Source organism: Vibrio sp. 2-1-2a (assembly GCF_032648565.1).
GTDB lineage: Bacteria > Pseudomonadota > Gammaproteobacteria > Enterobacterales > Vibrionaceae > Vibrio > Vibrio diabolicus.
Window position 1 is genome coordinate 403,701 of the sequence record NZ_WBOH01000004.1, and the last position, 115,343, is coordinate 519,043.

Sequence of the window (115,343 nt, forward strand, 5' to 3'; positions counted from 1 at the left end):
AATAAGTAATCCGTTGTATGTTGATTCTTTCATGAGTAAGTACCTGCTGGATGTGTTCACAGGTATCCCTACTCATATAATTTTTTACCTCATATTCCATCACCTACTTAGGGGTAGGTGTAGTAACGTTAATTAACCCTTTAAAGCGTATATTACTGTATCTGTCATTTCCTATTGACAATTACTTCTCGACTAACCTTTAGCGACAAAGCTTTGCCTAACATAACTAAACGTAAAACTGCTCGGAACTTATCAATAACATCAAAGCGATTTATGAACGATTAATCGTACAAAAAAACGCCTTTAATTACCCAAGCATCTTCATCCGAACCAGGCTGAAAGACAGCAGAATCACTATCAATCACGCTGAGCTCACCTGAGTATGCATTACCTATATTTGACAGCACATAACAAGAGGTTTCTGTTCTAACGAAATAGATATCGAAGGGGCCCTTTGACTTGCTTTTTGTGATCTGCTCACGAACGATACTTAAGAAAAAATCAGAGAAATGATCAATATCCCTAAGCCATATCTTATGAAGATCGTTATTTACCTCCTCCAAGTTCGTCAAAGCAATAATATCTCGACTACAAGCGTGGTAGTCTATCGTTAATTTGTCTCGAATATTTTGTGATACTAGTTCGTCAAAAAAGTGGTTCAGCCTGCCTAAAAGGTTATGTCTAATTATCTCATTCGACAAAAGATTCCATCCTCTTTGGCCTTGTGCTATTCGACTCCTTATCCGCTGATTAGGCTCACACCCAAGCATCTTCTCTGCTTTAAAACCTATTAACTCAATCCTACTACCACCAAACACCGTTGGGTCTATGATGCAAATCGAATGACTCTTTTTGTATAGGTAAGGTGCATTACAACCAGCGACAAACTTCAAAATAAATCTATCAGCTACTAACTCGTTTATGTAACGGCGTAACCTTTGCCTTGTCATTCCGGTCACTTTAGAAAGATGAGAAAAACTAATACTTTCAATAACCCCTAACTCATCCGTTAAAGAAACCAATACAACTTTAAGTAGTCGCTTCGCCAACGCTTCAGCACGTTCATCTGTTAGGGATCCTCCAATACCTAGTATTGCTAGAATTGAAGCTAACTTCTCATTAGGGCACGCCTGAGAGCGATCAAAACCTGCTGGACAAACGACAGCATACGATGACTGCTCATTATTAAAAATTACCTTATCACACATGCATAAGCGTGCTACCGAACCACGAACTGTCGACTCTTTTATTTTTAACTTTTCCGCCAGAGATGCAATTGATAGGAACACATTTCTTTGTTCTCTAGTACACCAAATCCAATGTAAGTATACGACTTTGTCCTGAGGCTTAAGCCCTTTCCAGGACTGGAGAATTACACTAATCACGATCGCCACTTTTCATTTATAATACCTATTAAGTTTATAATATCATAATTTTTGACAGTATATTATTTACATGTAAAGCTACATGTAGCAAAACAAGTTAAAGGAAAGATAGTGAGTAAGGAAATCGATAATTTTAAGAAGTGGGTTAATTTTAAGAACAAGAAAATGACCCAATGGGTAACTGAGTATTTTACTAAAAAAGGGATACCTAAAAGTCTTCCTTCCGTGGACGACATACTTACAACCTCTCGGCAACAGAACATCTTAGAGCAAGCTGAGCACTACTTTTCTAGAATTCCAGAGCCAGCTTTAAGGAAAGAGAAACTATCGAACATGAAGAAATCTTGGGCGCAATACTGCCGAAGAAAAAAAAGAGCAAGAAAAGTGCATACTGTCTATGTTGATGACAAAACTCACACTTTTCTCAAGAAGGTTAAAAAGAAATATCGATTAGATAATTTAGGTCAAGCTGTAGAATCAATTATCGATGGAACGGCACTTAAAAGAGAGATTCGAAGGCTAGAAAGAGATAATGACTTACTGAATAAAAAGCTCGAAAGTTACGATTTGCTAAAGGCGAAAAGCCGTCAGAAGGAGGGCCAATTAGAAGAAATGCGTAATAAAGTAGACTCACTTGAAGAGAGAAACTTAATGTTGACGAAAGCGCTCGAACAGTTAACCGACTCACTATCTTCCTAGTTAATAAGCTCCTAAAACTAAAATTCATGCTTCATCCTTAAGGAATAGCCCTAGATGCATCAGGAGATTGATAAACACGAGCAGCATAGACAGAAAAGCCATCAAAAACGCAAGCTATTCCTGATTATATGTGACACTGACAATTACGCTGAATTATATTATATGTATACAAGCGTCGATGTATCTTTTAGAGCACTTCAGGTCAACTTATCGGGCAAGCTCTCACATATTGATAGATTTATATCAACAAACGCTTGCCAAGTATAAGTAGAAGCATAATGCCTTCTATACTGTAGTTCTACTCGACAAATATCCGGTCTCGTATCATAGATACGACATTGTTTATTTTCCACATTGAGATGACGGCAAATGCCGTCACCTCGGTCCAAGCTCTTGGTCTCTGCGGATAAATCAACATTCGCACAACATTTACCGCATGAATAGCAAGGGAAAAGATTTAGGGTAACTTGGTTCATAAACTCATCAACCAAGCTCTAGTACTATCTAGGTTGTTGTCTTCAAAAGGTAACTCTATCTCTCTTCGACTTACTTCTTTCGACAACATCATACTTCTTTCGTATTCACAACTAACAGATTCTAAGTTGTCGACAAGTCCAGCTAGTTCATCAGGTGAAAGATTAAACTCAACTTTGGAAAGCTCAATCAAGTATCGATCAAGTTCAGCATTTACCGTCTGGAAGTATTCCAAGGTTCTCTTTTCTACTGACTTAAACTGATCTAGGTAATCCCATACTTTTCGCATTAATTTACTGTGATCTAAAAAGTATGTGATACCAATAGTCATTATGCCCGTAGCCACCGCGCTAACAAACGAGGCTAGTTCAATACCGAGAGGAAATGTCATCAGCGAGGCTAACTGTTGGTTAAGCATCACTCCCATTGCAACCGCAACACCAGTAGATAAAATACGTGTAACTTCTCGCACCAAAGCTCCAGGGCTAAGTCTCTGCGGATTAAAGAACAAGACTTTAGCAGCCGAAACTAGACTTGACCAAGTTTCACGGAGGAGTTTTCCAATCAACTTTTGAGTGGTGAAAAAGATGTTCATTATGGTCGAACTTAAGCTAGACAGGGCACCCGCTAAAGCCCCGTTTTTAAACTCTTCCAGAATATCTTTGAATCGAGTTTTGACCCTATCCCAAATTTTTAGTGCGGTAACCTTTAGCTTATTTAGGAACTTATCAAGTGTGAAGTTTTCTTCTTTATCTTTAAAGATCTGAGGAATTGTATCTTTTATTTCAAACCAAACTTCAGCAAGAACAAGCCCTAATGCCTGTCTAACCCCCATAGCGAAACCAGCTTTACTAGACGCCATAGCAGTACTCTTAAAAAACTTACTGCTGGTATAGTAAGTGAAATTGATCTGCTTATCGTACTGCTGTCTTGCTCTCTTATCCGCCTCACGCATTTTGTCTTCATCAAGACTCTCAAGAACAGCAACCTGTTCACTTTGCTTGGTGATTTTATCTGCTAGTTTACGTTTTTCATGCTTTTGCTGTTTAGTTTCCGAGGGCATAGAAGCTAAACGCAGTTTATCTCTTTCAATATTTTTACGCTTGTTCTCAATTGTCCTTGGTACAACGGTTCCTAAGAAATCATCCATAGAATGATCTGACTTGAGGTTGTTGATGTAATAATGTGTCGATTGAAAATTTGAGTTCTGATTGGCAAGTTCTACGCCGTCTAGCCCTGCAAGCACTCTTCCCGCATCATTATGGACTTCATGCGATGAAATGATGTGGTCTAGTTGGCGTTTTTCATCCTGAGACATAAGCTGGTTACGATATTCGTCTGGTAAATTACCATCATGTTGCAGCTTTTTGTCTTCCTTTCCCTTCGCCTTATAATTCTGATGAGAGTGGTAGCGATCTTCTCTTTTGGGTTTGTTCTTTCTATCAGTTACGATACTTCCGTCAGCATGATGTTTAACTGGTTTGTAATCCCCTTTATTCGCATACTCTGCTTGAACACTCTTTGAGACATAGATTTCAGCATCACCTTTTTGGTGCTGGCGAACATTGTGAACGGTTGCAACATCACCACCTTTTTTGTCTTCAAAAAGTAAAAAATCCAAACCGAACGTCGTAACTAAACTTTTAGTAACCGTCTTATTTAGCTCATCGACTAGCGCAAAATGTTGTGAATTGGTTTCTGACATACCATACAGCTCCATTGAAAAGGGAGAAAAACCTCCCTTTATATCTCTTCGAGGACAATACTTACTTGTGAGTATTACTCGATTTTGCAAGCGTAGCTTTTATTCCAGGCTCATTGATCACTTGCATTCCATCGCTATCAGTTTCAATTTGAACAATGTTTTCATCATTTAATACCACATTACCCTGTGCGTCTTTTTTAGGTTTAAACAGCGGTGTTGTAATGATATCAGTGAGAATAGCGGCAATTTGGTAGCCATTTTGAATTAGACGAATAACGTCATCTTCGAACTTGGAAATGTCAGATTTGTTCGATAGCAATTGCTCAAAAGCTTTTAGGCTATCAAAGTATTCTTTAAATACTGAATACAGGCGTTCTATCTCTTTGTAAATTCTATCGGCATATAACTTAGTTTTGGCTAGTTGTTTACGCCCCTTATCCATCTTACCTACAGCTTCGTTAACTTCTGCTCGAGTTTTTCTTGCATCGCTTAATGCTTCCTCCGCATGAGAGGCAAAAGCCCACCCAGCAATCGCCATAATAGGAGCTGCAACAACACCACCAAGAACCATCGCACCTCCAGCCATACCAAAGCCACCAGCAGCAAGGGAACCTCCGCCAATAGCGGCCATAGTTGCGTTATATGCAGCAGCGCCAGATAGAGCGGCAATCGGTGTTCCTGTTGAAGCGGCAGCCATAGCCATAACGCCACCGTATACAGCATATGCAGCGGCAGCACCAGCAGCTCCAGCTCCAGCGACCTTACTCATGTAAGCTGTTGTAGATAACGCGAGACCATCTATCTCATCAAGCTTATGCTGAGGGAAGTCAATTTCTAGCTCCTTAGAGTTGGATTGATTCAATTTAACTAAAAGCTTTTCTGCAATTGTTCTGAACTCTTTAAAATCGTTACCAACTTGTAGTTGAAACTCACCGAGGCTGGTTAAACTTTTATTTGTCTGTTCATTCTGTTTGTCAAAGATAGTTCTCTCTTCATCGTACTTTCTCTTTGCAGACTCAATAATATCGTTTGCTTCAGACTTATCTTGATACCCGTCGTAGCCTTTTTTAGCTCCATAACTTGCTGCTGCAACAGCAGCACCTGCTAAAATAAATGGTAATGGCATGTTTATTTCTCCAAAAATTTTTCTGCTTCGAGCACAAGAGCCATCTGGCGCTGAACCCAATCCTTTAACTCTTCAATGATTGACAAGTCCACATTTAGGCTTTCTGCTACACTTTTTATGAAATTGTCTTCACTTTCTTCAATTACCTGATCCGCGTAAGCAACACCAACTAATTCAATTAGAAACGCCATTTTCTGCGCCTTTTCTGAAAAGATCGCAGAAAGCTTTTTAATATCAAACGTTTTATCTAAATTTGCACTGTTGTTACATTGAGCAGTGATTCCCTCCAAAAGTAGAGTTTCTCGTTCATCAACGTATCCATCAGCTGCAATTAACTCCTTAGAGAAGTAATATAATGCGGCTTGTTGTTCATCATTAAGGTGCTGAATAAACATTGCTATTTCCTTTCTTTTTATAGATGTTACAGACGTCTGTTCCAAAGCTCTTAAGCCACTTATCAAGTAAGAATGAATCAATGACAGTGGCTGACACTCTATAGGCGCTTCCCAACTCTTCTATGATCTGGTCTTCCGATAGTGGGGTCTCAACAAGGTGGTATCCAGCCTGTTTATCTATATCAAACTGAACTCGACACAACTCTCCCTCGCCAAAACCAAATCTTCCGTCAGAATCGTATTTAGCCAACGAAAAGCTCTCCGGTCTCTTGAAGTTAAATGACGAAACTATCGCATCATTTATACGATGGACGGCTAAGCTTCTTTCATTGTTGAAACCGTCAAACCGGCACACTAGATAAAGTCGAACTCCTTGCTGTGCAAGGCCGAGCGGCATAACTGTAGATGTTCTAACTTGCTTATTGGCATTGTGATAGGTTACGGTCAATAAACGATCTTCATACAATGCCTTACTTATATTTTCTAAAACTTTGTTATCAATTTTTGGCGCTAGAAGAGGTTGAGACTCTCGCACTACTTTGATTTTATCTTTCCACACGCGATCTTTATGGTTTTTAGGGTCAAACTCGAGGTTATACCTAGCCTCTGTAAAGTGAGGTCTTAATGACTGCATTACATCTTTTGGTAGCAGTAACTTTAGGTGCTTCTCTGCTAAAGCCAAGAGTAAAGATTCATGAGCATTAAGTGAGCTCACTCCTAGTGCGTGACTATTTCTATCAAAACTGTACCCATAAGGCTTAGAGCGAGTATCCCTATCTATGGGAAAGTGTTCACTCAACATCTCTAGATTGCGTTGTATTGTTCTTATATCTCGCGAAATGCCTATTACTTCTAATTGCTCTCGTATTTCTAGAGCCGTTATCTTTCTGTGCTTAGGGATTCGTTTCAGTATTTCAAGCACAAGAACTAATGAGTCTTGTGTACTTTTTCTTTTCGACAAAGCCAAGTTATTCCGTTGTTTAAATCTATCGTGACATTCGTTCCATAAATGAGAACATCGATACTATACATGTGAAACCAATCCATCATGTGACTTAATGCACACAAATTATATTTGATTCCAGCGACAAGTTGTGTCGCACAAATATCAACCAGAAAAAGTTCAAAAAATAACGAATTTTACTTCGGTATACTGATCTCAGAGGTAAGCTAGCGACCGTCAGCTACAAAGTCAGCACGTTAGAGGAAAATGAGATCGAAACATCGGAGGAGTGACCTACTACGACATAACTTGCCGCATAACAAAGTAACCTAATATCAATCAAGATATTGAAGGTAACGATATGTCAAAAAGTAAAGGCCATATTCATGCCCGTAGCATTTCACTTATTGATGAACAAAGCATGCCCCTTCCCAATAATGTTGGACTGAAAAACATACTAAAAAAAATTTCAGACTTAGAGAATGAAAATCAACAACTTACAAACAGAGTTTTACTCTTAGAGAAGCGTTTAAGTGTTGATTTTTTGACTGGCTTATCTTCTCGTGCTCAAGGCATTACACACATAGAGTCTCTAATTCAAGATAATGATATTGGAACTTTCTCACTGGTATTTATCGACTTAGATCAGTTGAAGAAAATTAACGACTCTGCTGGTCATGTTGTCGGAGATAGAATGATTGAAAGACTAGGTAATATCTTGAAAAAAATGCAACTACCAAAGCAGACGATAGCTAGGTTTGGAGGAGATGAATTCATTGCCATCCTCCCAAACTACGACCACCAAAAGACCACGAGTTGGTGTAACTGCTTACAAAAAAGAGCTAAGCTTCAGGAGCCGATACGTATTAATGGACAGCATTTCTACCTTTCTGTTTCAGTTGGATCCTACGTGCACCATAAGGCAAGAGAGCCTGAACATTTAGATGCAAAGCAACTAATAGAGAGAGCAGACAAAGATATGTATAAAAACAAACAAAGCAAAAACGACTCACTCAAAAAGTTATGTCTATAAAGTACCAAGCGGTGGGTAATATGGTGGTTAAAAAATATAAAATAACGAATTAAGTTCAATAAAATATTGATATAAATGAATTTTCACAAATAAATCGACATTCAGATCCAGAATATAGAATAGATTCCAACCAGTTCCATGCCCATGTATAAAGCCCTTAATTAAAAGGGCTTTCTTATTTCGCTCTTCTGTACACATCCATGGAATTCATCATCAACCACGAATCTGCGGGGCGTAATCAAGCGCAGGCAAGTGGCAATATATCAATGATGTGCCAGTGTGAATCGACATGTGAGATACCCACTCCGTTCGACGTGCTTTTTTATCACGCTACTATCTGCTGTCTGTGGGTCTTAAAATCGGTTTACCCGATACGGCTTCACGTCAAACTCAGGCTCCACTTGGCGCAATAGGCTAATAACCAACTCTGCACTAATGGCGGCTTGAGTCAGCCCCAAGTGCTGATTCCCAAAGGCAAACAATAACCGTGGATGACGCGGGTGCTGGTCTATCACTGGCAACGAATCCGCCAGAGTCGGTCTATGTCCCATCCATTCACTCACTTTAAGAGCAGGGTTATTTAATCGTGGCAATAGTTGCCTACTGTGATGGCGCAGCACATTAAACCTGCGAGCAAACTCAGGTAAACGCAAACCACCTATTTCCGTGATCCCAACCACCCTTAAACCAGACGCCAAAGGGCTCATCACAAATTTACGCTCCGCAGAGCCAATCGGATGTTGGAGTGGCGGCGTCTCCATGTCGGCAGTCTCTATCGTCAGGTGGTACCCGCGTTCCGCTTCAAGTGGAACAGATATCCCTGTTTGTTCTAACAGAGGCTTACCCCAAGCGCCGGTGCAAAGCACCACATGCTCGAACCTATTTTGACTCGTCGCTGTGACCACCCCAACGGCGTTCTCTTGCGGAAGAATTTCACTCACTTCTGTTTGTTCAAAACACCCACCGCGCGCTTGAAAAACCGCAAACAGTTGCTTCGATAGTAAATAAGGATCTTTCACTCGACACGCATTAGGGAAAAACAGAGCGTGACTGACAGTCTCAGCCAGCTCTGGCTCTTTTTCCCTCAGTTGTGCGCCCTGCAGTAGGACACTTTCTATGTCCCATTGAGCAAGGTAAGCAGCATGCGTTTTGGCCTCGTCTAACTTATTTTCTGACTCCCATACCAACAGGTAACCTGACGGAACAAGATATTCTTCAGCCCCTATATCAGCCAAGCAGCGTTGCCAAGCGGGAACGGCCGCTTGATTGAGCTGGTAGAGCGCTTGTCGACTGACTTCCACTCGTGCAGAAGAAGCAGAGCGAACAAAACGCGCTAACCAAGGTAGGGCTTGGGGTAAATACTTCCAAGGAAGAGCCAACGGCCCCTTGGGATCCAGCCACATCCTTGGCGCGGCAGCCAGTGTCTTTTTCGTTGCCAGAGGATCAATCAGTTCCGTTGCTAAATAGCCAGCATTACCAAACGAAGCGCCTTCACCCGGCAAACCCTTGTCAAACAAAGTGACTTGAAAGCCATGACGCTGTGCTTCTAGGGCGGTACAAAGCCCCACCACTCCAGCCCCCACAACCGCAACGGTGGGCTTGTCGTTAAAAGGGGTATGTTTCGTGGATTGTGTCATGTTCTACCTACAGGCTTAGCTAAAGAATGATTGGATACGGTTTAATGGGTACTGCTACTCGCTGGTGAGACAGGCTCTGTGCTTGTCGGCGCCTCTTGCTCCACACGCTTTGAGAACCACCCTGTCTGGGCGTATAAAATGCCAATCGCTGGTGATAACCAACAAGCAAACGCCAACGGTGCATACAACAAAGCACTGTAATCGCCTGGTGCGACAATCAGCCCCAAGGTTCCCATCACAAATGCACCACCCGCATTCCAAGGGATCAATGGCGAGACTAAGGTTCCCCCTTCTTCAATCGCTCTGGAAAGGTTAAGTCGGCTATAGCCCAACTTGTCATATTGCGGACCAAACATACGCCCAGGTAAAGCAATCGAGAGGTACACATCACCCGATACGGCGTTGGTCGCAACGGAAGTAAGAATGGCATTCGTTTGTAACCCTTTGAAACCTCGTGTCGACTTCATCACGGCATTCACGACCGACTCTAAACACCCAGTCCGCTCCAGTGCACCACCAAATGCCAACGCAAACATCATCAAAGTGATCACCCAAGTCATTGAGGTAACGCCACCGCGATTTAGCAAGTTATCCAACGCGGCCGATCCGGTCTCTATCTTGTATCCACTGTGGGCAAACGTGAGAATGTCATTCAGGTTGTAATCGTAATTGTGAACCGCGACACCAGCGCCGAGAACAAAGCCAATAAACAGGGCTGGGATCGGTGCTATTTTGTAAAACGCCAATAGCATCACCACCAAGAGCGGCAGTAAAGGCAACAAACCGAGTAAGAAATGACTCTCCATGCCCGATTGAATCGCGGTGATTTGTTGTAGCTGTTGTTGAGCGTCAGAGGTCGCATCCCCCATCACTGCACCACCAAGAATCGAGTACAGCGTCAAAGCGATCAGCATGGCTGGAATGGTTGTCGGCATCATATTGCGAATATGAGCAAATACATTGGTTTCGGTTACGGCGGCTGCAAGGTTAGTGGTGTCCGATAACGGTGAGATCTTGTCGCCGAAAAAAGCGCCTGAGACAACGGCACCCGCCGTCCAATATGCTGGAATACCAAACGCAAAACCGATTCCAACTAACGCCAGGCCGACCGTGCCCACGGTTGTCCAGCTCGAACCAATCGAAAGAGATACCAAAGAGCACAATAGCATGGTGGCTGCCAAAAACCACTCCGGCTCAATCAAGACTAAGCCGTAATAAATGAGGGTTGGCACGGTGCCACTGGCTATCCACGTACTTACCAGCATCCCTACCACAATAAGGGTTGCAATGGAGGGCATCGCCACATGTAAGACACGAAATGCGCCGGATTCGATGTCCTGCCAACGCAGCCCTTGGTACCAGCCAACTAACGCGGTAATAGCAAAACCAATCGCTAACGCGATATGTGGAGTAAAGTCGTCATAATAAAAAATCTGTGTCGCTAACAAGCCAATGGTGAGGATAATCGGTACGACCGCCAAGCCTAGTGGTGGCGGCGCCGTATAATCTGAGTTCTTTTTAGTCATAGGTCTTTTTCCAAATCACGTCACGAGGGACCGCACCTGAAAAGGTGCGGCGCGCATGGAAAGCCTGATAGCGGATAACAAAGCCGCAAGCAGGGCAAAAGAAAAGCCAAGATATGCGTCGGCCTGATTACGATTTACGCACCCTGCACTGACTGATAAGCCAGAATCGCGCCCGCCAGATCTTCACGAGAGTCACCAACCGATTTAAACAGCGTGATCGCCGTTTCTGGTTCGTCGAGCTCTGCACGTCCTGCATGTTGGCCACGACACAACACCGAAAAGTCCGCTAAAATCTTCTCTTCGGTAATCGCTCCGTCACGGATAGGCATGATCAACTCGCCCGTTTCAACCAGTGCCGCCGCCTTCACATCCACGAATACATTCGCTCTCTGTAACGCTTCGTTGTCGGTCTCGCGCATTGTCGGCGTAAAGCTCCCCACCAAATCTAAGTGCGCGCCCGGCTTCAGCCACTCACCTTTAATGAGGGGCTCGGTTGAAAGCGTGGCACAGCTAATGAGATCGGCTTCGCGCGCGACCGTTTCTAGTTGCTCATCGGAGCATGCAATGGCATCAACGCCCTCATCACGCAATTCTATAGCCAATTGCTCTGCCGCAGCCGGATTAATATCCCACACATGAACAGTTTCAATTGGACGTACACTCATATGGGCTGGTACTAGGCGTCGTGCAACGCGTCCTGCACCAACCATCAACATTTTGCTGGCCGTTTCACGCGAGAGGTAACGAGAAGCCAGTGCCGAGGCCGCCGCAGTTCTGCGCGCGGTGAGCTCATTGCCATCGATCTGAGCCAGCATTTGCCCTGTCTGACCACAACTCAGTAAATAGTGACTGCTGAGTCCAGGTTGATTACGCGCAGAATTCCCCGGAAAGACATTCACCTGTTTGACGCCCAAGTACTCGCCTTCAATCCATGCCGGCATTAATAACAAGGTCGCGCTAGGGTCTTGCGGCACATTCATCGTGTGATGGTGACGAATAGGCGCCGTTACATCACGGGTAAAAATATCTTTTAAAGCGTCGACCAATGGTAGCCAAACTAGTGCGTCGCGAACCTGTTGCTGGTTAAGTTGCATGTCATTCTTCCTTCCTTGTTAATATATTGTTATTTTATCTATTAATAGCGCCATTCATTTGCCCGAGACTCTGCGGTATTTAACCCAGACTCCGGAACTGAAAAACTTTGGGAAAGGAAAAGCTACATTGGGCAAACTAAGCGCGCGGATACAAGTAGGAAACTCACTGTGAATCAAACTCAGATAAGAAGAAATGTTATTGCCAGACGCCAGGGCCAACACCTGCACAGCTACGCTCAGGTATTGTTAGGCTGGCGAGGCACAATGGCGTGCGAGTTTGAACGCGAAAGTGGAAATATAGGCCATGGCACAGTGGCGATAGTGCCCGATAATGCCCCCCATTTTTATAATGGCTTAAGTGAAGATAGTGAGTTATTAGTCATCGACTTAGCGCCGGCTGACCCTTACATCCAAGCGCTGGAACAAGCGTGTAACTTGTCATTAAAGGAATCGGTATTTCAGCAGCCTTACTTCCTAGACTTGGGTACAGAAAGTCAGATATTGCTGGATTTTGCTGCGCAGAAAGTCTGTCAGGGCCAAATGTCACCACAGATAAACTGCCAGCTCGTGTCATTATTTTTAACGCAGCTTGGGCAAATGTCATCCAGAGTCACACCACCAGCCCCGCATCGTCGCTTAGAAGCCAGCCATTTGAATACGTATATCGATCAAAACATTTCGACGGCATTAACCAATGCTCAGCTAGCTCAGGCCATGCACCTCAGCGAAAGCCATTTTTACTGCTTATGCCAAAGGCAGTTTGGAGTGACACCACAAAAATACGTGATGCAGAGACGCATGCAAAAAGCACAATTTTTGCTGCGTAACAGCCATATGCCTATGACAGAACTTGCCGCCGAAGTCGGGTTTGCGCAGCTATCGAGTTTTTCTCGTGCCTACAAACGCAGCTTTCAACATTCGCCTAGTGACGTGCGCCGAAAGTCGCGCTAAACGTATGCACTAGGCCTAACTACAGGCTGAACAACGTCATTTATGAGTAACGAATGGCGTTCACAAACCACTCTTTGTAACCTTCTGGGGTTTTGACGCTAAACTCATCGTCGACTTCTATTTTTATTCTTAGATCCCTCATAGGCATTGCTCCTGTGTATCTACCCATGAACAGGCCACCAGCATTAACAAGCAGTTTTCTAGTGTCCAAACTGATTCAAAAAGTCTTCAAATATGAATAAAAAGCTTAATGTTTTGTTTTTTAATAAAAACACACGCTCAAAAAGACAGTTCCAAAATATTGAATGATCTAAAAGTCATCGAGTATTGAAACAAAAAAGCCCCGCTAGTGCGGGGCTTTCTTTTATTCATCTTTTTCCAAGGTTCTGTTATCAACGTAGGGCCAATAATGATGCCCGACTCTGATGAGCAACGTTGCCGCAGCTAAGATAAACGCTGCCAGAGATAACCACACAACCAAAACCGCATCCAGTTCTTTCATTCCTAGTGTGATATAGCGGGCGATCGCCATCATCGCGATATAGATAGGATAGCGTACCGGAATTTTTCCGTTCATCACGAACTGCTGCACCATGGCGAGCACTTCCAGATAGATAAACATCAAAAGAATATCCGTGAGTAAGACACGCTTCTCGACAAATACGTGTACAAACTCTTGCATCATGGCGTACAACGTCGCCAAGGTAATAGAGACTAGTAATACCGCCTCCAAAATATGGAAGATTTTCAGGAACGGTCGACTAAAGGATTTCGGTAAATTCGACGGCATGGTCCATTATCCAGACAAATAAGATAGGCCTTGAGTTTAGCATGCAACGATCTTCAATCAATCATAATACTCAAGCGCCAATCGACACCAAGACCTAACATTGGCCTATAAAAACGCTCCGCTTATTTGGCGGAGCGTTTTTGTGTTATAGGACCTGTGGCATCACTTACGCCACTTGCTGCTTTTTTTCAGCCAGGCGCTTTTTCTTCCGATATTTAGGGTGGGTGATCGGAATCGCAGATAGGAGTTTCTTGGTGTACTCGTTTTGCGGGTTTGCATAAATTTCTTTCGCGCTGCCTGCTTCTACCACTTTACCAAAATACATCACGGCAACTTTGTCTGAAACGTGTTTCACCACAGAGAGATCGTGAGAGATAAAGATGATCGCCAAGTTCATCTCTTGTTGCAGTTGTAGTAATAGGTTCAGAATTTGTGCCTGTACCGATACATCTAGTGCAGATACCGATTCATCACAAATCAGTAATTTAGGCTTCAATGCAATCGCGCGAGCAATACCGATACGCTGACGTTGGCCGCCTGAAAACTCATGTGGATAGCGGTTGACTGCCGTTTCTGGCAAACCCACCTTGATTAAAAGCTCTTTTACCCACTGTTTGCGCTCGGCTGGCGTACCGATTTTATGAATAACAAACGGTTCTTCTAGAATCATACCGATGGTATGACGCTGATTGAGTGATTCCATTGGGTCTTGAAAGACGATTTGCATGTCTTTACGCAGCGATCGCATCTCTTTGACAGACAGTTTAGTGATGTCTTTACCTTCAAAGAAAATCTTACCTTCCGTTGGCTCGTATAACTTTAAGATCGTGCGCCCAAGGGTGCTTTTACCACAACCTGACTCACCAACTAGTCCCAGTGTTTCACCTTCAGAAACAGACAGTGAAACCCCGTCTACCGCTTTGATGGTGTAGCCTTTCTTGAACAGCCCTTTACCAGAAACAAAGTGCTGCTTAAGATTTTCAATTCTTAATACTTCTTTTGCCATAACATCCTCTTTTATGACTCGTTCACTTTGCCCAGTTAACTGGCAAACATACTGGCATCAATAGGCTTGATATCGATCATCTGCTTCGGCTCATTATCTAAGCTCGGCATCAACCCCATCAAACGCTCTGTGTATGGGTGCTGTGGGTTATCAAACAACTCAAAAATTTCTGCTTTTTCGACAATACGCCCACCATACATCACGGCAACATCATCACACACTTCTGCCACAACCCCGAGGTCGTGAGTAATGAAGATCATCGCCATGCCTGTTTCTTCCTGAAGCTCATTCATCAGTTCAAGGATAGACGCCTGAACCGTAACATCCAACGCCGTAGTCGGTTCATCACAAATCAGAATGTCCGGCTTACAGGCCAACGCCATCGCGATCATGACACGCTGGCGCATACCGCCAGATAGGTTATGGGGATACTCATTCAGTCGCTTCTCTGGCATTGGGATTTTGACTTTTGCCAGCATCTCAATCGAGAAAGCCTCCCGCTCCTTTTTGTCGAGCTCTGGTCGATGGAGTTCAAGCACTTCACATATTTGACGACCAATAGTGTGTACTGGATTGAGCGCCGTCATCGGATCTTGGAAGATGATCGAAATGCGATCGCCACGCATGGCGTACATCTCTTCCGCAGGCAAATCAACTAGGTTGGTGCCGCGATAATTCACTTCACCTTTGATGATGTTGCCATATGGCTTAGGTAAAAGCCCCATGATCGACATTGAGGTTACGCTCTTCCCACTGCCTGACTCTCCCACCAGACCGAGTGTACGTCCAGCTCTCACATCAAAGTTCACACCATGCAGCACCTTCACTGGTCCATCATCGGTGGTGAATTCAACTTCGAGATCTTTAACACTTAGGATTACATCGTTTTCCATAACCAATCCTTACAGCTTATAAGTGTCATCTACGACGACGACAGGTTCAAAAGCTTTGCCTGATTTCATCGCTTGTTTGGTTTCTTTCTTGATATCGCTATCAATCCAGTAAGTGCCATCCCCAATGATGCCACCACTGAACAACGCCTCTGTCATGCGATTCATTGGCTTATCAGGAAACTTTAGCCAGCGCCAGTGACCGTAGCGGACATAAGGAATCATGTAGCCTGTTACGATAACGTGCGCATCAATGATGTCACGCTGAATCTCATGACCTAGCTGGATCTTTTTATCCATATCCATGCTAAAACGATACTCGATGATCTTTTCATCCAGCTCTGGCGTGCTGTAGTTTGTGAAAGAGTTAGTTTGCGGCTTGTTCGCATTGACTGAATGGAAGTACTCCCAATACGTTGGGATCTCGGACGTACCCATATCTAAGAAAGCCAAATCGTGCTTTTTCTCACGGACGTATTTGAACATGGATGAGCCATCAACCAACTTGAGCTCAATATCCAACCCTGCTAGCTTGGCTTGCTCACGCAAAAAAGCAATACGAGGAGTATGAACAGGTGTTCCGTAGGTCAGCTCGAAGCTTAAACGCTCACCTTTATCATTGACACGAATACCATCGGAACCAATTTTGTTAAAGCCTGCGGCTTCGAATGCCTCGGCCGCTTTTGCGGGGTCAAATTTCGGTGCTTTCGCGTCTGGTAGGGTGTATTTACCATGGCCATAACCCGTCGGGTTTGGCTTACGGGAGTAGTCACCACGCATGATGTTCTCAATCATGCCATCAAAATCAATTGCGTAGGTAATGCCCTTGCGAACGTTTAAATCATCCAGTAAAGGCATCGCGGTGTTCATCCATACGCCGCCCGCACCGACTGGAAATTGGTTGTAACCCCAGAACTTTTGAATGTAGCCTTTTTGGTACGGTTCTGTGTTCGATTTATCGTGCCATAGACTTGGCAGAACCAGACCAAATGCATCCAACTTACCCTTTTCAAAATGCTTCATCGCAATATCGCTATCGCGGATCACCGTGATGCGAATCTTGTCGACATTGTAGCGATTTTGGTAGTACTTATTGCTGTAACCCCACCAATCTTCACCAACATGTTTGAAAGTCACACTTCTACCTTTTTTGATATCATCTAGGTAGTACGCACTGGTCGTTGGTTCACTTTTAAAGTTGTAGTAACGGACAAAGTTGTCGTGAATACCATCACCATTTTCGTCCTTTGAAGGATTGGCATAAAAGTGTGCGGGACGAGGGCGTAAAGCCCCCATTCTTAGCAACAATTCTTCCGGATTGAACTCTTTCGCGGCCTTAACAGCAAACGTATGAGCGTCGTACTTAATAACGTCCGCAATGGTTTTGTTGTAATAATCGTTGTACCAAGGCTCGAGGATATCCTTAGAACGATAAAACTTAAGCATGAATACAAAATCGTCGGCAGTCACAGGCTTGCCGTCCGACCATTTGGCTTCTGGATTGAGTTTGAAATAGACGGTTTTATTGTCGCCAGCTAATGCCCACTCATTAGCAAGTTCAGGGATGAACTCTAAAGTGTCTGGGTGGCGAACCACCAATCCAGGGGTCTCATCCAAGATAAAGGAACGCAACCCCGCATTAGCGTCTGGGCCAACACTACGTAACGTCTGTGGAAAACTTGACATGAAGGTGCGATAGGTCCCTCCACGTTTCGCTTCAGGCGAACCATATTGAGGCTCATCCCAGTTTGTTTGCCAGTTTAAGTCAGTCGGAAGCGTTGCTGACATTGCACCAAAACTCAGGGCGCTCAGCGTGGACGCTAAAAATAATTTCTTCATAAAACTTCCCTTTTTATGTTTTGCTCACAATGCTCGCTTAAACATAGCGTGTGAATTTTTTCGGGTCGAAGGCAGCTCGAATGGCTTCACCAATAAAGGTCACCATTACCAACACGAGTACAATTGACGTCACCACTGAAGCAACAATCCATGGCGAGTCTAGGTTAGATTTACCTTGTTGTAGCAGTTCCCCCCAACTTGGCGTTGGTGGCATCAGACCTAAACCTAGATAATCCAAAGCGGTCAGCGCAGTGATGTTTGCTGCAATAGTGAACGGCGCCAATGTCACAATCATTACCATCGTATTCGGTAGGATGTGATTAAACAAAATACGTCCCGTCGATGCCCCTAAAGCACGTGCCGCCATTACGTATTCTCGCGCCGCTTCCTTATAGGTCATGGTCCGCATGTACCATGTCATACCCATCCAGGTGAAAAGCACGTTAATAGCGACAAAGAGAGCGAACGTCGGTTGAACGATTGAGACGAGAATCATAATGACGTACAAAAACGGCACCATTGACCAGATTTCGATAAGTCGCTGTACAAACAAGTCAAATTTACCGCCCCAAAAACCCATAGCACAACCAACTGCGGTGCCGATCGCGTAGGAAATTGCCATGGTGAGCAACGCAAATCCCATTGCCGTTCTGAATCCGTAGACAAGCCGCGCCAAAATATCGCGACCTATCACATCTGTACCTAAATAATGCTTGTTTTCGGCACTAGGCGCTGTTGGCGGGAAATCACCACTAAAATCCTGTTCATATGGGTTCCATGGCACAAGCGGCAAAATAACAAAGTTGTCGCCCCCTTCAGCCTCAAACGCTTTTTGCAGTACGCGATAATCCGCTTCGCTGGATGACTCTTGGCCAAATTCACTGCCTAAACGGACATCACTGACAACAGGAAAATAGTAGCTACCATCGTACTTGACGACTAGCGCTTTACTATTAATCAGAAGTTCAGCAAAGAGCGACAGGATCAACATGATTGAGAGAATGACAAACGACCAATAGCCTCGTTTGATCTCTTTAAAGTGGCGAATTTTCTTTTGAGTTAATGGACTAACTTTAATCATGTTACGCTCCAAACTTCACACGTGGGTCGACTAAAGCAACACAAATATCTGAAATAATGTTACCAATGAGCAGCAACAGCGCATTAATGGCGACAATACCCATAACAACAGGGTAATCACGCTCCATGATTGATTCGTAACCCAATAAACCAATGCCATCAATATTGAAGATAACTTCAATCAGGAAGGCACCAGTCATGAAGAACAACAAAGAGTTACCAAAGTGACTCGCGATTGGGATTAAGCTGTTACGCAACGCGTGCTTACGAACCGCCTTTTTGAAAGGTAAGCCCTTCGCGATAGCTGTACGGATATAGTCTGAAGAAAGGTTTTCCATCAGGTTGTTTTTCATCGTCATTGTCAGTGTTGCAAAGTCGCCAATGAGGTAACAGATTAAAGGCAACACCGCGTGCCACATGATGTCCTTGGCGCGTTCAAAGAAAGTTTCGTAATCGTCGAAGTCATCGCCGACAAAGCCTCCCATCGGAAACCATTCCAAGTGATAACTAAATAGCGTGATTAGCAATACACCCACCACATAGCCAGGCAAGGCATAGCCCACAAAGATGAGTATTGAAGAAGCGGAATCAAACACAGAGCCGTGCTTGAGCGCCTTGTAATAACCAAGAGGGATCGAGATAAAATAACTGATAAAAAAGGTCATGCCGCCATAAAATAACGACACAGGTAAACGCTCTGCAATCATGTCAGAGACAGGCTCGTAGTAACGTGTTGACTCACCAAGGTCTAGCACGACCAAGCGACTTAGCCACTCCACATACGCTTCTGTCACTGGCTTATCCAGACCGTAAAACGCATTTAGCTCAGCGATTTGATCATCAGAAAGGGCGGTATTGCCACCAGCAGACGTCATTGATGCGGCACCATCCCCTTGAGACTGCATTTGTGACAACATGCGTTCAACAGGTCCGCCCGGCACGAAACGAGTGATAGCAAAGATAAGAATAGTTATCCCGAGAAACGTTGGTATCACCAACGCCAAACGGCGTAAAAAGTACGACAGCATATACAACTTGCTCCTTGTCTACTGTCCAGTTCAGGCAGAGTGAAAGAGGAAGTTCCCCGCCTAAAGTGGTGCATATTTATCTCGTAGTAACTAAAACTGTTGAAACACACTCCCTGCGTTTCAAGAACCAGACTTTTCTACTACTGCAATAATTTCAGCGTCATATTTATCTTGAATCCACATCAGCTTCAAGTGTTTGAAACCAAAACATGACAAACTTCCTCCGAAGTCGAAAAACAGAAATGTTTTTGTAAAAAATTATAAAAAACCACAAAAATAATTCACACAGAATATCAATCTAGGCTGTTTAGAGCCAAAACCCTACATAAAAATGCAAATACATGGAATAAATAGACACATCCACCACATGTATATTTGACCTAAAAATACGAGTGAGCCCTTTTACAGCAATGGGTATCATATTTTGATACCACCCTATAAGTTCGAGTCACCAAAGTATGGATTCGATATAAAACTCATCTCAGAACAATTCACTGGAAAAATATCTTTTTTCAGATTCAATTACCCACTAAAAAACCATAGGCAAGATAAGTCATTAAAGTTTATAAGAAACACAAAATACGGTGTTTTATTGAAATTTGATGTCGCCTTGGTAAGGCTATTTAGTTTTTTATTCCGCGTTTTAAACCAACCCTGGTTATTTACATCTTTTTTACATTTAAGCATCCCCGTTTACCACTGGTTTGACTTCCTTTTTTCATCTCGGTTATACATTGGCCGAACGTTAACGAAATATTAACGTCACAATTGGCCGCTATGCGGCCAGACATAGGAAATAATAATAATCGGAGCAACAAGGATGTATAAAAACACAACCGCTTTATCTGTTGCGATAAGCCTTGCGTTAGGGACAGCAGCAGTCGTAGCCCCAGCAACAGCACTGGCAGAAGAGCAACAAGTTGAAAAACTTCAAAAGATGAAAGTTACTGGTTCGCGTATCTCCACGACGGATATGGAAGGTCCTTCACCAGTTACTGTTATTAATAGTAAAGATATTGAATCTAAAGGTTTTAACAGCGCGCAAGACGTGTTGAACAGTTTGACTCAAAACACCGGTGGTGTAATGGCTCAAACGAACTCTTTCTCATTCACACCTGCAGCACAGTCAGTCAACTTACGTGGTCTTGGCGCTTCACGCACATTGATTCTTATCGATGGTCGTCGCCTTCCTCAATATCCACTGGCTCAAGATGGCACATCTAACTTCCAAGACATTGGTCAAATCCCTGTTGCCGCTATCGAGCGTGTTGAAGTAATGACTGATTCAGGTTCCGCTATCTACGGCTCCGACGCGATCGGCGGTGTCGTAAACTTCATTTTAAAGAAAGACTTTGATGGCGTTTCTGTAAAAGTACGTGCGGGTGACGCAACAGATGGTGGCTACCAAAATGGCCGTTTAGACGTTGTTGCCGGTAAAGATTTTGACGATAAACGTATTCTCTTCGTTGGCCAATTTGCGGGCAACGAAATGCTTAAGCAATCTGACCGAGATGATTGGGCTGGCGATGACGGTTCTAGCCGTTCTCAGCTAAGTGGTTACTCTAGCTACGGTGCAAACTTTGAAGGCGCAAACGGAACACTTCTAACACCCGCTGATGCTGGTTCTTCATGTAAAGAAGTCGTTGGTGATGCCGCTATTGAACGAGCGGATGGCAAGTGTGGTGTTAACCGCTCTGCATACCGAACGTTGAAACCAGAAAATAAACAAGTAGACCTGCTTTTACGTGGTGAAATGGACATTAACGACAATGTCACTGCCATGGCAGAAGCCCGTTTTGGCTACAAGTCTACAGAATCTGAATTCGAACCTAACCCTTACAGCGTAGAAGTTGATGCCACTCACTTCCGTGGCGAAGGTGAATACACTCGCCGTATGGTCGAATTTGGTCCACGCGAAAGTAACACTGAAGCCGATTCTTTTGGCTTAACCTTAGGCTTGAACGGCCTGCTTGCTGATACGTATGATTGGGACCTATCAGCTGGTTACTCTGAGCAAAGCGTTGAAACAAGCAACCCAGCAATCTTCCTAACTCTTGATCAAGCCGTACAAAATGGCGATGTCGATCTTCTAGGGCCTATCTCTCAAGACGTCGTAAACAAATACAGCGGCACATCAAGCAAAGAAGCCTACTCAAAGCTTTACTCTGTTAACGGCTCACTGGCCGGTGATTTGGTTGAACTGCCTGCTGGTATGTCTGGCGTTGCTGTTTATGGTGAATGGAACCGTACTGACTACAATGAAACGATTGATGCGACAACAGCAGCTGGTGGTTTCTCTGGTCTAGGCGGAACATCAGGTGGCGGTGACCGTGATCAGATTGGTCTTGGTGTCGAAGCCCTAATTCCTATCATTGAAGATTTGGAAATGAGAGTCGCTGGTCGTTATGACCACTACTTCGACGACTCGGCAACAGGCGGAGCCTTCACTCCTAAAGTCGCACTAGCATACCGTCCTACTGACACTCTATTGCTTCGTGGTAGCTACGGTCTAGGTTTCCGAGCTCCTGACTTGAAACGACTATTTGGCGATCAAACTCGAGGCTTTGGTTCTGGTTTTGACCCTGTGCTTTGTGCCAACGCTGGTGGTAGCGGCCCACAAGATAAAGATAAGTACCCAGAGTGTGATACTCAATACTTCGATACGCTTAACGGCCCTAACTCTGAGCTGAAAGAAGAAACAAGTACAAACATTAACTTGGGTCTAGCTTGGGAACCTGTGGATGACCTTGGCGTAACCGTTGACTGGTACCACATCAAGATGGAAGACGTCGTAACAGCACCAACTTACCAAGACGTAATTAACGATCCAGGTAAATACCCAGGCACAGAAGTAGTTCGTAATACAGACGGTACAATCAAGTCCGTATCTTACGGCCCAGTCAACCAGTCATATGAAGAGCGTTCTGGTGTTGACCTTGCTGTGAAATATGCTTACGACACTAATGAGTTCGGTTCATTCAATACGCGCGTAGCTGTAACTAAGATCTTGATTGCTGAATATCAAGAAAACGACAGTGAGCCAGTAACGGATGAAAGAGATTTCATGCCTGAATACACCGCAACGTTAAACCTTGGCTGGGCATACGAAGATGTCGCTATCAACCTATTTGGTAAATACCGTGACCGTATGTGTTCAAGCTATGCGAACCGTTACTACTTTGATGACTGTGACTCTGCTAAGAAAGCTGGTTACAAAGCAGAAATCGCGAGCATGACAACATGGAACCTAACGGCTTCTTACCAGTTCAACGAGAGTGGTCGTGTAACTCTTGGTGCTATCAACATGTTTGACAAGGTACCGCCTGCCGATCCTCTAAATGATACCTCTCCATTCTATGCAACTGGATATGACGATCCAATCGGCCGTCAGCTTTACATCGAGGCATCATACGACTTCTAAAAAATATTTGGCGCGGGTTTTCCGCGCCCTTTTCGACTGACTAAAACACTGACAAGGATGCAACCATGAAATTCAAGGAATTTGGTCTCAGTGCCATAGCTGCAGCATTGCTTACTATCAGTAGTAGCTCTGTAGCGGCCAACTCTGGTGCTGTCGTTTCCACACAAGCAAAAGCAAATCAATCTTCAGAAGCTTCGCAACAAAAAATCGACAACTATGCCGAAAGCACTGAAGGCATGTTGGCAGAATACAAAGGCTTACTTCGTCAAATCGACAGTATGAAAGTCTACAACGAGCAAATTAACCGTATGGTTCAATCGCAGCAAGGCGAGTTGGACTCATTAAATAACCAAATTGCTCAAATCGATCAAACGGCAACAGAAGTGGTGCCACTTACATTAAAAATGATCGATGCACTCGACGAATTTGTGACTCTCGATCTGCCTTTCCAGAAAAAAGAGCGTAATAAACGTGTCCAAGAACTGCGTCGTCTCATGGATCGCGCCGACGTAACAACTTCAGAGAAATTCCGTAAAGTGATGGAAGCGTACCAAATTGAAGAAGGCTTCTCTCGCTCAATCGAATCTTACAAAGCTAGCCTAGACCGAAATGGTGAAACCGTGACTTACGATTTCCTACGTATTGGTCGCACAGCACTTCTATTCCAATCTCCAGACGGTGGTGAGACAGGTATGTGGAACCAACAAACACGTCAATGGGAAACATTACCAGAAAGCTACCGCATCGCGGTACAGCAAGGCCTTCGTATCGCGAAGAAGCAAGCGCCACCAGCGCTAATCAAACTGCCTGTATTTGCTGGGGAGGAATAAGAGATGAAAGGATTCAAAACTCTAGCCGCTGGCCTACTAGCGAGCTTCTTTATGGTTTCTGGCGTACAAGCAGAAGCGCCTAAAAACTTATCTGAACTACTTAAAAACGTAAAATCAGAAAGCATCGTTGAGTCGAAAGAGAACAAAGCCCGTGAAGCTGAGTTCAAGAACAACCGAGATAAACAAGCAGCATTATTGCAACAGGCTCGTGAAGAGCTAGCTGCACAGCAAGCACTGGGCGATCAACTTAAAGCAACCTTTGATGAAAACGATAAGCAGCTGACTGAACTAACAGAAACCCTACGTGTTCGCTCTGGTACTTTGGGCGAAATGTTTGGTGTGGTCCGCCAGTATGCGGGAGAGTTTAAGGGCTTATTTGCAGCCTCTCAAAACGCTGTTCAGTTCCCAGAGCGTGACGCTCTACTAACGAAACTGGCTGAAAGTAAAGAACTGCCGTCAACACAAGAGCTAGAAGCTTTCTGGCATACCATTCTTCAACAAGTGGTTGCTTCTGGCGAAACTGCAACAACCCAAGCAACGGTTGTTTATGGCGAAGGTAAAGAAGCGGTTCGCGATGTCACTCTCGTCGGTGAGTTTAACGCGATTGCCGATGGTAAGTACGTCACTTATGTACCTCAAACAGGTAAGTTCGAAGAACTCTCTCGACAGCCTCGCACCAATATTACACGTCATGTTGCCGGCTTTGAGTCAGCGTCAAACAGCTATGAACCACTGTTTATTGACCCATCCCGTGGGGTCATTCTGTCTCTACTTGTACAAAGCCCTACCGTTCAAGAACGTATTGATCAAGGTGGCATTGTAGGTTACGTCATCCTTGGTATGGGTGCAGTTGGCGCTATCATTGCTCTTGTTTGCTTCCTACGCCTTCAAGTGATTGGCGGCAAAATGCGTAAGCAAGCAAAATCAGAAACCGTGATTCCTGGTAACCCATTGGGTGAAGTTATCCAGGCTTACCAAGAGCACAAAGGTGACAACCTTGAAGATCTGGAAGCGAAGCTTGACGAAATCATTCTACGTAATGCTCCAAGCATTGAACGCTTCATCAGCTCAATCAAGCTATTTGCTTCTGTAGCACCTCTACTTGGCCTACTGGGTACGGTAATGGGTATGATCGGCACATTCCAAGCCATTACTCTGTTCGGTACCGGCGATCCTAAACTGATGGCTGGCGGTATTTCTGAAGCTCTTGTTACTACTATGCTAGGTCTGGTTGTCGCAATTCCATTGCTGTTCCTTTACACCATCGTACACAGCAAAGGTCGTCGTTTGGTTCAAACTCTTGAAGAACAGAGTGCAGGCTTCATCGCTCGCTATCAGGAAAAACTGCATAAAGCCGAAAGCTAAGGAGGCGTTATGTGGTGGTTAGTTGGAGAACTTGAATCAATTAGGCGCTTCTTGGGAATGGGTGGCGATGTACTCGTCGCCATCTTCATCCTCAGCTTTATGCTGTGGGCAGTATTGTTAGAACGTTGGTTCTATTTTGCTGCCGTCGCTCCAAAAGCCATGAAAAAAGCCGTTGGCTCATGGCAAGGGCGCTCAGAGCATCAAAGTTGGAACGCTAAGATGATCCGACAAGAAATCGTTTCTCGTCAGGATATTGAGAATAAAAAGGGACTACCAATCGTGAAAGTATTGATTGCACTTTGTCCCCTACTGGGTCTACTCGGCACCGTTGTCGGCATGATCCAAGTATTCGACATCTTAGCGGTAACAGGAACAGGAAGCCCTCGAGCAATGGCCTCGGGGATCTCAAAGGCAACAATCCCAACTTTAGCCGGGATGGTGGCTTCTCTATCAGGACTGTTCTTTAGTTCACGTCTTGATCATTTAGCCAAAGTCACAACGCAAAAGCTGGAAGACAAGCTAAAGCATATTGCCTGAGTAAATGGAATTAGAGGTATAGGTCATGAAAAGACGCTATAGCAGTGATAGCAGTGATGAAACCGCTATCGATATGACACCGATGCTCGACATCGTATTTATCATGTTGATCTTCTTTATCGTAACAACATCGTTCGTAAAAGAAGCAGGTCTGGAAGTAAACCGTCCGACGGCAAGCTCAGCGCAAACCGTTAAGAAAGGTAACATCATGGTCGCAGTTGGTGCGGCGGGTGATGTTTGGGTTGATAAACGCCGCATCGAAGTGGACGCGGTTCGCGCGAATATTGAACGTCTTCGTGCAGAAAGTCCTGATGGCGCAGTTGTTATCCAAGCCGACACTGAAGCAAATGCTGGCGTAGTCGTGAAGGTTATGGACCAGATCAAAATGGCAGGTGTAGAAAGCATCTCCATTGCCGCAACCAATAAGGATTAAGCTTATGCGGTATCTGGCCTCAATTGCACTGGCGCTCATTGTCTCCCTCGGGTTGTTCTGGGGGATGGACAAGCTAGTAAACAAAGAGCGCCACGAGTTAGTGTCGAATGATGACCTGCGTATGGTCGAGTTTATTCGCATTAAACCAGAAGAAAAAATACAGGAGAAAAAACGCGAACTTCCAAAACCACCACCACCTAAGCGTCCGCCGCCGCCGCCAGAAATGAAAGTGACAGCGACAGTAAAACCGGTGATGGAGCAGACCCCAATGGATATGCCAAAACTTGACCTACCCGTAAATGTTACAGGTGGCTCGGTGCTTGGACATTATAGCCAGGGTGGAGGTGCACAATTAGCGGGTAGCGGAGGTCCGACCCCTCTTGCAACATTCCAACCTCAAATGCCTAGAAAGGCTGCGAAAGCAGGAATTGAAAAAGGGGTTGTCTTACTAGAGTTTACTGTAAACGCACGTGGTGCCGTAGAGGACATCAAAGTTCTTAAAGAGCAACCACGACGCTTAGGCCTCGGTCGAGCGGCAAGAAAAACAGTCTCTAAATGGACATTTAAACCAAAATTGGTTGACGGGAAACCTGTTAGCTCACGCCTATCGCAAGAAATAGAGTTCTCAACCAATTAAGGAGTCACGATGAAAAGTTTATGGAAAAGCAAAGTGGCTTCTTTAATTCTCTTCGCAGGAGTGGCAATGGCCGCTCCTACGATGGCAAAAGAAGCTCCTCAGTTATCAGATCGGACATTTCGAACCGTCAACAAAGTGCAAGAGTTGATCGCAACTGAAAAATATTCAGCAGCGAAAGAAAAATTAGCAAGCGCTTTAGAAAGCACAAGTTCGAAAAAATACGACCGAGCAGTTTTACTTCAGCAAACGGGCTTTTTGTATTCGCTACAAGACAATTATGTGCAAGCCGCGAAATACTTTGCCGAAGCATTAAAGCTCGATGCGCTTCCCGTTCCAGTCGCTCAACAAGTTCGCTACAGCTTGGCTCAGCTTTACCTAGCTGAAGAGAAGTACACGTTGTCTGTGAAAACGATGAAAGAATGGTTCAAAGTTGCAGAAACAACCAAAGAGAAGCCTCAAGCTCATGCTTATATCACGTTAGCAAGCGCTTATGTCCAGTTGGAAGATTACAGAAATGCAATCCCACCAACCAAAAAAGCAATTGCGATGAGCAAGAGCCCAAGTGAGTCTTGGTACTTAATTCTCGTTGCCTCTCACTACGAGTTAGGCCAGCTGAAAAGCGTTGCCAGTGTGCTTAAAACCCTTACTTCAAAGTACCCTCAGAAAAAGCGTTACTGGATGCAACTTTCTGGCGTTTATATGGAGTTGGGTCAAGAGCAAAACTCTTTAGCAACCTTAGAAATGGTTTACAAAATGGGGAAACTGGAAGGAGAGAAAGAGTACTTACGTTTTGTAAACTTCTTAGCTTACCAAGGTATTCCATATAAAGCGGCCAAAACTCTTGAGAAGGAGATGGCATCTGGAAACATTGAAAAGACGAAGGAAAACTATGATCGCTTGGCCAGCTTCTGGCAGCAAGCTAAAGAGCTAGATAAATCGATTCTCGCTTATAAAAAGTCATATAACATCGCTCCTTCTGCTAAAACGCAAATTCAGATTGCTCGCTTAATGGTACAAGACAAGCAGTATTCTGAAGCGACTCGCTTTGTAGAAAACGCAGCATCGAATGCCTCTAAAGAGCAAAAGGCAGAACTTGAATACATTCGCGGAATGGCCTATTTCGAGCTTAAGCAGCCACAAAAGGCCTTACAGGCAATGAAAGGCGCGGCTCAATCGCCAAAATTTAGGTCTACCGTTAGCCCTTGGATAAATTTCCTAGAATCCCAAGGATAATTTGAAGATTAAGTGTGAGTCAGTCGCACGCCTGGGGAAGTGAAAGCTTCCCCTTTTTTCGTTTGTTTTTGCGCATGCGAGCTCTTTTCAACATTTAAGTAAGACGAAAAGATCAACTGGTAACAAAATAGAGATCATGATACTCTTCGCCTCCATTTTTCTGGCGGGATTATCACCAATATCCATCCCTTTGGTGGTTGATTTATCATTGCCAGTGCTATCGTTATAAGAATGTCGGACTTTCCTTCGGCACTCAATCAATCCAATCAAAAGTGGAACAGTACAATGGGCAAAGGTACTCTCTATATCGTATCTGCACCTAGCGGCGCAGGTAAATCTAGCTTGATCTCAGCGATGTTGGAACGCAATCCAACCTACGCAATGAAAGTGTCTGTGTCTCATACCACGCGTAACATGCGACCTGGTGAAGAAAATGGTGTCCACTACCATTTTGTAGCGAAAGATGAGTTTGAAGCGCTGATCGCTAAAGGTGATTTCCTAGAATACGCTGAAGTGTTTGGTAATTATTACGGCACCTCTCGTGTGTGGATTGAAGAAACGCTAAATAAAGGTATCGACGTTTTTCTAGATATCGACTGGCAAGGCGCACGTCAAATCCGTGAGCAAATGCCTGAAGCCAAAAGCATCTTCATCCTGCCACCATCAAACGGTGAGCTAGAGCGTCGCTTGAACACTCGTGGTCAAGATAGCGATGAAGTGATCGCAAAACGTATGGCTGAAGCCAAGTCAGAAATCTCTCATTACAGCGAATACGACTACGTGATCGTAAACGACGATTTTGATACCGCTTTGATGGACTTTAAAGCCATCTTGCGTGCAGAGAGATTGAAGGAAGAAAAGCAAGCTGCTAAATATAAAGGTATGCTTGACGCGTTGTTAGCAGAGTAACTTCAAAAAAGTCACGCTGTAAAACATAAAGAATTTCTCGTTTTTTGCTCAGTGCGAAAAACACAATAAACTACCTGAGAAAGTCCACAAACGGTGGCTTGTCTAATTGCTAGTAAATAAAGTAGTTAGGTTGTATACTTTCTCGTCATTCTAAAATTTTAGTTAACTATTTGGAGTCCTCATGGCACGCGTAACTGTTCAAGACGCTGTTGAAAAAGTTGGCAACCGTTTCGACCTAGTACTGATTGCGGCTCGCCGCGCTCGTCAAATGCAAACTGGCGGTAAAGATGCACTAGTGCCAGAAGAGAACGATAAGCCAACGGTTATCGCTCTACGCGAAATCGAAGAAGGTTTAATTACTAAAGAAGTTCTAGACGCTCGTGAACGTCAAGAACAGCAAGAGCAAGAAGCGGCAGAGCTAGCGGCAGTAAGCAGCATCGCTCACAACCGTTAATTCTGACTTTAGAATTCAACAACCTCCCGGGCCTATAATTTGTATCTATTCGATAGCCTCAAAGACGTTGCCCAAGAATACCTAACAGAGCCTCAGATTGAGGCTCTGCGTCAATCTTATGTGGTAGCGAGAGATGCCCATGAAGGGCAAACCCGCTCTAGCGGTGAACCATACATCATCCACCCTGTCGCTGTGGCTCGTATATTGGCCGAAATGCGCCTTGATATCGAAACCCTCCAAGCTGCTTTGCTGCATGACGTCATTGAAGACTGTGATGTAACTAAAGAAGATCTCGAAGAGAAATTCGGCAACACTGTCGCAGAATTGGTTGATGGTGTATCTAAACTGGACAAACTCAAATTCCGCGATAGGAAAGAGGCTCAGGCTGAGAACTTTCGTAAGATGGTTCTGGCCATGGTGCAAGATATCCGCGTCATTCTGATCAAACTGGCTGACCGCACGCACAACATGCGTACGCTTGGCGCGCTTCGACCAGATAAAAAACGTCGTATTGCTCGTGAAACGTTAGAGATTTACGCGCCACTCGCTCATCGTCTTGGTATTCACAATATCAAAACCGAACTCGAAGAGCTGGGCTTTGAAGCGCTATATCCCAACCGCTACCGCGTACTAAAAGAAGTGGTAAAAGCGGCACGCGGCAATCGTAAAGAGATGATCCAACGTATTCACAGCGAAATAGAAGGCCGTCTGCAAGATTTCGGCTTGAATGCTCGCGTCGTTGGTCGTGAGAAAAACCTGTTCTCTATCTACAACAAGATGAAAACCAAAGAACAGCGCTTTCACACCATCATGGATATCTATGCGTTCCGAGTCGTTGTTGATACCGCTGATACTTGTTATCGCGTTTTAGGCCAAGTACACAGCTTGTATAAGCCACGTCCTGGTCGCATGAAAGATTACATCGCGGTACCAAAGGCGAATGGCTACCAATCGCTACACACTTCCATGGTTGGCCCACATGGCGTACCTGTTGAAGTTCAGATCCGTACTGAAGATATGGATCAAATGGCGGACAAAGGTGTCGCGGCACACTGGTCTTACAAAGACAAAGGCGACAAGTCTGGCACCACTGCGCAAGTGAAAGCTCAGCGTTGGATGCAAAGCCTGTTAGAGCTACAACAAAGCGCGGGTAACTCATTCGAATTCATTGAAAACGTAAAATCCGATCTTTTCCCAGATGAGATTTACGTCTTCACACCAAAAGGTCGTATCGTTGAATTGCCTTTAGGCGCAACGGCTGTTGACTTTGCCTATGCCGTACATACCGATGTAGGCAACTCTTGTGTTGGTGCTCGTGTTGATCGTAACCCTTACCCATTGAGTAAGGCATTGAAAAACGGTCAGACGGTGGAAATTATCAGTGCCCCTGGTGCGCGTCCGAATGCGGCATGGCTAAACTATGTCGTGACTTCTCGTGCCCGCACTAAGATTCGACAAGTACTGAAAACGATGCGTCGTGAAGAGTCGATTACTTTAGGTCGTCGCCTACTTAATCACGCACTTGGCCGCCACTCGATTGATTCAATTTATCCAGAAAATATCCAAGAAGTCTTGAATGATCTTCGCCTAGAAAGCATCGATGATTTATTGGCAGCTATTGGATTGGGTGAGTTGATGAGCATTGTGATCGCACGTCGTCTCCTTGGTGATACCGAAGAGCTCACGACAACAAGCTCAATCCCAACGGACTCGAAGAAGAAGCTTCCGATTCGTGGCGCAGAAGGCTTATTGCTGACGTTTGCAAATTGTTGTCATCCTATCCCAGATGATCACATTATTGCTCACGTATCGCCTGGTCGTGGTTTAGTGGTTCACCGAGAAACATGTCCAAACGTTCGCGGTTATCAGAAAGAGCCAGACCGTTATATGGCTGTCGCTTGGTCTGACGACTACGATAAAGAGTTCATTGCTGAACTTAAAGTCGACATGCTTAACAACCAAGGTGCTCTTGCAGAACTGACCAACGTGATCTCGAAAACAGGGTCAAACATTCATGGTCTTTCAACAGAAGAGCGTGATGGTCGTTTGTACACTGTGACTGTGCTGTTGACGACGAAAGATCGCGTCCACCTTGCTGGCATCATGCGTAAGATTAAGGCAATGCCTCAAGCAACCCGAGTCAGACGCAGAAAGAACTAACCTCTATCGCCACCTACTCTGTTAGGTGGCGATTTTTTATACCTCAATAAATATGAACCTAGAACGTTACAACCGCATTCACCAAGTCCTAAAAACTCGCCAAACTGATCTGACACTTTGTCTCGAAGAAGTACATAAGCCAAACAACGTCTCTGCCGTGATCCGCACCGCTGACGCGACAGGCTTACACAAAGTTCATGCCATTTGGCCTGACAAAATGCGTACGCTGAGCCATACCTCAGCTGGCGCGCGTAACTGGGTTGAAGTGGATACTCACGATTCCATTGAAACTGCGATTACCGAACTCAAAGCGCAAGGTATGCAGGTTTTGGTGACCAATCTTTCGGACACCGCCGTCGATTTTCGCGAGATCGACTACACCAAACCAACGGCCATTATTTTAGGCAGCGAAAAGGTTGGCGCTTCAGAGCAAGCCAAACAACTTGCCGATCAAGACATTATTATCCCGATGGTGGGCATGGTGCAGTCACTAAACGTATCGGTTGCCAGTGCCGTAATTTTGTATGAAGCGCAACGTCAACGTGAAGCCGCAGGCATGTACGACCGAGAAGAAAGCGCTCTGCCTAAAGAGACAATCAACCGTATTCTCTTTGAACGTGGTCACCCAGTGCTGGCAAAGGTCGCGAAACGAAAAGGGCTCGTTTACCCACCACTCGATGAAGAAGGTCAAATCATCGCCGATGACGCGTGGTGGCAAGAGATGCAAAGCAAGTAACAGACTTTCGTCATCCTGAACAGCGACGAAGGAGCGTGATTCAGGATCTAATTCCCGAGAGTGCTGATGCTGATAGTGTTAACTTCAACGACATACTTGTTGGAAATAGATTCCTGATGTCGCTAGGCTCCTCGGAATGACAGGTTATCAGTCAGATCATGACACTAACTAAAGCATGACTATTTTTTCCTGTACAAAAACACAGCTCCATGGTTAACATACTGCTATGTTAACCATTTTCTTGAGCCCTCTATGTCCGCCCAAATGTTATCTGCCGTCCCATTAACCTCCCTTTCTGGGGTTGGCGCGAAAGTCGCAGAAAAACTCGCCAAAGTTGGCTTACATAGCGTTCAAGATTTGCTGTTTCATCTTCCACTGCGCTACGAAGATCGTACCCGTATTTACCCTATTGCCAAACTGCATGCTGGCCTTTGGGCGGCCGTGCAAGGCAAGGTCATGGCAGTCGACACCATCTTCGGTAAGCGCAAAATGTTAACGGTAAAAATCAGCGACGGTAATGGCACTATTACGCTGCGCTTTTTCAACTTTACCGCGGCCATGAAGAACAATTTCACACAAGGTAAGTTAGTACATGCTTACGGTGAAATTAAGCGCGGTGGCATGGGCTTGGAAATTGTTCATCCTGACTACAAGTTTTACGTCAGCGATCAAAAGCCCGATGTAGAACAGAGCTTAACCCCTGTTTATCCCACTACAGATGGTTTACGCCAAATCACATTGCGCAACCTTACCGAACAAGCTTTAGCGCTGCTTGATAAAACCGCAGTGCAGGAATTACTTCCAGCCGGGCTGTATAACCATCAAATCACGATGTCGCAAGCGCTGCACACCATTCATCGCCCACCACCAACCATTAATTTAGATGAGTTTGACGAAGGCAAACATCCTGCTCAAATCCGCTTGATCATGGAAGAGTTGCTCGCACAAAACTTATCGATGCTGGCGGTGCGTAGCAAAGGCCAGAAGGATTCAGCGTTACCTCTCGGTCCTTGCAATAAACTAAAAACGCAGCTTTTAGCCCAACTGCCTTTCTCTCCTACGAACGCTCAAACCCGAGTAGTACAAGAGATTGAAGCCGATTTAGAAAAACCCCACCCAATGATGCGCCTAGTGCAAGGTGATGTGGGATCGGGGAAGACGTTGGTTGCCGCTCTGGCCGCCGTTCGTGCCATTGAGCACGGCTATCAGGTGGCACTCATGGCACCAACCGAACTATTGGCTGAGCAACACGCGATCAACTTCGCCAACTGGTTTGAAACAATGGGCATTCAAGTCGGTTGGTTAGCGGGCAAACTCAAAGGTAAGGCAAAGGAAGCCGAGCTGGCTCGCATTGCCAGTGGTGAAGCACAAATGGTAGTGGGTACTCACGCGCTATTCCAAGAGCACGTTGAATTTCATCACCTTGCTTTGGTCATCATTGATGAACAGCACCGCTTCGGTGTCCATCAGCGATTAGAGTTACGTGAAAAAGGCGCAAAACAAGGCGCCTACCCACATCAGTTGATCATGACGGCAACGCCTATTCCTCGCACGTTAGCGATGACCGCATACGCTGACCTGGAAACTTCCGTGATTGACGAACTGCCTCCGGGTCGAACGCCGATTCAAACCGTTGCCATTCCAGATACAAAACGTGACGACATCGTCGAGCGTGTCCGAAATGCCTGCTTAAACGAAGGCAAGCAGGCATATTGGGTGTGTACCCTGATTGATGAGTCGGAAGTATTAGAAGCGCAAGCCGCGGCAGATACCGCTGAAGAGCTTCAACGTAAGCTACCGGACGTAAAAATTGGTCTAGTACACGGCCGAATGAAGCCGGCAGAGAAACAAGCGGTGATGCAAGATTTCAAAGACAATAAACTGCATTTGCTGGTCGCAACGACGGTGATTGAAGTTGGCGTGGATGTGCCAAACTCTAGCTTGATGATCATCGAAAACCCCGAACGTCTTGGTTTGGCACAATTACACCAGCTAAGAGGTCGTGTGGGCCGAGGCTCCGTTGCTAGCCATTGTGTGCTGCTGTACCACTCTCCACTGTCGAAAACCGCGCAAAAACGTCTGGGAGTACTACGTGAAAGTAACGATGGCTTCGTCATCGCACAGAAAGACTTAGAGATTCGTGGCCCGGGCGAACTCTTGGGTACAAAGCAGACTGGTCTTGCTGATTTCAAAATTGCAGACTTAGTTCGAGATCAACGCCTGATTCCCGAAGTTCAGCGTATTGCGCGTCATATTCATGACAATTACCCGACTAACGCAACAGCGATTATCGATCGCTGGTTGGGTGAGCGGGATATTTACTCCAAAGCGTAATGATTGAAAGCGAGCCAAATGGCTCGTTTTTTAATACGCTAAAAACCAAAGCAATCGTTTGCTTTTTAGGTAAATCTCTCTATAATCGCGCACAAATTTTTAAGTGTGTTGCATCACACTCCACCAACCTGAGTTGACTCTGATTAACAGCAATCACAGGTAACGACGTCAACTCCACCCTGCTCTCCCATTCAGCGAGATCTGGGAATATATTGCGACTAGCGAGACAAACAATGACAACTTCAAACCGATCTTCGGAACTGGTCTATCAACTCAATGATCGACCACCTTTGCCTCAAACCATTTTTGCCGCACTTCAGCACTTATTGGCGATGTTCGTCGCGGTTATCACTCCGTCACTGATCATCTGTCAGTCTTTGGGTGTACCAGCAGACCAAACGAATACCATCATCAGCATGTCTTTATTTGCGTCAGGCGTGTCTTCGTTTATTCAAATTCGCACCTTTGGCCCAATTGGCTCTGGTTTACTCTCTGTTCAAGGCACCAGCTTTAACTTTTTAGGTCCTATTATTGGTGCAGGCCTATCGCTGAAAGCAGGTGGAGCAGACATCAGCACCATGATGGCAGCCATTTTTGGTACGATTTTAGTGGCATCATTTGCGGAGATTTTCCTATCTCGCGTATTAGAGCATGCCCGTCGCATTATCACTCCGCTCGTTTCAGGCATTGTCGTCACTCTTATCGGTCTCACACTGATTCAAGTCGGCTTGGTATCAATGGGGGGTGGCTACGCGGCATTAAATGAAGGAACATTCGGCAGCTTAGACAAACTAGCGCTCGCTGGAACGGTACTTGGCTTGATTGTGATATTAAATCGCTCGAAAAACCCATATATCCGTGTGGCTTCGATTGTGATTGCGATGCTAGTAGGCTACATCATGGCGTATTTTATGGGGATGGTAGATACTTCTCAGCTAGGCACAACCGAGCTTGTAGCACTACCGGTACCAATGCAATATGGCTTATCGTTTGACTGGTCTCTGTTCATTCCGCTGGTGCTGATTTTCTTTATTACCGCACTAGAAGCCATCGGCGATATTACCGCCACATCCGAAGTGTCTGGCGAGCCAGTCAAAGGCCCTGTGTACATGAAACGCATTAAGGGGGGTGTACTAGCAGACGGCTTAAACTCTGCAATCGCAGCCGTGTTTAACAGTTTCCCGAACTCCACCTTTAGCCAGAATAACGGCATCATCATGCTAACAGGGGTCGCGAGCCGTTACGTGGGTTACTTTATTTCTGGCATGTTATTGATTCTTGGCTTGTTTCCTGGTGTTGCTAGCTTTGTTCAGCTGATTCCTGAGCCAGTACTTGGCGGCGCAACGATTGTCATGTTTGGTACGATTGCTGCCGCTGGTGTGCGTATTATCTCTCGTGTTGAGCTCGATCGCCGCGCAATTCTGATCATGGCCTTATCCTTCTCAATGGGGCTTGGTATCGCGCAAAAACCAGAGATTCTGCAATTCATGCCAGAATTTATTAAGAGTATTTTCTCCACTGGCGTTGCTGCAGGTGGTATCACAGCGATCATTTTAAACCTACTTCTGCCAGAGAAACTGGAAGACGAAGATGAACTTCCTCAAGAAGTGAAAGAGTCTTAATAAGATTGTAGAGAAAAGCAAAGCCCAACCTGTTTAGGTTGGGCTTTTTGTTTTAAATGGTACAGTCACCGACTTACTTGGTAGGAAAGCTGATTTGAGCGATTAAACCGCCTTCACTGCGATTACGCATCACCACAGAGCCTGAGTGCTGGCTGATTATACGCTTCACTATCGCCAGCCCAAGCCCTGTACCTTCACTGCCACGAGCTGTATCACCACGCGTAAAGGGTTCAAATAATTTTGCGATTTGAGAATGCTCGATACCCGGTCCGTTGTCCTCTACTGAAATCCACACTAGCTGCTTATCTGCTGTCACACCGGTACTGATTTTGACCCAGCCATTGCCGTAACGCAGTGCATTGACAACTAAATTACTGATCGCCCGTTTAATCGCAATGGCGCTTCCTTTGGCTGGTGGCAGGTTAGGATTAAGATCCGTTTCAATTTCAGCCTCATAACCACCTTCCGAACTGGCGACATCACTGGCAATCGTACTGATATCCACAGGTTCAAACGATTCTTTGTTCACCGGTTTGAGGTAGTCCATAAACTGACTAATGATCTCATTACATTCTTCCGTATCGCTAATGATCCCTTCAGCAAGGTAGCTATCCTCGGGAGACATCATTTCTGTCGCTAAGCGAATGCGCGTCAGCGGTGTTCGCAAGTCATGGCTAATCCCCGCCATTAATAGGGCGCGATCTTCTTCGAGCTCCTGAATGCCTTTGGACATTTGATTAAACGCTCGGGTTACAGAGCGAATTTCCGATGCGCCTTTTTCTGCCAACGGTGGCGGGATTTCACCTCGACCGACATCTTTCGCGGCTCTCTCTAAAGCCAAAAGTGGGCGGTTTTGTAAACGAATAAACAACCAACCACCAGCAATGATCAGCAGCGCCATAATCAAGCTGTTACGAAACAGCGGTGCAAAATCTTCTTCTTGCAGCTCAGATAAAGGAATACGAATGATGGAGTTCGGCAACTTTTCGATGTGCATCCACAAGATGTAACTTTCATCGCCAAGCAATAAGCGCACTTCGGTGGGCGAACCTAACTCTTGGCTCATTTCTTCAGACATCAAATCAATCGACATCGCGTGATGAAATTCAACCGCTTTATCGCTGTCGAGGCTGTGAACCGTCACCCCCAGCCTTTCTAATAATTGACGTCTCAGCGGTGCATCAGATTTTAATGGCCCTTCATCATCAAGCACCAAATTGAGCTCATGGGCGAGAATTTTATTGAACTGCTGCAAACTCGGCATCAACGCGTAGTTAAAAACGGCGTAGTAAGAGAAAACTTGGCTAGCGAGGAGCAAAGAGATGAACAGCAGAATAGATTGTGTCAGTGAACTTCGGATGCGCATGGAACGTTCCTGGTGGTCCTAATCGCGAAATTTCAGCCTTCGAAGGGAAGGACTTGAAGGCTGAAGTTGCTATAGCCAAGTGCTGGCTATGGAGTGAGGAGATTACACCTCTTTGCCGTCTGGGACGAAAACGTAACCTAAGCCCCACACGGTTTGAATGTAGCGTGGCTTGCTTGGATCATCTTCTAACATGCGACGCAAACGTGAGATTTGCACGTCAATAGAACGTTCCATCGCAGAATATTCACGGCCACGTGCCATGTTCATCAATTTGTCTCGTGACATCGGCTCTCGCGCATTCGTCACGAGCGCTTTCAGGACAGCAAACTCTCCTGAGGTCAGTGGCATTGCCTCGTCACCGCGGAACATCTCGCGAGTGCCTAGATTGAGTCGGAACTCACCAAACTCCACTACTTTTTCTTCGGTGCTTGGCGCGCCCGGCAACTCTACGGTTTGACGACGTAATACGGCTTTAATGCGAGCGAGTAATTCACGTGGGTTAAATGGTTTTGGCAAATAATCATCCGCCCCCACTTCCAGACCCACAATGCGGTCCACTTCATCACCTTTCGCGGTGAGCATTAAGATTGGCAGCATGTTGTTTGCATGGCGTAGGCGACGACAAATCGACAAACCGTCTTCACCTGGCAACATTAGGTCCAGCACCATTAAGTGAAAGTTTTCGCGCGTTAGTAGGCGATCCATCTGTTCGCCATTGGCGACACTTCGGACCTGAAAACCTTGCTCAGAAAGGTAACGCTCCAATAGAGCACGTAAACGAGCATCGTCATCAACCACTAAAATTTTATGATTTTCTTGCATTGAAACATCCTTTCAGAAGCATCTATTGTCGAAAATGTATCACTGTTTTTCCTAACGTGCTCAAGCAAATTGTTACTCTTTTTATCTTAAGCGCTTTATTTTCTCTCTAGCAGGTATTTTCAGTACCTACTATTGGCCATAATTCCATTCCAGTTCACGTTTGGCTTCAAGCAACTCTTGCTGTGCCTCAGCCAATTTGTGACGTTTTTTCTCGATTTTGTCTGCTTTCCCTGAGCGCTGCGCTTCCGCTAGTTCTTGCTCACGCTCCTCAACGTCTCGCGCCTTTTCGTCCACTTCCGCTTGCAGTTCTTGACGCAGTTCACCTTCCGAACATTCATTCTGGATAGCGGTAAGTGCCTGTTCTAAGCCTTTAATTCGATGTTCATTACCTTGTGCTTTCGCATACTCAAGCTGCTGTTCTACCGCTAACTCTTTGGCGTCACAGCCTTTCACTTCATCTTGAGCAAAAACTGAGAGTGAGAATCCTATTGTTAGTGCAGCGCTACACATGACTGCTTTGTTCATTTTACTTCTCCGAGAAAGGCAACATGCCTTTGTATTCAATAAGCTGACGTTGAGACTCAAGTCACTTCCAGTGAACTTCAAGAGACTTGAATCAGTGATAAAGCCTCAGTCTTCCAAGGCTGGTTTGTTGTATTCAATCGAGTTAATGAACCACTCTTTTTCACCTTCTGGGGTTCGCACCGTGAATTCTTCATCCACTTGTTTTTTCAACATCGCTCGCGCCATAGGTGAATCGATAGAGATGTAGTCTTTCGCATCTCCATAAATCTCTTCAGGCCCAACTATGCGGAACTTCTTCACCTCTCCTGCCTCATTTTCTATTTCAACCCAAGCACCAAAAAAGACTTTGCCTTCTTGCTGCGGAGAATAGTCAACGATCGTGACTTCAGGCAGAAACTTGCGAAGAAATCGAACACGACGGTCGATCTGACGAAGCAGACGTTTATTGAAGGTGTAATCCGCATTTTCTGAGCGATCGCCCAGGCTCGCCGCCCAGGTGACAATTTTGGTGATTTCAGGACGCTTTTCATTCCAAAGGTAATCATGCTCTTGTTTGAGTTTGTTATAACCTTCACGGGTAATCAGCTTAGTTTTCAAGTTAACTCCTATCTCAACTAAAAAATGCCGCTCTTGAGCAGCATTAAGGAGATGATATACCCAAAGCACTGGCTTCGTTCGGGCTTTGGGTATCAAGATAATAAGGCGGCCAGAGTGCTACTTTTCGTAATCTGGTTTTTGCGTCACGATGTAATTCGTATCACTCGAAACAACCGCGCCATGTTTTAGGAAGTTTTTACCTAAAATCATGCTGTAATGGAAGCGACCTCGGTCTTGCAAATTGACTCGGATCTTCTTCTCTAACTCGCCAAGCTTAACGTGCATTTCTACTACAGGTCGTTCATTGGCCTTTTCTCCTTTTTTGGCCGTTATACGCATGACATCCACCACCTCACGGGTAAACGCCTTGGTCATGCCTAGATCGTTTTCATAAGTAAAACTCACCATATCTTTACCGTCTTTTTGAAAGCGCTTGATGTCCTTGGCATTAATCGAGCTCACGTCAGCACCAGTGTCCAATTTGACAGGGAAAGACATCCCTTCCACTTCAGCCACTTCGATATGACCGGCTTTGAAAAGTGGCCTTGCATCTAGTAAATGGTCGGCGCGAGTATTCAGCAGCACACCGCCTTTGGCGATATCATGACCAAAGACGAAAAATGGTTGCGTCTCGTCTTCATCTAGCACATCGAGTGCAAATTCCATTGATGTCTCTTTGCTACCGAAAAGGAAATCGCCATCAACAACGGGACGCACAGTGCTACCCACTTTGAGCTTTTTCACCACAGGCTTGGTAATTTTTTCTTCTTTACCCTCATCGTTCATTAAATAAAACGTGACAGATTCATCCTTACCTTTTTCTGTTACTTCAAAGCCATTTACACGCAGTAATGGCGTTTTCACCGTAAACGTGGGGTAAGCAGGAACGGTATAACCATCAATGGTGACTTGTTCTTCCGGTGAAATCACGAGGGGCTTTGACTTGAGTGCGCTCTTGAACGTTTTTTCAACACCGCCCAATAGGTTTTCTCTGTCGGTATCAATCACAAAGTGTTGGCTCGCGACATCCTGACCCAAGCGAATTTGTGAACTGAACTTACTGCGGTCACGCAAATAGACTAACCAACGTTGGGTTTCGTTTTCGTCGATTTTCACTGGTAAGTAGACCAACGGACGCTCGCTCTTAGTGGTTTTCAGCATGCGTACCAAAGGTAACGTCATTGGGTGGCGCTTGCCGTTTTCACCTTCTAGCGTGAAAGAAACTGCATTGTTCTTTTTATCAACCTTGATATCCAGTGCGTGAACGTTGGTGTAGCGGCTGGTGGTTGATATGCTGATCTTGTATGGCACGCCCTCGACTTCCACCGTCTCTTTTTTGCCGATCATTTTTGCGCTTGGTTGCTCTTGAAGATAGTCGTAGCCAGCGAATACCCACGCATTGTTATCGAGATAGGTTTTACCAATCAAGATAGGAGAAGAGAATTGCGTGCGCTTGGTCAGGTTCACTTCTGTATCAACGGTATGGCCTGCAATCGTCATCGGCATTTTTATTGTCGGGCGTAAAATAGGCTTTTTGCTTGTTCGACTACGAATGGCGCTCACTCGCTCCAGATCGTCGGTAATCTGTATTTCTTTTCCTGTGTAAGGATGAGGAACCGTAAAGCTCACCTTCACTTGATATGGTTTAAAAGTATCGGCATCCCACTTCGCCTTCGTCCCACCTAAATCATCGACAATCGCCCACAACAACTCGTTGTCTTTCAAGTTCTGGTAGTCAGGATGAGAGCTACTGACATGGATGTTCTCTGCATGCATAGACGTGGTGTCAGCACCAGTATCAATCTTGCCAATAAATGGTACCGCTTTTAGCTCTGGAATATCACTGTAGTAAACGCTCTCCACTCGTCCAAGCACCAACTTGTCATCAAGCTGATATACAGGGTCTTGTGTGGTTGCTGATATGGATTGCGCCCAACTAAGCGGGGCGACAAGTAAGGCACTCGTAAGCGCTAACGCCAAAGACATTTTTTTCATCATGATTATCCGTATAAGCCGAGGTACATTTAGTTATATCAATAACCGTGGATATAGGTTAGTCGATAGTTGCGGATATAAGTTCTCAATTTAATTACAGTTTTGACACAAATCTGACTGATGTCCACCAGCGCCCGGTAAATTTTTGTCTCGTTAATTTAAAACATTGCAAATTCTTCGAACGACCCCAATGTTCTATACAACCCAAACCGAATTGAAAGAGAAAACACGGATGAGCCAAGCTATCTGTCGTATGATTGCTCAAGAACTGAATGTTCGCCCTGAGCAAGTCAACGCCGCTGTCACCCTAATTGATGACGGTAACACCGTCCCTTTTATTGCACGTTACCGCAAAGAGGTGACGGGTGGCCTTGATGATACCCAACTGCGTACTCTGGACAGCCGTCTGTCTTACCTTCGTGAAATGGATGACCGCCGTCAAACCATTCTCAAATCGATCCAAGAGCAAGGCAAACTGACGCCTGAGCTTGAGCAAGAAATTATTCAAGCCGATAGCAAGACTCGTCTTGAAGACCTTTACTTACCTTACAAACCTAAACGCCGCACTAAAGGCCAAATCGCCATTGAAGCTGGCTTAGAGCCTCTCGCGGATACACTTTGGAACCAGCCACAAACAGAACCAGAAAGCGAAGCGACGAAATATCTTGATGCCGACAAAGGAATCACAGATACCAAAGCCGCCCTAGACGGTGCCCGTGCGATCATCATGGAACGCATTGCTGAAGACGCAAACTTACTGGAAAAAATCCGTAACCACTTAAATCGTAATGCGGAACTTGTCTCACGCGTCGTTGAAGGAAAAGAGCAAGAGGGTGAGAAGTTCAAAGATTACTTCAATCACAACGAACCGCTGAGCAAAGTCCCTTCTCACCGTGCACTTGCGATGTTGCGCGGCCGCAATGAAGGCTTCCTGACTTTAGCCATGAACGCTGATCCAGAGCAGGAAGAAGGTGCTCGCCAATCTTACTGTGAAACCATCATTGCCGACCATTATGGCGTGACGTTAAGTAGCGCACCAGCAGATGCATGGCGCAAACAAGTGATCAGCTGGGCATGGCGCATCAAAGTATCGATGCACATGGAAACCGAGCTAATGGGCGCAATGAAAGAGCGTGCTGAAATTGAAGCGATTGAAGTATTTGCGACCAACCTAAAAGATTTGTTGATGGCGGCGCCGGCAGGTCCTCGTGCAACACTTGGTCTCGATCCTGGTCTGCGTACCGGTTCAAAAATCGCGGTTGTCGATTCAACGGGTAAAGTTCTGGCTACGGAAACCATCTACCCTCACCCTCCGCAAAAACAATACGACAAATCAGCGCAAATCGTTGACCAGTTAGTGCGTAAGTACAACGTGGATTTAATTGCGATTGGTAACGGCACGGCTTCTCGTGAAACCGATAGCTTTGTCGCAGACGTAATCAAACGCGGCAACCTAAAAGTTCAGAAAATCATCGTCAGCGAAGCAGGCGCATCGGTGTACTCGGCCTCTGAACTCGCAGCGAAAGAGTTCCCGAATATGGACGTATCACTGCGTGGTGCAGTGTCGATTGCGCGTCGTTTGCAAGATCCATTGGCTGAGCTCGTGAAAATCGATCCGAAATCGATCGGTGTGGGTCAATACCAGCACGATGTAAGCCAATCTATGTTGGCAAAACGCCTAGATGCGATTGTGGAAGACTGTGTAAACGCGGTTGGCGTTGATGTGAACACGGCTTCTGCCGCACTATTAACGCGCGTAGCAGGCTTATCAAGCACCATCGCGCAGAACATTGTCGACTTCCGCGACGAAAATGGCCGCTTCGAAGCACGTACGACGTTGAAGAAAGTACCTCGCTTGGGTCCTAAAGCGTTCGAACAGTGTGCGGGCTTCCTACGTATTATGGACGGCAAGAACCCACTTGATGCTTCAGCAGTCCACCCGGAAGCATACCCAGTAGTCAAAGCAATTGCTGAGAAAAACAGCAAAGACATCAAGGCACTGATTGGTGACTCAGCATTCCTCAAAGGCTTACACGCTGTGGACTATACCGATGAACACTTTGGTGTCCCAACGGTTACCGATATCATCAAAGAGCTGGATAAACCGGGTCGTGACCCACGTCCTGAATTCAAGACCGCTACGTTTGCAGAAGGCGTAAACTCAGTTTCTGATCTAGAACCGGGCATGATCCTAGAAGGCGTGGTCTCGAACGTAGCCAACTTTGGTGCCTTCGTCGATATCGGTGTTCACCAAGATGGTCTGGTCCACATTTCTGCGCTGACTGACCGCTATGTTTCTGATCCACGTGAAGTCGTGAAAGCAGGTGACATCGTCAAAGTAAAAGTGATGGAAGTGGACGTACAGCGTAAGCGTATTGGTCTATCGATGCGTATGAAAGACGAACCGGGTCAAGATAACCGAAGCCAACGCTCTTCAGCCGCACCGCGTCGTAATGACCAAGCACAACGTCGTCAGCCTCGCCGCGATGAGTCTTCATCGAACAGTGCAATGGGCGGTGCTTTTGCGGCAGCGTTTGCTAAAGCGAAAAAGTAATCTCGCCTAGGCTCACCGCTAACGAGCTTTCATAGCTAAAAAAAAACGCTCCAATCAGTTCAATCTGCTTGGAGCGTTTTTGTTTGAGTAGGATATTGAGTCGTCATAATACTGCTATCACTTCTGACGGGGTATGGGGAGCGACTGCATGACCATAATGAAACTTGATCACCTTCCTGCGCTTTTCCATTAATCCTTCATTGATCGCAGCATCCAAAATGCGCTTTGGTAAGCGAAAACGAATTGCGTAGCCCTTACCTTGGTCTTCACTGTACGACTTGAGCGCAAGCAAACTAAAAAGCCGTTCTAGTGTATCTTCCGGCTCTTCTTGATAACGCGTGTCGACTTCTGTTTCCATGTCATAATCAGGATGCTCTGAAGGATCCCAAGAAGACTGACGTCGGCGCTTGTCATCACCTTTTACTTTTCGCTCTGCATTGGTTTTGGCCAATGCGACCGTTGGCGTCACAGGCTCTCGGACTTTATTGTCGCGAGCTGCTTGTTCCGTCTGCACATTCACGGATGGGGCGATCAGTGGCACACTTACGTTGGTCGGTGACACAATCATTGCGAACCCTCCTCAGAGTCGCCCAACTCGTCAATATGGCTTAGCTTTATTGACTAATAAAACCTCACCAACCTTTATATCGACCACTTTTTAAACAGCTTGAGCTTTTTCCGCTCGTATTTGATTAATCGTGAGCAAACTCTCGAATTTGGGCACAGAACTCGTCATGTTCGGTCATAAAGGGCGCATGAGAGGACTGATTGAAAACAAACTGCTGAGTATGAGGTAACTGTTCACTTAAATCATTCGCCACTTTAATCGGCACCAATCCATCCAAACGACCATAAAGACGCAGCATTGGTACAGAAAGAGACGTCAATGCATCGCGCAGATCCACATCAGCAAGGATGTTTAGCCCAACCAACAGCGACTCAGGGTTTGGCTGAGGGCGCGACAGTACCGCTTGCTTGAGCTGCTTCACATCTTTACGTGCAGATGGACTGCCCATCGCTTGTAACGCCATAAAGCGCTCAATGGTCAGTGAAAAATCTTCTAGCAACTGAGAGGTGAACGCGCTCAGTACATTCGGTTGAATGCCGCGCCACGGTTTTTCTGCGGCAAATTTTGGTGAACTGGCGACGGTGATCAACTTAGTTACACGCTCGGGCATGTTTAATGCGACATGCGTCGCCACTAAGCCTCCGAGGGACCAGCCAAGCCAAATCGCTTTCTTTGGCGCACTTTGCGCGACCAAGTTAGCAATATGGTCTAAATCTTCACCATGATGCTCGGCACTGTGTCCATAGCCCGGAAGGTCAACAACATGAACACGGAAATCGGTTTGAAGTGATTCGACGGTTTGCTGCCAAACCGCGCCATTCATACCCCAACCATGTAACAACACCAGATCAGGTCCTTCACCAAACGACTGCCAATGTAATTTCGTGCTCATGCTCTCAATCTCTCCCACTTATTTTATTCCCTACGCCATCAGCCAAGCGTTAGGCTGAGTAAAATATCACCATGAATAAGCGCTATGTTATCTCATCACTGGCAAAACATCATGCATCGCGTGTTGAGCAGTCAATGCGGTCTGTGTCGGTTCCCGATTCAAACACCAAACCACACGCATGCTCTGCGTTGGTGTGAGCACTGTTTACAACACCTAGCTCCAATCAAGCGATGCCAACGTTGCGGTTTAACGTTACAGAAAGAGGAGATGAGTACGGATAGTATTTGTGGTGAATGCCTTTCAGAACCACCGCCATGGCAAAGACTATATACGTTAGGCGATTACGACTTTCCCCTTTCACGGGAAGTACAACGCTTTAAAGATCACGGAGAGTCTTGGCATGTAAAAGCACTAACCCAGCAACTGGCGCAGCACATTACAACACCAGCTCCAATCATTACCAGTGTACCATTGCACTGGCAGCGCTACCTACGCCGGGGGTTTAATCAAAGTGATGTTTTAGCCCGACATTTAGCCCAGCAATTGCAGACCAATTTTGATGCGAAGGTCTTTCGCCGGGTCAGACTCGCCCAATCACAGCGCGGCAATACCAAAGCAAGCCGTGAACAAAACTTAAAAGGCGCGTTTGTTCTCAATAAGCGACCGCCATCTTCCCACGTTGCCATCGTCGATGATGTAGTCACCACAGGCAGTACCGTCCGACAATTATGTCATTTACTACTTGAAGTTGGCGTAGAAAGCATCGATATTTACTGCATCTGCAGAACACCTGCTCCTCGTTCTCTCTAGATCGCTTCGCCATGCCTTAGCATCAAAAAGACTAGACCCATACGTCAACAAGAGTAGAATAGCAGCAGTAACCTACAAATTTACTCGGGTATTCGTCGTGTCAAATATTACTATTACAGAAACTGCGCAAACGCATTTCGCTAACCTTTTAGGTCAACAGCCTGAAGGGACTAACATTCGTATTTTCGTTGTGAACCCAGGTACACAAAACGCTGAGTGTGGCGTGTCTTACTGCCCACCAGAAGCAGTAGAAGCGACCGACACTGAAATCCCTTACAGCGGTTTTTCAGCTTATGTGGATGAGCTAAGTCTGCCATTCCTTGAAGACGCTGAAATCGATTTTGTTACCGATAAAATGGGCTCTCAGCTAACGCTAAAAGCTCCGAACGCTAAAATGCGTAAAGTTGCGGACGACGCGCCACTGGTTGAGCGCGTTGAATACGTTATCCAAACTCAAGTCAACCCACAGCTTGCTGGCCACGGTGGTCACGTAAACTTGGTTGAAATCACTGAAGACGGCGTTGCTATTGTTGCATTTGGTGGCGGCTGTAATGGCTGTTCTATGGTTGACGTAACACTAAAAGAAGGCATCGAGAAAGAACTGCTAAACCAATTCGTTGGTGAACTCACCGCTGTTCGTGATGCAACAGAACATGACCGTGGTGATCACTCTTACTACTAAGAGTAAATACGGTCAGAAAATGGGAGGCTTCGGTCTCCCATTTTTGTATCGATACTGAGGTAACCTTGAGATGCTTAGTTCTGCCCGTAAAATCCGCTAGAAACTCAGGCGGAGTTCTCATATATTAAGAATCTTACGCATCTCGTAAACGCCAACGACACCAAGGAGCCAGCGCCATGTCGAAACGGACCCCACCAGAGATACTCTCATGCCAAACGGTCGCAAAATCCAAACTGTTTGCCGTGGAAGCGCTCGACCTTCGTTTTTCTAATGGTGAACACCGTACTTATGAACGCATGAAGCCAAGTGGACGCGATGCGGTGATGGTGGTTCCTGTGACTGAGCGAGGCGATTTATTACTGGTACGTGAATACGCCGCTGGGACTGAACGCTACGAGTTGGGCTTCCCGAAGGGGTTGATTGATCCAGGTGAAACCCCACACCAAGCTGCGGATCGAGAGTTAAAAGAAGAAATCGGCTTTGGCTGCAATCAGCTGACTCCGTTGAAACAAGTTATCCTCGCGCCGTCTTACTTTTCGAGCAAAATGACTCTATTTTTAGGACAGGCGCTTTATCCAGAGAAGCAAGAAGGCGATGAGCCTGAGCCACTGGAAATTGTGCGTTGGCCACTTGCGCAAGCCGAAGAGTTATTAACTCACATGGATTTCTGTGAAGCACGAAGCATCACCGCGCTAATGTTGGCACTGAAACACTTACCAAACACCACTCACAAACATAACCAATAACGGTCATGAGAACCGAATAATACTGTGAGTAAGGACTATCACTTATGCCAATGACAAAAGATCTATCTCACCTGCTTCCTCAAGTCATCGAAATTGCCCGTAGTGCCGGGCAAATGATCCTCGAAATATATGAAAAAAAACAGTACGAGGCCTACACAAAAAGTGACGAGACTCCGGTAACGAGCGCAGATATCGCGGCTCACAAGCTCATCACAGAACGCTTGAGTGAACTCACACCCGACATTCCCGTATTGTCAGAAGAAGACGCAGACATCAGCCTCGAGCAACGAGCTCAGTGGGAACGGTATTGGTTAGTCGACCCTCTCGATGGTACTCAAGAATTCATCGCTCGCAGCGGCGACTTTGCGACTATTATTGCACTGGTCGACAACAACAAACCAACCATGGGGGTCGTTTATGGCCCTGTCTCTGGCGTGACTTATTACGCTTATAGTGGCAAAGGTGCTTGGAAAATTCCCGACATGTCGGACAGCGTAAAAATCCATACGCACAAACACGAGCAGCCAGGGCAAAGCATCGCGATTGCTATTAGCCGCCGTCAAGACATCAATCGCATCACTAGCCGCATGAGCAGCGCTTGGAATTACGATTTAATTCCGCTCGGCTCTGCGGCATTAAAAGCGTGTCTTGTTGCAGAAGGCGCTGTAGATTGCTACCTCCGACTAGGCCCAACTGGCGAGTGGGACACCGCTGCGACACAATGCATTGTTGAAGAAGCGGGCGGACGTATTCTCAGCACGCAATTGGAGCCGCTGTCATATAACGAGCGGGAAACACTAGAAAACCCAAACTTTATTGTGCTTGGTGATGCGGATTTACCTTGGAATGAGATTTTACAACGCAAAGATTAAGCCCCTATCGGTAAAATTTAGAACACAAAATTCTAGCAATAGAAAGGCCACGAATATGTTCGTGGCCTTTTCTTTTTGACCTGTTTGTACAGCGTTAGGAGCATTTGGCCTACTATGTTCCAATCGCTTAAAGCGCTGAACACAAGAAAAACATCCCTTTAAAATCAAAATCTTATAATTACATCCTATTATCACCACGATCTTTGTACAGCGAATAGAGGGTTTCGCCTACTATGTTCCAAAAGCAAAAAGAGCTGCACAATCGCAGCTCTTTGAGAATTTTGGTTTTTGTCATGATAGGTTAGAAGCGACCTTGGTAATTAAACTCGTATTGACCTTGGGGATTCGGCTTGCCCAACCATTTCAGTTGCTCACTCATGCTGGATGGGAACTCAGCTCCTGGTTTAAACCAGGCTTTGGTTGAGTATCGCTGATTAGGCATAAGCTCTGCTGAGAACGCCGCTGAGACTTGTTTACTGCTTTGCTCACCAGTCGCTGTCAACACACTGTCCTGACAGTTTAGATCGGCAATCACAGGACCGAGTTCTAGACTACCAACAGGGCTTTGAATACCACTGGCATTCCATACTAAAGTGCCTTCACCATTCTTACACCAAGGCGCGGCATAAGTCGCATGACGAATATTTAACTCAAGTTGCCCATCAACGCCGACGGGAACAGGGAGGCGTGCTTGCTCAACAACTTTTACTGCCGGGATCGAGGCAACTAAGTTTTTGGCATAAGGGCCATCACTCAAGCTATAGCCAACAAAACCGCGACCACGAACGTCCATTTCACTACCACGACCAAAGCGTACGGCAAACTCAGCTTTACCAGTTAGTAGACTCGACCACTGGAAATCCCAATTAACTTCTCCAAGGTTCTGGCGCTGCCAACGAACACTAGAAGCTTGACCTTGCCATACAGAGCCATTGGCTCCCTGAATGTCTAGTCCTCTCACGATTGGTGCTTGCTGTAACACCCAAGAAACGGGTAATCCCATTAAAAGACTGACTGAAAAAAAGACGATAAAGATAACAACGTAAAGTACTGCTCGCTTCACCTTAACCTCGCTTAAACTGAAGGCGGTTCACATCAATCATGCCCGCTTGATCCGTTCGGTCGATATCTAAAAATTCGACTTCAATACCCTGTTGCTCTTTCAAGTAACGTAACCAATCCACCAGCTGATTAAACGCGAGTGGTTTGATCCACACCTGAACACTCTCATTGCGAGGTTGTACTCGAATCAACTCAACTTTATAACGACGGGCTGAAGAAGAAACCAGTTGATTCAACGGTTGGCTAGAGTAGCTCACACCGCTGCTTTTGCGCAGTGCAGTAATGCCATCCGCTTTATCTTGTACCCAAGCCAGCAACTGTTTTTCACTTTGAATACGTGATTGAGCTAACTCCGCACGTTGGCTCATTGGCTGTAGCAACCCCCAATAAATAATGCCGATAACGGCAATAGCGCCACACCCCATGACCAAACGCTGCTCACGCTGAGAGATGCTGCTCCACCAAACTTGAGCTTGAGAAATTAAGTTTTTCATCATCACCTCACAAACGCTTCAAAACAAAGCTGCCAACCACAACGTTATCGCTACGGTTCAGCTGTCCTTGCTCAACATTAAACTTCTCTGCCAATTTCACGCGAGCCTGCTCAAAAGGTTGGAAGTCTGAACTGCGAGCTTGAATTCGCACTTCGCCACGTTGACCATCATATTTAAAGCTGGTGATTTCCAAATCGCTGACCTGCCCCAGTGTCGCTGGCAGTGCTGCCAACCAAGACAACATCGCCTGCTGACCGCCACCACCAGATAAGCGGCGCTCTTCATCATCCATTTGTCGTTTGAGATAACTAATGGTAGGAATTCGTCGTTTATTCGGGAACACCTGGCGGAAAATACGCTCACTCTCCTCACGATACGCTTGTGCTTGTGCTTCGTACTTGTGGACGACGAGCAACTGCTGCGCAACCATAACAACGATAAGCACGCCCGCAGCAATGGTGGCTTTTTGCCAGAGCTTCCAGTATTTCCCCCAAGAAGATTTAGGCTTGAAGATCCCGGTCAGCAAATTGACTTTGCTTTCTGTAACCCCCTTCGCCAGTAACCCCATGGTCATTTCTTCTGGCTGCGGCTCCCATACTTCAGGTAACGCAGATTCAGGGACTGAGCTATAGCAATCGAGCTTCCAACCTTCATGATTTTGTAGATAAGAAGAGAGGTAAAGGTCTAACCAAGAAGCATCGACAACCGCACCCTCTGTCGCTGAGTGACGAATCAACCATTGATCACCAAGCATCGCGGCACTGCTATGCTCTCCCTGAACAGGTAACGCAAGCACATCTGGCAAGATGCGTTTGATGGTGATGCCTTGGCTTGAAAAACGCTGCAATACGGTCTGAATCCAAGCGCGTTCAACAGCGCACACTTGCGCTTTATCCGCTTGTTTACCTAACACGGTAAAGTGAAGGCCATCAACGTCCTGCGCGACTTCATCTTCCACGAGGTACGGTAACATCGCGTCGAACTGACGTGTTGCGCCAGGCGGTATATCCACTTGCGTCAAGACCACATCATTACTCGCCAATAGCGCCACAACTTGGCGCTGACCTGCATAAGAGATCAACTCATCTAAATGTTCCCATCCGGCGATTTCACCGCTGGCAATCACTTCCTGTTGATCTGTCGACCACACCACCCAAGGAATGGTACTTTGTTGTTCGCTACTCAGCCGAACGGTCAGAAACTCGCTCACTGATCCCTCCAAAACGACGGCGAACTACGGTCACCGTCTCTCTATTTGTACTTTGCAAAAGGCTTCGGATACGTACACGTGATTCATCCACCAACACTTGTGCATCCAATTCAAAAAAGGCGCTATCCACACCCAAATAGCCTTTGGCGTTTTTCTTTACATCTTCACTTAAGCCAGCCATTTCTGACTCTGCTAAAAATTCATCAATGCTATCCCACCCATCAAATGGGCGTTTTTCAATTAGCTGAATCGCATCACTACTGCTTAAGTTTGGTGAGAACATTGCCACCAAAATCGGAGCTTGCTCGACTTCAATCGTATTTACGTTTAAACGCCAATCATCACTAGGCAATGCGCAGATTAGCGGTTCCAATTTTTGGAAAATCTCACCACTCACCTGATAGACAGCCCGTAACTCGGAAGCATCTGCCATCCAGCCATTTGACGCTAAATACGCGGGTTTCATCGCTTCATATGTGCTGTCTTCGACCCCGGTTGTGGAGCGAACGGTGTCATCAGCATCAATGTATTCCCAGGTAGAGTCTGCAATGATTTCTGCCTGATACGATTCAACATCCGATTCTTCCAATAAACGCTGCAGCACATTGACTAAATAAGGTCTTGCGATTTGCTGTCCCGTCGGTTGCACACGGCTCAATACATTGAGGTTAAAGCACGCTTGTTTGTCTCTAATTCGTCCCGCCGCTTGACCATAATCTAGCGGATAGACTTGTTCTTTTATTGCCCACGGCTGACTCATATTGATCGTATCGGTGTCTTTGTAGCTTTGCTCGATACCGACTTTTGCCAACGCCTCTACCCCAAGGCTATACCAATACGCTTGCTGGTAGTTAACTTGATTGGCGCCCCGCTGAAACTGCAAAAACAAACGCTCCGACATACTGGCGGCAACTGTCGCCATAATCGCCAGTAACATCAGCACAATAATCAAAGCGACACCGCGCTGACGATTAACCATTATTGCTGCCTCCTGAACTTCCTTCTTTCTGACTCAATGTGCCATCAGGAGTCAGATAGGTGCGGGCAATCTCTCCATAATCTTTGAGAGTAAGGATCACAGAAACCGCTTTCGGTAGCGATTTTTCGTCATCCCACTCTTTTTTCCATTGTTTACCATCGTAAAAACGCATATCAAACGATTCGACCTGCGTTAGTAATGGGGTAACGATGCCTTGTTGACCCACTGGCGTGTCAGGGTAGCGCCACCATACTCGTTGTAATGTTTCTTCTTTTAAACGATAGCCAACCTTGGTGACCTCCCCTCGGGGAAACTGCTGTTGAGGGTTGTGCCATCCTAAACGAGCAAACATTAGCCCTTTAGTGTCGGAGTCGAGCAAGTAATCTGACCAAAAAATCAGTTGGCTCGCGGGCTCTTCACCATTTGTCCGCGTTTGGCGCATCGCCATTTGACGAAAGTCATTATCCATCATCACCATGGCGCGCTGAATTTCATTTAAGCGCTGAGTTCGCTCTTGTGATAGTGCATTGCTGCGCTGCACTTGCGATACCACTTGATACGCGGCGACACTTAAACTGGCAAAAATGGCAATCGAGACCAACACTTCAATAAGTGTAAAACCTTTTACCAGTTGGCGCTTACTTGCGCGTGGATTCTTATTGCGCCACATAACTTCGTACCGTCACGACTGGGCTCGCGTTTTTCTCGAGCGCGACGCTCACATCAAATGCTTTCAGCAATGGCTGCGTGGTGGCAACAGGCGTGATTTTCCAGTACCAAGTGCGCCCAGCCAGCTCTTCTGTGCCGTTCTTTACTTTAAGTTCACTGGTACTCAACATCACGTTGGCCATCTGATTATCCACAACCATGGCTGCAAACATTTTTTCTTCTAAATAACTGATCGTATTAATATGCTGGCTCACCGAGCGAATGACGCTGATGGCAGCGGTGGCGAAAATAGCCAGTGCGACCAATACTTCCAGTAGTGTCATGCCTCTCGTCCGGCGATGACTCCAATGTGGGCGAGCTTGCTTAGAATTTCGCATTCTCATCCTCTTTCACTTCTTCGCCCGGCGCTAGTAACAAGATTTGTCCACTTTCTTTGCCGATGACTCGCCAGCCGTCATTAAAGGCGTCACCATTTTGCGGAAAAAAAGACAGAGTAAATGGCGTAACTTCTGCACTGGAAAAGATAAACACTTGCGGTGGCTTAACTTTCTTTTCGTCGTCTTCTTCTTCAGCAAACATGTCTTCATCAAAAAGAGAGCCCGGTTTGAATAGGCGATCATCATTATCCCAAGCACCGCCACCTAGCTCGAGCAGTAGCGTAATGTCATCTTCCAACTTGGTTTTGCTCGGAATCTGCTTTAACTCCAGAGGCTGCCAACCTTCCGCGGTCAAACTCAGTAGAGCGTACGTTGATTTAGCGTCATCCACACGAACGCCAAAGTCTTTACCGCTTAGTACGGCTTCTTCGTTAAGCAGCTGTAAACGCTGAAAAAAGCTTTGAGCATACTGTTTGGAAAGATCTTTTTGGCTGGTCGGTAATGTCGTGATCACGGCCACTGCCGTGAGAGATAGCAAAACCAGCACCAATAGAATTTCTATCAATGTAAAACCATTGTGTTTTCGCATTTGCTTCATTAGTGCTGGCTTAGGCTCTATTTATTGGAAATCTTGCATGTTCCAGTTGCCAATATCTGCAGCTGGGCCTTCTCCACCCTCTTGGCCATCTGCGCCTAGAGTGAAGATATCAATCGTACCGTTATCGCCTGGGCTTAGGTACTGGTACTGGTTACCCCAAGGATCATTAGGAAGACGTTTGATGTAACCGCCATCACGGTAGTTGCGAGGCTCTGGGTTAGAAGGCTTGCTAACTAATGCTTCCAGGCCTTGGTCTGTCGTTGGGTAAACGCTGTTATCCAACTTGTACATATCTAGGGCATTTTCCAGCGCTACGATGTCCGTAATCGCTTTTTGTTGGTCAGCCTTCTCTTTGTTACCCAATAGGTTTGGAACAACGAAACTTGCCAAAATACCAAGGATAACGACAACAACCATCACTTCTAAAAGTGTGAAACCGTGTTGTTTACTACGTTTAAATTTCATTTTTTTCTCCGAAAGTTAGATTCAAGCCATGCCGTAAGTAGACACGTCTTAATTCGAATTTATCCGCTCATCAAGTTATTCATTTCTAGCATTGGCATCAAGGTCGCCATCACAATGAACAACACTAATCCAGCCATTAAGGCAATTAATGCCGGAGTGAATACGCCTAACGCAATATTGACTGTAGATTCAAAGTTTTGATCTTGGTTATCGGCAGCACGCGTCAACATGCTCTCCAATTCACCACTTTGCTCACCACTGGCGATCATGTGTAGCATCATTGGTGGAAACAGACGAGTTTGATCCAACGCCTTACGCAGGCTGGCACCTTCTCGAACGTTATCCGCAGCAAGCAATACTTGCTGCTTCACGTAGCGATTAGACATAACATCCACCGCGACACGCATGCCTTCTAGAATTGGGATCGCACTGGAAGTACAAATCGAAAGTGTTCGTGCGAATCGTGCGGTATTCAAACCTCGAGAGATTTTGCCCAATAGCGGTAGACTCAAGATTTTTCTATCCCAAGCTAAGCGAAAGTCTGGTTTTTGCAACGCCAGTTTGAGCCCATAGAAAAACACCACCAGCACGACGAAGATGATAAGCCCCCAATCTTGCACAAACTCACTGGCTGCCAGTAAGAACTGCGTTGACTGAGGTAACTCTTGTCCCATCTGAATGATTGGCTCAATGATTTTGGGTACCACTGTCGCTAATAAGAAAGAAACAATAACAACCGCAAACACCACTAAAACCACCGGGTAGATCATGGCTTGAAGCAGTTTGGAACGCATCTTCTGACGGTTTTCGACGTAGTCCGCCAAACGCTCTAATACCGTATCAAGATGGCCTGACTTTTCACCCGCCGCAACCATGGAGCGATAGAGTTCATCAAACACGTGTGGGTAATCAGCAAAACTGTCGGCGAGCGGATAACCCTCGGTTACTTTCGAGCGAACCGCAGCCAGCATAGAACGAATTCTCGGCTTTTCAGCCTGCTCAGAGACCGCGCGCAAACATTCTTCCAGAGGCATACCTGATTGGACTAACGTGGACAATTGACGTGTGATTAGTGCCAGCTCAGATGTTGAGATGCCGCGCTTAAAGCTGACTGAGCCTGAAGACTTAGCCGATTTAGCTTTCGTCTCAACCACTTCAATCGGGATCATCCCTTGCTCTTTGAGTCGCTGGCGCACTTGTCGGGCGTTGTCCCCTTCTATCGTGCCTTTTTTATGCTTGCCTTTTGCATCTAGCGCTTTGTACTCAAATGCCGCCATTAGGTTTCCTTCGTCACTCGCATCACTTCTTCAAGTGACGTAATACCACGACGTACTTTGCTTAGACCATCACTGCGAATACTTGGCGTATGGGCGCGAACGGCTCTCTCAATTTCTTGCTCACCAGACTCTCGGTGAATCAATTCTTGCACTTGCTCATCGACCATAATGAGCTCGTGGATACCTGTTCGACCTCGGTAGCCTTTTTGGTTACACGCTTCGCAGCCTTTAGCACGGTGTAGCTCTAGTGGTTCATGCGCTTCCATACCAAACAGTTTCTTCTGTTCAGCATCGGCTTCATACGGTTCTTTGCAACTCGGGCAAAGCGTACGAACCAAGCGCTGTGCTAACACACCCAATAACGATGAAGAAATAAGGAATGGTTCAATGCCCATATCGCGTAGACGCGTGATCGCACCAACAGCGGTGTTGGTGTGAAGGGTCGACATTACTAAGTGACCCGTTAAGGACGCTTGCACTGCAATTTGTGCGGTTTCTAAGTCACGGATCTCACCGACCATCACCACGTCAGGGTCCTGACGCAGAATAGCACGCAAGCCACGCGCAAAAGTCATGTCGACCTTCGGGTTCACCTGAGTCTGACCGATGCCATCAATGTCAAATTCGATCGGGTCTTCGACCGTTAAGATATTGCGTTCGTTACTGTTGATCTCTTGCAAGCCAGCGTACAAAGTCGTCGACTTACCAGAACCCGTCGGGCCGGTGACCAAGATAATACCGTGAGGACGCTGAATAAGATGACGGAAATTGTCGTGCACGGAAGGCGTCATACCTAAGCTATGCAAATCGAGACGCGTCGCGTTTTTATCCAACAGACGCATAACTACTCGCTCACCATGTGACGACGGCATTGTAGAAACACGCACATCAACCGCACGACCACCAATACGCAGCGAGATACGACCATCTTGAGGTACACGCTTTTCTGCAATATCCAGCTTCGCCATGACCTTCACTCGCGACACTAACAGTGGTGCAAGCTTACGACTTGGAGTGAGCACTTCACGCAATACGCCATCGACACGGAAACGAATCGAAAGGGTTTTCTCGAAAGTTTCGATGTGAATATCCGACGCCCCTTCTTTGATCGCTTCACCCAACATCGCATTGATCAACTTAATGATTGGTGCATCGTCTTCTGACTCTAGCAAGTCTTCATCATGCGGCAGCTCTTCAGCCAATGAGAAAAAGTCGTCGCTATCGGCACCGATGTCTTCCATCAATTGACGCGCTTCAGACGAGTCACGTTGATATGCTTCGGTCAGCTTTTTATCAAAGGCTTCTTTATCGATAGGCTGCGGTACGAAGCTTTTCTTCAGCACACGACGGACTTCAACCAGAGCTGCTGGGTTGAGCGGCTCGACATAGTAAAGAATGGGCGGACGCTCAGGATGCTCTGTCTCCAGCACCAGTTTAAAGCGATTGGCAAAACTGAATGGCAGACGACGCATACTTGGCGCTGTGTCTAACATATCAACCATTAGTTATTTTCCATTTGATCAATAAACGCTTGTATCTCAGTTGGGTGCTGACGCTCCTGGCCAAAGGCTGGCATGACTGGGATCTTCTCGTCAGCCATCAACTTCAATCCTTGATCCGCTTTGTAGAGCTGTTCTGCGCGAATAAAGTTGTATTTGCGCTGTGTAATGCCGTCTGCAGTCATACCATCACGAATAATCGTCGGCTTGATGAACACCATCAAGTTACGCTTTTCTGTTTGCGTGCTGGTTGATTTGAACAAATGACCAAGCACTGGGATGTCACCCAGTAGCGGTACTTTTGACTCACTTTCAAGTGCACGTTCATCAACCAAACCACCAAGAACCAGCATCTGACCATCTTGGATCATAACTGAGGTATTTAGCTGACGCTTAGCAAATCGAACGTCAACCGCACCGTTTGCACCTAATACATTGGACACTTCTTGCTCGATATTTAACTGAACAGAGTCACCTTCGTTAATTTGTGGCACAACCTTAAGCTTGATGCCCACTTCTTTACGATCAACCGTTTGGAATGGATTGTCGTTGTTTGAGCCAGCCGTAGAGCCTGTGATAACAGGCACTTCTTCACCAACAATAAATGATGCTTCACCATTATCCATTACGGTGATACTTGGAGAAGATAGAATGTTTGAGTTGGAGTCAGTCGCTACGGCACTGACTAAGGCAGTCCAGTCCCCCATCACGATGCTCATCGCAGCACCGTTAACACCGCTCAGTGCCGATGCAAGAGTAGAATAGTCACCAGATTCAGTAACATCATATGGCGTTCGTTCGCCATTCGCATTTGTGTAGTATTCAGTTCGAGTTTGATCTTTTGCTTCTTCTAGACCAACCATCACCTGACCAATCGGTGCACCAGAGTTACCGTACTGAATCACCGCACCGGTTTCCAGTGAGCCCCACTGAACACCTAAGTTAATGCCGTCACCTTCTGACATTTCAACGATCAGCGCCTCAATCAAGACTTGAGCACGACGAATATCAAGCTGAGCAATAACATCTTGTAGCGCATTCATGATATCTGGTGGAGCCGTTAATACTAAGGCGTTGGTCGCTGCGTGCGCAGCAATCACCACTTCACCACGCTGGGCACCTGACGCTTTCTGGCCGACTTGCTTTTCAGCTTGTAGGTTATCGGAGACACCTTTTAGTACATCCACCAAATCTTCAGCTTTCGCGTTCTTCAGGTAAACCACGCGGTTGTTACCTTTGGTCGCCATTTCAACGTCAAGTTGACGAATCAATCGCTTCAGACGCGCACGTACTTTAGGATCGCCAGAAATCAAAATCGCGTTGGTGCGTTCATCGGCAACAATTTTAGGCTCAAGGAACTCAGGCGTGCTCTTCTGATTGGTGCTTTTATTCAGTGCTTCAACAATACGCACCATTTCGGCAGCAGAAGCATTGCGCAGTTCCACCAGCTCAATTTCTTTATCACCCGCTTGGTCAACACGCTTAATGATTTCTGCTAAGCGATTTACGACCGCCGCACGACCTGTGATTAAGATGATGTTCGCAGGATCGTAGTGAACTACGTTACCAGCACCAGCATTATCAATCAGTTGACGAAGTAGAGGAGACAACTCACGAACCGACACATTACGCACCGCAACAACTCGAGTGATAACGCTGTCGCCTTGCGCGCTGCCATCACCTAATACAGGGATTGCTGACGTTTTTGAGTCTTTCGCTTTGATAACCTTAAGTACACCGTTGTCCATTTCTACGACGGCGTAGCCGTATACTTCGAGTACGTTAAGGAAAAAGCTGTAGTATTGCTCTTCGTTAAGCACATCATAGCTGCGGACATCGATTTTACCGCGCACTGAAGGGTCAACAATGATGGTCTTTTCGAGATTACGACCCACTATGTTGATGAATTCTTGAATATCAGTGCCTTTAAAGCTGGCACTAAATTCGTTTGCTATTGCACCTGGGACGCAGAGTAAACTTCCTGCTAGTAGCCAAGCACTTTTGCTGAACCAATGTTTCACGTATGTCTCCCTGAACTTACGCCGGTTGCCTAAGTCTTACAATTGGATATAGATATCGTACTGTTGGCCGTCGCGCTCAACAGTTAAATTTAATTCTTGCGGATCGCTCATCACTTGCATCAGTTGTACTGAAGAAGACGGGTCACTTAAATCGATCCCATTAAGCTGCACCGCAATATCACCAGGTTCTAGACCCACATCATTAAACAGCGCGGCATCACGACCAGGTGACACTCGATAACCAACAATGCCCCCGTCTCTTTTGACGGGTGAAATGGTGATGTATTTGAAAACGCTTTGTGGATCTTTCGCAATTTCCTCTCGGATTTGCTCTAATTTTTCTCCAACGTCAGACGCTGATTCTGCTCGTTGAGATTGGGCTCTGGCTATCTGCGGCGATTCAGATAGCTTCTTATATTCTATACCCTGCATCATTAAGGTCTCGTCTCGACCTTGGTTATCAATGATGACGCGATCCACTAATACGGCTTTTAGTGTCGCACGCGTACCTTCAATTTCTTCACCTAAACCATACGTTGCTTGCTTGCCACGGTTGGCAATGACAGCAAGGCTGGTATTCGCATCACTGCTTGCAACCGCGCCAACCAGTGTAAGGTTAAGGCGCGTCTTAGGGGCGTCTTTAACAACAGGTTGTTCTACAACTGCAGGCTTTTGTTCAGTGAATTTACCGAATAGGTTGGCATTCTGAAGGGCATTAAAATCTATCGCGTCGCCTTTATTGCTCGCAACAACGCTGCTCGTCGATGGACGCCATTGCGGCACTTCCGACGATTGAGGTATGGCTAACCATACAATTTTGCCAAGTATCCATCCGGTTATTGCAATAAACAGACAGGTGAGCAACAAGCTAAGTTTGGCTTGAATTGTATAATTATTGGACTTGATCTGAGCCAGTAGCGGTCTGCTTGATAATCCTGCACTTAGCTCTAAACGTTTCACTGAATGGATTCCTTTATTCTAACGTTCGTCATTTAAGCTATAACAATAGCTATCGACTTTAAATTGCTAAATTTGCAATAAAATTATTACTCAACAAAGAGCAGTGAACTATATCACAAGTTGTCTTTCATACCTTTTTCTTATGCAGTTTTTGCCAACTCCCTTGAAAAAAATACGCCTTGACTCCATCTGTAGGTGAATAATCCATCACTCATTGCCATATTCGGGCAGTGATTAGATAGCGTAGTGTTCTATGAGTTCCCTAAATGAAGCCGTTAGGCTAGATAAATGGCTATGGGCCGCAAGATTTTATAAAACCCGCTCTATCGCTCGTAACATGGTCGATGGTGGTAAAGTCCACTATAATGGCCAACGAAGCAAACCGAGTAAAATCGTTGAAGTGGGCGCCGAAGTAAGACTTCGTCAAGGCAACGAAGAAAAAACGGTGATCATCGAAAAAATTTCTGATCAACGCCGAGGCGCTCCCATCGCACAGACCTTGTATCGCGAAACTAATGAAAGTATAGCGAAACGTGAGGAACACGCGACTCAACGTAAGCTTAATGCCCACAACCCAAGTCCAGAACGCCGCCCAGATAAAAAGCAGCGCAGAGACATCATTAAGTTCAAACACCAATAAAAGCCGGAATTACCAACGAGGAAAGCACTCCATGGCAAATAATGTTTTAAACCGCTACCTATTCGAAGATCTTTCAGTACGTGGCGAGTTGGTACAATTGGATGAAGCGTACCAACGTGTTATCTCCAGCAAGGAATATCCGGCAGCAATAGAGAAACTGCTGGGTGAGCTACTCGTTTCAACCACTCTTTTAACTGCCACTCTTAAGTTCGAAGGCTCAATCACCATTCAGCTACAAGGCGACGGCCCTGTATCTCTTGCCGTTATCAACGGTGACCACAAGCAACGCGTTCGTGGCGTGGCTCGCTGGGAAGGCGATATTGCCGATGATGCAAGCCTCCACGATCTCATGGGCAAAGGTTACCTCGTTATCACTATCGAACCGAAAAACGGTGAGCGTTACCAAGGTGTCGTTGGATTAGAAGGTGATACTCTAGCCGACGTACTAGAAGGCTACTTTGCAAACTCAGAGCAGCTAAAAACGCGTCTATGGATCCGCACGGGCGAGCACGAAGGTAAAGCACACGCAGCAGGTATGTTGATTCAAGTAATCCCTGATGGCACTGGTTCACCAGATGATTTCGAGCATCTAGAGCAACTGACTGACACGGTAAAAGATGAAGAGCTATTTGGTCTAGAAGCTAACGAACTACTATACCGCCTATATAACCAAGACAAAGTGCGCCTTTACGAACCGCAACCTGTCGAATTCCATTGTGGCTGTTCTCGTGATCGTAGTGGTGCCGCTATCATCACCGTTGAGAAAGCTGAAATTTATGACATTTTGGCTGAAGTAGGATCCGTTTCTTTACATTGTGATTACTGTGGCACGACCTATACGTTCGACGAAGCAGAAGTCACCGAGCTATATGCACAAGCTTCTGCGGACAAGAAAACCCTGCATTAATTTACATAGCTTATCAAGCACGTAATTTACCCTACAAAATGCCAGCTTAATGCTGGCATTTTTGTGATCAACCCCTCGTAATACCTCGCTTCAAGCGTAATAAAACAACTGCTTAATTTTAAACAATTAATAATGATTTTGCCCTAGCGCAAAGGATTGCGTGCACGATAAACTATTCCCACCAATATGTGACGGGTTACCTAAAACCTTATTGAAATCATGGATAAATTTTGAGCTATCTCCCTGTTTTCTCCCCGCCCCGTTGCTAGCATGGTGAGCAGATTAAAATTAAAACATTCTTACAAAATCCCTACAAAAATCCTTATAAGGAGCACCTATGACCGTTATGGAACATACTAAGGCTGCAACACTTGATCTAACCAAGCACGGACTGCATAACGTTAAAGAGGTTATTCGCAACCCTAGCTACGAAATGTTGTTTGAGGAAGAAACGCGTGAAGACCTAACTGGTTATGAGCGTGGCGTGGTTACTGAACTAGGTGCGGTTGCCGTTGACACTGGCATCTTTACTGGTCGCTCACCAAAAGATAAATACATCGTCAAAGACGCTACGACAGAAGAGCATATGTGGTGGACGTCTGATCAAGTAAAAAATGACAACAAACCAATCACTCCAGAAGTGTGGGACGAGCTGAAAGAACTGGTCACAAACCAGCTTTCTAACAAACGTTTGTTTGTTGTTGACGGTTACTGTGGTGCAAACCCAGATACGCGTTTGAGCATTCGTGTTATCACTGAAGTCGCATGGCAAGCGCACTTCGTTAAAAACATGTTTATCCGCCCAACAGAAGAAGAATTGACAACATTTGAACCAGACTTCGTGGTAATGAATGGCGCAAAATGCACTAACCCAAAATGGGAAGAGCAAGGTCTGAACTCAGAAAACTTCACCGTATTTAACCTAACCGAGCGCATGCAACTTATCGGTGGTACTTGGTACGGCGGTGAGATGAAGAAAGGCATGTTCGCAATGATGAACTACTTCCTTCCATTAAAAGACATCGCATCAATGCACTGTAGCGCTAACATGGGCAAAGACGGCGACGTAGCGGTATTCTTTGGTCTCTCTGGTACCGGTAAAACCACACTATCAACTGACCCTAAACGTGCGCTAATTGGTGATGATGAGCACGGTTGGGATGATGACGGCGTCTTCAACTTCGAAGGTGGTTGTTACGCGAAAACCATCAAGCTATCGAAAGAAGCGGAGCCGGACATCTACAACGCGATTCGCCGTGATGCACTGCTAGAAAACGTAACGGTACGTAGCGATGGCTCTATCGACTTTGATGATGGTTCGAAAACAGAAAACACTCGTGTTTCTTACCCTATCTACCATATCGACAACATCGTTAAGCCAGTATCAAAAGGCGGTCACGCGAATAAAGTGATCTTCCTATCGGCGGACGCATTTGGTGTGCTACCTCCAGTGTCTAAATTGACACCTGAGCAAACGAAGTACCACTTCCTATCTGGCTTTACTGCAAAACTGGCAGGAACAGAGCGTGGTATTACTGAGCCAACGCCAACCTTCTCTGCATGTTTTGGCGCAGCGTTCCTAACGCTTCACCCAACTAAATACGCAGAAGTACTGGTTAAACGTATGGAAGCAGCAGGCGCTGAGGCTTACCTAGTGAATACAGGTTGGAACGGCACTGGCAAACGTATCTCGATTCAAGATACGCGCGGAATTATTGATGCGATTCTTGATGGTTCGATTGAAGATGCACCAACTAAGCACATTCCTATCTTCAATCTTGAGGTACCGACTTCACTACCAGGTGTGGATCCAAGCATTCTAGACCCTCGTGACACGTACGTTGATCCACTTCAGTGGGAAAGCAAAGCGAAAGACTTGGCTGAACGCTTTATCAATAACTTTGATAAATACACGGACAATGCGGAAGGTAAATCTCTGCTTGCCGCTGGCCCTCAGATTGATTAAGTCGAGTAACAACGACGTCGCGTAAACCACAGTGATAAGTGGGCAGCCACTTATCACTTTTACGTAGACCAAGTTACAAAAAAACCGCTTCAAGCCCCTCTTTTGAGGGGCTTTTTATTGAATACCGCAGAATATTGATACAAGCTAAAGCCTATCTAGTTTTATTTAATAGCAAACGTAGGTTCTAGCAGGGATGAAAACAGCGCGTCGAGTTCTAATTCTTTTACTGGTTATCTTAGTTGCCATTCCGGCCACAATGATTGCGCTGTTAACAACATCTTACGCCGATGCAACTTGGCGTCTGCTATCAAACAGCCTCTCCCTGCCCTTTCAAGCAGAAAGCGTGCGTTACGATTTTCCCTACCACCTAACTTTACAGGGTGTGAACACAAACGTAGACGACGCTTCTTATATCGAGCAAGTCGATTTATGGATGAATCCCGATGTTTATCGCGATGGTAAATGGATCGTTGATAGCTTATTGATTGATGGACTTAATTTGCAGTATGGCGCGCCAAAGCTCCCGCCTTTAGATAACGTTTTGTTCCATCAAATCGCGCTCAAAAATATTGATTACGCCGACGAGCAGTTTTCTGGTAATGGCATTGACCTTCAAATTCAATCACCACAATGGAATGGCCAGTTAATACCATATGGCGAGGTTCAACTTGCAGCCGACCAGATCTATTGGAATGGCGAAGCCTTTAATCAGGTCTTGGTCGACATGGACTACAAACCGCAAGACAGTACGCTCTATGGCACTTCATTTAACTGGCGTAACAGTCAAATTTCAGGGCAAGGCGAGCAGTATCCACAAGGCTGGTCTTTAGTGAATGTGACCATCAATAAGTTGCAACTCAATCATATCCAGCTCCAATCACTGCTTGCTAAGCCTTGGCAAGCAATGCCATTCCAGATTAATCACATTAATAGCTTAGACTTACTGAACGCCGATATTGAATGGGGCGATTGGCACTGGCAAAACTTAGAGCTATCCGTAGAAAACGCCACACTGCCACTGTCTCCCTGGGAGACAACGGCTCAAGTTTCATTGCAGGCGGATAGCGTCCAATTCCAACAGCAAACCGCAATAGAGCCGCGTTTAAGTGCTGCTATAGAGCCTGGAAAAATCCAGCTCAACGAGCTCAGCTTAGATTGGCAGCAAGGTCGTGTGCAGGTCTCTGGGGTGTTCACTCCAACGCAATGGCAACTCGAAGAAGCCTCCATTCAAGGCCTCAAGTGGGCAATACAACCTGAAGATAACCAAAACTGGTGGCACGCCGCCATCAGTAAGTTAGATCATGTCACAGTCCAACGACTCGACATTGAGCGCAGCCAAATCATTCAGCTATCTCACGAACCTTATTGGCAGTTCTCCGGTTTAAACATCGAAGGGCAGCAACTTGATCTTAAACAGGTCAATCAACGTTGGGGCCTTTGGCAAGGAGAACTGGAAGCCAGCGTAGTCAACGCCAGTTATAACCAAGTACTCACGTCTCATGCTGCACTTGCCATGCAAAGTGAGAATGGCTTTTGGCAACTGACACGCCTTTTTGCACCACTCGAGCAAGGCTACGTAGAAGGCATCGGACAGATAGACCTAAGTACTCCGAGCCAGCCTTGGGCGCTCAACCTCAATGCCGATGGCATTCCCTTATCACTCTTCCACGATTATTTACCCGACACACTGGCTATTGATGGTTTTTCCGATCTCAGCCTCGCTCTACAAGGATTATCAGGTGATCGCAACATGCTGGCCTACAGCTTATCGGGTGAAGTGGAAGCCAACCTACGAGATACCCGTTTTAAATCCCAAGCGAATCATTCGCTCAAAGCCATTACCTTAAGTCCGCTGCGTTTAAGCGCGCAACGAGGGAAAGTCGCCATAGAACCAGTCACCATTTCAGGGAAAGCTATGAGTGGTAGGGTTTGGGGCGAGTTTGATATGGCCAACAACCCGCTAAATGGCATTGTTTATCAATGGAAGGACTCGTGCGGGAGCGTTGAAGGCGATCTACTCAGTGGCGAAATCCATCATAATGAGTGTTTAAAAGCACCAGCTCCAAAAGAACCGGCTGATGTTGAAAGTACTCCACAAACACATGAATCATCCATTGAGCAGCCAACTGCGATCGATAACATCAATGTGGAGATTCAAGAGGAAGAATTTTCCGAAGAAATTGTCGAAGAAGACGAAGCATCTGTCACTGATCCCACCACAGAGGAACAAATCCTCCCACCGACAGAGCGAGAAAACGAAACAGATAAGCGCCCTACAGATCAGTAAGGCGCCCTCTCAATTAACAGCTGAGTAATTGCGAATAGTTCGGTATCAGCATATAGGTACCAACAAAATCTACGGCTGGCGTGTCGCCACTATAAATCACCACGTGAATGACGATGCGTGCTTTACGCCCTGACTCCAATCGATCTAGGTCACCACTGATCCCATCCAACGAAGTACTTGCCACGGGGTTTTGTTCGACTGGTTGACGATAACGAATCGAGCTGTCGGCCAACACAATATCACCATGCAAACCGCGCTCTTTAAGCAGCAGCCACGTCATACCCCACCCCGTCAAGGTGGCTAAAGTAAAAGCCGACCCCGCAAACATGGTGTTATGCGGATTAAGGTTCGGATTAAGTTGCGCGCAGCATTCAAACTGATAACCCGTGTACTGGTTAATTTTGATCCCCATTTTGTCGCTAATTGGGATCTGTTGCTCCCAGCGCTGCTGAAGTTCAGTGCACCATTCTGGGCGACGCAACACATTCGCCATCGGATCCAATGGTTTCACCATTTGTTGGTGACGCACAGGACCGCGCTCGTCGGTCAGTTCACCGCGACGCTCAAAGCCATTTTTCTCGTAAAAGGCGATGGCATCTTCACGGGCATTACACACCAAGCGCTTCGCCCCTTCTTGGCGTGCTAACGACTCTAGCGCGACCAGAACCAGCGAGCCCATACCTTTACTGCGGCGATTATTTTTAACCGCCATATAGCGGATTTGGCCATCATTATCCGGCGTAATGTATAAACGACCGATCGCCATAGGACGACCTCGGCCATCAACAATCATACGGTGATGGCTCATTTCATCGTATTCATCGCGTTCGGAGCCAATTGGCATACGCCATGGCTCACGAAGCAGTTGCCAGCGAAACTGATAATACTTGTTTATCTGATTATCGGTTTTGGGAGTAATGAGTTTGAACATATCAATCCTTTGAAAGCACAACACTAATAAATGTCGGGAAAATCACTCCAAGCCAATTCCATGAGCTTGGAGTTAAAGCTTAGACCATGGCACTGGTGTTACCAGACTAGACCTGCAACCAAAACGTCACCGGACCGTCATTCACTAAGGACACTTTCATATCGGCAGCGAAGCGGCCACGCTGTGTGGGTAAAACTTGTTCACACAAATCAGAAAAGTAATCATACAAGCGCTCAGCATCAGCAGGATGCGCACCGCGAGAAAAGCCAGCACGAGTGCCTTTTTTTGTATCCGCAGGTAACGTAAATTGAGAAACCACCAACACTTTGCCTTCTACCTGTTTGACGTTCAGGTTCATCTTACCTTCATCATCTTCGAACACGCGGTAGGTCGTAACACGCTCCATCAAGCGTTTTGCTTTAGCCTCATCGTCGTCTTTCTCTACTCCTAATAAGACCAGCAGACCACGATCAATTTCCCCTACGACTTCACCATCCACACGGACGGCAGCTTCACTGACTCGTTGAATTAGCGCTATCACTACTCTCGCTTCCTTCATCTGTTAACTGAGATTCAGCGGTCGAGTGTATCATGTCTAAATCTTCACTCCAGTGCTCTCGCTCACCAAGCGCAGCTGTGACTTCCGCACCCAATAACACGATCATCCAGCATAAATACACCCAAACAAACAAGATAGGAATCGCGGCTAACGCGCCGTAAATGAGCTGATAAGAGGGGAACTGCGTGATGTAGAGTGCAAAGCCCTTTTTACTTAATTCGAACAGTATCGCAGCGACTGCTGCCCCCATCGCGCCATGAGCCAGGTGCACTTTTTTATTCGGCACCAGAATATATAAGCCAAGGAAAGCGAAAAAAGACAACAACAGCGGTAACCAACGTAAAAACAAATTGAACGCACCAGATAATGTCTCGTTCTCTAAAATTTGCAGTGAGGTCACGTACGATGTCGCCGCGATACTCGCACCGACCATGATCGGCCCTAACGTGAGTACCATCCAATACATAGAGAATGAAAATACTAAACGGCGCTTATCTTTAACTCGCCAAATGTAGTTTAAGTTCTTATCAATGTTCGAAATCAGCATGACTGCAGCAATGAATAAAAACCCACCGCCAACCGCGCTCATTTTGCCCGTATTCGCCACAAATTCCTGCAATGCCGTATGTACAGCTTCCCCAGATGCCGGAACAAAATTCTCAATAATGTAGCCTTGCAACACCTCACCGACGTTCGCAAAAACGGGAAATTTCGACAATATTGATAACAATACCGTCAGCATTGGCACGATGGATAACAAGGTAATGTAGGCAAGATAGCCCGCGTTCACATTGACGCGATCATGCGTTAATCGCTTAAGAAGATACTTAAAAAACGCGACGCAACTTGGCAGTAGATTGATTAATCTTGCCTTGTAACTCTCTGATAACTGGTTCATAGTTCATCCCATAATAAGGGTCTGTTGACCTTTTGAGCTGATTTTTGCAGCAGTTTGTGGGTTCTTTATACAAGGCAGAGGCTTTGAATTGTAGTTAACCTACCAGAGAAGCCGATAACACAGTAGAAAGAAACCACAAGCGCTGCCCGAAGGGTTCGTCTAGAAGCGTTTTACTCTTTGTTGAGAGGCGTTTTGCTTAGAATGACTATGCTACAACCCTCTCGCCGCGATTAAAACGCTTTTATATCGAACAAAAAAACAACCACAAAAGGTCGGCAGACCCTATTGTCGAGGACATAAGAATGCCTTATTTATTAGCAATTGTACTATCAATTTTCACTTTAACAGGGTGTCAATCTGCTTATTACTCAGCGATGGAGCAAGTTGGGTACCATAAACGAGATATTATGGTCGACCGCGTTGAAGATGCCAAAGAATCTCAACAAGATGCACAAGAAGAATTCACCAGTGCGCTCGAAGCCTTATCTGCGATCACTAATTTTGATGGTGGTGAGCTAGAAAGTGTCTACAACAAAATCAATGACAAGTACGAAGACAGCGAAAAAGCGGCGCAAGACGTTCGTGACCGCATTGCTGCGATTGAAGACGTTTCCGGCGCACTGTTTAATGAATGGCAAGACGAACTAGAGCTGTACTCGAGCGCGAAATTGCGCCGTTCAAGCGAACAAAAGCTACGTGAAACCAAAGCTTCGTACAAAACCATGCTTAGCGCAATGAAGCGTGCAGAGAAAAAGATGACGCCTGTACTAAATACACTGCGCGACAACACGTTGTACTTGAAACACAACCTTAACGCCAGTGCGATTGGCTCTCTACAAGGTGAGTTCTCTAGCTTAGAGAAAGACATTCAGTTTGCCATCAAACAAATGAACGAAGCGATTGCAGAGTCTGATAAGTTCCTACAAAAGCTCAATCAAAAGTAAATGATTCAAACCTCCTCCTAGCGAGGAGGTTTTAGTCTGCGACCTCACCAACTAAACCGATGACTCTTCGAACAAAGCCTACTCGTTCTAGCACACTGCCCCATGGCACTTCGACCACTTCGTAACCCAACTCAGCATAGATATCCACTAAGGATTGATGAATCTCCAATGCTTCTTCAAAGCTGTGTGGACGCACTTCATCTTGCACGTAAATGGATGCTTCAGGTCGACAAGTAAACACCTGACTATGGTACCCAGCACTTTCGGTTAAGAAAGCTCGGTCAACCTTACAGCCGCCCACTTGTAGGTATGCAATGATGTCAGGGATGGCGCGATCAACAAACGCAACGTCATGACAACGCGCATCACTCTTTTGCTTGCTCATCAAGTCGAGACACAATTGAGCAAACTCAGGCAGGTTCGTCCACGGCAAGATACCGTCGTCTAACTGGTTTTGCTGTTCAATCAGCGTACGAGAGCTCTCTGCAAACGTCGCATACCCTTGCCGCTCTAATGCATTCAGTAGGGTGGTTTTCCCCGCACCTGGGCCACCAGTAATCACAATTGGCTTCATGCTGATATGTTCATTCTCTAGATACAAAAAACCCTGAGCATAACTCAGGGCTTCTTCTTAATTGAATCGCTTAACGAAAATTATTTCGCGCCACGAGAAGCACGTTTACGATCGCTTTCCGTTAGGAATTTCTTACGGATACGGATGCTTTCAGGTGTTACTTCTACTAGCTCGTCATCATCGATGAACTCAAGCGCTTGCTCTAGCGTCATGATGATTGGCGGAGTTAGAACCTGTGCGTCATCTGTACCAGATGCACGAACGTTGGTTAGCTGCTTACCTTTCAGTGCGTTTACTGTTAGGTCGTTGTCGCGGCTGTGAATACCGATAACCATGCCTTCGTAAACTTCCACACCGTGACCGATAAATAGACGACCACGTTCTTGAAGGTTGAACAGTGCGTTAGTTAGCGCTTTACCCGCAGCGTTAGCAATCAGAACACCGTTGATACGCTGACCGATGTTACCGCCTTTGTGTGGGCCGTAGTGGTCAAACGTATGGTATAGAAGACCAGAACCAGAAGTCAGTGTCATGAATTCCGTTTGGAAGCCGATCAGACCACGAGATGGCATGATGAAGTCCATACGTACACGGCCTTTACCGTCTGGAGCCATATCTTTCAGCTCACCTTTACGTAGGCCGATATTCTCCATGATACCGCCTTGGTGCTCTTCCATTACGTCGATGGTTACCGTTTCAAACGGTTCCATTAGCTGACCATCTTCTTCTTTGATGATTACTTCTGGACGAGATACGGCAAGCTCGAAGCCTTCACGACGCATGTTTTCGATCAGGATAGACAGGTGAAGCTCACCACGGCCTGATACGCGGAATTTGTCTGGATCGTCGGTTTGTTCAACGCGCAGTGCAACGTTGTGTACCAGTTCCTTCTCTAGACGCTCAAGGATGTTACGTGAAGTGACGAACTTACCTTCTTTACCAGCGAATGGAGACGTGTTTACTTGGAACGTCATGGTTACTGTTGGTTCATCAACAGACAGTGCTGGTAGTGCTTCTACTGCGTTTTGTGCACAGATAGTGTCAGAGATTTTAAGCTCGCCAAGACCAGTGATTGCAATGATATCACCCGCGTTAGCTTGCTCAACTTCGTGACGCTCTAGGCCTAGGTAGCCCATTACTGTGCCCACTTTACCGTTGCGAGTTTTGCCGTCTGCACCAACAACCGTTACTTGCTGGTTTGGCTTAACGCTACCACGAGTTACACGGCCAACGCCGATAACGCCAACGTAAGAGCTGTAATCCAACTGAGAGATTTGCATCTGTAGTGGACCATCTAGGTCAACTTCTGGTGCAGCTACTTCGCCAACAATAGTTTCGAATAGCGGTTCCATGTTCTCGCCAGTTTCGCCTTCTTCTAGAGAAGCCCAACCGTTAAGAGCAGAAGCGTAAACCACTTTAAAGTCTAACTGTTCGTCAGAAGCACCTAGGTTGTCGAATAGGTCGAACACTTGGTCCATAACCCAATCAGGACGTGCGCCAGGGCGGTCAATCTTGTTGATAACAACGATTGGTTTTAGACCATGAGCAAACGCTTTTTGTGTTACGAAACGCGTTTGAGGCATTGGACCATCAACCGCGTCAACGATAAGTAGTACAGAGTCTACCATCGACATGATACGTTCAACTTCGCCACCGAAGTCCGCGTGTCCCGGAGTATCTACGATGTTGATACGGTAATCGTTCCAGTCGATTGCTGTGTTTTTAGCAAGAATGGTAATACCGCGCTCTTTCTCGATGTCGTTCGAGTCCATGACTCGCTCTTCAGCTTCACCGCGAGACTCAAGCGTGCCTGATTGTTGTAGCAGCTTGTCAACCAACGTGGTTTTACCGTGGTCAACGTGCGCGATGATCGCGATATTTCTTAATTTATCAATCTGTGGAGTAGCCATGGATATTGATTCACTTAGATAGATGAAATGCCCCCACGCTGAGAACGGGTGCTCTCTGGCGACATTTGCTGATTAAAAAAACGGCCATAATGTACCAGATTTTAGCAAAAAGCCTAGAAATATGTGATCTACTCCCGAGCATTTCTGCGATTTTTACGCTTAATGCCCATTTTCTTCCTCAGAACGAATTGATTAAACGCAACTTTATTCCAATCGATGCATAATTCAAATTGACTCTTGCTCAAAAACTGGGCTGAATAAGCAATGCGCCTGTCACATTATGGTGCAATAATGATTTTCCGCACCACAATGGTGCGAGTAAAGATCATTTTGGTGCAATCATCTGCACCAAGCTAGCGCCAAAAAACACAATTGTTTGAAATTAATGGAATATTTTTTTTGGCACGGTTTTGGCTTTAGTTAAAACAGCATCGATTAATGAAAAGTCAAATTGATTAATCAATGCCAGGTTTCATGAATAATTCATAAATCGAGCTTTTACCGCTTATTAACACTGGAGGTTATCCAAGATGTCAGTAGAAAACGTTCTATCGCTGATCCAAGAAAACGAAGTTAAGTTTGTTGACCTACGCTTCACTGATACAAAAGGTAAAGAGCAGCACATTTCGATCCCTGCTCACCAAATCGACGCAGACTTCTTCGAAGAAGGTAAAATGTTCGATGGTTCATCAGTTGCTGGCTGGAAAGGTATCAACGAATCAGACATGGTAATGATGCCTGACGCATCTTCTGCTGTGCTTGACCCATTCACGGAAGACGCAACACTAAACATCCGTTGTGACATCTTAGAGCCGGCAACAATGCAAGGCTACGACCGTGACCCACGTTCTATCGCAAAACGCGCTGAAGACTTCATGCGCTCTACTGGCGTTGCAGATACTGTACTTATCGGTCCTGAGCCAGAATTCTTCCTATTTGACGACGTGAAATTCGCGACTGACATGTCAGGCTCTTTCTTCAAGATCGATGACGTAGAAGCAGCATGGAACACAGGTTCTGATTACGAAGAAGGTAACAAAGGTCACCGTCCAGGCGTTAAAGGTGGTTACTTCCCTGTAGCTCCAGTGGATTCATCTCAAGATATCCGTTCTGCTATGTGTCTAGTAATGGAAGAGATGGGTCTTGTTGTTGAAGCACACCACCACGAAGTGGCAACAGCGGGTCAAAACGAAATCGCAACTCGTTTCAACACGCTAACAACCAAAGCTGACGAAATCCAAATCTACAAGTACGTTGTACACAACGTTGCTCACGCGTTTGGTAAAACAGCGACGTTCATGCCTAAACCACTTGTTGGTGACAACGGTAGCGGTATGCACGTTCACCAATCTCTAGCGAAAGATGGTGTAAACCTATTTGCTGGTGACAAGTACGGCGGTCTATCTGAAATGGCGCTTTACTACATTGGCGGTATCATCAAACACGCTCGTGCAATCAACGCATTTGCTAACCCATCAACAAACTCGTACAAACGTCTTGTACCAGGCTTCGAAGCGCCAGTTATGCTTGCTTACTCTGCACGTAACCGCTCTGCTTCAATCCGTATCCCAGTGGTACCAAGCCCGAAAGCACGTCGTATCGAAGTTCGCTTTGGTGACCCAGCGGCTAACCCATACCTATGCTTTGCATCAATGCTAATGGCTGGTCTTGACGGTATTAAGAACAAGATCCACCCAGGCGAAGCAATGGATAAAGACCTTTACGATCTACCAGCAGAAGAAGCAGCAGAAATCCCAACGGTTGCATACTCACTGAAAGACGCACTAGCAGAGCTAGATGCTGACCGTGAATTCCTAACAGCGGGTGGTGTATTCTCTGACGACTTCATCGACTCTTACATCGAGCTGAAATCTCAGGACGTAGAGCGCGTGAACATGACAACTCACCCAGTTGAATTCGAACTTTACTACTCTGTATAAGGTCGACACTGTGTAAAATGTAAACACAGCAACAAAATATTAGGCTCGCCTCGCAGGCGGGCCTTTTTTGTATTCGTCAGTCAAGATTCGACGTTTAACATGAGGGGATAATAAAAATACGCTTGGGCTTTTTACCTTGTAGGTCAAAGAGCTAAGCCATTGAAACGTGAAATCATCGATCAAAAGAAGGTGAGCAATGAAAGTTCAGCTTATTCCATCGCTATGTGCTCTCAGCGGATTGTTAATCGCCTCCATCGCATCAGCGCAGGTTGCTTATACATGGGTAGATAAAAATGGCGTGGTTCATTTTAGTGATACGCCAAACCAAGGTGCAAAAGCCATCGCGCTGCCAAACCTTGAAGCCAGCGCACCCGCTCCTAAGGTAGAAAGCACGGAAACACTCGCCCCTCAGACCAAGCCATCGAAAGAGCCACAAGACAAGCCGGAAAAGAAAACCGATAAACCTCTCCCATTAAAGCTCTCGATGCTGACTCCTCAACATAACGAAACCATCCGCAGCAACCGAGGCATCATCAATATTCAACTGGAAACCAATCGCAAGCTTGGTATCGGCGAACAGTTGCAACTGCTGCTCGACGGAAAACCTTATGGTGCGCCCCAAAGCCATATGATGTGGCAGTTAAACAATATTGACCGAGGCACCCACACACTGGCCGTGCACGCGAAAAGAAGCGGCAAGCTTATTGCATCTACTAGCCCTATAACGGTGCATTTACATAGAGCAAGTGTTAAGCCGACCGTAAAAGGGGCAAAATAGAATATCTGGTGAAAAAAATAGCATCACTGCGGTGCTTTTCACTTTTTCTTCTGAGATTTATTCGCCATACTTAACGTTCAATTGCACCATTATTGTGCAGCGCACAATCTTAAAGCAAAACAAGGACGTAATGTGGATACCAGTCTTCCTAGTGCCATTCTCAACAACATGGTGACAGCAACGCTGATTCTTGATGATGGATTGGCTATCCGTTATGCCAATCCGGCTGCCGAGTTGCTGTTTTCTCAAAGCGCGAAACGTATTGTTGAACAATCGCTTTCTCAATTGATTCAACATGCGTCGCTAGATCTCGCGCTGCTCACTCAACCATTGCAAAGTGGCCAAAGCATCACCGACAGTGACGTCACTTTCGTTGTTGATGGCCGCCCCTTAATGCTAGAGGTGACAGTTAGCCCAATCACTTGGCAAAAACAACTGATGTTACTCGTCGAGATGCGCAAAATTGATCAACAGCGCCGACTCTCTCAAGAACTGAACCAGCACGCCCAGCAACAAGCGGCGAAACTGTTAGTCCGAGGGCTTGCACATGAGATCAAAAACCCGCTAGGTGGATTACGTGGTGCAGCACAATTGCTAGAAAAAATGCTGCCAGATCCCTCTCTCACCGAGTATACGCACATCATTATTGAGCAAGCCGACCGTTTAAGAGCGCTCGTTGATCGATTACTCGGGCCACAAAAGCCAGGTAAGAAGACACAAGAAAACTTGCATCAAATTCTGGAAAAGGTTCGCCAGTTGGTTGAATTAGAATCGCAACGTTCAATCGTGATTGAACGCGATTACGACCCGAGCTTGCCAGAAATTTTGATGGATGCGGACCAAATCGAACAGGCGATGCTTAATATCGTCAGTAATGCAGCGCAAATTCTTAGCCATCAAGAACACGGTAAAATCACCATTCGCACCAGAACGGTGCATCAAGCTAATATTCACGGCAAACGCTGTAAACTCGCTGCGCGTGTCGAAATCACAGACAACGGCCCAGGCATTCCACCGGAATTACAAGACACGCTGTTCTATCCCATGGTCAGTGGCCGCGAGGGAGGAACTGGCTTAGGGCTGTCTATTTCACAAAATTTGATCGACCAGCATAATGGAAAAATAGACGTAGAAAGCTGGCCTGGTCACACAACATTTACTATTTATTTGCCGATCTGATTGCGCTAATGGACTTCAAGTCGCATCAATTTTTCGGTTTGCTGCAAGGATTACTACATGAGTAAAGGATATGTTTGGGTCGTTGATGACGACAGTTCCATTCGCTGGGTGATGGAGAAAACGCTCTCCTCTGCCAACATAAAATGCGAAACCTATGCCGATGGGGAAAGCGTTTTGATGGCGCTCGAACGCGAAGTACCAGATGTGCTGGTATCGGACATTCGCATGCCGGGCATTGATGGATTAGAGCTGCTAAAACAAGTACAGCGCGATTACCCAGACCTTCCCGTGATTATCATGACCGCCCACTCGGATTTGGATGCGGCAGTGAATGCGTACCAAAAAGGCGCCTTTGAATACTTACCAAAACCTTTTGATATCGATGAAACCTTAACTCTGGTTGAACGAGCGATTGCACACAGTCACGAAAATAAACGTGAGCAACTCTCTCCAGAAGACATTCCTGCGGAAACGCCAGAAATCATCGGTGAAGCGCCAGCCATGCAAGAAGTATTTCGAGCCATTGGTCGTCTTTCTCGCTCCTCAATTTCAGTATTGATTAACGGTGAATCGGGCACGGGTAAAGAGCTCGTTGCTCATGCGTTGCACCGCCATAGTCCTCGCGCCAACAAACCTTTTATTGCACTCAATATGGCGGCGATTCCCAAAGATCTGATTGAGTCAGAGTTGTTTGGTCATGAAAAAGGGGCATTTACCGGGGCGAACAATGTTCGTCAGGGTCGATTCGAACAAGCCAATGGCGGCACCCTATTTTTAGACGAAATCGGTGACATGCCGTTAGATATTCAAACCCGTTTGCTGCGTGTTCTGGCCGACGGACAGTTTTATCGAGTGGGCGGTCACTCCCCAATCAGCGTCGACGTAAGGATTGTCGCGGCAACACACCAGAATTTAGAAAAGCTGGTGCATGAAGGCGATTTCCGTGAAGACTTATTCCATCGCTTGAACGTGATTCGAGTGCAGATTCCGGCATTGCGTGAACGTAAGCAAGACATCGAAAAACTTACGCAGCATTTTCTTATCCGAGCGGCTGATGAGCTGGGGGTCGAAACCAAAACTCTGCATCCGTCGACCGTTGAAATTCTTAACCGCCTTGATTGGCCGGGCAACGTGCGTCAATTAGAGAATATTTGCCGTTGGTTAACCGTCATGGCCAGTGGTAGCGAGGTATTGCCAAACGACTTACCAAGCGAACTGCTCGAAGAGAAAAAATCCATTTCGGACTCTGAGCATGGCAGCTGGCAAGAACAATTGGCGGATTGGGCACGTCAATCACTCGCGGCAGGAGATAAAGAACTGCTTTCTTATGCTTTACCAGAATTTGAGCGCATTTTATTAGAGGCCGCTTTGGAGCACACTAAAGGTCACAAGCAAGATGCCGCTAAAGTATTAGGCTGGGGGCGAAACACGCTTACCAGAAAATTAAAAGAATTGTACTGACAATCACTTACGTGGTGCGTTAACAACGAGAGTCGTTTGTCACTCGATATTAACAAAAATATCAGTACAATTGTGGCGCACCACCATCTATGTGATTAGGCAATGTCTACTGCTACGACTCAAATTACACTGCGTACCGCTGTTCTCATTCCATTTGTCATGATCTTCTTACTGGCGATCGGTGTCATTGTCTACGTCCAAAAGCAAAGCTACGAAGAAGTGGTCACAGATATCAGCGACAAACAACTTTCCGTGTTAACCGAAAGTGTCCACGACCACCTTAATAGCTATCTGCGCAAGCCGTTTACTGCGGTTATGGCTCTCGCGCATAACGTCAGCTATCACAACCTTTACCACCCTCACGATACCTCAGATATTCAAAGCTACCTGCTGAGTGCATTCAAAAACCTTTACCAATCGATACCGCAGTTGGATGTCATCGCATTTGGTTCAGAAAGCGGTGACTTTGCCGGGTTCCGCCGCGAGCTTTCCGACGATTACACCTTAATGGTTCAAGATCGATATACCGATGGTGATCTGATTATTTATGGCACCAACCATGTAAGTAATAGCATTCGAACGGTTATCTCTCCATACGACCCTCGCACTCGTCCATGGTATACGCCCGTCGCAGAGACTCAAACCTCGATGTGGTCTGAGATTTATACGAATGCCGATGAACGCCAGGATATTACGCTGTCAGCCATGACACCGGTGTATAAACACGACCAATTTGCTGGCGTGTTGGTGACAGACATTCGCATCAACACATTTAACGAATTTCTACGTGAGTTAAAATACAACACCAAAGCTTCGGTCTACATCATGGACCCAGAGCATCGTTTAATCGCTCACTCAGGCCCGGGAAGCGTCATCTCATGGGGTACAAAGTTTTCTGATAAAGGGCAGCGTTTGTTTGCGGCTGAAAACGCAGATCCGATCATCAAAATCAGTGCGAGCCGCGTTCGGTCGTTTGATCTCAACAATACTAAGCAACCTTACACCTTTTCATTTGAGCATGACGGCCAACGTATTTTCAGCCGACTAACCCCATACCGAGATCAAAACGGTTTAACATGGTTTATTGGCACCTCTATATCTGAATCCGAGTTGCTGGGTACATTGCCGAAAAGCCAACAAAAGAGTTGGCTAGTCGGGTTTATCGTCAGCTTATTTGGTATCGCCATCAGTTGGATCATTTTCAACCGAGTCACCAGGCCGATTAACGCGACGGCTGACGCCGCCCAACACCTTGCGAATGGCGATTGGGACAGCAGTATGCCAAAACCTGGTTATGTGTATGAGACAACGGTACTTGTGCATGCCTTTAATGAGATGACGAGTAACCTCAGAGCCTCATTTAAAGCGTTGCGTGAGCAGTTGGTTTATGACTCTCTGACACGCTTATACAGTCGTCAAGGCTTGGTCGAAATCTGTGAGAACCAATCTCACCTGTGCCACGGCAGTTTATTTTTACTTGGTATCAACAAATTTAGAGATATCAACGACAGTGTGGGTCATCATAACGGTGATCAACTGTTGGTCAGCATCGCAGAAAGGCTAAAACAAGAGTTTAGTGATAACGCGTTACTGGCTCGGATTGGTGGTGATGAGTTCGCAGTGTTTCTCTCAAACGCCGATACGGAAGCCAAAGTTAAACAAACCGAGCGTCGATTACAGCAACTCTTTTCCACCCCATTTATGGTGGAAGGTGAGAATGTAGTGATGAAGATTTCACTTGGCATTGTGCAAACCCAACCAAATGAAACCATGCCGCTGTGGCTTCGCAACGCCAGCATCGCATTAAGCTACGCCAAGCAAGACTCACTGACCGGTGTCTGTCATTACAGCCCTGAACTGGCAAGCGCTTCAAAGTTCCGCACCCAAATGCTGACTAAGATTCAAACTGGCATCGAAAACCAAGAGTTTGTCCCTCATTATCAACCTATTGTGGATCTCGCTAGTGGTAATGTGTGTGGCGCAGAAGCGCTGGCGCGCTGGCACAGTGACTCAGGAATGGTGTCACCATTAGATTTTATTCCAATCGCAGAAGAAAGCGGCATGATCAAAGCCATTGGCCAACAAATTCTGTTACAAGCTTGCCGCGATACATACCAAGCCATTCAAAGTAATCAGTGGCCATCAGACTTCCAACTACATGTGAACATCTCCGTTAATCAACTGTCCTGCCCTGATTTTGTCGATACGGTGACCAACGTATTGGATACCACGAAATTACCCGCCAGTAATCTAACACTGGAGATCACCGAGTCGCGCATTATTGATAGCGCACCAACCACGCTGGAAAATATGACCAAACTGCGTGATATGGGGATTGGTATCGCGATCGATGATTTCGGTACCGGTTACTCATCACTGGGTTATCTTCACTCACTGCCATTTACTTGTTTGAAGATTGATCGCACCTTCATCAATCAACTCACGCAAGAAAACTTAGACAGTTCGGTCGTTGCTGCGGTCATCAATATCACCGCAGGCCTCAAAACCAATGTCGTCGCAGAAGGCGTAGAGGATAGCAATCAAGCACAATTACTGCGCTCTTTAGGCTGCAACCAAGTGCAAGGCTTCTATTACAGTCGTCCAATGCCACTAGAAGAGTGGCCAACACATTTGGTTAACATGAAGTAGAAAAGAGCGAGAATCGTTGATTTCCTAGTCATCCTCTACTGACAATCTACCTAACTGTTATTTATACTTAACTGCAAATCTTACCCATGTATTGTCACAGATGATGTTTGGGCCCTGTTCCAGTTCATAACTATCCGGATCGACATAATGATAACGAAGAACCTTCCTCTTACTGATTTGCACCGCCACCTAGACGGTAACATTCGTACTAAAACGATTCTTGAGCTTGGCCAAAAATTTGGTATTGCTCTGCCAGCGTACGATATTGAGTCTCTAACTCCTCACGTTCAAATTGTCGAAGCGGAACCCTCTCTTGTTGCTTTCCTTTCTAAGCTCGACTGGGGTGTTGCGGTACTGGGCGACCTAGATGCATGTCGTCGTGTGGCGTACGAAAACGTAGAAGACGCACTAAACGCTCAAATCGATTACACTGAACTGCGTTTCTCACCATACTACATGGCAATGAAACACAAGTTACCAGTAGCGGGTGTTGTTGAAGCAGTCGTGGACGGCGTGCAAGCGGGTATGCGCGATTTTGGCGTGAAAGCCAACCTGATCGGCATCATGAGCCGCACATTTGGCACCGACGCGTGCCAACAAGAACTGGACGGCATTCTGAGCCAAAAAGATCACATCGTTGCCGTCGACTTGGCGGGTGACGAACTGGGCCAACCGGGTGATCGCTTTGTATCTCACTTCAAGCAAGTACGCGATGCTGGCCTTGGGGTAACGGTTCATGCTGGTGAAGCAGCAGGTGCAGAGAGCATGTGGCAAGCAATCAATGAGCTGGGCGCAACTCGTATCGGCCACGGCGTAAAAGCGATCCACGATCCAAAACTGATGGATTACCTAGCAGAAAACCGCATTGGTATTGAGTCTTGCCTAACATCAAACTACCAAACAAGTACGGTAGAAACGTTAGAAAACCACCCTCTCAAACAGTTCCTAGAGCATGGCGTTCTTGCGTGTCTGAACACTGACGATCCAGCGGTAGAAGGCATCGAACTGCCATACGAATACGAAGTAGCGGCACCAGCAGCTGGTCTGAGCCAAGACCAGATTCGCCAAGCACAAATCAATGGTCTTGAGATTGCTTTCCTTTCAGAAGCAGAAAAAGCGGAACTGAAAGCAAAAGTAAAAGATCGCGCTTAAATCCAGCGAAAACATAAAAAATGCCAGCATCTGCTGGCATTTTTTATATCTTGAATCGGCGTCTATGATTAGATAACACGAGAGAATTGTTGCTGACGCGCCTTCGCTCGCAGGTACTTATCGAAGCTCATACAAATATTACGGATCAGCAAACGACCTCGCAGCGTCACACGAATTTCATTGTCATCCACTTCCACCAGCTCATCGTTGATGAAGGTCTGAAGTAGCTGCAAGTCTTCTTTAAAGTACTGATCAAACTTCACTTTAAACTCAGACTCGATCGCTTTCTTGTCTAGTTTAAAATTACAAATCAGCTGCTTGATCACTTCGCGACGTAGCAAATCATCAGAGTCCAGCGAGACCCCTTTCCACAGTGCGTGACGAAGTTCGTTGACTTGAGCGTAGTATTTCTTCAGCTCTTTCTGGTTTTGCGCGTATGCATCGCCGATCATCGAGATTGCAGAGACACCAAAGCCAACCAAATCACATTCACCTTGTGTGGTGTAGCCTTGGAAGTTGCGATGCAAAATACCTTCGCGCTGAGCAACGGCAAGTTCGTCATCAGGCAATGCAAAATGGTCCATACCGATGAACTGGTAGCCAGCACCAGTCAGTGTCGCGATGGTGTCTTGCAGAATCGCCATCTTCTCTTCTGCTTTAGGCAGATCTTCGTCTTTAATCTTACGCTGCGCTGCAAATAGCTGTGGCATGTGCGCGTAGTTAAACACGGATAGACGGCCCGGCTGCATTTCCAGTACTTGTTCTAACGTCTTGGCAAAAGAGGCTTTGGTTTGCTTTGGCAAGCCGTAGATCAGATCTAGGTTTGTCGAACGGAAACCCAACTCTTTTGCGCGCGCAACCATCGCAAAGATGAACTCTTCATCTTGCTCACGGTTCACCAGTTTTTGCACTTCTTTGTTGAAGTCCTGAACACCGATGCTCAAGCGGTTAAAGCCTTCGCTACGCAGGTGATCCAGCATGGTGATCTGAATTTCACGCGGGTCAACTTCGATACTGATTTCAGCATCACTGCTAAAGGTAAACTCTTGGCGCAACAGGCTCATTACGCGTGTAATTTGCTTTTCAGAAAGGAACGTTGGCGTACCACCACCAAAGTGCAATTGCGTTACCGTTCTGCCCACCAATAAGGCTGCACGTTGACGAATCTCATGCTCAAGCACATCGAGGTATTCGTCCGCTTTGTGCGAGTGGCGCGTGATGACTTTATTACAACCACAGTAGTAACAAAGCTTGTGACAGAACGGAATGTGCACGTACAGCGATAATGGGCGGTCTGGGTACTGAGTGCATGCCATATCATAATCAGAAATGGTGAACGCTTCATGGAACTCCAGCGCCGTTGGGTACGACGTGTAGCGAGGACCGGAATAGTTGTACTTATCCAATACCGCTTGATCCCAGACGATTTGCTGCTTCGATTCAGTGTGTTGATTCGACATGGTGGTACTTTCCGTTAAATGCTAGGGCAACGAAAGCCGTCACCCGATATTCAGAGCCGCTATTTTGCCATACGACGATGACAAGCGTGGCAACGCCGACTGGCTTTTTAATTATAAAACTAAAGAAGTGCTAGCGTGATCACGATACCCCCAACAGTCATAAGGAAACCATTGGGGGTAACTATTAAATCATCTGAATATTGATTTGATTATTCAGTGGCTGGACGTTTTTCTGCAACACTTTGAGCTCCTCAATAATCGCGTCAGTGAGGCGGCTTTCCGCTTTATGACGCGTCAAGTTCTGTTGCATACGCTCTTTCTTGGCAAGTTGTTGGCGTTCTTCACCACGCGCCATATCTTTCACGATATGGTAAAGCTCAGAAATTGCAGGGTACGTTTTATCGAAATCGACACGGTCTTCACCTTGTACATAATCCATGATGTTATACACACGAATACTGATTTCAGATAAATCGCATTGGCCTTGAATACCCGCCTGACACAAGGTATGCACATTCTCAAAAATGTTGGCGTTACGTTTATCTATCGCCAATTTTTGATGCTTTAGCTGCAATTCCTTTTGCTTTTTCAATTGAAGCAGAAGGTAACCTGCATAAGAAGCAAGTGCGATGATAATCACAACACCAGCAATAGCTAATAAGGTTACATTCATAGCTTAATTATCCTTTGTAGTCGTCGAAGTTAATGTCGTCGAAATCTGCCAGCAAGTCATCATCATTGCGCGTGCTTTTCTCAGCAGGAGCAGTGAAGTCTTCCTCTTCTTCAGGTTCCAACAAACCTAGTTGGTCCATTAGCTTCTCAATGCGGTCGAGCTTCTCATCGACGTATTTCTGTAGACCTGTGCCTAGGTTTTCACCCGCTTCAATACGGTCTAGCAACACGTTCAATTGCGCGTCATTTTCTAGCATCTCTAGTTCTTGCTCTGCCGACAAACGACGCTCTTGCTTCGTCATTTTCTTCGCAGGCTCAACAACCAGAGGAATTTTCTTTTTACTGCCTAAACGCGGGTCGCGGTTTTGTGCAGCAGCTTGCTTTTTCTGCTCGTTAACTTCTGAGTTACGGTTACCCGTTTTCAAGCCTTTGCGCTTTTTAGCACGCTTGCGTAGGCGGCCTTCCACATCAGACTCTGTACGGTTACGAGTTACAACAAACTCAGGTGCGCCAGCGGCACCTGGCTTTCTAGATTTTTTACTACGGCTCATTACTGGGGTTTCCTCAGTAAAATTACATCATTACCAATAAATTCGAGTTCGAGCTTATCCCGCTCTGCTAGGAACTGGAACGTGTCACGACTAAAGAACACTACATGAGTGAGATCGTTCTTATAATGCCATGATTTGAAAGCCTCCACATCGATGACCATTTTCGTCATCAGGCCTATCCAGCCCCCTGGCTTAACTAAATTCAACCATTGCTTCCACACCAAATCTGGGTGGTAGAGGTGCTCTATCACCTCTGTTGCTGTCATGAAGTCATACGTTTTATCTAAAACCGACGTATCAGGGTGGTAGTAGAGATCGTACAACGCCATGTTGTGCCCCGCCTCTTCCAGCATCAAGGAGAGCGTTGGGCCAGGACCACAACCAAAGTCGATACCATTTGATTGTGGAGAAATTCGCTCTGTGATCGGGTCAGCAATACGCGACAAAAAGCGTCGGTAACCTAAATCTTCAGGGTTGTTCTCATGCAAATCATAGTGAGCTTTTTCGGTTTCCGCATCCAAACGTTGGTCTGGATTCACGAACACCAAACAGCACTGCTCACATTGAAGATATTCACGTCGCTTATCTTCAAAATAGTGGTGAGTACGCTGATTTTGGCATAAAGGACAGGTATGCATGCTGACTTCCTCAAACAGGGATGCGAAACATACCAGAAAGTGAACTCAGATTGGAGTGTTGCTGAGCATTTTTTCAGCAATTTTTGTTAAAAAACTTTGTTTACAACCTATAAAGCTAAATAAGTGCAGTAATCTCAATTCAAGTTACGACTGAGCAAGTCAACGGATATAAAAAAAGCGACAGTCAGACTGTCGCTTTCTAAGTGCCATCAATTGGCGAAACTGTGTTGCACGCATTTGGTGCATCAATGTTCCCTTTGTTTTTCGAGCTTTCCCTGCCAAAAAGAGTTGTTTTTCATCTTCCTGATGAGTTTTGGCTATCCGTTTACTTCCTGTCTACTGAGCAACTTCCTGTGCCTGATCCGTTTCACTGTCTTAACCGTCAGACGAGATGACCATCCTTATCTGATAGGCTCCCTACCTATCTAAATCCCTTTCTAAATCACCAAGCATCCGAGCTACATCCTTGGAGACCTAAACCGTGGTCTTAAATCCTTACATTCACCCCCCTGTGAACAACTTCTACTTTACGCCATCCCGCGGTGCTCACAAGTAATGGGTTGAAAAAATAATCCGCCTATTTTTCTAAAACATCAAAATTATCATTTAATCAAAAACTTAAAAACACCAACAAGAAAAAGCCAACATCAAGTATGGCAAATGTCTCACAAACTACCGAGCTAACTATCGCTTTCGAACTCAAAGTCGACTGTGATATTTGTCACGAACAAAAATGCCCTAGCGAATTCACTAGGGCATTTTTGTATAAGTTGCTCGAACGATGTAGGGACATCTACCCAACCAGCTCAAGATGCAGGATCTTGAGCGATTTAGGTATATTAGTGCAGACCGCCAACGTATTTAGACAGCACTTCGATATCTTCGTCTGTCATTTTCTTCGCGATGTCGCGCATCATGGCATTCATATCATTACCACGGTCGCCATCACGGAATTTTTCTAGCTGAGCTTTGATGTAGTCAGCATGCTGACCAGAAATTTTCGGGAAACCTGAAAGCTCAGTACCATTGCCACGAGGACCATGACATGCAATACATGCGGTTAGGCCACGCTCGGCATCACCAGCGGTATAAAGCGTTTTGCCTTTTGCTACCACATCTTCAGGTGTTGAGTTTTCTGAAACTGGTAGCGAAGCGTAGTAAGCAGATAGGTCTGCGATATCTTCATCGCTCAGTGGCATTGCCATACCACTCATTACAGGATCGTAACGACCTTGTTTACCACCACTTGTCATGCCTAGCTTAAGTTCTTTTAACTGCTTCTCAAGATACTTAGCGTGTTGGCCTGCGAGTTTCGGGTACGTTGTTATTGCACTGTTGCCATCTGCTCCGTGACAGGCGACACAGGTTTGTGATTTTGCTTTACCAGCCTCAATATTACCTTGGGCCCATACTGAGCAACTGGCTAAAAGACTCAAAATTAGCGCTAATTTCTTCATGACATTCCATTATAATTATCAAGCTTCCAGTACCACGGAATGTGAACATACCGCGTACACTCATGGTACAATAGGCGACCTTATGCCGAGCACGGTTATTTTACACATTTTCACAAAAAAGTAATCAATCGACTACACAAAGTCGAGATGGAGTTAACAGTGAGCGTAAAAATTCATTACCAAAATACGCATTTCATCACCAGCGCACCCGATATTCGTCACCTACCGGAAGACGAAGGTGTCGAAATTGCGTTTGCAGGACGCTCAAACGCTGGTAAATCGAGTGCACTTAACCGTCTAACTAATCAAAAAAGCTTAGCCAAGACATCAAAGACACCTGGTCGTACGCAATTAATCAACCTTTTCAAAGTAGAAGAAGGTTGTCACATTGTCGATCTACCTGGATACGGTTTTGCTCAAGTACCGGTAGAGATGAAAAACAAATGGCAGAAATCTTTAGGTGAATACCTACAGAAACGCGAGTGCCTAAAAGGCTTAGTGGTTCTGATGGACATTCGTCATCCAATGAAAGATCTCGACCAGCAAATGATTTTCTGGGCCATCGATAGCCACATTCCTGTGCAAGTTTTGCTAACCAAAGCAGATAAACTAAAAAGTGGCGCACGCAAACAAACCCTGCTGAAAGTTCGCAAACAGGTGGAAACTTTCGGTGGCGACGTTTCCGTTGATGTGTTCTCTTCCCTTAAAGGGTTAGGCGTTGATCAGCTGCGCGCAAAACTGGATACCTGGTTTGCACCGGCGCTCGCACACCTGATAGAAGAAGGCGAACTGGATACCCCAGCAAGCGACGAAGAATAATTAACAATATTTGTTAAATTTTTTCGAAACGGCCCTACCATTTGGTGGGGCTTTTGTTTATCTGAGCTAAATAACAGGCAATAAAAATCCCCACCTTCCTGGCAGGGATAACGGGAGAGAAAAATTGGTAATTATTGTTATGTGACGAAGCATTGCTGAACTATCGGATGATTTCAATAGCTTAAAAAGCCGCCTAACTTTAGCCTTCGCTTAATTAACTCACAACCATAACCAATAAAGAAAATACAATTCAACAAGTTAGACAGAAACCTACCCATTTCCCCTTCAACTTAGTTTCCTTCAAGAAAAAATCATAGTGTGATTGGTATAAATTTACAGACTGAATAGTTTGCGAGTTTTTGAAGAAAATTGGAGTGTAGACAATAGGTTAAAGATGGGAGAAATATAAAGACAAGTCATTACCAACCCAACACATTGAACAAAAAGAAAAATTTTCTTTCGCCCAATAAAAAACGCCCCAGTCAAAATCTGACTGGGGCGGCTGAATCAGCCTAATCCAATAACGTGAAACAAAAGGTCTGAAAGATAGAACATCTTACCTCTGTACCCTACGAGTATTAATGTACAACAATTGGTCAGAATTGCAAAGAATTTTTGTAGTTTTTTTTCATGAAATTTTTATTAAGCAACATCAAAGTTAACTTTACGCTAGCTTTTTTAATCGCAAAAAAAAGCCAGCGTTTGTGCGCTGGCTCATAATTAATTGGTTATTTTGGTCTAAAAGTGACTAATGAGCTTGATCCCAGTTGTCACCGTGCCCTGCCTCTGCAACCAATGGTACTTTTAGCTCTGCTGCAGATTCCATCAATTTCTGTACTTTACTTTCAATTTCGGACAATGATGACTCTTCAACTTCAAAGACCAATTCATCGTGTACTTGCATTAACAACTTCACACGGCCATTGCCTTCTTCCTGAATCCACTGATCAACCAACAGCATCGCTTTCTTAATGATGTCCGCAGCTGTACCTTGCATCGGTGCGTTGATTGCCGCACGTTCAGCAGCTTTACGACGCATCCCGTTGCGCGATTTGATTTCTGGTAAATGCAAACGTCGACCAAAAATCGTTTCAACATAGCCCTTATCTGCAGCCGTGCTGCGCGTGTCTTCCATGTACTGCATAACGCCAGGGTAACGCTCAAAGTATTTATCCATGTAGGCTTGTGCTTCGCCGCGAGGGATACCAAGCTGCTTCGCCAAACCAAATGCACTCATGCCATAGATAAGCCCGAAGTTAACGGCTTTAGCACGACGACGCTGCTCGCTCGATACTTGTTCAATATCCAGACCCATAATTTCTGCCGCAGTTGCCGCGTGAATGTCTTTACCATCACGGAAGGCATCTAATAACGCTTGGTCGCCAGAAAGGTGAGCCATGATGCGCAGTTCGATTTGCGAGTAGTCGACCGCTAAGATCTTATGCCCAGATGGTGCGACAAACGCTTGGCGAATACGACGGCCGGCTTCGTTACGAATTGGAATGTTTTGTAAGTTCGGATCGGTAGAAGATAGACGACCTGTTGCGGTTACTGCTTGATGGTAAGAAGTATGCACACGCCCTGTTGTTGGGTTGATCATCTTCGGCAGCTTGTCCGTGTACGTCGATTTAAGCTTCGCCAAACCGCGATATTCCAAAATCAATTTTGGCAGTGGGTAATCTAAGGCAAGCTCTTGTAGCACTTCTTCATTCGTCGATGGTGTACCTGATGGCGTTTTCTTCACCACCGGTAAACCCATTTTTTCAAATAGGATGGCTTGTAATTGCTTTGGCGAGTTCATGTTGAACTCTTGCTCTGCAATTTCATACGCTTTCTTTTCAAGCTCATCAAGGCGAGCGGTAATCTCTACCGACTGCGCACTCAGCTTCATTTCGTCAATAAAGACCCCGGTGCGTTCAATGCGCGAAAGAACTGGCACCAACGGCATTTCAATCTCTTCGTACACTGTCTTCAGGCTTTCATCCTGCTCGATATTCGCAAACAAGCGATTGTGCAGACGAAGGGTCACATCCGCATCTTCTGCCGCGTATGGCGATGCTTGTTCCAACTCGATTTGGTTAAACGTAAGCTGATTTTTGCCTTTACCTGCAATTTGCTCAAAAGAAATGCAACTATGCTGTAGGAAGCGCAGCGCCAAGCTGTCCATATCGTGTTTACCGCCGACACTGTTGTAAATGTACGATTCCAACATCGTGTCGTGCTTGATACCTTTTAGCTCAATATCATAACGAGCCAATACAGACGCATCATACTTTAAGTTTTGACCAACTTTTGCTTTCGCTGCATCTTCAAGAATTGGCTTAAGCTGTCCTAGAACCCAATCACGATCAAGCTGTTCAGGTGCATCTAGGTAGTCATGTGCAACAGGCACATAAGCGGCAATGCCTTCATCGACAGCGAATGACAAACCAACCAGGTTCGCTAGCATGTAATCTAGGTTGTCGGTTTCCGTATCAAACGCAAACAACTCGGCCGTTTGAAGTTTGTCTAGCCACGCATTGAAGGTTTCTTCATCCAGAATCGTTTCATATTGGCTGCGGTCGATTGTCACTGCGGAAGTTTCCATCTCGGCATGAGAAGCAGAGGCTTGAGCAGAGCCAGCAAGCTCAACAGCTTCTACCGACCCAGAACCGCCTTCAAGTAGTTCGTTCAACCAAGATTTAAACGTCAGTTGGCCATACAGCTTCACTAGTTCGTCTTTATTTGGTTCCGCTTTCAGCAGTGATTCTGGCGTTTCTTCAAGTTCAACATCCAATTTAATGGTCGCGAGCTCGTACGACAGCATGGCATTTTCTTTGTTGTCGATGAGCTTCTTCGCCATGGTTTTAGAACCACGGAAACCGAGCGCAGCAATGTCATCGAGATTTTCATACAGCTTAGTCAGACCGCCAATATCTTGCAGTAGTGCGGTCGCTGTTTTATCACCCACGCCTGGCACACCAGGGATGTTATCTACTTTATCGCCCATCAGCGCTAGGTAGTCGATGATTAACTCAGGTGGAATGCCAAACTTTTCAACCACACCTTCACGATCCATCACGACGTTCGTCATGGTGTTGATCAGGGTAATATTATCATCCACCAACTGCGCCATGTCTTTATCACCAGTACTGATCAATACAGGCATGCCCTTTTGTGATGCTTGATGCGCCAACGTACCAATGACGTCATCCGCTTCGACACCAGGAACACAGATCAGTGGTAAACCCATCGCGCGAATAACATTGTGCAATGGTTCAATTTGGCAACGCAGATCATCCGGCATTGGCGGACGATTAGCTTTGTATTCTGCATACATATCATCACGGAAGGTTTTTCCCTTCGCATCGAAAACCACCGCGATGCGCTCAGACGCAAACTGACGCATCATGCTGCGTAACATGTTCACGACACCGTAAACGGCATTAGTTGGAATTTCACCATTGCTCATGGTGCCCGGGTAGGCGTGAAAAGCGCGATATAGGTAAGAAGAGCCGTCGATAAGGATCAACGGATTTTCAGGAATACTTGCCATAATTGTCTGTATCCAATTCAGTACTTGAGAGATCTGCCTAGGATGCCATGACTGCTGATCCGAATCTATCTTGTTCGCTCGATCTAGGTCGCGTAAATTTTTCGATTTTATTCACGAAGACAACCTCACCCTGTGGATAACTCTGTTTATAGAAATTATCCACTGGTTATCCAATGATAGAAAACACAAAAAACACACAAGGTAAGCTATTGTTTTTAAATATTTATTTTATAAAACGGCGAGAAGATCAACGATCCTTAAATGATCATCGTGTGTGGAAAAAATACGAATAGTGACGTCAAATAGAAATCGTAGAAAAGAAAAAAGCGACCCGAATGGGGTCGCCTAGCAGAAGTGGTAAAGCAAATTCTGTAAATAGAGCAGCTTAACCAAGAAGCTATAAATTACACTGGAAGCAATGTGAGCAATGTCGTGTCAAAAAGAATTCGTGCAAGTTCTCGGAAAAATGTTTCATCACTTCTCAACTTTCAGTTAATCAACTTCTGTTAATAAGTCATTCAACGTCCTTGTGAACTCTTCCTCATTCCCTAAGACAGGCTTAATAATAATGATTCTCATTTCGTAGTCAACAGTTAAATGAGAAAAAATCTCATTTATTTTCACATCGCTTTAATGAAATGAACTCGAGATTCACGAAGATTAATTTTTTCTTCAAATTTTTCAATGATATAGCCATTTCTCAATAACAATCGAAGCATAGCAGGAAACTGATTTCGAGATTTCACTTTTAACGTGTTATAGCCTTGCTCAGCCGCCCAATCTTCTTGTGCTTCCAAAAGCAATTGTGCCACGCCTTCATTTCGAGCCTCAGGAACGACACCACCCAACCAGCTATAGAAAACACCATCCTCTAATTCGTAACCTATTTTGAAGCCGACAATCGTGCCATTTTTTTCTGCAACGAGGATTAAACTGTTTTTCTCTTCTAAACGTTGAGTCATGGAGTCTACCGTTTCTCCTTTCGAAAATTCGGTAACACGTGCCACAACTTGAAGTGCTTCTTCCAATGTGCCTTCACGAATCAGCATTGTCATTGTTCTCTTCTCCAAAATAAAAATACCCAAGCACCTTGGATTGTTACTGTTGTAATCCGCCTGAGGTTACTTGGGTATATACAGACGAACAACTCTTGTTGGTCTGGTGTTTCTCACTGAGCGATAATTACTCTTCAGTCGCTTCCGGAGTACGATTTAGGTGTTGAGCAGTTTGTGCATTCTCTTCTGCCAACCACTCAGCCACATCTTTCGCAAAGTACGTTAAGATGCCGTCAGCACCTGCACGTTTGAAGCACAGTAGTGATTCCATCACAATTTCGCGCTCTTTGAGCCAGCCATTCATGATCGCCGCTTTATGCATCGCGTACTCGCCAGATACTTGATAAGCAAATGTCGGTACTTGAAGTTCAGTTTTTACTCGGCGAACTACATCTAAGTATGGCATACCAGGTTTAACCATCACCATGTCCGCACCTTCATTGATGTCTAGCGCCACTTCGTGAATCGCTTCATCAATGTTTGCTGGGTCCATTTGGTAGTTTTTCTTGTTGCCGCCTTTTAGATTTGAAGAGGAGCCAACCGCATCACGGAATGGTCCGTAGTAGTTCGATGCGTATTTAGCCGAGTAAGCCATGATTTGTGTATGAATGTAGCCCGCATTTTCTAATGCTTCGCGGATCTTACCAATACGGCCATCCATCATGTCCGAAGGCGCGACAACGTCAGCACCCGCTTCAGCGTGAGACAAAGCCTGCTTAACCAGTACTTCCGTGGTTTCATCATTCATTACGTAGCCATCTTCATCGATGATGCCGTCTTGGCCGTGCGTCGTGAATGGGTCAAGTGCCACGTCTGTGATTACACCAATTTGAGGAATGTGTTCTTTAAGCGCTCGTACTGCTCGCTGAACCAAACCTTCTGGGTTGTAGGCTTCAGTAGCACATAAGCTTTTAGCGTCTTGGTTTACGACAGGGAAAAGCGCGATTGCTGGAACGCCTAGATTTGCAAGGTATTGCGCTTCTTCTAGCATTAAATCAATCGACAAACGCTCTACACCCGGCATGGACTCCACGCTCTCACGACGATCTTTACCCATTAGGATGAACATTGGGTAAATCAGATCATTAACAGAAAGTTGGTTCTCAGCCATCAAACGACGACTAAAATCGTGCTTACGTAAACGACGCATACGGCGTGCAGGGAATGGACCTTGAATTGATACAGACACCATTTTCTCCTTGTCTGGACGGTTATGATGATCAAATCATCTGGTGAACAAAATCATATCACTCTTGATGCATGTTGCGAGTGACAATCTGGAAAAAGGTAATGAAAAAAACTGAAAATGACCCAGCACTCACACTCAAGTATACTTCGAATACGAAACCAATCATGAAGCACAGAGAGTAACGATGATCGATACCCACGCGCACATCTATGCCAGCGAATTTGATAACGACCGCGATGAAGTAGTACAACGCGCCTTAGCGCAAGGCATTAATAAGATCCTGTTGCCAAACATCGATCTGGACTCTATTGAGCCCATGCTACAAACCGAAGCGGCATATCCTGACGTGTGCCACTCAATGATGGGACTCCACCCTTGCTATGTGGATAACAACGTTGAGCAAACGTTGGAAATCATCCGCGGCTGGTTTGAGAAACACAAGTTTATTGCGGTGGGCGAAATTGGTATCGACCTGTATTGGGACAAAACCTATCGCGCCGAGCAAGAGATGGCATTCGTGACTCAGCTAAACTGGGCAAAAGAGATGGATTTACCAGTCGTTATCCACACTCGTGATTCGATTGAAGAAACACTCACCTTGCTAAGACAAGAGCAAGATGGTCGTCTGCGTGGTGTATTCCACTGTTTTGGAGGCAGCTTAGAAGAAGCGCAAGCAATCAATGAGCTAGGCTTCCACTTAGGCTTGGGTGGCGTATCGACCTTTAAGAATGGCGGGATGGATAAAGTCATTCCACATTTGGATATGCAGTGGGTCATTTTAGAAACCGATTGTCCATACTTAGCGCCAGTACCGCACCGTGGTAAGCGTAATGAACCAGCCTACACTTCTCTCGTTGCACAACGTGTTGCCGACTTGCGTGATGTCGATGTCGCAACTATCGATGCCATAACGACTGAAAATGCCAAAAAGCTGTTTAATATTTAATTCACGAAAATTGAAAAAAGCGACGAAATCAACGTCGCTTTTTTATTACCTAAACTATTGAATGAATGATTCAACCTATTGAAATAATAGAACAACCCACACAAAGTTATTGATAAACATAATAATTAACTAGCAACTCTACTTACCTCTCATATCGCCACTTTACTTCGTCTGTTTTGCAAAACTGTCGACAATTAGACATATTCTTTTTCTATACTGCTTTATGCCCATTAATTAGCACAAATGTAAAACAGCATGAATATGGAAGTTGAAGTGTGTACACATGGTGCTTACTTACAACGCGTACCGCGCAGTTTTTTTCAAAAGCTGCTGGGCATCAAGGAAGTATACGTATGCACAAAGTGTGGTTACGTCATGAAAGTTAAGTAATTAGCCCAAGAAACAAACCAACCGCAAAAAAAGCGGCTCAATTGAGCCGCTTTTTACATCTACAGTAAACTTATTCTTCGGTTTCCGCTTCTGCCTCTTCGCCTCGACGCGTATAAAAACGCGCAAAGAATAAACCGACTTCAAACAGTAAACACATCGGAATAGCGAGTAAGGTTTGCGAGATCATGTCTGGTGGCGTTAACACCATACCTACGACAAACGCCGCCACAATGATATAAGGCCGTTTCTGTCTTAGATCTTCTGGTGTGGTGGCCCCAGTCCAACACAACAAAATGATCGCAACAGGCACCTCAAATGCGATACCAAACGCCATAAATAGCGCCAGCACAAAGTCGAGATAACTCGAGATATCAGTTGCAAACTCTACCCCACCAAGAGAGATAGCGGTAAAGAAGCCAAACACCAATGGGAATACCACAAAGTAGGCAAATGCCACTCCACAGTAGAACAATAGCGAACTAGAGAACAGCAACGGCATGATCAAACGACGCTCATGTTTGTATAAGCCAGGAGCAACAAAGGCCCAAACTTGATACAAAATAAACGGCACCGCAATAAATACCGAAGCGATTAACGTCAACTTCAGTGGCGTGAAAAAGGGTGAAGCCACATCCGTAGCAATCATGGTTGCGCCTTCAGGTAGACGCTCTACTAAAGGTGCGGAAACAAACTCGTAAATGTGGTTAGAGAAATAAATTAGTCCGACAAACACCACCAACACTGCCAAAATTGAGCGCAGTAGTCGGTTGCGAAGCTCCAACAAATGACTAATTAAAGGTTGTGTCTGCTCGACGGTAGACATGGCAAACCTCTTATTAAAAACCAGATCAAAAAGGAGCTACCAATCGCTAGTAGCTCCTCCTAATGAGACTATTCGGCTTTCTTATCTGCCGCTGTAACCTTGCTCTCTTCCGCTTTCTCTACCTTTTCTGCTGCTGGCTCTGTTTTTACAGGCTCAGCCTCTGAATCGGTGTTCTTTGCGTAAGGACGATTTACAGATTGCGCTGCCTTCTTCAATTCTTCGACTGAAGATTTCAACTCAGGGGACAAATCATCCATCCCCATTTGCTCTGCTTTGCGCAAGTTTTCTTGCAGCTCTTGGACTTTCAGCTCGTGTGACAATTCGTCTTTGACGCTATTTGCCATACTCTTAGCGGCACCGATAAAGCGAGACACGCTGCGAATAGCATGAGGCAAACGCTCCGGCCCAAGAACGACCAGACCAACAACAGATATTAATACCAGTTCCCAAAAACCGATATCAAACACGTTTTACGCCTGCTCTTTGTCTTTTTTCGTTTCAGGAGCAGCTTCTTTTTTCTGCTGCTCTTCTAGACTTTTTGGTTCGAAGTCTGCGTCTTTGTCATTTTTCGCAGGTTCATCTTCGCTCATCGCTTTTTTGAAGCCCTTAACGGCACCACCCAGATCGCCACCGATACCGCGTAGTTTCTTAGTTCCGAATAGCAATACAACAATTACAGCAATGATTAGAAGTTGCCAAACACTGATACCACCCATTCTCTTTACCTCGGGTCTTTAAATAAACAAAAATATTTCAAGAGTTTAACGTCTATTGACGATAAGCTCGCCAACTAAGCAGCCAAAATGTGACACCTGCGATACCGCTGGCCAACGAAAGCTGCTCAAAAGCATTGTTCACCAATATTGCCGAGCATACGACTAAAGTGGCGCCAACGCCAAATAAAAACTTTCCTGTCGCCTGCTGGCGCTTGCTCTGACGATACCCTTGGTAAAGCTGATCCATTCGTTGGTTCATCGCTTTACCTTGTTTCAGGCTATCGTAAAGCAGCTCTGGCAGTTCCGGTAGCTTCTCCGCCCAAAATGGCGCGCGATCTTTAATCGAATTCACCAAAGCTTGCGGCCCAACTTGATTCATCATCCATTCTTCAAGGAATGGTTTTGCGGTCTCCCACAAATCAAGCTGAGGGTACAGCTGCCTACCAAGACCTTCCACGTACAGCAGCGTTTTTTGCAGCAATACAAGCTGTGGCTGAACCTCCATGTTGAACCGACGTGCCGTGTTGAACAAATTCAACAGCACATGACCAAAGGAGATTTCGCACAGTGGCTTAGCAAAAATAGGCTCACACACAATACGAATCGCGAACTCAAACTCATCGACATTGGTATCGGCAGGCACCCATCCTGAGTCCACATGTAACTCCGCCACTCGGCGGTAGTCTCGATTGAAAAACGCCAGGAAGTTTTCCGCCAGATAACGCTTGTCTTCACTATTAAGTGTACCAACGATTCCGCAATCTAGCCCGATCCACATTGGGTTCTCTGGGTGTTCTGGTTTGACGAACACGTTCCCCGGATGCATATCGGCATGGAAGAAGCTGTCTCGGAACACCTGAGTGAAGAACACACTCACGCCGCGCTCCGCGAGCAATTTCATATTGGTGCCATTTGCTTTCAAGCCTTCAATATCAGAGACTTGAATGCCATATATTCGCTCAGAAACCATGACAGTTTCATTACTGAAGTCAGGAAAAACTTCAGGAACATACAATTCTTCGCTGCCTTCAAAGTTGCGGCGCAACTGAATGGCATTCGCCGCTTCACGTCGTAAGTCGAGTTCATCAAGCAATGTTTTCTCGTACTCACGCACGACTTCAACTGGTTTTAAACGACGTGCTTCAGGCATCGCTCCGGCGACTATACGCGCCATTCGGTGCATCAGTTTTAGATCTGAATCAATGACCGGGCGAATATCTGGGCGGATAACCTTTAATACCACTTCTTGGTTAGAGTCTTTTAAACGCGCAGTATGCACCTGAGCAATCGACGCAGACGCCAGTGGTTTGATATCAAACTCGGTAAACCAGTTTTCTAACGGGCCACCTAATGCTTGCTCCATCTGCTTTTTTGCTAGCTCACCATCAAATGGCGCCACTTGGTCTTGAAGCAAAGCTAGGGGATCAGCAATATGCGGAGGAAATAAGTCACGGCGCGTTGACATCATCTGGCCGAACTTAATCCAAACCGGCCCCAGCTCTTGCAACGCTAAACGCAGACGCTCACCGAGTGGCTTTTCTGGATGCTTGTTCTTAATCCAGAACAGGCTTTTGCGCAGTAATAACGGAGCTTTGGTCAGTTGGTGATCGGGAAGCAGCTCATCTAAGCCGTATTCCAGTTGTACTTTGGCGATGTGGTATAAGCGCTTTAGTTCTGCTGGCGTCATGGTTTCTCCAATGCCGGCTTATCTGCATCCAGCTTATTCAGCAAAGCAGTCAAGCGTGCTTCAACGCGAGAAGCCTGGCTACGAACCTCATCAACCTGGTCGCAAAAATACGCCACTTCTAGAGGAGCAGGTGCCAACTTCCACTCTTCAGTCACTACTTGCGCAAGATGACGCTGGTGTTTCTCTGCTTGAGATGCGAGGAAGTTGCCTATGTTTTTTGAACCTTGCACAAAGGTATGTGCGGCGACATCGCCAGTCACGCGAGACAACCACTCTTCAACATCTGGCTTGCAATCCACCATCAACTGAGAGAATTTCTGCGCCAATTGAATATCGCCTTCAAGCTCAAGTTTATCTTGTTTAATAAGGCGAGTGATGTTGGCCTGGTCACGCAGCTCTGGCAACACGCTCAAGTTGAGCGATAAGTAGCAGTTTGGCTGCCCTTCGTAATGACCGAGCACATCAATTTGCTGACTAAAAACGAACGTCAGTGTTTTATTGATCTCTTTCAGGTGAACTTGAATAACTTGACCTTTTAGACGCGCTAAACGACGGCCCAATGCAGGGTCGTCTTTGATCAGTGTATTCAGTGACGTTTCAATCACAGCGGTGATAAGTGGTTCAAATGGCATGCCGTTAACCCTTAGAATTTATAACCGCGATGCAAAGCCACAATACCACCAGTTAAGTTGTAGTATTTGGTGTTTTCAAAACCTGCGTCTTGCATCATGCCTTCCAGCGTTTCTTGGTCTGGATGCATACGGATTGACTCCGCTAGGTAGCGGTAACTCTCTGAGTCATTCGCAACTAGCTCACCGATTCTCGGCAACAAGTGGAATGAATATGCGTCGTATACTTTCGATAACGGCTCTAGCACTGGTTTTGAAAATTCCAACACCAATAGACGGCCGCCTGGCTTCAGTACGCGGAACATTGAACGAAGCGCTTTGTCTTTGTCAGTCACATTACGCAAACAAAAACTGATGGTGATGGCATCAAAATAATCATCAGGGAACGGCAGTTCTTCTGCGTTGGCTTGAACGTAATGCACGTTACCCACAATACCGTTGTCACGCAGTTTATCGCGACCAACGTTAAGCATTGAATTATTGATATCAGCAAGGATGACATGGCCTTCATCGCCAACAATGCGCGAGAATTTCGCCGTTAAATCACCCGTACCACCACCTAGGTCAAGAATACGTTGGCCAGGGCGAGCGCCACTACAATCGATAGTGAAGCGCTTCCAAAGGCGGTGAATACCACCAGACATCAGGTCATTCATGATGTCGTATTTTGTTGCCACGGAGTGGAATACTTCGGCAACCTTAGTCACTTTTTCGTCTTTTGCCACTGTAGAGAAACCAAAGTGGGTGGTTTCATTCTCTAACGCTGTATTGGATTGCAAACTTGTGTCCGTCATTCTAATTCCTCTTAGGCAGCGCTTTCTCTCTGCGGGGCGTTTGCTGACAAATAAAATCGCCCACTGCACTGCGGGCGATTAGTTTACTTTATCCTCAGCCGGATGTCTTTCTACTAACGGGTCATTTTCTGAAAATGAATCACTCTGCGCTAACTGTACGAGGTCAGAAGAAATTGGTCGTTTGATTTCAACCCCAAGGTGCTTAAAGCTTTCGGCTTGACGAATCACATTCCCGCGCCCTGTGGCAAGCTTGTTCATTGCGCCTTGATAGCTTTGATTCGCCTTATCCAGCGCACCGCCGAGCCCTTCCATGTCGTCTACAAACAATCGTAATTTGTCGTAGAGTTTTGTCGCGCGCTGCGCAATCATTTTGGCGTTTTCATTCTGGCGTTCATTGCGCCATAGATTATCAATAGTGCGCAGTGCCACCAGCAACGTTGTTGGGCTCACCAAAATGATGTTTTGCTCCATCGCGTCTTTGATCAAACTTGGATCGGCTTGAATCGCGACTTGGAACGCAGGCTCAACCGGAATAAACATCAGCACATAGTCCAAACTCTGAATACCTTTGAGTTTGTGGTAGTCCTTCATGCTTAAACCCTTAATGTGCGCACGCAGTGCGGCTAAGTGCGCACTCAAAGCCTGATCTCGCTCAGCATCAGTTTCGGCGTTGAAATAGCGCTCATAGGCAACCAGCGCCATTTTGGAATCCACAACCACTTGTTTGTTTTGTGGGAGATGAACAATCACATCAGGTTGGTAGCGCTTGCCTGCTTCATTTTGCAAATTCACCTGAGTCTGATATTCGTGCCCTTCACGCAGTCCCGACTCGGCAAGCACCCTAGCGAGCACCACTTCGCCCCAATTACCTTGCTGCTTGTTGTCCCCTTTCAGCGCTTGGGTCAAATTAACCGCTTCTCGCGTCATTTGCTCATTCAAACGTTGAAGGTTTTTGAGCTCATGCACTAAGGTATGGCGCTCTTTAGCTTCTTGGCTAAAGCTGTCATTAACGTGCTTTTTGAATCCTTCTAGCTGCTCTCGGAGCGGTGACAACAAACCTTCCAAACTCTGACGGTTTTGCAAGTCGACCTTCGCGGTTTTTTCTTCAAACAGTTGGTTGGCCAAGTGCTCAAATTGCTGTTTCAGGCGCGCTTCCGCTTGCTCTAGAATTTGCAGTTTTTCGGCATTGGCTTGGTTGATTTGCTCATGACGTGCTTGCTGCTCACGCAGTTGCGTTTCTAGACGTGATTTGTGCTCACGCATCTGACCAAGCTCATCAAAGTATTGCTGGCGCTCTTGCTTTACAGCCTCGAAGTAACGCAGTTTTTCCATTGCGGCCATCAGCTTTCCGTGTGTTTGGCGTACTTCAAACGCGGCTTTATCGCGCTCATCATCTAATTCATCCAACTCTTGCTGGGCATCGGCAAGGCTTTGTTTAACCTGTTCAAGCTGCTGTTGGTGAAGCTGCTTTTCTGAAACAAGTTGTTGTTCGAGAAGCTGAGTTTGGGTGATAAAACGCTGTTTCACCCACCAACCGACGGCGACACCACTAAGCGTGGCAGCGCAAAGAGAAGAGAGAATGAGAGATTGGTACTCAAGAATCCATTGCATAATAGCGAGTTAGCCTGTGTTTTGTATCTATAACAATGGTATTTAGACACTGGATAAATGTCCAGTTTGTTGGATGAAAAATCCTCGCATACACTAGGCCTTCCTATAATATTCTTTCTTCCGCTCAAATGAACCAGACCGAGCGGCACATCATCACGCAGAGGCATCATGAACGAGCGTCGCGCCCTAGGATTTGGGCTCTCAGCAGTATTACTTTGGTCTACCGTTGCAACCGCATTTAAACTCACGTTGGCAGAATTTACGCCAATCCAAATGCTGTGCATTGCCAGTATCGTCTCTGCGATTGCGCTGACGATAATCTGTGGTGTGCAAGGCAAGTTGGGCCAGTTAAGTGCCACCTTCCTCTCAAACCCTTGGTATTACCTACTGCTTGGGTTGATTAACCCCTTGGCGTATTACGTCATTCTCTTTAAAGCGTATGACTTGCTGCCTGCATCCCAAGCCCAAGCGATCAACTACAGCTGGGCCATTACCTTGACGCTAATGGCTGCTGTTTTCTTAGGGCAGAAGATCCGTGCTAAAGATTGGCTCGCTTGCGGTTTTAGCTATGTAGGCGTGATTGTGATTGCCACGCAGGGCAATGTTCTCGGCATGCAATTCGAGAGCCCGTTGGGCGTGGGACTGGCGCTGCTATCGACACTGTTGTGGGCTGGTTACTGGATTTTAAACACCAAAAATAAGGCCGACCCTGTGGTTGGTGTATTACTTGGTTTTTTGGTCGCTATTCCATTTGCCATTGGTTTAAGTATTTATGAAGGTGCGAGCTGGCAGGCAATCTCAATTAAAGGCTGGGCAGCGGTGACGTATGTCGGGCTATTTGAAATGGGGATCACTTTCGTCCTATGGCTAAGCGCCCTCAAATCGACGCAAAACACAGCCCGCATCAGTAATCTGATCTTTGCTTCGCCATTCATCTCACTGATGCTATTGGCAACCATCATTGGTGAAGAAATTCATCCATCAACCTTGATTGGTTTAATACTGATCATCAGTGGATTAGTGGTCCAACAAGTATCGTGGGGTAAAAAAACCAAAGCCATGAGCACTTCTCAATGATGAACAAAAAACCTCAATAAACGATGCAATGAGTTGGATAAAAAAGAGATATAGCTAACAGTTTAATGATAGAAAGCGCCTTACGCTGCTGGGAATTACCTAAGCGTTGGATACGATACCAACACGGCCCAATAGCTTAAGCTAGATTCTAATACCACTATCTTTGGGCGCTTCAGGACACGTTATTAATTATGTTTCGCTTCGCTATTCCTTCGCCTTTGATGGCAGACTGGCAACAGGCTCTGCAACAATGCTGTGATGCTACTCAAGCTCAGGGACAACTTTATACTCTGAGCGATACCCAGCAGTGGCTATCAACTGAGGTGTCCACCTCGGTTCAAAATCATTGCGCTATCGTCGAAGTGGTAGTGCAAGTTGCCGATCAATTTAAACCGACAGACTTGACGATAAGCCACACATCCTTTGGACAGCAAACCTTGAGCATAGGTCCAATTTGGCTACCAAATGGCGATCTGTTTGCCGTATTAGCGCTAACTCACCCTGACGATCAAATCACGGTAGTGTCTGCTTGGCTGAGTGCATTAGTGGGGCGAATGAGCTTTGATGTCAGCTCACACTACCAGCAAGAACGAACACGCCATCAAACTGCAGCGACCACACCATTACCGACGCTGCAAGAGTTTATCGACTGTCTTGAAGACCATATTTGGATAAAAGGCATGGATGGTCTTTATTCGATGACCAACCGAAGTGTAGAAAATGCGTGGCAAAAGACCAACAGTGAGATCATCGGCAAAGATGATTTCGCACTATTTAGCCACGAGCGAGCAGAGAAGTTCATTGAGGCCGATAACTTGGTCGTGGCGACAGGCACTCTGAACATCGTCGAAGAATGCCGCCAAATTGATGAAAACAATAACCCAACTTGGCTAGAAACCATTAAGTCTCCTGTCCGTGATAATGACGGTAACTTAATTGGCATTCTGGGCATGACACGCAACATCACACGCCGGAAAATGGTCGAAACGCAACTCTCATTGGCGTCCAAAATTTTTAATAACTCACAAGAAGGCATGGTCATTACTGATCGCAATGCCAACATCATTGATGTAAACACAGCCTTTACTCAAATCACCGGCTATCGCTCTGAAGAGGTGATTGGAAAGAACCCCAGAATTCTGCGCTCAGGTCATCATGACCAAGGCTTCTATAAACAGTTGTGGCATCAACTCGAAACCAAAGGTCAATGGAAAGGCGAGTTCATCAACCGAAAGAAAGATGGCAGCATTTACCCGCAGTTAGCGACCATTAGTGCCGTAATGGACGATAAAAATCATCTCATTAACTACATCTGTGTATTTGAAGATATTTCCGTGCGTAAAGCGCACGAAGAAAAACTGCAGCGCATGGCCTTTTATGATCCGTTAACGAATCTGCCTAATCGCACCCATTTACTTAGCTTGCTTGAGCAACACATTGAAACCGGGCACAAGAACCAACAGACGTTTGCCACCCTATTTCTAGATATCGACCATTTCAAACACATCAACGATAGCATGGGTCACTTTTGTGGTGATCAGTTGCTGTCTAAGTTGGCTATCCGTCTGCAAGATATTCTTCACTTAAATGCGCATGTGGCTCGCATTGGCGGCGATGAGTTCGTGATCATTTTGCCGGACGTCCACAGTGATGTGGCTTTGCTGGAAACCGTCGGCGATATTCTCAGCGTTTTCCAACAACCATTCGACTTGGCAAATCACGACTCACTGCGCGTCTCGACCAGTATTGGCATAGCCTTATACCCAAGAGACGGCCAAGACAGCGAAACCTTACTCAAAAACGCAGATACAGCAATGTACTTAGCAAAGAAAAATGGGCGCAACGGCTACGCATTTTACTCGCCAGATTTAACCGATAAATCCGTATCTCATGTGCGCATTCAATCTGCTTTACATCAAGCGATAGAAAAACAGCAACTTCGATTAGAGTTCCAGCCACAATATAACTTGGAGCAACATGCGATTGTTGGCGTTGAAACCTTATTACGCTGGCAGCACCCCGAATTTGGCCTTGTACCACCAGCCGACTTTATTCCAATTGCAGAAAAAACGGGGCTTATCCAAAGCATTGGCGAGTGGGTCTTGCTACACGCTTGCCAGCAAGGAAATGCTTGGCTGAAACAAGGCGTTGAGTTTGGCAGAATTGCGGTTAATGTGTCGGCATTACAGCTTCAGCAATCGAATTTCATTCAGAGATTGAGCGATATCCTCAATCAAACCGGTTTTCCTGCTCAACGGCTGGATTTGGAGATCACCGAGAGCTTTTTACTGATCGACCCTCAACAAGCCATAGCGTCGTTAAATCAACTAAGAGGCTTAGGCATCGAGATTTCTCTGGATGATTTCGGCACAGGCTATTCGTCTTTGTCTTATTTGAAAGGTTTACCCATCAATAAGCTGAAAATAGATCGTTCGTTTGTCAGTGATGTACCCAGCAATAGCGATAGCAATGCGATTGTGAATGCGATTATCGCCATGGGAAAAACACTGTCGTTGAAAGTCGTAGCGGAAGGAATAGAAACTCAGGAGCAAGCCGATTACTTGTTCGAAAAAGGCTGTGTTTACGGTCAAGGGTATCTTTTTAGCCAGCCAGTAAGTGCGGAAAAACTTTTTCGTTGAGCCAGCTTGTAGCCCAAGTCATTCTCGTGGAGCCACATCCTCGGGGATGGTTTGGCTTGGTTGACTTTGAGTTGATTGACACAGCTCCAGACGCTCAACCAAAATATTAATGCAGACCAATAGCGGTACACCGATTAAGAGCCCCATACCGCCCCAAAGCCAACCCCAGAACACGAGCCAAACGAAGATCACTAACGGATTTAAGTTGAATCTTTTCCCTAATAACGTTGGCGTGACAAACTGGCTTTCAATCAAGTTGATCAACAAATAGATAGACACCACAGTGAGCATAAAACTGACCGACTCCAACTGCAGATAAGCCACAAAACCGAAACTCACCATGGAGATGACTGGGCCAAGATACGGCGCAAAATTCATCACGCCAGCAAACGCGCCCCACAAGAATGGGTCCTCAAGGCCTAAAACAAAAAACACCGCCCCAACACTCAATCCAAGTCCCGCATTCACCAACGTGATAGTGCCAATGTATCGAGATAGGTCTTTCTGTAGTGCTTTGACCAGTTCAATCGCTTGGCGCTGCTTGGCAAACCCATGCAAGTACGACACTGACTTTCGAAATAAGCTGCGTCCGTGATTGAGCATAAAATAAACCATAAACAGCACGATCATCGCTTGTGTCAAAATGGTCGGCGTCGTGGTCGCGAGTGTCTTCACCAAAGAAAATACGGTATTGTTCCCGACTTCATCCATACCCATATCGCTGGCAATATTCAGCGGCGTATTAAGGTGATCCGCCGAGGCTTGAGTCACTTCGCTCACTTCTTGCGACACATTTTTCACGATACTGGGCAGTTCAGACCACCACTGCTTGGCAGGCTCCGACATGGCAGCAAGGCCAATAATTGAAGCACCAACCAAGAATGACAGAGTCACTACGACGGTAATCGCGCGCGGTAAACCTTTGTCTTCAAGATAGTTAATGAAAGGACTGCATAACAGAGAAATAAAGGTACTAAGCACAATAGGTAACAAGATTGGCTTAGCAAAATACAGCCCAGGAACGAGCAATAAGACAAGAAGGGTTGCACCAATCGCGGTGTTGGCAGGAATGTTCAATTTCGCTGTCATAAAAAGGCTCAAGGTCGGTAGGAATAATTATCGGCGAAAGCCGTTATTGGGGTTGCTCGACTTCTGTTTCTGTCGCGGTCTCTTCTGTCGAAGCAGTATTGCTTGCTTGTGGTTCAGCATTTCGCTCTTGTTCTACGCCCGACTGGTTAGAAGACGCGGCCCTAACTGGCTTGGCAAGCGAATCCGTTAGTTCGGAGACACTACTCGCCAATAGCCCCATGGAAGAGATAGAGGAAGTCAGTCGAGACAATCGACCCGCTTTGGCAGCGGTAACAGCAACGACAGCACTAATACCTAGCGTCGTCCAAGGATTTTCTTTCACAAACTTCTTAGTGGTAAACGTGAACATTTCCATCGACAAGCAGCATTGCTCTAAAGATGCCTTACCTTCCATCCGCTTGATTCGCATGGCTCGATTGAGCTTTTGTAGCGAGCGCATCCCACCCCTCCTGCAACTGTTCTGTCGTATTTTTGAATCCAAGGAAACCAACTAAACGCTTCTGCCACCAAGCTAAAGACAGTAATGCTAAACCTAAGGACGCAATAAATACGCCCACTGCAACATACACGTTAGCGGTCAGCTGATAAGCCACCACACCAGAGGCAAGGCACAAACTGAACACGAACAATACCGACAATAAGGTAAAAACAATGGTGCACAGCAAAATCTGTCGCGCTGCGGACGCATTAATTTTCACCTCCAAGAGGAACAAATCCAACGTTGAACCCGACCACGCTTTCAGCGATTGAGTCAATTGGTCCAGTTGTGAAAGAATACTGCTCAAACCATTGATGGTTTGTTGGATATCCTGCTCTTCTGCCCCACTTGGGGCTCGACCGCTGTCTGCTGCGGCCGAGCCCGGTTGCTGGTTGGTGACTTGTCCGGAATTATTCATTGGAACCCTCGCCTTCTGTTATGTGGCTTAATCCGTTGGACCGTGATTATTTGATCAGCTTCGAAACCGCCCAACCCGCAAGGAAGGCACAACCAATGCTCAGCAATGGACGCTCCTTGATAACGTTCTCTGCCGACTTGGTCGCCTGCTGAACGTGTTCCGCGCCCACATCAAATTTCTCTTTAGCTTGGTCTTTCATTGCGCCGACGGCTTCCGTCGTGGCTTGCTCCGCCAAGTGATATGCTTCTTCTAACTGCTCTTGAGGTTTTACTGTGCTTTCTTTTGTTGTAGCCATAACTAGCCTCCGTTGATGAGTTGAGTAGTAAATCAAGTGAAACAACTTTTGAACTCACTTACTCACTACAAAGCCATATCCGTGCCAAGATTATAAGCACATGTTTTTAATTGGTTTTTGTTTTATTTCACGACAAATGCTTATCTGTACGTGTAATTCTTTCCAGACTTCCCCAGCATTCTTGTAATTTTTTCTTAGCGCCTTGTCTGCAACCCTCCAATTCTTGCGCAATAAACTCATAACCAATTGATTAATAGAAAAATAACATTCCTTGGCATACAACCTGCAACTAAAGATGAAACACCTGTGTTTGTTCCCCATACGTACAAACACTCCCATCACCAACCAAATCAGGAGTGAGATATGAAAAATGAAAATATCGCCTCAATCATTGAGCTTATCGAGAGCGGAAATGACATTTACAACAAGGCCATTGAGAACATTGACAACACTTCTTTGAATAATGTGTTGGTAGAACTGCTTAGAGTACGTGAGCGAGCGGTGCTTGAGCTTACTCCCTACACATTGGCAAATAACCAGGAAGACTCTGCCGACGACACTCCGGTTTCCTACACCATTAAAGCGCGTGAGGTATACAGCGATGTGATGAAGGAGGTGTCTTCTGACAAAGAGTCCATGTATTTGGAACAGCTCGAAGGTGTTGAAAGCAAGGTGCTCAAAGAGATCGAAAACCTAATTACTAGCCACCCAGAGCAAGCGGATAATTCGGTTCTACTGAAAGTTCGCAGTGATATCAAAAGCTGTAAAGAAAAGCTCAGCAGCATCAGCCTTATCAGCTGATCCTTAGTGGTCGCCTTTGCAATCAAGCGCTGGCAGAGAAAATGGCCAACTCGTTTTGGCCATTTCTGATAAGACCACAGGCACCTCAATACAACCAAAACTAGAAAACACTAAACCGAGTAATCAACACGGTAGTCATAAATAAAGAGGTCAGTATGACATTGGATAATAATCGAGTAAGGGAGCTACTCGTAAAAATGACACACCATCGCCAAACGTGTTTGCCTCTCGTTAATCCGCAATCGCATATGACACTCGCAAGAGCGGCGTATCGATTCGTTAAAATAGAAAAAGTGATGATCAAAAAGATGGCGAAGTTGTTCTTCGACCAAGATGGTGAACAATTCATTGCGGAAAATGCCACCGAATACGGCGTTGCCGAACTAGGTAATTACAAAGAAATGCATTTCATGAACAAGTTGTTGTTAGATGATTTAAAAGCGCTACTCAGAGCCATTGACGACACAAACTTAACGGCGCTTGTTTCTTACTGGTTAGCTGCTTTACAAGTCGAAAACGATGAAATTGAAAAGCACTTACCCCAGGGTGAGTAGTCATACTCACCCCCTTCTTCCTTTCACTTCGAGAACGATAAATAGACGCTCTCTCAGATACAAAAAATGCCGATATAAAAAAGCCGCTGCACCTACGCAGCGACCTTATTGGTTCCTTCAAAACTACGACTAAACCGGTAAACAAAGGCACGCTATAAAGCACTAGGCAAATGGCGCATTATCCACTGCTTATCTGTTTTAAAGCTAAGCCGATTTACTTCTCCCGCTTGGGACAAATACGTTCAACGATTTTGGACGAAGCTTGATCGCTAATTGCTCATCAGAATAAAGCTCACCATCAATCACATACTCAATCGGTTTGTTCGCAGAAATAGTGACATTCTGAGCCGTCGCGTATTGAAAATGAGTCGATTCCTCCTGCGCACCTACGCTGGTTAATGTCAGATCAGACAATGCGATGAGGCGTCCACCTAAAGATTCGGTGTTATCTAAATACGTGATATGCAGCTTGCCATCGTCAGGCTGCGGAGCACCACCACCTTGCGCGAGCAACGTACTAAAAGGAGCGATGTTCGCAACGACAAAGCTATGAACTTCTAGCGTTTGTGATCCATTTTCGCGGTTTCCATCTTCAAATGGCGCATCCATCGCAACAGTCAACGTCTGCGTCTCTTCCGCCACCACCGCGTTAAAAAAGCCCGTTAAGTAGGCCAATTGTCCAAAGGTGTTTTTCTCTTCTCGCTGCGCATGTTCGATCATTTTCTGCTCTAGGCCAATACCTAGGACTAACAATATAAGCCTCTGATTACACTCCGCCGTATCAATACGTTGGCAGTGACCTGCTAGCAATGCTTCACACGCTTTTTCAACGGGTGAGAATTTTGCGCCAACTCCATAGAGCACATGACACAACGCATTGGCGGTTCCGAGCGGAACAATACCGAGTTTGATATCGGTACCTACCAGCTGGCTCGCCACTTCCGTCACTGTGCCATCGCCACCCGCTACGATAATTTGCTTAGCACCACTTTCTTTTGCCTGCAGCGTGAGCTGCTCAGCGCTGAGATTTGTGGTGGTTTGATGAATACTCAAGCGATATTTTTTGGTTAGTTCACGAATCAAGTGCTGTTCGTTTTCCTCCCATTTGCCGCCACCTGCAACAGGGTTAACCACCATCCAAGTGGACTGATCCAGACCCAGTACGCCTTTTTCACTTATCGCTCGTAACGTTTTGATCTGCAATTTATTCAATCTCGCGGTACTGCGCACGTCATTGATTTTTTTCATCACAGATTCAACCGTCAGCGACGGATCTTTGCTCAGTAGATACGCCGCAACAACAAACACCGAGCGACCACGCCCTAACGCACAATGCACAACCACAGCTCGCGAGCACGAGATTTGCGTATCAATCCAGTTAATCGCATGGCGAAGGCGCTCTAGCGTTGGGGCTTTGTGGTCGAGTACCGGAATCGAAAGGTAATGAAACTGCTTGTCGGTCATCGCACTTTCAAGCCCAGCAAATTCAGCGGTGACATCGACAATACAAGAGATGTCATTGGATTCGAGAAAATCTAAGTCACTCTGAAATAGCCGACGGGAGAGGTATAAATTATCGCTGACTTTTTGGATCGGAGGCACAGTATCGCGCCGTCTTTCCCAGGCATTATACGCTCTAGCGCCCAGCAAAAAGGGGATGAATGCCCAGCGGATCCACCTGACAATCTTACCGTCTTGGTTTTTTCTAAAAATGGAGGGAATGTCGAAAACGTAGGCTACGCTGACTAATGCTAAAGAAAGAGATACCCACAAGAACAACAGGCTAACCATGATTTGGGGAATATAAATAGCGGCCAATAAACTGATCAGAGCGCCAAGAATATAATATTTGATGATAAACATTCGCTCTCCTTGCCTTCAGCGAGTGCGCTTTTTTAGTGAAAGTGAGAATAAGCTGGTTCTAGTTTAGGCTAACTAGCTTGGTAAACGCTTTGATTGGGCCCCTTCCCGTGCCGAAATGGCACGAAAAGGACCAATACTCCACCTAACTAGCCATTTCTTCGACGTAGCTATCCGCTAGTTTCATTTTCTGCTGATCGGTCATCACCTTACCGGCCAATTGGAAAAAACGATGCTCTTCTTCTTCGAGGTGGTGCAATACTTTGTGACGCAAAGTTTTCATGAGGTTGAGCCATCCTGGCGAGCTCATGTCGGTTGCATCAAGCTGTGCAATCACTTTATCAATCTCGTGGTGCTCTGCGATGCCATGACGAGTAAGATCGATGGTTTTATCACTCTCGATTAAAGGCGCGTAGAAAAAGCGCTCTTCTGCGGCGGCGTGCTGTTCGAGTTCATCCTTAAGATTGTGATAAAACTCTTCGCGTGCAGGGGAATCTCCAGACGTTTCCATCAGAGCATCGAGTAAAAGGCGTTGCTTTTCATGACTCTCTTTTAGTACATCAAATATGTTTTTCATCTTTGACTCCTCATCTGATTGTAAACACTTGGGATAAAAGGAAGGGCGGTGATTGACCGCCCTTCTCTTACATTGCTGTGAACAAAAAGCTGACCTGACTCGACTAACAATCTTGGTCTTCTGCGTTCAAGTTCTCTTTAATATTTTCACACTCATCTTCAATCGCATTTTGAGTTTCTTCGGCGGCTTCATCTATCTTCTTGCCTGCCTGTTCCATTGGCCCTTCTTCACTACAAGCAGCCAGTGCGAACACCAAACCAAATACTGCGGCGATACGGTAAATTAATGACGTAAGTCGCATGAAATCTCCTATCTATTTACGTTTTTTCTTCCTAGCAGAACAATCACTATTGATACAATTAATGACAATAGGAATAGGTAAAATATCACTTGCGCGATAGAGGCCGCCGCCCCTGCAATACCAGTAAAACCTAGTAGTGCAGAAACCAGTGCCAAAGCCAGAAAAATAAACATCCAACGAACCATAGTGTTACCTCCTAATAAAATTGGGTTAGGTCACTCGGCTCGTTATTATTGAACCACTTCTAGCTTATCAATCACCTTATTTACATCATTGGTATTATTTGCAATTGAAAGTGCAAGATCATGCTCCGCATCTGAATTAACCTTACCTGCCAACGTTACCGTTTTACGTTCCGTCGTTACATCAATGTCCGTACCACTTACATTGGTATCCATCAGTAGGCGCGTTTTAACTATAGTCGTGATTTTAGAGTCGGTCAGTGTGGCTAATGCCTCTGAATCGGTTTCTTTCTTACCTTCATTCACCACTGACAATTCGTTATTTACTTCTTTCACACCATCAAGACCTGTTACAAGCTCTTCGGCAAGCGATTTTTCAAGGTCATTGTTTACCGAACCAGAAAGGGTAACTACCTGATTTTCAACATCGGTGTTGATATCAAAAGAGTTAAGGTTACTGTTTAGCAGCAGCGTCGTTTCGGCTTTACCATCTAGCCAAGCGTCCATGGATTCTTTTTCCCATTTATCACTCGCTAAGACTGCTGTAGATGAAGTAGCAAGAACTGACGTAAGTACAATTTTAGCTGCGATGTTATTCATGGTAATTCTCCTTTATTGACGTTGTATTCCCATAGTAGCAAACCATGTGCCAAGTTTGTAACTTGTTATTTTTAAAGGAATAATAAAACAAGAGATAAAAATAAGACGAACAAGAAAATATAAGCATGAATTATTTACACAGAAGAAATGTAATTTTTAATCGTTAATAATTTCGCAATCAATTACATAATACGCCAATAAAAGATGAGACATTATTTCTTCAACTTCACTTAATCGCAGAATTATTATTTAAAATGTGAGACACCCGAATAAAGAAGCAATATTTATCAGAATTATTACTGATATATACCAAGAGAGGATCAACAAAATTAAAATAGCCTACAGACCCTTAAATCTCTGCTGACAATATTTTGTCTTGTGCACTTAGAATAATCCACGTACATTGTTTCTGTCATAGTAAAGAGGACATTTCTATGTCGTTGCCAAGCCTGTTTCTACGAATACAAGACCCGACACTTAAAGATGCTATCGCCTCTTGCCAGGAACTGAACAAATTTCGTCTGCATAATACCGATGCCGCAGATGGTTGGATTGAAGATTTCCTACAACTCAAACCGGAAGTTGCGATTGTTGAAGTCGCCCACTTTACTAGCGCAGATTACCAGCGCCTTTCTAATATCGAAGACATCTACGATATGGACTTGATCATCATTAGCTCTGGTGCTCCAAACGAAAATTTGGATAAGCTAATGAACTTAGGTGCAATTTTTCACTACAGAAAACCCGTCGATATTGCCATTTTGACGGACACCCTAAGCGAAGTCAGCCAGTACTATCAGCAAAAACAAGATCAAGGACGTAAAGTGTCCACTAGCGATCTCGACCAATTTGGCCTTTTGGTGGGGTCCTCATCGCCAATGCATCAGCTCTATCGCATGATCCGACGCGTCGCAAAAACAGAAGCCAACGTCCTCATTGTTGGAGAAAGTGGCTCGGGTAAAGAGTTAGTGGCACAGACCATTCATTTAGCCAGTGATCGCAAGCAACAACCCTTTATCGCGATTAACTGTGGTGCGATTAGCCCAGAATTGGTCGATAGTGAACTGTTTGGCCATGAAAAAGGCGCCTTTACCGGAGCGAATAAAACTCACCAAGGTGTATTTAAACAGGCAGAAGGCGGCACGCTGTTTTTAGATGAAATCACCGAGATGCCTATCGAGCATCAAGTGAAGCTATTGCGTGTGTTGGAAACCGGAGAGTATCGCCCAGTGGGCAGTAATACGGTGCATATCGCCAACACTCGCATCATTGCCGCCACCAACCGTGATCCTAAAGTCGCCATTGAAGAGCAGTTCCTGCGTGAAGATCTGTTTTTCCGTTTATCGCACTTCCCATTAACGATACCGCCGCTGCGAGAGCGAGGCGGTGACATCGTCGGTCTGGCTAAGCACTTTATCGCGCACCGCAACGCAAATGAGGCTAAAACCAAAACCATTCTTGATTCTGCCATCCAAAAAATCGCTGCACACGATTGGCCAGGTAATGTCCGTGAGCTCAAACACACGATCGAGCGTGCATTTATTTTGGCTGACGACACCATCCGAGATGAACACCTGATATTCGATACACCACCATTGGAAACAGGCACAAGCATCGAAGACCTTGTTCCAGCGGGCGTTTCGCTAGAAGAGCTAGAAAAAGCCGCCATTCTCAATACCCTTGAAGAGAATCAAGGCAATAAAACGGAATCAGCGCAGGAATTAGGCATTAGCGTTAAAACGCTCTATAACAAACTCGAAAAGTATCAAGACGAGTAACTCGCTGTGGGAATACAATGAGAATATAAAAAGAGCACGGAATACGATTCAGTGCTCTTTTTTATCTTATCTTTTATGCGGATGTATAGCGTTTGATTACACCCACTGACCCGCGACAAAGCCGCTCGACCAGCACCACTGAAAATTATAGCCCCCTAACCAGCCAGTCACATCCATGACTTCACCAATGAAGTACAGCCCTTTGATGTCTTTGCATTCCATGGTTTTCGAAGATAAGTGATCGGTATCCACACCGCCTAGTGTCACTTCCGCGGTTCGGTAGCCTTCAGTGCCATTCGGGGCGATATCCCAATGTTCTAAACACGCCACAATCGCCGCAAGCTCCTTTTGATTGAACTGCTTTAACGGTTTATCGACCAGCTCTTTACGTTCAATCAAGACTTCAACCAAGCGCTTTGGTAGCACTTTAGCGAGCGTATTTTTGAGCGACTGATTCGGATGCTTTTCACGGCTGCGTTCTAATAACTCGGCAACATCATCGTTTGGCACCAGATTAATCGACACCTTTTGCCCCGCTCGCCAGAATGATGAAATCTGTAAAACGGCTGGGCCAGATAAACCACGATGTGTGAACAACAGGGCTTCTTTGAACATGGTGCCATCTTCAGCTGTAATTTCCGCAGGTACCGCGATACCAGATAACTCAGCAAAGTCTTCTTTGTCTTCTTTATGCAACGTAAATGGCACCAGCCCTGCCGTGGTTGGGATAACTCGAAGACCAAATTGTTCCGCGACTTTATAACCAAATGGTGTCGCCCCCAGTTTTGGCATCGACAAGCCACCGGTTGCGATAACTAAAGACTCACAGTCGACAATCTCAGTGCCAGCATGCAGACGGAAGCCCGCATCGATTTTCTCAATTGAGTGAACATCGCATTGGTAACGCTGCTCGATATTCGGCATGTCACACTCAGCCAACAGCATCTTCACGATGTCTTTAGCCGTAAACGCATCGACACAAAACAGCTGACCGTGATCGCGCTCTTCAAATTCAATACCATGCTTACACACCATCGAGATAAAATCCCAGTTGGTGTATTGAGAAAGCGCCGACTTAACGAAATGCGGGTTTTGGCATAGGTAGTTGCTGGCTGAGACGTCGTAATTAGTGAAGTTACAACGGCCACCGCCTGAGATAAGGATTTTACGTCCTGGCTTTTTAGCATGATCGAGCACCAAAACACGGCGGCCTCGCTTGCCGGCTTCTGCAGCACACATCAAACCCGCTGCACCTGCGCCAATTACAACAACATCAAATTTCTTACTCATCGGTAGCTCTTAGACTGATTGGGATCGAATCGAAATAAAAAAGGATGTGCACATTGCACATCCTTGCTTTCTAGGCGCGACATTCTACCGACAAATCTCGAAGGGGAAAAGCGCTTAAACGGTAAGCGCTATGCATACCCGTACAATCCTAGGAGATTAACTCGCTAGATTATTGATTCTTTAAAGAATGAAGGCCGCGAGTAGGGTAACACCGAGCAAAGCGGTCGATAAAACAAATAGCTCACGCACCCTTTCGCACTTACCAGTAAAAATCTCATCGTGGTGATGGTGATATTCTTTACTTTTGATGTAGTGGAACAAACGCACCTGTTTGGTGACATTTCCATGGGTGGTAAAAAAGCCATTGCCATCAACTTGCTGATATAACAACGGATGCGCTTCACGCATGATGTAAATTAGAGAACGAAGAGCGGTGAGATACCGGATCATGTTGACTCCAGTTACCACCATTAGCGCAAATAAGATTGTGTCTCCACTGATCATCTTTTCCTCCCTACATCTTCAACAATGCTCAAGAGAAAAAGACGATCAATGCTTCGTCTTTACCCGCTACTTATAGCGTCAAAAAACGCGTTTACGCAGCTGGAGCATCCATGATTGAAGATGAACCTTCTTTCGCCATTTGTGCTAGATCTTTGTCGATGAAGAACAATGCTTTACCATCTTCACCTACTAATTCGATCTTATCTAAAATCCCTTTAAACAACTTCTCTTCTTCGTGCTGTTCAGACACGTACCACTGTAGGAAGTTAAACGTTGAGTAGTCTTGGCTAGTAAATGCAACATGTGCCAATTTATTGATTTTTTCCGTGATCATTTGCTCATGTTCGAAGGTCTCGCGGAAAACATCACCTAAGCTAGCAAAATCATGCTTTGGTGCATCAATAGCGCCCAAAATTGGCATTGAGCCAGTTTCACTTACGTAGGTGAATAGGCGTTGCATGTGCTCCATTTCTTCTACGGCGTGAGCGCGTAAAAATTCAGCCGCACCTTCAAAACCTTTGTCTTCACACCAAGCACTCATTTGTAAGTATAGATTGGATGAGAAAAATTCTAGGTTAATTTGCTCATTCAATTGTTCGACCATAGTTTGAGACAGCATGTTAACTCCTATTAATGTGCATGCAATATACCCAAGTAACCTCGAGATAAACGACGCCGCGAGATTGACTTGCTCTACATCAGAGGCAAGGTTTTACTTGAACTATAGTCAGTAACGGAGCGCTGAACTCCGCATCTCAAAGTCACTTGGGTATAACGCCACTATAACATGATTACTGAGACAAGACTTTGTACCTACGACACTGATATGAGATCACTTCAG

The 115,343-nt window shown here is 45.7% G+C and carries 106 protein-coding genes and 1 pseudogene (1 of these 107 only partly in view); 39 read left to right on the plus strand and 68 right to left on the minus strand.

Annotated elements, in window-relative coordinates; genetic code table 11:
• Together F7Y48_RS13665 and F7Y48_RS13670 are read right to left on the minus strand one after the other, a co-directional pair.
• A protein-coding gene (locus F7Y48_RS13665) for an inovirus Gp2 family protein (RefSeq protein WP_033905931.1) crosses the window boundary here: on the minus strand, window positions 1-33 show its 5' portion. Its footprint begins 621 nt before the window's first position; 33 of the gene's 654 nt are visible here — the first part of the coding sequence; its start codon is at window positions 31-33; its stop codon lies beyond the left edge, outside the window.
• A gap of 248 nt (window positions 34-281) precedes the next feature.
• Entirely contained in the window at window positions 282-1,385 is a 1,104-nt protein-coding gene (locus F7Y48_RS13670; RefSeq protein ID WP_316684690.1) for a hypothetical protein, read from the minus strand.
• A 111-nt stretch (window positions 1,386-1,496) separates the two neighbouring features.
• Between F7Y48_RS13670 and F7Y48_RS13675 the strand changes: the two genes are divergently transcribed.
• Window positions 1,497-2,084: a hypothetical protein gene (locus tag F7Y48_RS13675; protein ID WP_316684692.1), complete on the plus strand. Its 588-nt coding sequence runs from the start codon at window positions 1,497-1,499 to the stop codon at window positions 2,082-2,084.
• Between the two features lie 197 nt (window positions 2,085-2,281).
• On the opposite strand, the gene F7Y48_RS23600 is transcribed toward F7Y48_RS13675, so the two are convergent.
• From F7Y48_RS23600 to F7Y48_RS13695, 5 genes are all read right to left on the minus strand, one after another.
• Entirely contained in the window at window positions 2,282-2,560 is a 279-nt protein-coding gene (locus F7Y48_RS23600; RefSeq protein WP_410483272.1) for a YkgJ family cysteine cluster protein, read from the minus strand.
• Window positions 2,557-4,263 (minus strand): ATPase, encoded by a 1,707-nt coding sequence (locus tag F7Y48_RS13680; protein WP_316684694.1) that lies wholly within the window; start codon window positions 4,261-4,263, stop codon window positions 2,557-2,559. Before F7Y48_RS13680 ends, F7Y48_RS23600 begins: the two co-directional genes overlap by 4 nt.
• 61 nt (window positions 4,264-4,324) lie before the next feature.
• Window positions 4,325-5,389 (minus strand): hypothetical protein, encoded by a 1,065-nt coding sequence (locus tag F7Y48_RS13685; protein ID WP_046874126.1) that lies wholly within the window; start codon window positions 5,387-5,389, stop codon window positions 4,325-4,327.
• A gap of 2 nt (window positions 5,390-5,391) precedes the next feature.
• Window positions 5,392-5,784 (minus strand): TerB family tellurite resistance protein, encoded by a 393-nt coding sequence (locus F7Y48_RS13690; protein ID WP_021451742.1) that lies wholly within the window; start codon window positions 5,782-5,784, stop codon window positions 5,392-5,394.
• Window positions 5,765-6,751, minus strand: coding sequence for a helix-turn-helix transcriptional regulator (locus tag F7Y48_RS13695; protein WP_081886403.1), 987 nt, complete (start codon window positions 6,749-6,751; stop codon window positions 5,765-5,767). Before F7Y48_RS13695 ends, F7Y48_RS13690 begins: the two co-directional genes overlap by 20 nt.
• 337 nt (window positions 6,752-7,088) lie before the next feature.
• Between F7Y48_RS13695 and F7Y48_RS13700 the strand changes: the two genes are divergently transcribed.
• Window positions 7,089-7,760, plus strand: coding sequence for a GGDEF domain-containing protein (locus F7Y48_RS13700; RefSeq protein ID WP_316684699.1), 672 nt, complete (start codon window positions 7,089-7,091; stop codon window positions 7,758-7,760).
• 353 nt (window positions 7,761-8,113) lie between these two features.
• On the opposite strand, the gene F7Y48_RS13705 is transcribed toward F7Y48_RS13700, so the two are convergent.
• The 3 genes from F7Y48_RS13705 to F7Y48_RS13715 all read right to left on the minus strand — a co-directional run bounded on the left by F7Y48_RS13705 (window position 8,114) and on the right by F7Y48_RS13715 (window position 12,017).
• On the minus strand, window positions 8,114-9,397 hold the full coding sequence (locus tag F7Y48_RS13705; RefSeq protein WP_316684701.1) for an FAD-dependent oxidoreductase: 1,284 nt from the start codon (window positions 9,395-9,397) through the stop codon (window positions 8,114-8,116).
• 41 nt (window positions 9,398-9,438) lie between these two features.
• Complete coding sequence (nhaC, locus tag F7Y48_RS13710; protein WP_258507109.1) at window positions 9,439-10,923, minus strand: Na+/H+ antiporter NhaC; 1,485 nt, start codon at window positions 10,921-10,923, stop codon at window positions 9,439-9,441.
• A gap of 134 nt (window positions 10,924-11,057) precedes the next feature.
• Window positions 11,058-12,017: an ornithine cyclodeaminase family protein gene (locus tag F7Y48_RS13715; RefSeq protein WP_258507110.1), complete on the minus strand. Its 960-nt coding sequence runs from the start codon at window positions 12,015-12,017 to the stop codon at window positions 11,058-11,060.
• A gap of 168 nt (window positions 12,018-12,185) precedes the next feature.
• Between F7Y48_RS13715 and F7Y48_RS13720 the strand changes: the two genes are divergently transcribed.
• The gene (locus F7Y48_RS13720) at window positions 12,186-12,968 is read left to right on the plus strand and encodes an AraC family transcriptional regulator (protein WP_258507111.1); all 783 of its coding nucleotides are present in this window, start codon (window positions 12,186-12,188) and stop codon (window positions 12,966-12,968) included.
• Window positions 12,969-13,008: 40 nt separating this feature from the next.
• Here F7Y48_RS13720 and F7Y48_RS13725 read toward each other — a convergent pair.
• From F7Y48_RS13725 to F7Y48_RS13755, 7 genes and pseudogenes are all read right to left on the minus strand, one after another.
• Window positions 13,009-13,092, minus strand: a pseudogene (locus F7Y48_RS13725) (transcription elongation factor GreB); the annotation flags it as partial.
• 240 nt (window positions 13,093-13,332) lie between these two features.
• Complete coding sequence (locus F7Y48_RS13730) at window positions 13,333-13,758, minus strand: phosphate-starvation-inducible protein PsiE (RefSeq protein WP_012841209.1); 426 nt, start codon at window positions 13,756-13,758, stop codon at window positions 13,333-13,335.
• Between the two features lie 166 nt (window positions 13,759-13,924).
• A complete protein-coding gene (locus tag F7Y48_RS13735; RefSeq protein WP_005394930.1) occupies window positions 13,925-14,764 on the minus strand; it encodes an ABC transporter ATP-binding protein in 840 nt (279 codons plus the stop codon).
• Between the two features lie 35 nt (window positions 14,765-14,799).
• Window positions 14,800-15,657: an ABC transporter ATP-binding protein gene (locus F7Y48_RS13740; RefSeq protein WP_005394932.1), complete on the minus strand. Its 858-nt coding sequence runs from the start codon at window positions 15,655-15,657 to the stop codon at window positions 14,800-14,802.
• A 9-nt stretch (window positions 15,658-15,666) separates the two neighbouring features.
• The gene (locus F7Y48_RS13745; protein WP_005394933.1) at window positions 15,667-17,493 is read right to left on the minus strand and encodes an extracellular solute-binding protein; all 1,827 of its coding nucleotides are present in this window, start codon (window positions 17,491-17,493) and stop codon (window positions 15,667-15,669) included.
• Window positions 17,494-17,530: 37 nt separating this feature from the next.
• Complete coding sequence (locus F7Y48_RS13750; RefSeq protein ID WP_006741815.1) at window positions 17,531-18,574, minus strand: ABC transporter permease; 1,044 nt, start codon at window positions 18,572-18,574, stop codon at window positions 17,531-17,533.
• 1 nt (window position 18,575) lies between these two features.
• Entirely contained in the window at window positions 18,576-19,601 is a 1,026-nt protein-coding gene (locus tag F7Y48_RS13755) for an ABC transporter permease subunit (protein WP_005394935.1), read from the minus strand.
• An 820-nt stretch (window positions 19,602-20,421) separates the two neighbouring features.
• On the opposite strand from F7Y48_RS13755, the gene F7Y48_RS13760 reads away from it, so the two are divergent.
• The 13 genes from F7Y48_RS13760 to F7Y48_RS13820 all read left to right on the plus strand — a co-directional run bounded on the left by F7Y48_RS13760 (window position 20,422) and on the right by F7Y48_RS13820 (window position 36,272).
• Window positions 20,422-23,022: a TonB-dependent receptor gene (locus tag F7Y48_RS13760; protein WP_316684708.1), complete on the plus strand. Its 2,601-nt coding sequence runs from the start codon at window positions 20,422-20,424 to the stop codon at window positions 23,020-23,022.
• A gap of 65 nt (window positions 23,023-23,087) precedes the next feature.
• Entirely contained in the window at window positions 23,088-23,852 is a 765-nt protein-coding gene (locus F7Y48_RS13765) for a DUF3450 domain-containing protein (RefSeq protein WP_104971145.1), read from the plus strand.
• A gap of 3 nt (window positions 23,853-23,855) precedes the next feature.
• The gene (locus tag F7Y48_RS13770) at window positions 23,856-25,217 is read left to right on the plus strand and encodes a MotA/TolQ/ExbB proton channel family protein (RefSeq protein WP_316684710.1); all 1,362 of its coding nucleotides are present in this window, start codon (window positions 23,856-23,858) and stop codon (window positions 25,215-25,217) included.
• Between the two features lie 9 nt (window positions 25,218-25,226).
• Window positions 25,227-25,754, plus strand: coding sequence for a MotA/TolQ/ExbB proton channel family protein (locus F7Y48_RS13775; RefSeq protein WP_005379363.1), 528 nt, complete (start codon window positions 25,227-25,229; stop codon window positions 25,752-25,754).
• 25 nt (window positions 25,755-25,779) lie between these two features.
• The gene (locus tag F7Y48_RS13780; RefSeq protein WP_005379359.1) at window positions 25,780-26,187 is read left to right on the plus strand and encodes an ExbD/TolR family protein; all 408 of its coding nucleotides are present in this window, start codon (window positions 25,780-25,782) and stop codon (window positions 26,185-26,187) included.
• Window positions 26,188-26,191: 4 nt separating this feature from the next.
• Window positions 26,192-26,824: an energy transducer TonB gene (locus F7Y48_RS13785; protein WP_006741809.1), complete on the plus strand. Its 633-nt coding sequence runs from the start codon at window positions 26,192-26,194 to the stop codon at window positions 26,822-26,824.
• A gap of 9 nt (window positions 26,825-26,833) precedes the next feature.
• Entirely contained in the window at window positions 26,834-28,057 is a 1,224-nt protein-coding gene (locus F7Y48_RS13790; protein ID WP_114323045.1) for a tetratricopeptide repeat protein, read from the plus strand.
• A 285-nt stretch (window positions 28,058-28,342) separates the two neighbouring features.
• Complete coding sequence (gene gmk / locus F7Y48_RS13795; protein ID WP_005394946.1) at window positions 28,343-28,966, plus strand: guanylate kinase; 624 nt, start codon at window positions 28,343-28,345, stop codon at window positions 28,964-28,966.
• Window positions 28,967-29,147: 181 nt separating this feature from the next.
• On the plus strand, window positions 29,148-29,420 hold the full coding sequence (gene rpoZ / locus F7Y48_RS13800; RefSeq protein ID WP_005379346.1) for a DNA-directed RNA polymerase subunit omega: 273 nt from the start codon (window positions 29,148-29,150) through the stop codon (window positions 29,418-29,420).
• Between the two features lie 39 nt (window positions 29,421-29,459).
• Window positions 29,460-31,580, plus strand: a complete 2,121-nt coding sequence (gene spoT, locus F7Y48_RS13805) for a bifunctional GTP diphosphokinase/guanosine-3',5'-bis pyrophosphate 3'-pyrophosphohydrolase (RefSeq protein ID WP_005394948.1) — start codon at window positions 29,460-29,462, stop codon at window positions 31,578-31,580.
• Between the two features lie 52 nt (window positions 31,581-31,632).
• Window positions 31,633-32,316, plus strand: a complete 684-nt coding sequence (gene trmH / locus F7Y48_RS13810) for a tRNA (guanosine(18)-2'-O)-methyltransferase TrmH (RefSeq protein ID WP_017820702.1) — start codon at window positions 31,633-31,635, stop codon at window positions 32,314-32,316.
• Window positions 32,317-32,568: 252 nt separating this feature from the next.
• Complete coding sequence (gene recG, locus F7Y48_RS13815) at window positions 32,569-34,650, plus strand: ATP-dependent DNA helicase RecG (RefSeq protein ID WP_248381456.1); 2,082 nt, start codon at window positions 32,569-32,571, stop codon at window positions 34,648-34,650.
• A gap of 233 nt (window positions 34,651-34,883) precedes the next feature.
• Window positions 34,884-36,272, plus strand: a complete 1,389-nt coding sequence (locus F7Y48_RS13820; protein WP_316684749.1) for a uracil-xanthine permease family protein — start codon at window positions 34,884-34,886, stop codon at window positions 36,270-36,272.
• 73 nt (window positions 36,273-36,345) lie between these two features.
• Here F7Y48_RS13820 and envZ read toward each other — a convergent pair whose 3' ends face one another.
• From envZ to F7Y48_RS13845, 5 genes are all read right to left on the minus strand, one after another.
• Window positions 36,346-37,638 (minus strand): two-component system sensor histidine kinase EnvZ, encoded by a 1,293-nt coding sequence (gene envZ, locus F7Y48_RS13825; RefSeq protein WP_047009400.1) that lies wholly within the window; start codon window positions 37,636-37,638, stop codon window positions 36,346-36,348.
• A gap of 102 nt (window positions 37,639-37,740) precedes the next feature.
• The gene (gene ompR, locus F7Y48_RS13830; RefSeq protein ID WP_005394960.1) at window positions 37,741-38,460 is read right to left on the minus strand and encodes a two-component system response regulator OmpR; all 720 of its coding nucleotides are present in this window, start codon (window positions 38,458-38,460) and stop codon (window positions 37,741-37,743) included.
• Window positions 38,461-38,589: 129 nt separating this feature from the next.
• The gene (locus tag F7Y48_RS13835) at window positions 38,590-38,985 is read right to left on the minus strand and encodes a DUF1090 domain-containing protein (protein ID WP_005394961.1); all 396 of its coding nucleotides are present in this window, start codon (window positions 38,983-38,985) and stop codon (window positions 38,590-38,592) included.
• A 105-nt stretch (window positions 38,986-39,090) separates the two neighbouring features.
• Window positions 39,091-39,582 carry a transcription elongation factor GreB gene (greB, locus tag F7Y48_RS13840; RefSeq protein ID WP_005394962.1) on the minus strand — a complete coding sequence of 164 codons (492 nt, stop codon included), beginning with the start codon at window positions 39,580-39,582 and terminating at the stop codon, window positions 39,091-39,093.
• Window positions 39,583-39,699: 117 nt separating this feature from the next.
• Window positions 39,700-41,580, minus strand: a complete 1,881-nt coding sequence (locus tag F7Y48_RS13845; protein ID WP_104971142.1) for an ATP-dependent zinc protease — start codon at window positions 41,578-41,580, stop codon at window positions 39,700-39,702.
• Window positions 41,581-41,809: 229 nt separating this feature from the next.
• Here F7Y48_RS13845 and F7Y48_RS13850 point away from each other — a divergent pair, with 229 nt between their 5' ends.
• Complete coding sequence (locus F7Y48_RS13850) at window positions 41,810-44,131, plus strand: Tex family protein (protein ID WP_301569097.1); 2,322 nt, start codon at window positions 41,810-41,812, stop codon at window positions 44,129-44,131.
• A 103-nt stretch (window positions 44,132-44,234) separates the two neighbouring features.
• Here the strand turns inward: F7Y48_RS13850 and F7Y48_RS13855 are convergent, their stop codons facing one another.
• Both F7Y48_RS13855 and bioH read right to left on the minus strand, forming a co-directional pair.
• Complete coding sequence (locus F7Y48_RS13855) at window positions 44,235-44,699, minus strand: hypothetical protein (protein ID WP_005379316.1); 465 nt, start codon at window positions 44,697-44,699, stop codon at window positions 44,235-44,237.
• Between the two features lie 124 nt (window positions 44,700-44,823).
• The gene (gene bioH, locus F7Y48_RS13860) at window positions 44,824-45,591 is read right to left on the minus strand and encodes a pimeloyl-ACP methyl ester esterase BioH (protein ID WP_006741796.1); all 768 of its coding nucleotides are present in this window, start codon (window positions 45,589-45,591) and stop codon (window positions 44,824-44,826) included.
• An 84-nt stretch (window positions 45,592-45,675) separates the two neighbouring features.
• Here bioH and F7Y48_RS13865 point away from each other — a divergent pair, with 84 nt between their 5' ends.
• From F7Y48_RS13865 to cysQ, 4 genes are all read left to right on the plus strand, one after another.
• The gene (locus tag F7Y48_RS13865) at window positions 45,676-46,401 is read left to right on the plus strand and encodes a ComF family protein (protein ID WP_316684757.1); all 726 of its coding nucleotides are present in this window, start codon (window positions 45,676-45,678) and stop codon (window positions 46,399-46,401) included.
• A gap of 97 nt (window positions 46,402-46,498) precedes the next feature.
• Window positions 46,499-47,083 carry a Fe-S biogenesis protein NfuA gene (gene nfuA, locus F7Y48_RS13870; RefSeq protein ID WP_258638410.1) on the plus strand — a complete coding sequence of 195 codons (585 nt, stop codon included), beginning with the start codon at window positions 46,499-46,501 and terminating at the stop codon, window positions 47,081-47,083.
• A 176-nt stretch (window positions 47,084-47,259) separates the two neighbouring features.
• Complete coding sequence (gene nudE, locus F7Y48_RS13875; protein WP_316684761.1) at window positions 47,260-47,829, plus strand: ADP compounds hydrolase NudE; 570 nt, start codon at window positions 47,260-47,262, stop codon at window positions 47,827-47,829.
• 44 nt (window positions 47,830-47,873) lie between these two features.
• Window positions 47,874-48,701, plus strand: a complete 828-nt coding sequence (gene cysQ, locus F7Y48_RS13880) for a 3'(2'),5'-bisphosphate nucleotidase CysQ (protein ID WP_005394972.1) — start codon at window positions 47,874-47,876, stop codon at window positions 48,699-48,701.
• A 301-nt stretch (window positions 48,702-49,002) separates the two neighbouring features.
• On the opposite strand, the gene F7Y48_RS13885 is transcribed toward cysQ, so the two are convergent.
• The 12 genes from F7Y48_RS13885 to gspC are packed head-to-tail and all read right to left on the minus strand — an operon-like array spanning window position 49,003 to window position 60,312.
• Complete coding sequence (locus tag F7Y48_RS13885) at window positions 49,003-49,764, minus strand: type II secretion system protein N (protein ID WP_316684763.1); 762 nt, start codon at window positions 49,762-49,764, stop codon at window positions 49,003-49,005.
• Between the two features lies 1 nt (window position 49,765).
• Complete coding sequence (locus F7Y48_RS13890; protein ID WP_085343383.1) at window positions 49,766-50,257, minus strand: type II secretion system protein M; 492 nt, start codon at window positions 50,255-50,257, stop codon at window positions 49,766-49,768.
• A gap of 7 nt (window positions 50,258-50,264) precedes the next feature.
• Entirely contained in the window at window positions 50,265-51,467 is a 1,203-nt protein-coding gene (gspL, locus tag F7Y48_RS13895) for a type II secretion system protein GspL (protein WP_065646530.1), read from the minus strand.
• Window positions 51,436-52,446 carry a type II secretion system minor pseudopilin GspK gene (gspK, locus tag F7Y48_RS13900; RefSeq protein ID WP_048624612.1) on the minus strand — a complete coding sequence of 337 codons (1,011 nt, stop codon included), beginning with the start codon at window positions 52,444-52,446 and terminating at the stop codon, window positions 51,436-51,438. Before gspK ends, gspL begins: the two co-directional genes overlap by 32 nt.
• Window positions 52,439-53,116, minus strand: a complete 678-nt coding sequence (gene gspJ / locus F7Y48_RS13905; protein ID WP_047009392.1) for a type II secretion system minor pseudopilin GspJ — start codon at window positions 53,114-53,116, stop codon at window positions 52,439-52,441. The genes gspK and gspJ overlap by 8 nt, the downstream gene beginning before the upstream one ends.
• Entirely contained in the window at window positions 53,103-53,498 is a 396-nt protein-coding gene (gspI, locus tag F7Y48_RS13910) for a type II secretion system minor pseudopilin GspI (RefSeq protein WP_031780439.1), read from the minus strand. The genes gspJ and gspI overlap by 14 nt, the downstream gene beginning before the upstream one ends.
• Complete coding sequence (gene gspH / locus F7Y48_RS13915; RefSeq protein WP_005394983.1) at window positions 53,479-54,081, minus strand: type II secretion system minor pseudopilin GspH; 603 nt, start codon at window positions 54,079-54,081, stop codon at window positions 53,479-53,481. Before gspH ends, gspI begins: the two co-directional genes overlap by 20 nt.
• A 30-nt stretch (window positions 54,082-54,111) precedes the next feature.
• The gene (gene gspG, locus F7Y48_RS13920) at window positions 54,112-54,555 is read right to left on the minus strand and encodes a type II secretion system major pseudopilin GspG (RefSeq protein ID WP_005394985.1); all 444 of its coding nucleotides are present in this window, start codon (window positions 54,553-54,555) and stop codon (window positions 54,112-54,114) included.
• A 59-nt stretch (window positions 54,556-54,614) separates the two neighbouring features.
• Window positions 54,615-55,832, minus strand: coding sequence for a type II secretion system inner membrane protein GspF (gspF, locus tag F7Y48_RS13925; RefSeq protein WP_005394987.1), 1,218 nt, complete (start codon window positions 55,830-55,832; stop codon window positions 54,615-54,617).
• Complete coding sequence (gene gspE, locus F7Y48_RS13930; protein ID WP_005394994.1) at window positions 55,832-57,334, minus strand: type II secretion system ATPase GspE; 1,503 nt, start codon at window positions 57,332-57,334, stop codon at window positions 55,832-55,834. The genes gspF and gspE overlap by 1 nt, the downstream gene beginning before the upstream one ends.
• Window positions 57,334-59,352: a type II secretion system secretin GspD gene (gspD, locus tag F7Y48_RS13935; RefSeq protein ID WP_005394995.1), complete on the minus strand. Its 2,019-nt coding sequence runs from the start codon at window positions 59,350-59,352 to the stop codon at window positions 57,334-57,336. The genes gspE and gspD overlap by 1 nt, the downstream gene beginning before the upstream one ends.
• A gap of 36 nt (window positions 59,353-59,388) precedes the next feature.
• Window positions 59,389-60,312 (minus strand): type II secretion system protein GspC, encoded by a 924-nt coding sequence (gene gspC / locus F7Y48_RS13940; protein ID WP_005394996.1) that lies wholly within the window; start codon window positions 60,310-60,312, stop codon window positions 59,389-59,391.
• A 253-nt stretch (window positions 60,313-60,565) separates the two neighbouring features.
• Here gspC and hslR point away from each other — a divergent pair, with 253 nt between their 5' ends.
• The 4 genes from hslR (at window position 60,566) to F7Y48_RS13960 (ending at window position 66,112) form a co-directional block, all read left to right on the plus strand.
• Entirely contained in the window at window positions 60,566-60,952 is a 387-nt protein-coding gene (hslR, locus tag F7Y48_RS13945) for a ribosome-associated heat shock protein Hsp15 (protein WP_031780440.1), read from the plus strand.
• Between the two features lie 31 nt (window positions 60,953-60,983).
• The gene (gene hslO, locus F7Y48_RS13950; protein WP_046874147.1) at window positions 60,984-61,859 is read left to right on the plus strand and encodes an Hsp33 family molecular chaperone HslO; all 876 of its coding nucleotides are present in this window, start codon (window positions 60,984-60,986) and stop codon (window positions 61,857-61,859) included.
• A 337-nt stretch (window positions 61,860-62,196) separates the two neighbouring features.
• Window positions 62,197-63,825 carry a phosphoenolpyruvate carboxykinase (ATP) gene (gene pckA, locus F7Y48_RS13955; RefSeq protein WP_256951314.1) on the plus strand — a complete coding sequence of 543 codons (1,629 nt, stop codon included), beginning with the start codon at window positions 62,197-62,199 and terminating at the stop codon, window positions 63,823-63,825.
• Window positions 63,826-64,018: 193 nt separating this feature from the next.
• The gene (locus F7Y48_RS13960) at window positions 64,019-66,112 is read left to right on the plus strand and encodes an AsmA family protein (RefSeq protein WP_258507144.1); all 2,094 of its coding nucleotides are present in this window, start codon (window positions 64,019-64,021) and stop codon (window positions 66,110-66,112) included.
• A gap of 13 nt (window positions 66,113-66,125) precedes the next feature.
• Here the strand turns inward: F7Y48_RS13960 and F7Y48_RS13965 are convergent, their stop codons facing one another.
• The 3 genes from F7Y48_RS13965 to F7Y48_RS13975 all read right to left on the minus strand — a co-directional run bounded on the left by F7Y48_RS13965 (window position 66,126) and on the right by F7Y48_RS13975 (window position 68,500).
• On the minus strand, window positions 66,126-67,043 hold the full coding sequence (locus F7Y48_RS13965) for a bifunctional GNAT family N-acetyltransferase/hotdog fold thioesterase (RefSeq protein WP_005395003.1): 918 nt from the start codon (window positions 67,041-67,043) through the stop codon (window positions 66,126-66,128).
• Between the two features lie 106 nt (window positions 67,044-67,149).
• Entirely contained in the window at window positions 67,150-67,584 is a 435-nt protein-coding gene (gene dtd / locus F7Y48_RS13970) for a D-aminoacyl-tRNA deacylase (protein WP_012841223.1), read from the minus strand.
• A complete protein-coding gene (locus F7Y48_RS13975; RefSeq protein WP_005379281.1) occupies window positions 67,556-68,500 on the minus strand; it encodes a virulence factor BrkB family protein in 945 nt (314 codons plus the stop codon). The genes dtd and F7Y48_RS13975 overlap by 29 nt, the downstream gene beginning before the upstream one ends.
• 302 nt (window positions 68,501-68,802) lie before the next feature.
• Here F7Y48_RS13975 and F7Y48_RS13980 point away from each other — a divergent pair, with 302 nt between their 5' ends.
• A complete protein-coding gene (locus tag F7Y48_RS13980; RefSeq protein WP_006741783.1) occupies window positions 68,803-69,444 on the plus strand; it encodes a DUF2959 domain-containing protein in 642 nt (213 codons plus the stop codon).
• A 31-nt stretch (window positions 69,445-69,475) separates the two neighbouring features.
• Here the strand turns inward: F7Y48_RS13980 and F7Y48_RS13985 are convergent, their stop codons facing one another.
• Both F7Y48_RS13985 and typA read right to left on the minus strand, forming a co-directional pair.
• Complete coding sequence (locus tag F7Y48_RS13985; RefSeq protein WP_182033375.1) at window positions 69,476-70,018, minus strand: AAA family ATPase; 543 nt, start codon at window positions 70,016-70,018, stop codon at window positions 69,476-69,478.
• Between the two features lie 80 nt (window positions 70,019-70,098).
• Window positions 70,099-71,928: a translational GTPase TypA gene (typA, locus tag F7Y48_RS13990; RefSeq protein WP_046874152.1), complete on the minus strand. Its 1,830-nt coding sequence runs from the start codon at window positions 71,926-71,928 to the stop codon at window positions 70,099-70,101.
• A gap of 530 nt (window positions 71,929-72,458) precedes the next feature.
• Between typA and glnA the strand changes: the two genes are divergently transcribed.
• The 6 genes from glnA to add all read left to right on the plus strand — a co-directional run bounded on the left by glnA (window position 72,459) and on the right by add (window position 81,087).
• Window positions 72,459-73,868 carry a glutamate--ammonia ligase gene (gene glnA, locus F7Y48_RS13995; RefSeq protein WP_005395023.1) on the plus strand — a complete coding sequence of 470 codons (1,410 nt, stop codon included), beginning with the start codon at window positions 72,459-72,461 and terminating at the stop codon, window positions 73,866-73,868.
• A 196-nt stretch (window positions 73,869-74,064) separates the two neighbouring features.
• Window positions 74,065-74,646 carry a DUF4124 domain-containing protein gene (locus F7Y48_RS14000; RefSeq protein ID WP_005395034.1) on the plus strand — a complete coding sequence of 194 codons (582 nt, stop codon included), beginning with the start codon at window positions 74,065-74,067 and terminating at the stop codon, window positions 74,644-74,646.
• A gap of 132 nt (window positions 74,647-74,778) precedes the next feature.
• Window positions 74,779-75,825 carry a nitrogen regulation protein NR(II) gene (gene glnL / locus F7Y48_RS14005; RefSeq protein WP_012841226.1) on the plus strand — a complete coding sequence of 349 codons (1,047 nt, stop codon included), beginning with the start codon at window positions 74,779-74,781 and terminating at the stop codon, window positions 75,823-75,825.
• A gap of 57 nt (window positions 75,826-75,882) precedes the next feature.
• Complete coding sequence (gene glnG, locus F7Y48_RS14010; protein WP_005395036.1) at window positions 75,883-77,286, plus strand: nitrogen regulation protein NR(I); 1,404 nt, start codon at window positions 75,883-75,885, stop codon at window positions 77,284-77,286.
• A 102-nt stretch (window positions 77,287-77,388) separates the two neighbouring features.
• Window positions 77,389-79,935: an EAL domain-containing protein gene (locus F7Y48_RS14015; RefSeq protein WP_258507151.1), complete on the plus strand. Its 2,547-nt coding sequence runs from the start codon at window positions 77,389-77,391 to the stop codon at window positions 79,933-79,935.
• A gap of 147 nt (window positions 79,936-80,082) precedes the next feature.
• The gene (gene add / locus F7Y48_RS14020) at window positions 80,083-81,087 is read left to right on the plus strand and encodes an adenosine deaminase (protein WP_226421441.1); all 1,005 of its coding nucleotides are present in this window, start codon (window positions 80,083-80,085) and stop codon (window positions 81,085-81,087) included.
• 68 nt (window positions 81,088-81,155) lie between these two features.
• Here add and hemN read toward each other — a convergent pair whose 3' ends face one another.
• The 5 genes from hemN to F7Y48_RS14045 all read right to left on the minus strand — a co-directional run bounded on the left by hemN (window position 81,156) and on the right by F7Y48_RS14045 (window position 85,865).
• Window positions 81,156-82,547 carry an oxygen-independent coproporphyrinogen III oxidase gene (gene hemN / locus F7Y48_RS14025; RefSeq protein ID WP_005394456.1) on the minus strand — a complete coding sequence of 464 codons (1,392 nt, stop codon included), beginning with the start codon at window positions 82,545-82,547 and terminating at the stop codon, window positions 81,156-81,158.
• A gap of 184 nt (window positions 82,548-82,731) precedes the next feature.
• The gene (locus F7Y48_RS14030; RefSeq protein WP_005379254.1) at window positions 82,732-83,220 is read right to left on the minus strand and encodes a DUF2489 domain-containing protein; all 489 of its coding nucleotides are present in this window, start codon (window positions 83,218-83,220) and stop codon (window positions 82,732-82,734) included.
• 7 nt (window positions 83,221-83,227) lie between these two features.
• A complete protein-coding gene (gene yihI / locus F7Y48_RS14035) occupies window positions 83,228-83,770 on the minus strand; it encodes a Der GTPase-activating protein YihI (RefSeq protein WP_005394455.1) in 543 nt (180 codons plus the stop codon).
• The gene (locus F7Y48_RS14040; protein WP_199803651.1) at window positions 83,770-84,408 is read right to left on the minus strand and encodes a class I SAM-dependent methyltransferase; all 639 of its coding nucleotides are present in this window, start codon (window positions 84,406-84,408) and stop codon (window positions 83,770-83,772) included. Before F7Y48_RS14040 ends, yihI begins: the two co-directional genes overlap by 1 nt.
• An 839-nt stretch (window positions 84,409-85,247) precedes the next feature.
• Window positions 85,248-85,865, minus strand: a complete 618-nt coding sequence (locus F7Y48_RS14045) for a c-type cytochrome (protein ID WP_005379248.1) — start codon at window positions 85,863-85,865, stop codon at window positions 85,248-85,250.
• Between the two features lie 159 nt (window positions 85,866-86,024).
• Between F7Y48_RS14045 and yihA the strand changes: the two genes are divergently transcribed.
• Window positions 86,025-86,684 carry a ribosome biogenesis GTP-binding protein YihA/YsxC gene (gene yihA / locus F7Y48_RS14050; RefSeq protein WP_005394452.1) on the plus strand — a complete coding sequence of 220 codons (660 nt, stop codon included), beginning with the start codon at window positions 86,025-86,027 and terminating at the stop codon, window positions 86,682-86,684.
• A 748-nt stretch (window positions 86,685-87,432) separates the two neighbouring features.
• Here yihA and polA read toward each other — a convergent pair.
• From polA to hemB, 3 genes are all read right to left on the minus strand, one after another.
• A complete protein-coding gene (gene polA / locus F7Y48_RS14055; RefSeq protein ID WP_316684785.1) occupies window positions 87,433-90,219 on the minus strand; it encodes a DNA polymerase I in 2,787 nt (928 codons plus the stop codon).
• A 620-nt stretch (window positions 90,220-90,839) separates the two neighbouring features.
• Entirely contained in the window at window positions 90,840-91,274 is a 435-nt protein-coding gene (locus F7Y48_RS14060) for a GNAT family N-acetyltransferase (protein WP_012841227.1), read from the minus strand.
• Window positions 91,275-91,401: 127 nt separating this feature from the next.
• Window positions 91,402-92,463, minus strand: coding sequence for a porphobilinogen synthase (gene hemB, locus F7Y48_RS14065; protein WP_031777176.1), 1,062 nt, complete (start codon window positions 92,461-92,463; stop codon window positions 91,402-91,404).
• A gap of 184 nt (window positions 92,464-92,647) precedes the next feature.
• Between hemB and F7Y48_RS14070 the strand changes: the two genes are divergently transcribed.
• Complete coding sequence (locus tag F7Y48_RS14070; protein WP_006741775.1) at window positions 92,648-93,409, plus strand: TatD family hydrolase; 762 nt, start codon at window positions 92,648-92,650, stop codon at window positions 93,407-93,409.
• Window positions 93,410-93,869: 460 nt separating this feature from the next.
• Here F7Y48_RS14070 and tatC read toward each other — a convergent pair whose 3' ends face one another.
• The 7 genes from tatC to rmuC form a co-directional block, all read right to left on the minus strand.
• Window positions 93,870-94,622 carry a twin-arginine translocase subunit TatC gene (gene tatC / locus F7Y48_RS14075; RefSeq protein ID WP_005394442.1) on the minus strand — a complete coding sequence of 251 codons (753 nt, stop codon included), beginning with the start codon at window positions 94,620-94,622 and terminating at the stop codon, window positions 93,870-93,872.
• Window positions 94,623-94,690: 68 nt separating this feature from the next.
• Window positions 94,691-95,089 (minus strand): Sec-independent protein translocase protein TatB, encoded by a 399-nt coding sequence (tatB, locus tag F7Y48_RS14080; protein WP_005382959.1) that lies wholly within the window; start codon window positions 95,087-95,089, stop codon window positions 94,691-94,693.
• 3 nt (window positions 95,090-95,092) lie between these two features.
• Window positions 95,093-95,338 (minus strand): Sec-independent protein translocase subunit TatA, encoded by a 246-nt coding sequence (gene tatA, locus F7Y48_RS14085; protein WP_005382958.1) that lies wholly within the window; start codon window positions 95,336-95,338, stop codon window positions 95,093-95,095.
• A gap of 52 nt (window positions 95,339-95,390) precedes the next feature.
• Window positions 95,391-97,025: a ubiquinone biosynthesis regulatory protein kinase UbiB gene (gene ubiB / locus F7Y48_RS14090; protein ID WP_258507158.1), complete on the minus strand. Its 1,635-nt coding sequence runs from the start codon at window positions 97,023-97,025 to the stop codon at window positions 95,391-95,393.
• Entirely contained in the window at window positions 97,022-97,657 is a 636-nt protein-coding gene (locus tag F7Y48_RS14095; RefSeq protein WP_005394440.1) for an SCP2 domain-containing protein, read from the minus strand. Before F7Y48_RS14095 ends, ubiB begins: the two co-directional genes overlap by 4 nt.
• Before the next feature lie 11 nt (window positions 97,658-97,668).
• Complete coding sequence (gene ubiE, locus F7Y48_RS14100) at window positions 97,669-98,448, minus strand: bifunctional demethylmenaquinone methyltransferase/2-methoxy-6-polyprenyl-1,4-benzoquinol methylase UbiE (protein ID WP_005394436.1); 780 nt, start codon at window positions 98,446-98,448, stop codon at window positions 97,669-97,671.
• Between the two features lie 78 nt (window positions 98,449-98,526).
• The gene (rmuC, locus tag F7Y48_RS14105; RefSeq protein WP_152812980.1) at window positions 98,527-100,059 is read right to left on the minus strand and encodes a DNA recombination protein RmuC; all 1,533 of its coding nucleotides are present in this window, start codon (window positions 100,057-100,059) and stop codon (window positions 98,527-98,529) included.
• Between the two features lie 168 nt (window positions 100,060-100,227).
• On the opposite strand from rmuC, the gene F7Y48_RS14110 reads away from it, so the two are divergent.
• Together F7Y48_RS14110 and F7Y48_RS14115 are read left to right on the plus strand one after the other, a co-directional pair.
• Complete coding sequence (locus tag F7Y48_RS14110; protein WP_006741770.1) at window positions 100,228-101,136, plus strand: DMT family transporter; 909 nt, start codon at window positions 100,228-100,230, stop codon at window positions 101,134-101,136.
• 191 nt (window positions 101,137-101,327) lie between these two features.
• Window positions 101,328-103,775, plus strand: coding sequence for a bifunctional diguanylate cyclase/phosphodiesterase (locus F7Y48_RS14115; protein ID WP_164666599.1), 2,448 nt, complete (start codon window positions 101,328-101,330; stop codon window positions 103,773-103,775).
• An 18-nt stretch (window positions 103,776-103,793) separates the two neighbouring features.
• Here the strand turns inward: F7Y48_RS14115 and F7Y48_RS14120 are convergent, their stop codons facing one another.
• Genes F7Y48_RS14120 through F7Y48_RS14135 form a run of 4 tightly spaced genes read right to left on the minus strand, consistent with a single transcriptional unit; the run spans window position 103,794 to window position 106,055 of the window.
• Window positions 103,794-104,864, minus strand: coding sequence for an AI-2E family transporter (locus F7Y48_RS14120; RefSeq protein WP_005394430.1), 1,071 nt, complete (start codon window positions 104,862-104,864; stop codon window positions 103,794-103,796).
• Window positions 104,865-104,907: 43 nt separating this feature from the next.
• Window positions 104,908-105,303: a hypothetical protein gene (locus F7Y48_RS14125; RefSeq protein ID WP_239073774.1), complete on the minus strand. Its 396-nt coding sequence runs from the start codon at window positions 105,301-105,303 to the stop codon at window positions 104,908-104,910.
• The gene (locus F7Y48_RS14130) at window positions 105,248-105,760 is read right to left on the minus strand and encodes a hypothetical protein (protein WP_124007321.1); all 513 of its coding nucleotides are present in this window, start codon (window positions 105,758-105,760) and stop codon (window positions 105,248-105,250) included. The genes F7Y48_RS14125 and F7Y48_RS14130 overlap by 56 nt, the downstream gene beginning before the upstream one ends.
• Window positions 105,761-105,806: 46 nt before the next feature.
• Complete coding sequence (locus F7Y48_RS14135) at window positions 105,807-106,055, minus strand: hypothetical protein (RefSeq protein WP_005394426.1); 249 nt, start codon at window positions 106,053-106,055, stop codon at window positions 105,807-105,809.
• A gap of 363 nt (window positions 106,056-106,418) precedes the next feature.
• On the opposite strand from F7Y48_RS14135, the gene F7Y48_RS14140 reads away from it, so the two are divergent.
• The gene (locus F7Y48_RS14140; protein ID WP_005394423.1) at window positions 106,419-106,856 is read left to right on the plus strand and encodes a DUF2383 domain-containing protein; all 438 of its coding nucleotides are present in this window, start codon (window positions 106,419-106,421) and stop codon (window positions 106,854-106,856) included.
• Window positions 106,857-107,011: 155 nt separating this feature from the next.
• Window positions 107,012-107,410 (plus strand): hypothetical protein, encoded by a 399-nt coding sequence (locus F7Y48_RS14145; protein ID WP_005379193.1) that lies wholly within the window; start codon window positions 107,012-107,014, stop codon window positions 107,408-107,410.
• Between the two features lie 204 nt (window positions 107,411-107,614).
• Here F7Y48_RS14145 and F7Y48_RS14150 read toward each other — a convergent pair whose 3' ends face one another.
• The 5 genes from F7Y48_RS14150 to F7Y48_RS14170 form a co-directional block, all read right to left on the minus strand.
• Window positions 107,615-109,273, minus strand: coding sequence for a diacylglycerol kinase family protein (locus F7Y48_RS14150; protein WP_085343363.1), 1,659 nt, complete (start codon window positions 109,271-109,273; stop codon window positions 107,615-107,617).
• 142 nt (window positions 109,274-109,415) lie between these two features.
• On the minus strand, window positions 109,416-109,847 hold the full coding sequence (locus F7Y48_RS14155; protein WP_193448006.1) for a hemerythrin domain-containing protein: 432 nt from the start codon (window positions 109,845-109,847) through the stop codon (window positions 109,416-109,418).
• Between the two features lie 103 nt (window positions 109,848-109,950).
• Entirely contained in the window at window positions 109,951-110,148 is a 198-nt protein-coding gene (locus tag F7Y48_RS14160) for a hypothetical protein (protein ID WP_048624594.1), read from the minus strand.
• A gap of 8 nt (window positions 110,149-110,156) precedes the next feature.
• On the minus strand, window positions 110,157-110,333 hold the full coding sequence (locus tag F7Y48_RS14165; RefSeq protein ID WP_012841233.1) for a DUF1328 family protein: 177 nt from the start codon (window positions 110,331-110,333) through the stop codon (window positions 110,157-110,159).
• 45 nt (window positions 110,334-110,378) lie between these two features.
• Window positions 110,379-110,930: a BON domain-containing protein gene (locus F7Y48_RS14170; protein WP_047009372.1), complete on the minus strand. Its 552-nt coding sequence runs from the start codon at window positions 110,928-110,930 to the stop codon at window positions 110,379-110,381.
• A gap of 434 nt (window positions 110,931-111,364) precedes the next feature.
• On the opposite strand from F7Y48_RS14170, the gene F7Y48_RS14175 reads away from it, so the two are divergent.
• Window positions 111,365-112,708, plus strand: a complete 1,344-nt coding sequence (locus tag F7Y48_RS14175) for a sigma-54 interaction domain-containing protein (RefSeq protein ID WP_104970018.1) — start codon at window positions 111,365-111,367, stop codon at window positions 112,706-112,708.
• A gap of 96 nt (window positions 112,709-112,804) precedes the next feature.
• Here the strand turns inward: F7Y48_RS14175 and F7Y48_RS14180 are convergent, their stop codons facing one another.
• The 3 genes from F7Y48_RS14180 to ftnA all read right to left on the minus strand — a co-directional run bounded on the left by F7Y48_RS14180 (window position 112,805) and on the right by ftnA (window position 115,121).
• Window positions 112,805-113,998, minus strand: coding sequence for an NAD(P)/FAD-dependent oxidoreductase (locus F7Y48_RS14180; protein ID WP_182033383.1), 1,194 nt, complete (start codon window positions 113,996-113,998; stop codon window positions 112,805-112,807).
• Window positions 113,999-114,178: 180 nt separating this feature from the next.
• Window positions 114,179-114,502 (minus strand): universal stress protein UspB, encoded by a 324-nt coding sequence (gene uspB, locus F7Y48_RS14185; RefSeq protein ID WP_005394407.1) that lies wholly within the window; start codon window positions 114,500-114,502, stop codon window positions 114,179-114,181.
• Between the two features lie 91 nt (window positions 114,503-114,593).
• The gene (gene ftnA, locus F7Y48_RS14190; RefSeq protein WP_005379167.1) at window positions 114,594-115,121 is read right to left on the minus strand and encodes a non-heme ferritin; all 528 of its coding nucleotides are present in this window, start codon (window positions 115,119-115,121) and stop codon (window positions 114,594-114,596) included.
• Between the last annotated feature and the right edge of the window lie 222 nt (window positions 115,122-115,343).

Coding starts and splice junctions, on each gene's coding strand:
- F7Y48_RS23600 (WP_410483272.1), bottom strand. CDS start 2,560: ATGAACCAAGTTACCCTAAATCTTTTCCCTTGCTATTCATGCGGTAAA.
- F7Y48_RS13680 (WP_316684694.1), bottom strand. CDS start 4,263: ATGTCAGAAACCAATTCACAACATTTTGCGCTAGTCGATGAGCTAAAT.
- F7Y48_RS13685 (WP_046874126.1), bottom strand. CDS start 5,389: ATGCCATTACCATTTATTTTAGCAGGTGCTGCTGTTGCAGCAGCAAGT.
- F7Y48_RS13690 (WP_021451742.1), bottom strand. CDS start 5,784: ATGTTTATTCAGCACCTTAATGATGAACAACAAGCCGCATTATATTAC.
- F7Y48_RS13700 (WP_316684699.1), top strand. CDS start 7,089: ATGTCAAAAAGTAAAGGCCATATTCATGCCCGTAGCATTTCACTTATT.
- F7Y48_RS13705 (WP_316684701.1), bottom strand. CDS start 9,397: ATGACACAATCCACGAAACATACCCCTTTTAACGACAAGCCCACCGTT.
- nhaC (WP_258507109.1), bottom strand. CDS start 10,923: ATGACTAAAAAGAACTCAGATTATACGGCGCCGCCACCACTAGGCTTG.
- F7Y48_RS13715 (WP_258507110.1), bottom strand. CDS start 12,017: ATGCAACTTAACCAGCAACAGGTTCGCGACGCACTAGTTTGGCTACCA.
- F7Y48_RS13730 (WP_012841209.1), bottom strand. CDS start 13,758: ATGCCGTCGAATTTACCGAAATCCTTTAGTCGACCGTTCCTGAAAATC.
- F7Y48_RS13735 (WP_005394930.1), bottom strand. CDS start 14,764: ATGGCAAAAGAAGTATTAAGAATTGAAAATCTTAAGCAGCACTTTGTT.
- F7Y48_RS13740 (WP_005394932.1), bottom strand. CDS start 15,657: ATGGAAAACGATGTAATCCTAAGTGTTAAAGATCTCGAAGTTGAATTC.
- F7Y48_RS13745 (WP_005394933.1), bottom strand. CDS start 17,493: ATGAAGAAATTATTTTTAGCGTCCACGCTGAGCGCCCTGAGTTTTGGT.
- F7Y48_RS13750 (WP_006741815.1), bottom strand. CDS start 18,574: ATGATTAAAGTTAGTCCATTAACTCAAAAGAAAATTCGCCACTTTAAA.
- F7Y48_RS13755 (WP_005394935.1), bottom strand. CDS start 19,601: ATGCTGTCGTACTTTTTACGCCGTTTGGCGTTGGTGATACCAACGTTT.
- F7Y48_RS13760 (WP_316684708.1), top strand. CDS start 20,422: ATGTATAAAAACACAACCGCTTTATCTGTTGCGATAAGCCTTGCGTTA.
- F7Y48_RS13765 (WP_104971145.1), top strand. CDS start 23,088: ATGAAATTCAAGGAATTTGGTCTCAGTGCCATAGCTGCAGCATTGCTT.
- F7Y48_RS13770 (WP_316684710.1), top strand. CDS start 23,856: ATGAAAGGATTCAAAACTCTAGCCGCTGGCCTACTAGCGAGCTTCTTT.
- F7Y48_RS13775 (WP_005379363.1), top strand. CDS start 25,227: ATGTGGTGGTTAGTTGGAGAACTTGAATCAATTAGGCGCTTCTTGGGA.
- F7Y48_RS13780 (WP_005379359.1), top strand. CDS start 25,780: ATGAAAAGACGCTATAGCAGTGATAGCAGTGATGAAACCGCTATCGAT.
- F7Y48_RS13785 (WP_006741809.1), top strand. CDS start 26,192: ATGCGGTATCTGGCCTCAATTGCACTGGCGCTCATTGTCTCCCTCGGG.
- F7Y48_RS13790 (WP_114323045.1), top strand. CDS start 26,834: ATGAAAAGTTTATGGAAAAGCAAAGTGGCTTCTTTAATTCTCTTCGCA.
- gmk (WP_005394946.1), top strand. CDS start 28,343: ATGGGCAAAGGTACTCTCTATATCGTATCTGCACCTAGCGGCGCAGGT.
- rpoZ (WP_005379346.1), top strand. CDS start 29,148: ATGGCACGCGTAACTGTTCAAGACGCTGTTGAAAAAGTTGGCAACCGT.
- trmH (WP_017820702.1), top strand. CDS start 31,633: ATGAACCTAGAACGTTACAACCGCATTCACCAAGTCCTAAAAACTCGC.
- recG (WP_248381456.1), top strand. CDS start 32,569: ATGTCCGCCCAAATGTTATCTGCCGTCCCATTAACCTCCCTTTCTGGG.
- F7Y48_RS13820 (WP_316684749.1), top strand. CDS start 34,884: ATGACAACTTCAAACCGATCTTCGGAACTGGTCTATCAACTCAATGAT.
- envZ (WP_047009400.1), bottom strand. CDS start 37,638: ATGCGCATCCGAAGTTCACTGACACAATCTATTCTGCTGTTCATCTCT.
- ompR (WP_005394960.1), bottom strand. CDS start 38,460: ATGCAAGAAAATCATAAAATTTTAGTGGTTGATGACGATGCTCGTTTA.
- F7Y48_RS13835 (WP_005394961.1), bottom strand. CDS start 38,985: ATGAACAAAGCAGTCATGTGTAGCGCTGCACTAACAATAGGATTCTCA.
- F7Y48_RS13845 (WP_104971142.1), bottom strand. CDS start 41,580: ATGATGAAAAAAATGTCTTTGGCGTTAGCGCTTACGAGTGCCTTACTT.
- F7Y48_RS13850 (WP_301569097.1), top strand. CDS start 41,810: ATGAGCCAAGCTATCTGTCGTATGATTGCTCAAGAACTGAATGTTCGC.
- F7Y48_RS13855 (WP_005379316.1), bottom strand. CDS start 44,699: ATGATTGTGTCACCGACCAACGTAAGTGTGCCACTGATCGCCCCATCC.
- bioH (WP_006741796.1), bottom strand. CDS start 45,591: ATGAGCACGAAATTACATTGGCAGTCGTTTGGTGAAGGACCTGATCTG.
- F7Y48_RS13865 (WP_316684757.1), top strand. CDS start 45,676: ATGTTATCTCATCACTGGCAAAACATCATGCATCGCGTGTTGAGCAGT.
- nudE (WP_316684761.1), top strand. CDS start 47,260: ATGTCGAAACGGACCCCACCAGAGATACTCTCATGCCAAACGGTCGCA.
- cysQ (WP_005394972.1), top strand. CDS start 47,874: ATGCCAATGACAAAAGATCTATCTCACCTGCTTCCTCAAGTCATCGAA.
- F7Y48_RS13890 (WP_085343383.1), bottom strand. CDS start 50,257: ATGAAAAACTTAATTTCTCAAGCTCAAGTTTGGTGGAGCAGCATCTCT.
- gspK (WP_048624612.1), bottom strand. CDS start 52,446: ATGGTTAATCGTCAGCGCGGTGTCGCTTTGATTATTGTGCTGATGTTA.
- gspJ (WP_047009392.1), bottom strand. CDS start 53,116: ATGTGGCGCAATAAGAATCCACGCGCAAGTAAGCGCCAACTGGTAAAA.
- gspI (WP_031780439.1), bottom strand. CDS start 53,498: ATGAGAATGCGAAATTCTAAGCAAGCTCGCCCACATTGGAGTCATCGC.
- gspH (WP_005394983.1), bottom strand. CDS start 54,081: ATGCGAAAACACAATGGTTTTACATTGATAGAAATTCTATTGGTGCTG.
- gspG (WP_005394985.1), bottom strand. CDS start 54,555: ATGAAATTTAAACGTAGTAAACAACACGGTTTCACACTTTTAGAAGTG.
- gspF (WP_005394987.1), bottom strand. CDS start 55,832: ATGGCGGCATTTGAGTACAAAGCGCTAGATGCAAAAGGCAAGCATAAA.
- gspE (WP_005394994.1), bottom strand. CDS start 57,334: ATGGTTGATATGTTAGACACAGCGCCAAGTATGCGTCGTCTGCCATTC.
- hslR (WP_031780440.1), top strand. CDS start 60,566: ATGAGTTCCCTAAATGAAGCCGTTAGGCTAGATAAATGGCTATGGGCC.
- hslO (WP_046874147.1), top strand. CDS start 60,984: ATGGCAAATAATGTTTTAAACCGCTACCTATTCGAAGATCTTTCAGTA.
- pckA (WP_256951314.1), top strand. CDS start 62,197: ATGACCGTTATGGAACATACTAAGGCTGCAACACTTGATCTAACCAAG.
- F7Y48_RS13960 (WP_258507144.1), top strand. CDS start 64,019: ATGAAAACAGCGCGTCGAGTTCTAATTCTTTTACTGGTTATCTTAGTT.
- F7Y48_RS13965 (WP_005395003.1), bottom strand. CDS start 67,043: ATGTTCAAACTCATTACTCCCAAAACCGATAATCAGATAAACAAGTAT.
- F7Y48_RS13975 (WP_005379281.1), bottom strand. CDS start 68,500: ATGAACCAGTTATCAGAGAGTTACAAGGCAAGATTAATCAATCTACTG.
- F7Y48_RS13980 (WP_006741783.1), top strand. CDS start 68,803: ATGCCTTATTTATTAGCAATTGTACTATCAATTTTCACTTTAACAGGG.
- F7Y48_RS13985 (WP_182033375.1), bottom strand. CDS start 70,018: ATGAAGCCAATTGTGATTACTGGTGGCCCAGGTGCGGGGAAAACCACC.
- typA (WP_046874152.1), bottom strand. CDS start 71,928: ATGGCTACTCCACAGATTGATAAATTAAGAAATATCGCGATCATCGCG.
- glnA (WP_005395023.1), top strand. CDS start 72,459: ATGTCAGTAGAAAACGTTCTATCGCTGATCCAAGAAAACGAAGTTAAG.
- F7Y48_RS14000 (WP_005395034.1), top strand. CDS start 74,065: ATGAAAGTTCAGCTTATTCCATCGCTATGTGCTCTCAGCGGATTGTTA.
- glnG (WP_005395036.1), top strand. CDS start 75,883: ATGAGTAAAGGATATGTTTGGGTCGTTGATGACGACAGTTCCATTCGC.
- F7Y48_RS14015 (WP_258507151.1), top strand. CDS start 77,389: ATGTCTACTGCTACGACTCAAATTACACTGCGTACCGCTGTTCTCATT.
- add (WP_226421441.1), top strand. CDS start 80,083: ATGATAACGAAGAACCTTCCTCTTACTGATTTGCACCGCCACCTAGAC.
- hemN (WP_005394456.1), bottom strand. CDS start 82,547: ATGTCGAATCAACACACTGAATCGAAGCAGCAAATCGTCTGGGATCAA.
- F7Y48_RS14030 (WP_005379254.1), bottom strand. CDS start 83,220: ATGAATGTAACCTTATTAGCTATTGCTGGTGTTGTGATTATCATCGCA.
- yihI (WP_005394455.1), bottom strand. CDS start 83,770: ATGAGCCGTAGTAAAAAATCTAGAAAGCCAGGTGCCGCTGGCGCACCT.
- F7Y48_RS14040 (WP_199803651.1), bottom strand. CDS start 84,408: ATGCATACCTGTCCTTTATGCCAAAATCAGCGTACTCACCACTATTTT.
- F7Y48_RS14045 (WP_005379248.1), bottom strand. CDS start 85,865: ATGAAGAAATTAGCGCTAATTTTGAGTCTTTTAGCCAGTTGCTCAGTA.
- polA (WP_316684785.1), bottom strand. CDS start 90,219: ATGGCAAGTATTCCTGAAAATCCGTTGATCCTTATCGACGGCTCTTCT.
- F7Y48_RS14060 (WP_012841227.1), bottom strand. CDS start 91,274: ATGACAATGCTGATTCGTGAAGGCACATTGGAAGAAGCACTTCAAGTT.
- F7Y48_RS14070 (WP_006741775.1), top strand. CDS start 92,648: ATGATCGATACCCACGCGCACATCTATGCCAGCGAATTTGATAACGAC.
- tatC (WP_005394442.1), bottom strand. CDS start 94,622: ATGTCTACCGTCGAGCAGACACAACCTTTAATTAGTCATTTGTTGGAG.
- tatA (WP_005382958.1), bottom strand. CDS start 95,338: ATGGGTGGTATCAGTGTTTGGCAACTTCTAATCATTGCTGTAATTGTT.
- ubiB (WP_258507158.1), bottom strand. CDS start 97,025: ATGACGCCAGCAGAACTAAAGCGCTTATACCACATCGCCAAAGTACAA.
- F7Y48_RS14095 (WP_005394440.1), bottom strand. CDS start 97,657: ATGCCATTTGAACCACTTATCACCGCTGTGATTGAAACGTCACTGAAT.
- ubiE (WP_005394436.1), bottom strand. CDS start 98,448: ATGACGGACACAAGTTTGCAATCCAATACAGCGTTAGAGAATGAAACC.
- rmuC (WP_152812980.1), bottom strand. CDS start 100,059: ATGCAATGGATTCTTGAGTACCAATCTCTCATTCTCTCTTCTCTTTGC.
- F7Y48_RS14110 (WP_006741770.1), top strand. CDS start 100,228: ATGAACGAGCGTCGCGCCCTAGGATTTGGGCTCTCAGCAGTATTACTT.
- F7Y48_RS14115 (WP_164666599.1), top strand. CDS start 101,328: ATGTTTCGCTTCGCTATTCCTTCGCCTTTGATGGCAGACTGGCAACAG.
- F7Y48_RS14120 (WP_005394430.1), bottom strand. CDS start 104,864: ATGACAGCGAAATTGAACATTCCTGCCAACACCGCGATTGGTGCAACC.
- F7Y48_RS14125 (WP_239073774.1), bottom strand. CDS start 105,303: ATGCGCTCGCTACAAAAGCTCAATCGAGCCATGCGAATCAAGCGGATG.
- F7Y48_RS14130 (WP_124007321.1), bottom strand. CDS start 105,760: ATGAATAATTCCGGACAAGTCACCAACCAGCAACCGGGCTCGGCCGCA.
- F7Y48_RS14135 (WP_005394426.1), bottom strand. CDS start 106,055: ATGGCTACAACAAAAGAAAGCACAGTAAAACCTCAAGAGCAGTTAGAA.
- F7Y48_RS14140 (WP_005394423.1), top strand. CDS start 106,419: ATGAAAAATGAAAATATCGCCTCAATCATTGAGCTTATCGAGAGCGGA.
- F7Y48_RS14145 (WP_005379193.1), top strand. CDS start 107,012: ATGACATTGGATAATAATCGAGTAAGGGAGCTACTCGTAAAAATGACA.
- F7Y48_RS14150 (WP_085343363.1), bottom strand. CDS start 109,273: ATGTTTATCATCAAATATTATATTCTTGGCGCTCTGATCAGTTTATTG.
- F7Y48_RS14155 (WP_193448006.1), bottom strand. CDS start 109,847: ATGAAAAACATATTTGATGTACTAAAAGAGAGTCATGAAAAGCAACGC.
- F7Y48_RS14160 (WP_048624594.1), bottom strand. CDS start 110,148: ATGCGACTTACGTCATTAATTTACCGTATCGCCGCAGTATTTGGTTTG.
- F7Y48_RS14165 (WP_012841233.1), bottom strand. CDS start 110,333: ATGGTTCGTTGGATGTTTATTTTTCTGGCTTTGGCACTGGTTTCTGCA.
- F7Y48_RS14170 (WP_047009372.1), bottom strand. CDS start 110,930: ATGAATAACATCGCAGCTAAAATTGTACTTACGTCAGTTCTTGCTACT.
- F7Y48_RS14175 (WP_104970018.1), top strand. CDS start 111,365: ATGTCGTTGCCAAGCCTGTTTCTACGAATACAAGACCCGACACTTAAA.
- F7Y48_RS14180 (WP_182033383.1), bottom strand. CDS start 113,998: ATGAGTAAGAAATTTGATGTTGTTGTAATTGGCGCAGGTGCAGCGGGT.
- uspB (WP_005394407.1), bottom strand. CDS start 114,502: ATGATCAGTGGAGACACAATCTTATTTGCGCTAATGGTGGTAACTGGA.
- ftnA (WP_005379167.1), bottom strand. CDS start 115,121: ATGCTGTCTCAAACTATGGTCGAACAATTGAATGAGCAAATTAACCTA.